This is a genomic window from Leifsonia sp. YAF41 (assembly GCF_052113185.1).
Lineage (GTDB): Bacteria > Actinomycetota > Actinomycetes > Actinomycetales > Microbacteriaceae > Cryobacterium.
The window spans coordinates 168,778-283,381 of the sequence record NZ_JBFRCS010000007.1 but is presented as its reverse complement, the minus strand read 5'-3'; the positions used below and the strand labels follow the sequence as shown (position 1 = coordinate 283,381).

The following is a 114,604-nucleotide window of genomic DNA, read 5'->3' as shown; positions in this document are numbered from 1 at the left end:
GTCGACACCGCGGCAAGCACGAACGGCTTCGGACCGACCTTGCTGAAGGTGGCGAATCGCACTCCGGTTCCGAGCGCGAACATCGCCGCCGTCAGCAGCGCCGTCTGCACAATCTTGGCCCCGGCAATGACCTGGTCCGGCATGATTCCGCTCGACCGCAACAGAACCATCAGCATAAATCCCACGACGAAGAGCGGAATGATGGGCGGGAGCTTCCCGGTGTCTGGCCGCCCCTTCAGCGCACGACGGCGCTGCAGGCTGATCGCCGCCATCACTGGGGCGAGCATCAGCACGCGGGCCAACTTGACGACGACAGCGACGCCGAGGGCTGCACCACCCAACGTTCCGCCGACCGCGACGACCTGGGCGACCTCGTGGATCGAGCCTCCCGCCCACATTCCGCTCTGTTCCGCGGTCAATCCGAGAACCTCACTGGCCAGCGGAATGAGTGGGATCATCAGCGTGCCGAAGATCACCACGAGCGCAACAGCCGTGACCACTTCTTGTTCGTCCTCGGTCTCGATCACGCCATCGACGGCGGCCACCGCTGCGGCGCCGCAGATGGAGAATCCGCAGGCGATCAGAAGTCGCTGGGTGGCACTGATGCCCAGCCATTTGCCGACGAGCAGGGTGATCAGGATGCCGATGGTGACGATGGCGATCACCACCACGATCAGAGCCGGGCCGAGACTCAGGATGTCCCCGAGCACCAGATCCAGCCCCAGCAGGACGATCCCGGCGCGCAGTAGTTTCTTGGCGGCGAATGCCAGACCTGGCTCGACTGCATTCGGCATGTGCACGGTGTTGCGCAGCACGACGCCGAGCACGATTGCGATCAACAACGGGCTGACCGTTGGCACCACCGTGTTGACCGCGAGGGCGGCACCGACCGCAACGGCCGAGATCACGAGACCCGGCAGTATCCGTCTCGCCGTGGCGAATCGACCCGCGCCTTCGTCCGACGAAATCAGAGCGGTGGTTGAGGCATTGCGTGTCATACACGAATGCTTTCAGTCGGCGTCGCGGGTCAGTAGACGGCAAAAACGCATGGAGGCATATCATTTGGATATGTCTCGATGGCCTGATCTCGCCGTGCTGGAGTTGCTCGTCGCCGTGTCGGAACACGGCAGTCTGGGCGCGGCGGCGCGCGCCGTCGAGATTGCCCAACCGAACGCCAGCCGTTCGATCGCTCGCTTCGAACATTCGCTGGGGCTGAGCCTGCTGGAGCGTCGCCCGCGTGGGTCGCGACTCACTGCCGAGGGCGAGATCGTCGTCGATTGGGCCAGGGGGGTGCTCGACTCGGCGCGAGAACTCGCGGCGGCGACCGATGCACTGCGGGCCGGGCAGAGCGCACAGCTCGACATTGCCGCGAGCATGACGGTCGCCGAGTACCTTGTTCCCGCTTGGCTGGCGGAGCTCCGGCGCAATCGGCCGGAACTGGATGTCGCGCTCCGGGTGCAGAACTCGACCGAGGTTTTCGATCTGGTCGCGGCCGGCTCCTGCGACCTCGGTTTTGTCGAGTCTCCGCGTGTGCGGCCCGGTCTCGGCAGAGTGACCGTTGCGTGTGACCGGCTTGTCGTGGTCGTAGCCCCTGACCACCCGTGGGCGACCCGCGAGCGAGCGGTCACCGTGGGCGATCTCGCCGCAACGGCACTGGTGGTGAGGGAGCCGGGTTCGGGAACACGCACCACTCTCGACGAGGCGCTCCGCGAGTTCACGCCGGTGCCGCCGACGCTCGAGCTGAGCAGCAACGCCGCCGTGAGGGTGAGTGTGACGGCCGGTGCCGGGCCGGCGGTTCTCAGCGAACTTGCGGTACGCCCCTGGCTCGACGCGGGCGATCTCGTCGAGATCGTGGTCGAGGGGCTCAACCTGAGTCGCACAATGCACGCCGTCTGGAATGCCGCGACCCCGCCAACCGGGGCCGCCACCGAGCTTATTGAGATCGCCCGGCGGGTGGGTGCGTCAGCGTCGGCACATGCTCGGCCCTAGCGGTCAGGCCGCAGCGACTGCGCGCTCGACGGCGGCCAACGACTGTTCGACGTCCGCCGCATCCGTCGACCAGTTGCTCACCGAGATCCGCAATACATCGCGGTCGCGCCAGCGGCTGCCCGACATCCAGGTCGTGCCGTCGGCCAGCAGCAGCTCGGTCACGCGGCGGGTGCGCTCATCGCTGCCGAAGCTCACACTGACCTGGGTGAAAACCACGTCATTCAGCACTTCGGCGCCGGGAATCCGGGCGAGGCCGTCGGCCAGGGCACGCGCGTGACTCGCCAGTCCGTCGACCAGGTCGATGGTTCCGGAGCGGCCGAGTGACCGAAGTGCTGCCCACACCGGCACACCGCGGGCGCGACGGGAGAGCTCGGGCGTCTTCTCAAAGGGGTCGCCGACACCGAGGTGATCGGTCATGAGGTAGTGGGTGTGCACGCCGAATGTGGTGCGCATCGGCTCGGGCCGCGCCACGATCGCCAGGCCGCAGTCATAGGGAACGTTGAGCGTCTTGTGGGCGTCGGTCGCCCAGGAATCAGCCAGGTCGACCCCCTCGATCAGCTCGCGGTAGCGCGGGCTGGCTGCAGCCCAGAGCCCGAATGCGCCGTCGACGTGAGCCCAGGCGCCGCGATCGTGGGCCACGGTGACCGCGTCCCGCATCGGGTCGAAGGCACCGGAGTGCAGGTTACCGGCCTGCAGGCAGACGATCGCGGGGCTCCCCGGCTCCCCCGTCGCATCCATCGCTGCCGCCAAAGCGTCGGTGCGCATCCGACCCTGCTCATCGACATCGACGACGATGGGGGCACCAAGGCCGAGATAGCGCAGGGTCAGATCGATCACCTCGTGCCGCTCGGCGCCGACGAACACACGGATGCGCGGTGCCCCGAACAGCCCGTTCTCCGCCAGATCCCAGCCGGCACGGTTCAACACGTCGTACCGCGCCGCGGCGAGGCCGACGAAGTTCGCCATCGTCGCTCCGGTTGTGAATCCGACGTCGGCGCCCGGCGGGAGACCGAGCAGGTCGAGCAACCAGCCACCGGCGGCCTCTTCGGCCGCAGCGGTCGCCGGGGTCGAAAATCGCATGGCCGCATTCTGGTCCCAGGCACTGACCAGCCAATCGGCGGCGAGGGCGGCGGGCAGTGTGCCGCCGATCACCCAGCCGAAGAAGCGGCCGGATTGCATGGCCATCAGCCCCGGTTCGGCCAGTCGGGCCAGCTCGTCGATGACCACAACCGGGTCAGTCGGCGCGTCGGGAAGCGGTGCGGCGAACCCGTCCTGCAGGTCGTCCGCGCGCAGTCGTGGGCCCACGTGACGTGTGCCGACCGATTCGAGCCAGGTCAGCGCGTGAGCGCGTGCGCGGGTGAGAACGTCGGTGTAATCCTGAGCCTGAGTCGACATTTCCTCATGCTAAACCCACTCTTCACGCCTGCCGAGGGGCGCAGCTCCAGTTGCTCCAGGGCTATTCTGAGGTGGATCGACGCGCCCGATAGGCCGCCACGTTCGCCCGGTTTCCGCAATTTCCGACATCGCAATAGCGCTTCGAGCGGTTGCGAGAGAAGTCGACGAGAACAGCTTGGCAGTCGTCGGCCGCGCAGATGCGCATCCGTTCGCGCTCACCGTTGCGAATCACGTCGACCCACCCCATGGCCGCCTCAACGAGGATGCGATCGGCCAGTGGGCTTTCGCTGCTGGTGGCATGCAGGTGCCAGCCCAGGTCGTCATGCCGCACGATCTGAGGGAGGGCGCGAGCCTCAGTCAGCATTCCGTTCACCCGGTTGACGACCTTCTCTTCGTCGGCGATCGTCCAGAGCTCGCGCAGGGGTTCGCGAATGGCCCGCACGCCGGCCAACTCGGCCTCGTCATGGGTTCGCGAACCGGTGTATTGATTGGCCCGAATGAAATCATCGAGCTCCGCCGGTGTCGACAGTTCATCACGCCCAGAGTCCGAGAGCTCGGGCAGCGTGTTCACGAGTGCGGCCGTCGAAATCAAGGTTGATTCGACGTCATATGCAAACAACACATTGACTCCTGACATGGTTTGAATTAGTGTCATGAGTATAACGCATTTGACTCATGACGTGCTGAATTTTCCCTTGCTTTCCATCAGCGGTAATCCCGAGTCGCTCGGCCAAATACCTCCCATGCTCACCCAAAATCTCTCCGAACGCCCTCCCGAAAGGAGCCAGCCATGACCATCCCACTGACGAACAAGCGGCTCGGCTCGGGCCTGGCCATCGCATTCTTGGCCGCGGCATCCTTCGGCATGAGCGGACCCTTCGTCGCCCCGCTCCTCGACGCCGGCTGGTCGCCCACCGCTGCCGTTCTCTGGCGCACGGCGGGCGCGGCCGTTGTGCTCGCCATCCCGGCGATTCTCACCCTGCGCGGCCGCTGGGGAATCCTGCGCCAGAACGCCGGCCTCATCCTCGCCTATGGAATCTTCGCTGTGCTCGGCTCTCAGCTGGCGTTCTACAACGCCATCGAGCACATGTCGGTCGGCGTCGCGATTCTCATCGAGTATCTGGCACCGGTCTTTCTGGTCTTGTTCTTCTGGGCCCGCACGCGCCGCCACCCGGGCTGGTTCACCATCGCCGGCTCGGCCGTCGCCCTCACCGGCCTCGTGCTGGTTTTGAACTTGGCCGGCGCCGCCCCCAGCGCCGTCGGCGTCGCTTGGGCACTCCTCGCCTCGCTCGGCGCCTGCATCTACTTCGTGATTTCAGCGCGAGCGGATGCCGACCTTCCGCCGATCGTGTTGGCCGCCAGCTCGATGGTGGTCGCCTCGGTCGGACTCGGCCTTCTCGCCATTACCGGGGTCGCTCCCTTCCACTTCACGTTTGGCGAAGTCGACCTGCTGGGTTCCTCCGTGTCGTGGCTCGTGCCGGCCGCCGTGATCCTCGGGATGTCCACCGTCGCCGGTTACCTGCTCGGCATCGCCGGAAGCGCACGGCTGGGCAGCCGGCTCGCCTCATTCGTCGGGCTGACCGAGGTGCTCTTTGCAGCCGTGATCGCGTGGGTGTTGCTCGGCCAACTTCCGGCCCCCATCCAATTCCTCGGGGGCGCCCTCATCCTGACCGGAGTTGTACTGGTGCGCATTCAAACCGAGCGGGAACCCGCTGCCCTGCCAACGCATGAATCGGTGGTCGAACCGGTTGAGTCCCGAGACCCGGTGCCGATCTAGACCGTCGCGTGCTCCCGCATCCCCGCCGACCCCATCACCTTCGCCACCTCGATGGCGATAACGACACGCTCCGGGTTCGGACGCGGGGTGCGGTAGCGCACACCATAGAGCTGCTCGCCCTGCGCGACAGACTCCGGATCCTCAAGAACCCGGGCCGGCCCCTCGAACGAAATCCAGCGGCCGCCGTCGATCTGACCGATCGAAGCCCGCCCGCTCCGCGCGACATTCCGCACCTTGGCGGTTCCCCGCGAAGTGATGATGCGGATCGTGCCGTCGAGGTAGGTGAAACCGACCGGCACCACATGGATGGTTCCGTCGGCGGCGAGGGTCGAGAGGGTGGCCAGGTGCCGATCGGTCACGAATTCGAGGGCATCGTCGGTCAGGTGGGTCTTCATTATCCTCAAGGTATCAGCGTGCCGGTGCCCGAATGATGAGAGGTCCTAATGATGAGGGGTCTCAATTGTTGAATTCCTCAGGTGCGATGAGTGCCTCAGTTGATGCAGGAACCGGCGGCGAAGTTGTGTGCCGGCGAGTCCTGGGCGGATGCCGGCGGCTCGGCCGCAGAAGACGAATCGCTCCCCGATGACCCACCTTCATCGGTGCCTGTACTGGGCGGCGTCACGGTCAAACCGTCCGTTCCAAGGATGAGGGTGACCCCACTGACCGTTGTGGAGAGGTCAACAATCGCTCCGGGCACGAATGCCGCGAGTGCTTTCGCCTGAGCCTCCATCCCCTTCGGGTACTCAATCGTCGTGGTCACACGGTTGTCGGCCGACCCAGCGGTCCCGGTGCCGAAGCCGAGCCCGCTCAGTGTGGATGTCGCCGCTGCAGCAGCACCATCGGTTTCGCCGCCGTTCAGCACCGTCACGGTCACCGCGTCGACCGGCGCGGCCTTCGCATTCGCGTAGGCGGATGGCGGACCAATCACGCGGGCGATGAAGCCGGGCATCGCGGCCGTGTCGACCTCGACGATATCCACCTCGTCGCCGTCGACGTCAATGGTCGGCGTTCCAGTGATTGGGATCGTCGCCGTGGTGATTTTGTTGGCATTCAACCCGCGCAGCTGAACGGCGAGGCCGAGGATGTCGAGCCCGGGGTCGGTTTCGATTGACGAGCTGACGGCATCAAGCACGTTCTGAAGCTTGACTGGATTCAGCAAAGTTCCGGCCGAGAGCATCTGCCGGGCCTCGGTCGTCAGGAAGTACTGCTGCCGGACCTGTCGATCCAGGTCACCGTTCGTCAAACCCTTGCGCTGACGAACGAAGGCGAGGGCCTGCTGCGCATTCAGCGTTGAAACGCCGGCCGGCAGATTCAGGGTGGAGTACGGGTCGTTCACTGCCTCATTGAGGCAGACCTGCACCGGGCCGAGTGCCTCAACGATGTTGTAGAAGCCGAGCATCGAGACCCGCACGAAATGGTCGATCGTTAGCCCAGACATGTTCTGAATGGTCTGGATGAGCAACTGCGCCCCGGCGGCGTCTCCCCCGTCTTGACTGCCATAGGCAAAAGCAGCGTTGAGTTTGTTCATTCCGTAGCCCGGGATGTCGACCCACGAGTCTCGCGGGAACGAGATCAGCGTCGCTGTACTTCCGTCGGCCGGTATGTGCAGCACCATCATGGTGTCGGTGTTCGTTGCACCGCCATCGTCTTCGGTGCCGAGTTGAGCCAGCTGCTCGGCCGTCGCATTGGCCGGACGGTGGTCGTCGCCGACCAGCAGGATGTTCTGATCAGTTCCATCGGCATCTGTCGCCGGCGCGTTCGAATGCGTGATCGCATCGATGTGGCTGATGCCCGCGGTGAACCGCTGGTAGTTGTAGACGACGTAGCCGCCGGTCACGAGTACGGCGATCACGACGATGATCGCACTCCAGCGCAGCGCGAGACGCGCGCGCGACGGTCGCCGACGCCGCGGAGGATCGATCTGTTGCTCAATCACACTTCAGAGTACGAGGCAGACCACACAAGAACCGGCACATTTGATGCTTCCCAGCTGACGGCCAGTATTCTCCCGGACGGCAGCTCGTTGGTCAGAACACCAGTTCCTAGGTTTGCCGTTTCAGATTTCTTGTAATTCGAATTACAGAAGTGTAGTTATTAACAGCAGTTTGCACAGTGTGGATAACTTTTAGCGCCGTCGCGGTCTCGGTGGTCGAGGAGCAGCCGACGGAGTCGGCCGTGTCTCGAGGCCTCGTGAGCCGCTCTCGGGAACGCGGTCATCGCGGTGGTCGAGCCTGTCGAGACCCGGTGGGCCAGTCCCGGGACCGCTACCGGCCGAGGGCGGTGTGGGCGCGGTGTTGGTTGGCGGGGAGCCAGTCTCCGCCGAGTCCCATCCAGGGTGGTGCCTTGACGTGCACGGCGCCGTCGACGAGTTGGATCAGCCAGCCGGAGGTGTCGATCGTGTGGTGGTGGTACCAGCAGAGGGCGACACCGTTGTTGACATTGGTTGGGCCGCCGCGATACCAGGGAATGACGTGGTGCATTTCCGCCCAGTTGGGTGGGGAGAGGCAGCCGGGGATGACGCAGCCGCCGTCGCGGGCGAGGATCGCCCGGCGTTGCACCCGGGTGAAGAACCGCGTGGTCATGTCGAGCTGGAGGACTTCGCCGTTGGCGGCGAAGACGATCTTCTGCATCCCGCCGGCGCAGACCAGGCGTTGCACGGTACTGATCGACAGGGGCGCCTCGACGCCGTCGGCCCAACCGACCCCGGTGCCGTCGAGCAGGTCTTTCGCGTTCACGTGCACCATCACCAGGGGTGCCGCCCCGCCCATCGTCGGGGTGTTCTTGTCGCGGGCGGCGGCGGCGAAGACGCCGCGAAGGATGTCGGCGCGTTTCTCGCCGCCGGTGCGGGGATCGAGGGCCTCCAACTGGTCGGCGCCGGGGATGACCTCGCCGGCGTCGATCCGGGCCTGCTCCTCAGCCTCGTGCGTGGCTTGTTCCTCGGCGGTCGGGAACCGGCCCGGCTCGGCCGGAACCGGCTGCGAATGAGCGCTCAAGTAGGTGTCGAAGATCCCGTTCATCACCCCGCGGAGCTCCGGAGTGACCCCGCCGCGCAAGGGATACAGCCCGTCGCGGAATTGGCCGAAGCCGAAAGTGCTGCGGGCCGCCATCACCGTCCCCTCGGCTGGGGCGGTGCCGTCGGGGTCGAGGAGCGCCTTCCACTGCAGCACCTGCCCGCGGATCAGGTCCGCCGGGAACGCGAACCCGGCATTCGGCAGGCCCTCGTTCTCGGCCGTGACCGTGCCGGTCGCCGAGGCGACCAAACCCCGCTCGGCCGCGTCGACGTCCGTGGGGGCCAGGAAACTGGGCAAGTCGGAGAGGCCGGTGACGATCTGTTCGGCCGCGTCGACCCCGATCGTCCCGTTGGTCAGGGCGTCGGCGACGACCGGGTAGCGGGGTGGCAGGGTCGCGCCGACCACCTGGGTGATCCGGGTCTTCGCACCGAGCCTGACCCGTCGTTTCGCCTCCCGGGCGGACACCCGGGTGACCATCGTGATCAGGTCGGTGCCGGTGGCGCAGCCGCGCGTGCGCGCCAGAGACTCGTTCTGGGTCCGGGTGTCGGAGCGCGCGTCGACATCGGCGGCCAGCATGACCCGGCCGGCATCAACTAGGCGGCCGATGCCCTCCATTGCACTCAAACTGCCGAGAACGTCATCGTCGGACAGTAAATGGGTCTGAAGTTCGGCCATCACGTCGACCAGAAGCGCCTGAACCTGCGCCATGACCGCGGCCACCGGAGTGTCGGTGGTCGGGGTGATGATGAGGGAAACAGGCTCTGATTCCATGCCTCAATTCTCTCAAATTGGGAACTGGAATACGAGCATTTCTCAGGATCGGTGGATAACTTTTCTAACGTATGTTCTGTGGAGGAGCGCGCCCTCAACCCCGAGAAGTCTGCGGTCCCCTCGACCGTGCGCAGCCGCCTCGACGCCTAAACGACGCCCGTCGTTCCCAGCAACATGCCGACGAGGAAGGTCGCCACCAGGGCGATCGCTCCACCGAGCACGACACGCACCACGGCGCGTATGCGCGAACTTCCGCCAATCTGCGCGGCCACGGCGCCGGTCACGGCGAGGGCGAGCAAGACAACGACGAAGGTGAAGGGTATCCGCCAAGCCTCAGGGGTGAGCAGAATTGCCAGAAATGGCAAGATTCCGCCGATGGTGAACGAGAGCGCCGACGCGAACGCCGCATGCCACGGACTCACGACATCGGTGGCGTCAAGGTGCAACTCAGCCGACAGGTGAGCCGCCAGCGCATCGTGAGCGGTGAGTTCCACGGCCACTTGCTGAGCAGTCTCCGGCGAAAGCCCTTTCGCTTGGTAGATCCCGGCGAGTTCCTTCAGCTCCTGCTCCGGCATCTCTTCGAGCTCGCGCCGTTCCTTGGCTATGAGCGCCTTCTCGCTGTCGCTCTGACTGCTCACCGAGACATATTCCCCGAGTGCCATCGAGATCGCGCCACCGACCAGCGCGGCTGCACCCGCAGTGAGAATCGCACCGGAGGCCGGCGTTGCCCCCGCCACACCGACGACAACCGCCGCTACCGAGACGATGCCGTCATTGGCGCCAAGCACGCCGGCCCGCAGCCAGTTCAGCCGTTGAGCCAGCCCCTGCCGATGCGGCTCGTCCGGATGCGACGCCTCGAGATTCACTGCGTCACGATTCGCCGCGTTGGAAATCGGCTCAGAGTTGGAATCGTGTCTCATTTCGGAAGTCATAGCGCTACTCAACCACGAAGGATGAGCCGATTCCACCGATCTCCGCTTTCAGATCGGACTGCGTGGTGCGTCAGCGAGCTGCGTCAGATCGGCAACGATAGAACCATGCACGCGAGGCCACACCACCCACTCCGCGGAGTTCAACAGTGACGACTGAACATCCCCGTCTGGCCCGACGCCTGGGGGTCGCCGACGCCACATTCATTGGGCTCGGCTCGATGATCGGTGCCGGAGTATTCGCTGCCTTCACCCCCGCCGCACAGGTCGCAGGCTCCGGGATGCTGGTGGGTCTCGTCGTCGCGGCGCTCGTCGCGTTCTGCAACGCCACCGCATCCGCTCAGCTGGCCGCCGTCTATCCCTCGTCCGGCGGCACCTATCTCTACGGGCGCGAGCGCCTCGGCCCGTGGTGGGGATTTCTGGCCGGCTGGAGTTTCGTGATCGGCAAGACAGCGAGTTGCGCGGCGATGGCCCTCACCTTCGCAGCCTACGCGGCGCCCGCAGGCTGGGAACGCCCGGTCGCAGTCGCAGCCGTCGTAGGCCTGGCCGCCGTCAACTACCGCGGAGTCACGCGCACCGCACTACTGACCCGGGTGATCGTGGTGATCGTTCTTCTGAGTCTGGCCGTCGTCGTCGCGGCGGGATCCAGCACCGGACTGCCGGAGACCGGTTCGCTCGAGCCGTCCTCATGGCTCGCGCACGGCTGGTACGGCATCCTGCAATCGGCGGGGCTGCTGTTCTTTGCCTTCGCCGGATACGCCCGCATCGCGACAATGGGCGAGGAGGTCAGGGACCCGGCACGCACCATCCCGCGCGCGATTCTGCTCGCATTGACGCTGGCAGTCATCGTCTACGGCGTCATCGCCGTGGTCATCCTCGGCACGCTCGGCGCCTCAGGCGTCGCCGGTTCCGCGACCCCGCTGTTCGACACCGTCGCAGCGGCCGGCTGGGACTGGGCCGCACCCCTCGTGCGATTCGGCGCGGCGGCCGCGTCGCTCGGAGCCCTGCTCGCACTGATCGCCGGCATCGGGCGAACGACCCTTGCTATGGCCAGAGAAGGCGACGTGCCCCGCTGGTTGGCAGCGGTGCATCCGCGGTTCACAGTTCCGTACCGGGCAGAGGTCGTGCTCGCCGGCGTCGTCGTGATTCTCGTGTTGACCGTCGACCTACGCGGCGCGATCGGGTTCTCCTCGTTCGGCGTGCTGCTCTACTATTTCGTCGCGAACCTCGCTGCCTTCAGCCAGCCCACGGAGCAACGCCGCTACCCCCGGGCGCTGCAGGTGCTCGGCGCGGTCGCCTGCGGAATTCTCGTGGTCACACTGCCACTCGCGAGCTCTGCCGTCGGACTGGCTGTGCTCCTGGTCGGTGTGATTTATCGGATGCTGCGGCTCCGGCTTCGTCCAGAAATCTCTGGCGGGCCAGAAGGTTAGTCGCCCCCTCATTCGTTCTGCCGCAGAGGGCAGCAGAACGCAGCCGAAGCTAGTACGATACCCCACTGCCCTGGATCAGCACGGTCACCGCATCGCCCACTCGGTAGCCCGATTCAGCAGCGGCAACCGTAACAACGACCCGCTCGGCCGACCCGATCGCCTCAATCTCAACCTGCAGACGGGTTCCGCGCGGCGAGAGAGCACTGATCTGTCCGTTCGCCGGGGCCGCCGCATCCTGTCCGATCGTCAATTGTTCCGCCCGCAGCAACACTCTGATCGAGCTGCCGGGGCCGACACCCTGGGCCGTATTCTGATGGCGCAACGCGACCCTACCGAAGGCCGTCTCGGCCGAGTTTCCCTGCAGATGACCCGCCACGAACACGGCGTCCCCCAGAAAACTGGCGACCTCGGCCGAGCTCGGGTTGTCGAACACCGACAGTGGAGAACCGTGCTGTTCCAGCCGCCCGCCGGCAAGAATGCCGATCTGCTGGCCGAACATCAGCGCTTCGTCCTGATCGTGAGTGACCAGCACCGCCGTCGCGTCGCTGGCCTCGAGCGCCGCAATCACTGCCACCCGCGATTGCTCACGCAGCCCCGTGTCCAGCGCACTGAACGGCTCGTCGAGCACGATCATCTTGGGCGCAGGGGCCAGCGCTCGCGCGACAGAAACCCGCTGCTGCTGCCCGCCCGAGATCTCATGCGGATAGCGGCGCAGCAGATCCGCGGGCAACGCCACGAGCTCGGCGACCTCTCTGATCCGGGCCATCGACTCCGCCGCCCGCGGACCACGCGAACCACGTTCCCGGCGCGGCAGACCGAAGCGGATGTTCTGTTCCACGGTGAGATGTGGAAACAGCGCGCCATCCTGTGCCACGTAGCCGACCCCGCGGCGGTGTGCCGGCAGAAAAGTGTGGGGTCCGGACACCACGGTGTCGTCGAGCGCGATGGTTCCGCTGTCCGGGCGGGCGAACCCGGCGATGAGTCGCAGCAGAGTCGTCTTGCCGCTTCCAGAGGCGCCGACCAGCGCGGTTCGAGTCCCCGTCGGAATGGTCAGGGAGACGCCGGAGAGAACCGGGCTTCCCCCCAGCGCGATCGAGACATCCTGCACGCGGAGTGTGGTCATTGAGTGGTTCGATTCCGTGACTGGAGTGACATGAGAGCGACGGTCGGGATCGAGATGATCACGAGCAATAGAGCATACGGGGCAGCGTCGGAGTAGTTGACCGAAGAGCTTGCCGACCAGAATTGCATAGCCAGCGTACGGGTGCCGTTCGGCGCAAGCAGCAGGGTGGCGGTGAGTTCGTTAGCCACACCGAGAGCGACGAGGGCCGCTCCTCCCAGGATCGACGGCACAAGAAGCGGCAGAGTGACTCGAGCGCGGGCACGCAGTGGCGAGTTGCCGAGCGACTGCGCTGCCTCTTCGAGCAGGATCGGCGCCTGTCCCAGTCCGGCGCGAAGCGACACCAGGGCACGGGGCAGAAACATGATCAGATAGGCCACGAGCACGGTGAACGCCGTCTGGTAGAGCGCCGGCACCAGCCGGATCGTGACGGTCACGAGGGCCAGGGCAATGATGATGCCCGGCAGACTGCTCGCCAGATAGGTCGAGCCCTCAACGACCTTGCTGATGCGGCTCGGATGTCTGATGCTCAGCCAGGCCAGCGGCATCGCCACGACGATGGTCAGCAGCGCACCGCCGATGGCGAGCAGAACGGTCTGCGTGATCGCTTGCAGAATCTCGGGCTGTGCCCAGGGGTCGCCGACGCTCAGCCAGCGCGCGATGCTGCCGAGCGGAACACCGACCGCGAGAAGAGTGACGACGGAAGCCGCCGCGAACGCCGGAATCAACGAGCGACCGAGACGCTGACGTTCGGCCGGACTCGAGGCGCCCGAACCGATACGCGCGTAGCGGGCCCGTCCCCGCGTAGTGGATTCGACGGTGAGCACGAGCAGGCAGAGCAGAGTGAGCACGATGCCGAGGGCGCTGGCCGCCGGGCCGGCGAACGTCGACTGGTACTGCACGATGATGGCCGTTGTGAACGTGTCGAAGCGGATCAGAGCGAACGCACCGTACTCGGCGAGCAGGTGCAGGGCGACGACGAGTCCGCCGCCCCAGATCGCCAGGCGCAGCTGCGGCAGCACGACGCGAGTGAACACTCTCGGTGCGGTCATCCCGAGCGACTGGGCCGAGTCTTCCAGCGCCGGGTCGAGCCGGCGCAGCGTCGCAACGGCCGGCAGAAAGACCAACGGCGAGTACGACAAGACAGCGATCAGCAGACCCCCGCTGAGCCCGCCGATCGAAGGGATGAGACTCACCCAGGCATAGCTGCTGACGAAGGCCGGAATGGCCAGGGGTGCAGCGAACAAGATCGCCCAGACGCGACGGCCCGGCAGAGTGGTGCGTTCCACCAGCCACGCCTCGCCGACGCCGAGGGCGACACACAGCGGAACCCCGATCACGACAAGCAGAACAGTGTTGACGAGCAGCTCGCCGACCTTCGGCCGGAAGATCAACGGGCCGAGCACATCCCACCCGGTGTTCAGCATCGTAACGATGACAAAACCGACCGGAACCAGTGTGATCACCGCAATTGCGACGGTGACGACGACGAGAAGGGCGGAGGGGCGTGGGCCGGTGGCCCTGCCCCTCCGCGTGCCCGGAACGGTCACCGAAGCGACCGGTTCTGGGCCGAGAGAGCGATCATTGCGTGGGGTCCATCGAGAAGTGGTTCGGTGAGGTGAAGCCTATTTAGATGAGACCGGCCGCCGTCATCAGGGTGGTGACCTCGGTGCTGTTCAGGGTCGACGGGTCGATCACCGGTGCTTCGAGGGTATCGAGAGCCGGCAGAGCCGGGTTGGCTGCGACACCGCTGCCGACGGGGTACTCGAAGCTGGTGCCGGTCTGCAGGATGCCCTGGCCGGCCTTGCCTGTGATGAATTTCAGGAAGGCCTGTGCTGCGGCTTTGTTCTTGCTCGTCTTCAGCACGCCACCGCCCGAGACGCTGACGAATGCACCCGGGTCCTCGTTCTTGAAGTAGTGCAGCTTCGTGTTGTTGCTGTTTTCGCCGGTTCCCGCCTGGTCACCGAACCAGTAGTAGTGGTAGATGACGCCGGCCGGCACTTCACCGGCGTTGACCGCCTTCATGACTGTGCTGTTGCCCTTGTACTCGGAGAAGTTCTCCTTCATCCCGGCGAGCCAGGTCTCGGTGGCGGCGGTGCCCTTCTCCTCAAGAAGCGCGGAGACGATGGCCTGGAAGTCGGCGCCACTCGGCGAGGCGGCCCACTTGCCCTTCCACTCCGGCTCCTGCAGGTCGAGCAGCGAGGTCGGCAGCTCAGTTTCCGGCAGCAGGCTCGGGTTGTAGACCAAGACGGTGGAACGCGCGGCGATCCCGGTCCAGGTTCCGGTCGAGGGCTTGTAGGCGTCCGGCACCTGAGCGAGCGTGTCTTCGTCGACCGGGGCAAACAGCTTGGCGTTGTCGACGAGCGACATGGCCGGGGAGTTCTCGGTCAAGAACACGTCGGCGGGCGATGCGGCGCCTTCCTGGATGATCTGGTTGCCGAGCTCGGAATCTGAGCCGTTGCGGAGAACGACCTTGACGCCGCTCTCCTTGGTGAACGCATCCGCCCAGGCCTGGGTGAGCTCTTCGTGCTGAGCGTTGTAGACGGTGATCGAGCTACCGGCGAGTGATTCCGGTGCACCGGATCCCGCGGTGGACGGCGCCGGCGAGGGTGCGGAGCAACCCGTCAGAGCGAGTGATGCGACAGCGAGCGTGACAAGCGTGGGGCGAAGGCGTTTCATTGGATCCCTTGATGAGGTGCGTGAAGGCAAGCCTAACCTTACTCACTCACCACCGGTCGCCGCACCAGTGAAAACTCTCAGAAAGATCGACCGCGCCCCCGGACGCACCTGGTTTCTACGGCGTGGTGGCCGGAGGAACCGGAGGAGCTGGAGGAGCCGGCGGCGCGACAGGTACTGGTCCGAGGCTCACAAAGATCTCGATTGAAGCCCCGTGCGGCGCCGACCCCGACGGGTTGGAGCCCGCGATCAGACCTGCCTGAACGTCGGAGTTCTGCGGAGCCCCGTCGACAACAGTGAAGCTGGCCTTTTCCAGGATGCTGCGCGCTTCGGTCGGTGATTTGCCTCGCACATCCGGAACATCGGCTTGAATGACGCGGAATGCCGACGAGTCGGGTTCTTGAAAAGCGTCACCGCCCCAGGCGTTATCGGCCACGGTCATGATCCGCGGCCAAATTCGGTGCCGCGCGGTCGCGGCTCTACCGCTCTCGAACCTCATGTCGCGCAGGTTGGCATCACCCGTGACGTTGCCGACCCACACTGCCGTCGCCGCCTTCGTGCTGGCACCGATCATCCAGGTGTCCTTCGCGCCATCGGTTGTTCCGGTCTTGCCAATGTGCGGCACGCCGGTTCCCGTGTTCGATTCGACGGCTGTTCCATCCCCGGTAAATGTCTGTTTCATGGCATAGGCCATTGCGGCCGCCACGTTGGCGGGAACCGACTGCTTGCAATCGGACTTCGGCGGGGCGATTTCTGCACCGTTTCGATCGACGATGCGGTCGATGGCGATCGGCGAGCAGGTGATCCCATTGTTTGCGATGCCGCCGAAGGCGCTGGCCATTGTCAGCGGCGCGAGCTCCTGAGTGCCCAACACATCGGAGGGGAACATCTGAAGCGGATCGCCGTTCGCTCGGTGCACACCGAACGATTCAGCGAGCTGCTTGATCTTGCACAGGTCGAGCTGCTGGGCCATCGCCACATAGCTGGAGTTCACCGACCACCTCGTCGCGTCGACGGCGTTGTTGGCGATGCGGCCGTCGTCATTGCGCGGCGGAAACGACCCGCTCCAGTTTCCATCGCAGCTGTTGGTGAACCGAGTGAAGGTGCGCTTGCGACCATCGAAAGTCTCCCGCAGCGAGTGTCCGGCGTTCACCCACTCCCCCAGAGTGAAGACCTTGTAGGTGGAGCCGGGCTGAAAGCCGCTCGATCCGCCGTAGTCGATGTCGGTGTTGTAGTTGATGGATGTCCAGCCCGGCCCGTTGGCAGCTAGCACGTCCGGGTCGTTGCTGAATGTCTTGTTCTGCGCCATGGCCAGGATGCGCCCGGTCTCGGGTTGCACGGTGACCGCCGTCGACCCCACGTCGAATCGGGGGTCGACGGTCGGAACGTTCTCGTTGACGGCTGCCTCCGAGGCGACCTGCAATCCCAGGTCCAAGGTGGTGTAGATGTCGAGTCCACCGCGGCGCAGTCGCTCAACGCGCTCTTCAACGGTCGCACCCAAGGCGTCTCCGTTGCGGATCGTCCAATAGACATAGTCGCAGAAGTAACCGGATCCGCCCGCCGTCTGACATCCGGATGTCGGCGGTGTGATCACGGGGGCGACCGGCACTGCCACCGCCGCGTCGTACTGCACCGGCGTGATCTTCTTGTGGAGCAGCATCCGGTCGAGGATGTAGTCGCGTCGATCCTTGTTTCTGGCGTAACCGTTGGCGGCCCCGTTGGTTTCGCTGTCCGGGTGATCCAACCGAAAGTCCTCGGGATAGTTCACGATGGCGATCAAGCTCGCCGCCTGCTCCAACGAGAGATCCTTCGCGCYGATCCCGCCGAAATAGTACTTGCTGGCTGCCTCGATGCCGTACACCGTTCCGCCGAAGAAGGCGATATTGAGGTAGCCGGTGAGGATCTCGTTCTTCGTGAACTTCTTCTCGAGCCCGATGGCCAGGCGCATCTCTTTGAGCTTGCGGTCAGGCTCTTGCCTGATGGCGGATTCGATGGCTTCGGTGCGTTCTTCCTCTGTCTTAGCGCTCATCACTGCGTTCTGCACGAGCACGTTCTTCACGTACTGCTGCGTCAGCGACGAACCGCCGCCACCACCGTCCAGTTTGAGGAGGAGCTTGACGGTTGCCCGGGCTGTTCCTTGCACATCGATGCCGCCGTGAGAGTAGAAGCGGGGGTCCTCGCCGGCCACCGCCGCATCCTTGGCGAACTGGGAGATGCTCTCCCAGGGCACTTCTTCGCGGTTCTGCTCGTAGAAGGTGGCCAGTTTGACGGTTGATCCATCGGCGGCCGTTGCATAGATGTTTGACCCTTCGGCGAGTTCACCGATATTGAGGTAGCTCGGCAGATTCTCGAAAAGACTGATGGAGCTACTCGCCGCCAAGCCCGACACCGTCAGAGCCGGAGTGACCGCAACGGTCACCAAGAGGCCGGCGACGGCGCTCATCCCGATCAAACCCACAAACGCTCCGAACCCACCCGCGAAGCTTCGTTTTCCATTCCCCATCGTGCGAGGCTACGGGACGCATGTCGGATCCACACCCTCCGTAGGGCTGATCTTCCCGATTGGGGGGCATCCGGTCCACGGCATCCTTGCAGGCTTCGGTATACCCCCCGGGGTATGGTGAACTAGCCAACACCCCTGAAGGAGAACCTCAATGTGCCGTGCTGTGACCTGCAAGACCTGCCAGAAGACGAGTTGGGCGGGCTGCGGTCAGCACGTTGATGAGGTGATGCGTGGCGTGAAGAAATCCGACCGCTGTGCGGGCCACGCCGATGAGGCCCCCGCCCGTGGCGGATTTCTCGCCCGTCTCTTCGCCGGTTCGAAATGACGGCGCGCGCTATGAAGGTCGTCATCGTCGGCGGCGTCGCCGGAGGCATGTCGGCGGCAACGCGGTTGCGGCGTCTCGACGAGTCGGCCGAGATCGTCGTCTTTGAGCGCGGCGAGCATGTCTCATTCGCCAACTGCGGGCTGCCCTATTACGTCGGCGGTGCGATCGAAAACCGTGACAGCCTCCTGCTGCAGACGCCGAAATCCCTGTTCGACCGCTTCCGGCTCGACGTGAAGACCAATCACGACGTGCGCTCGATCGACCGGGAGAACCGCCGTGTCGTGGTTCTCGATCTCACGACCGGATTCGAGCACACCGAAGAATACGACTCGCTCATCCTGGCCGGCGGCGCACAGACGCGCGACGACATCTCCGGCACCGGAATCCCGGTGCGCACCCTCCGCACAATCGATGACGTTGACTTCATCACGGCCGAGCTGTCTGTCGCCGGGCCCGGGGCCCGAGTCGTGGTCATCGGCGGCGGCTTCATCGGGTTGGAGGCGGTCGAAAACCTGGTGCGGCGTGGGCTGAATGTCACCCTCGTGCACCGGGGGGCGCATCCGCTCTCGCCCCTCGACCCCGAAATGGCAGCTCCGGTTCTCGACACCCTCACCGCGCAGGGCGTCGACGTGCGCACCCGAACCACTGTGACCCGGCTGACTCCGCATGGGGTGCGTCTCGACGACGGCAGCGAGATCGCGGCAACCCTGGTGGTCGACGCGAGCGGGGTGCGCCCTGACACGCGACTTGCCGCGGCCGCGGGTCTCACCATCGGTGCGGCGGGAGGGATCGCCGTCGATGCTTTTCAGCGCACCAACGATCCCTCTATCTATGCGGTCGGCGACGCGGCGGAGAAAGTCGACGCCATCGGCGGCGTCGCCACCCTCGTCACCCTGGCCGGCCTGGCGAATCGCCACGGGCGAAGCGCGGCGGATGCGATCTGCGGCGTTTCAGAGCTACCGAGCACACCGGCCTTCGGCACGGCCATCGTCGGGGTCTTCGACCTCACGGTCGCCCTGACCGGGTGGAGTGAACGACGTCTGCTGGACGCCGGCCGACCTCACCGCGTCGTGCACACCCATCCGCTTTCGCACGCCGGCTACTACCCCGGCGCCGAGCAGATGGCGGTGAAGCTGCTGATCGACGCCGAAACCGACCTGATTCTCGGCGCGCAGATCGTGGGACTCGACGGCGTCGACAAGCGCATCGATGTGATCGCCACGGCCATGGCCGGCGGTCTGACGGCGTCCGCCCTCTCTCGGCTCGAACTCGCCTATGCGCCTCAGTACGGCTCGGCGAAAGATGCGGTGAACTTGGCCGGCTACGTGGCCGACAACCTGGCGACCGGCGCGACCCGCAACATCCAGTGGCATGAGCTTGCCGAGGCTCGGTCTGCAGGAGCGATCCTCGTTGACGTGCGCTCGGCCGGCGAGTTCGATCGTGGCGGCATTCCGGGCGCGATCAACCTGCCGTTGGACGAGATCCGCGACCGGGTGGGAGAGCTGCCGGATGCGCCGCTCATCGTGCACTGCCAGGTCGGGCAGCGTGGGCACACCGCGGCCCGGCTACTCGCTCAGCTCGGCAAAGACGTGCAGAACCTCGACGGCGGATTCAAGACCTGGGAGGCGGGAGCCTACTCGACCCAACCCGCAGACAACACGGCGGCCGCCCCGATCGTGGCCGTGACCGACGAGAAGGAACCGGACTATGCAGCCCAGTGAGACCACAGCTGAGTCGCGAGCACGTGCCGGCGACATGGCTGCCGAGCAGCAGCGCAAGGTGTTGAACCGGCTCAAGCGAGCTCAGGGCCAGTTGGCCGGGGTCATTGCCGCCGTCGAGTCGGGTTCAGAGTGCCGCGACGTGGTGCTGCAGCTGGCCGCCGTCTCGAAGGCACTGGACCGGGCCGGTTTCACGATCGTCTCCTCGGCGATGCGGCACTGCCTGGCACCCGACGACCCGGGCGCCGACGCTGCCGACACCGGCACCGCACTGACCGTCGATGAACTAGAGAAGCTCTTTCTCGCGCTCGCCTAGGATTCTCGCCTCGCGAGTGCTCACGTCGTGGGTGCACCACTGACCCTGGTCGACTCTCGGCCGTTGGGTCATGATGAAGGCAACGAGAGTCGCAGGTGCCCCCATGACTGAATCGCCACCCACCCCCACTAGTCAGCCGAGCCCCGAGCCGGTGCGCCGTGCACGCACAGGGGCGGTGGTGCTGCTGATTGTCGGCAGTCTCATCGCATTGCTCGGGCTGGGGGTGATGATCGGAGCGGGTCTCTTCGGCGCCGTTGGGCTGCAGCAGAGAAACAGTGGCTATCTCAATTCGCCCTCCGCGACATTCTCGGCAGATTCCTACGCGCTCACTTCGCTGCCCGTCGACATCGCGGGCGACCACGCCACGGCCGACCGCCTGCCCTTCGACCTCGGCAGCATCAGGATCGCGGCGACCGCCGCCGACCCGACGCAAGAGATTTTCGTCGGCATCGCCAACGTGGACGATGTCAACCGCTACTTCGCGAATGTTCATCGCACGCTCGTGACGAGTGTCTCGCTCTCGCCCTCCCGGGTTCACTACCGCGACATACCCGGCACATTCACCCCGGCGCTTCCTGGCGACCAGGACTTCTGGGTGGCGTCGGCAGAAGGCGCGGGAACCCAGCAGATTGTGACCGAGCTGCGGAGCGGAAATTGGACGCTCGTCGTGATGAACGCCGACGCGACACCGAATGTGTCTGTCGACATGCGGGTCGGATTCCACTCCGATCTCTTTGGATTCATTGCGATCGCCCTACTGGTGGGCGGGCTGGTGGTGTTCCTCCTCGGCGTGGCATTGGTCGTGGCGGGGGCGATCGCGGCAGGTTCGAACGGTCAGCGGCCCGAACCGGTGCTCGGCAGGGCCGTCTATCCCGCCCGGTTGACCGCTCGTCTCGACGATCCTTCGCGCTGGATCTGGCTGTTCAAATGGCTTCTGGCCATCCCGCACTTCATCGTGCTGTTCTTCCTCTGGTTCGCGTTCTTCGTCTGTACTGTCATCGCCGGGTTCGCCATCCTCTTTACCGGTCGATACCCGTCGGCTCTGTTCAACTTCAACGTCGGTGTTCTGCGATGGAGTTGGCGTGTGGCGTTCTATACCTACTCGGCGCTCGGAACCGATCGGTACCCGCCATTCAGCCTGGCCAGCACCGACTATCCAGCCGACTTCGACGTGGCGTATCCGGAGCGCCTGTCGCACGGATTGGTGCTCGTCAAGTGGTGGCTGCTGGTGATCCCACAGCTGCTGGTCCTCTCGATCTTCACGGGCGGCACCTGGTTGTGGTTCCAGGCCTCCGAGTGGGACTCATATGCAGGCAAAACTGTCGGCTTCTCCTTACTCGGGTTGCTCGTCTTCGTTGCAGCGGTCATCCTGCTCTTCACCGGGTTCTACCCCCGGCCGTTGTTCGATCTGGTGATTGGAATCAACCGCTGGGTTTATCGGGTCATCGTCTATACCTCGCTGATGACCGATCAGTATCCGCCCTTCCGACTGGACCAGGGGCCCACGGAGCCGGAGTTGGTGCCAACAGCCGGGCCGCCACCGGCTGTCGCGGGCACCGCGGATCGACCCGGCGCGAGTTAACGCAAAAGGCCCCCGATTTCTCGGGGGCCTTTCGTGTGAGTCTGGTTGGCTCCAGCTCATTTTTCATTCGCGTGCGCGAGGGGGGACTTGAACCCCCACGTCCTTTCGAACACTGGCACCTGAAGCCAGCGCGTCTGCCAATTCCGCCACTCGCGCGAACCTGGAAATGCTAACACTTCCGGCTACCCCTTCGCCATTCGAGTGATCCCCCTGGAGTGTCGCGGGTGCGCCGGGCACGAATTCGCGGGTCGTTCACGCTCCTCCGGATGCCGCGGCGCGGGTCGAACGCCAGCGCGCGGGTCGAACTCAACCCGCGTCGCGGCGTCCGACCCGCGCGGCGCGAGAGGCCCACTCTCAGCGCCCACACACCCCTCGGTCAGCGCCGCGATGCCATACCCCCGTAGGATGACATTTCGTGTGCTCGCCGCCCTACCGGCGAGTTAACACCCGAGACAAGTAACATGCTCATAGCCAAACGGACCGGATCGGGAGACCTGTGGGCATACTGGATAACTTTGAAAAAGGCTTGGAACGCGCCGTCAATGGCGCTTTCGCCAAGACCTTTAAGTCGGGCTTGCAGCCGGTGGAGATCACCTCAGCGCTGCGACGCGAGCTCGACACCAAAGCTGCGGTCGTTTCACGCGACCGCATCCTCGCACCCAACCGCTTCACCGTGCGCATGGCGCCGGCCGACTTTCAACGGATGACTGGGCTCGGCCCGGCATTGGTCGACGAACTCATGCAGTTGGTGCAGCAGCACGCCGCATCCCAGCGCTATCAATTCGCCGGCGGCCTCTCCATCTCTCTGGCCGAAGACCGCGGTCTCGCCGAGGGAATGGTGCAGGTCGATTCCAGCACCGTGCAGGGCGGCGTCTCGTGGACCCCCGTGCTCGACATCAACGGCAAGCGCTACCCGCTCGTCAAGTCACGCACCGTGATCGGGCGCGGAAGCGACGCCGACATCACCGTCGACGATTCGGGCACCTCCCGTCGTCACGTCGAGATCCTCTGGGACGGCAGCCGCGCCCAGGTGCGCGACCTCGGTTCCACCAACGGCTCACAGCTGAATGGATCCCCGGTCAAGCAGGCAATCCTCGAACCGGAGTCGATCGTCACGATCGGCCGCACCAGCATCGTCTTCCGCGTTCTCGCGCAGGCCTCCTCCGTCGACCAGTTTGCTGACCGCCGGGTCGAAGACCCCACCGAACGCCACGACATGGGCGGATTCTGGGGGCCCGCCACATGAGCGTGAGCGAACTGACGCTTCTTGTCTTGCAACTGGGCTTCTTGCTGGTGCTGTGGCTGTTCATCTTCGGCATCGTCTATGCCCTGCGCAGCGACCTCTTCGGGCGCCGAGTGCGCAAGATGACTCCGGATGCTGCTGCTGCAGCCCCGGCCGCCGCACAGCCCGTCGAACCGCTCTTTTCGCCCGCCCCGGTCGCGGCATCCGCCCCCCTGCCGCCGGTGCTGGCCCCGACGCCCTCCGGCGCCGCGCTCACCGAACCGGTGTACGCACCGACCCCGTCGTCGTCAGGCCATTCGGTCAAGGCCACGACCCAGAACGCGAGCCGTCTGGTCATCACCTCCGGCCCGAAGGTCGGCACCGAGTTTCCGCTCACCGCTGAGTCGATCACGATTGGTCGCTCCACCGATTCCAGCCTGGTGATTCGCGACGACTACACCTCGACCCACCATGCGCGCCTGATGCTCTGGAACGGGGAATGGATGATCCAAGATCTCGATTCCACCAACGGCACGTTCCTCTCCGGCGCGCGGGTCGTCGTTCCGACGCCCGTTCCACTGAACGCTCCCGTCAAGATCGGCGCGACAACGTTCGAGCTTCGGCGGTAAGTGCATGGCGACAGTGAGTCACAGCGCCGCCGTCTCCCATGTTGGCAAGGTTCGATCCAACAACCAGGACTCGGGTTACGCTGGCCGGTCCCTCTTTGTAGTGGCCGACGGCATGGGCGGCCACGCCGGCGGTGATGTCGCCTCAGCGATCGCCACGAAGCGTGTCATGCAGGCTGACATTGACTACGCGACGGCTCAGGATGCCGAGTTCGCGCTGCAGGCCGCGCTCATCGCCGCCAATTCACAATTGGCCGAGACCGTCTTCGAGCATGCCGAACTCACCGGCATGGGCACCACTGTCAGCGCCATGGTCGTGTTGGACGACCAGGTCGCCATCGCGCATATCGGCGACTCACGCATCTACCTGCTGCGTGACGGTGAGCTCAGCCAGATCACTATCGACCACACCTTCGTGCAGCGACTCGTCGACAGCGGTCGCATCACTGAACAAGAAGCGATGGTGCACCCGCGCCGATCTGTGCTCATGCGCGTGCTCGGTGACGTCGAGTCGTCGCCAGAAGTCGACACGTCAATTCTCACGACCTTGCCCGGCGACCGTTGGTTGATCTGTTCCGATGGCTTGAGCGGTGTGGTCTCCCCCGCCGCCATCGCCAACGCCCTGCTCAGCGGCGCGAGTCCCCTGTCGGTTGCGACCCGCCTGGTCAAAGAGAGCCTGGATGCCGGTGCTCCCGACAACGTCACAATTGTCGTCGTCGACATTGGTGAGGGCCCGCTGCGCACCGCAGAGCCCGTCGTCGTCGGTTCGGCCGCCGCCCCACTCGCGTTCGGTGAAGAACCCACCCGCAACCGCCCGCTCCGTCTGCCCGGCCTGCGCCTGCACCCGGTGCGCGAGTCTCACTTCGAGCCGGACTCCCAGGACTACCTCTCCGAGCTCATCGAAGAAGACGCCCGTCGTGCCCGCCGACGCCGCTACACCTGGCTGACTGGCGTCATCCTGCTCGTACTGGCGATTAGCGGAGCAGCGGTGCTCGGCTACCAGTGGACGCAAACCCGGTTCTTCATCGGTGTGGAGGGCAGCAACGTCGCAATCTTCCAGGGCGTGCAGCAAGACCTCGGCCCGATCAAGCTCTCGCACGTCTACGAAGAAACTGACCTTCCCGTGTCCAGCCTGCGCATGTACGACAGGCAACAGGTCGAGCAGACCATCAGCGCCCCCTCGTTGGAGGACGCGCAACTCATCGTCGAACGGCTTCACAATGCCAACACCCCCTAAGCAACCGATCGTCATGGATTCGTCGCCGCGGGCGACGGGTCCGAAAACCGGTGCCATCAAACGCCTGCACCTGCCGCAGAAACTGCGCAATCTTGAGCTGTTTCTGCTGCTGATCGCCTGCGCGATCAACGCCATCGCCATCGTGCTGGTTCAGCTCGGCGCCCTCGGCCACATTGACACCCAGCTGGTGCTGCTCGGTGCCGGCCTGTCGGTGCTGGTGCTGACCCTGCATGTCGTCATGCGATTCACGGCCAGGGATGCCGACCCCTTCATCTTGCCGATCGTCACGGTTCTGAACGGCCTCGGCATTGCGATGATCTACCGCATCGACATCGCAAACAATGAAGAGGGCTGGGCGAGCGCCTCCGTACGCCAGATCGTCTGGAGCGCCCTCGCCATCCTCTGCGCGATCGCCGTGATGCTCGTGATCCGCAACCACCGGGTTTTGTTCCGGTACACCTACATTGCCGGTCTTGTGGCCGTGGTTCTGCTTCTTCTGCCGCTGGTTCCCGGTCTCGGGCACGAGGTGAACGGCGCCAGAGTCTGGATCGGAATCGGCGACTTCGCCACCTTCCAGCCCGGTGAAATCGCCAAGATTGCTTTGGCCGTCTTCTTTGCCGGCTACCTCGTGCAAAACCGCGACAGTCTCGCCATGGTCGGCAAACGGTTCCTCGGGATGCAGTTCCCGCGCCTGCGCGACCTCGGTCCGATCCTTGTCGTCTGGGCGCTGTCGATGTCCGTCATCGTCTTTCAGCGCGACCTCGGCACCGCACTCTTGTACTTCGGCATGTTCCTGGTCATGCTCTACGTGGCCACCGGGCGTTTGAGCTGGGTCGTGCTCGGCATGAGCCTGTTCCTCGGCGGCGCCGTGATCGCCAGCCAAACCCTCGACTACGTCAACGGCCGGTTCACCAACTGGCTCGACGCGTTCAACCCCGGGGTTTACTCGGCAGACGGCGGCAGTTACCAGTTGGTGCAGGGCATCTTCGGACTCGCAAACGGCGGCCTGATCGGAACCGGCCTCGGCCAGGGGCGCCCCGACATCACCCCGGTGCCGCAGAGCGACTACATCATCGCCAGCCTCGGCGAGGAGCTCGGCCTCGCCGGAATCTTCGCGATCCTCGCGCTCTACATGCTCTTCGTCGCCCGCGGATTCCGCATCGGCTTTGCCGGCCAGGATGACTTCGGCAAGCTGCTCAGCGTCGGTCTCGCCTTCACCATCGCGCTGCAATGCTTCATCGTGATCGGCGGCGTCACCCGCGTCATCCCGCTGACCGGACTCACCACACCTTTTCTCGCGGCCGGCGGATCCTCGCTGGTCGCCAACTGGATCATCGCCGCGCTGCTGCTGCGTCTCTCCGACACGGTACGCAACCAACCCAGGCTGGTGGTCTAAATGAATCGCGAATTGAAGCGAGTCAGCATCGTCGTGCTGCTGATGTTTCTCACCCTGCTCACGTCGACCACGATCATTCAGGCTGTTCAGGCCGAGAACCTGGCCGCGGATTCCCGCAACACCCGCACCCTGCTGAACAGCTACGGTGTCGAACGAGGTCCGATCCTCGTTGACGGCGAGCCCATCGCGCAGTCAGTGCCGGTCGACGACGATTTCAAGTTCCAGCGCACCTACAGCAACGGTCCGCTCTATGCGCCGGTGACCGGATTCTTCCCGGTGAACGGTGCGCCGACCGGCTTGGAAGCCGCCCTCAACCGTGAGCTCAGCGGCACCTCGAACTCGCAATTCTTCGACCAGCTCAGTGCGATCGTGACCGGAGCGACGCCGAAGGGCGCCGCAGTCGAAACCACGATCGACCCGGTCGTGCAACAGGCGGCCTGGGATGCGTTCGGCGATTACACGGGCTCAGTCGTCGTCACCGAGCCGAAGACCGGGCGCGTGCTGGCCATGATCTCCAAGCCGAGCTTTGACCCGAACGAATTGGCCGTTCACGACACCGACCTCGTCAACGCGCGCTACGCGGCGCTGATCGACGATCCCGCCGCGCCGTTGATCAACCGTGCCATCAACGAGCTAAACCCGCCCGGATCCGTGTTCAAGCTTGTCGTCGTTGCCGCGGCGCTCGAGTCCGGCAAATACACCCCGGAGAGCACCTTCCCCAATCCGGGCACCTTCACGCTTCCCGGATCCACTTCAGTGGTCATCAACTCGGGCGGCGGCACCTGTGGCCCGGGCGAAACCACGACCATCGCCACGGCCTTGCGACTCTCCTGCAACATCCCGATGGCCGAGCTCGGACTCGAACTCGGCGAGACCGCCATCCGGGAGCAGGCCGAGAAATTCGGCTTCAACACCGACTACGAGATCCCGCTCACCGTCTCCCAGAGCGTGTACCCACGCGGGCTCGACGACGCGCAGCTCGCATTGTCCGCATTCGGACAGGGCGACGTGCAGTCGACGGCGCTTCAGATGGCGATGGTCTCGTCGGCGATCGCCAACAATGGGATGCTCCTGAAGCCCAATCTTGTGGATGAGATCCTCTCCCCCGACCTCAGCCCGCGTGAGACGTTCAACCCCGAATCCATGGGGCAAGCGATCAGCCCGGAGACCGCCGCAACCATGACTCAGATGATGATCAATGGCGTCAATGATGGAGCGGCGAGCAATGCAAGAATAGACGGGGTTGAAGTGGCGGGAAAGACCGGAACGGCAGAGAACGGCGAGACTGATCCGTACACGCTGTGGTTCACCGGTTTTGCCCCCGCAAACGATCCAAAGTACGCGATCACCGTTCTCGTCGAGGACGGCGGTGGGCTCGGCCAAACGGGGTACGGCAATCTTGTTGCCGCGCCAATTGCACAGAAGGTACTAGAGGCGGTGCTGAATAAATGAGACCGACAACAGGGCTCACCTTCGGGGGGCGTTACGAGCTGGCGTCACGGATTGCCATCGGCGGCATGGGCGAGGTGTGGAAGGCCACTGACCTCGTCATCGGCCGTTCCGTCGCCATCAAGATCCTGAAGGACGAGTATCTCGGCGACCCCGGGTTCCTTGAGCGCTTCCGCGCCGAGGCTCGTCATGCGGCATTGGTCAACCACGAAGGCATCGCCAACGTCTTCGACTACGGAGAAGAAGACGGCAGCGCCTTCTTGGTGATGGAGCTCGTGCCCGGTGAGGCACTCTCCACCGTGCTCGAGCGCGAACACGTGTTGCCCACCGACAAGGTGCTCGACATCGTCGCCCAGACGGCTGCCGCGCTTCACGCTGCCCACGCCGCAGGTCTCGTGCACCGCGATATCAAGCCGGGCAACCTGCTGATCACGCCAGACGGCCGCGTCAAGATCACCGACTTCGGCATTGCTCGTATCGCCGACCAGGTGCCGCTGACGGCAACCGGTCAGGTGATGGGTACTGTGCAGTACCTCTCGCCAGAGCAGGCCAGCGGGCGACCCGCTTCGCCGACAACCGACATCTACTCACTCGGAATCGTCGCCTACGAATGCCTGGCCGGGCGACGCCCATTCACCGGCGAATCGCAGGTCGCGATCGCGATGGCGCAGATCAACGAGACCGCGCCTGAACTCCCGGTGACCGTTTCGGAGCCCGTGCGCAACCTTGTCTTCGCCTGCCTCGCGAAAGACCCTGCCGAACGTCCGGCCTCCGCCGCGCACCTGGCGCGCGCTGCCACGGCTCTTCGCCGCGGCGACGTCGCTGCAGCGGCGGCATCCGTACCGGCCGTGCTCGGTGGCAACGCCCCGACCGACGCGGCCACCATGCTGATGCCGGGTGTCGGAAACGACGACGCGACCACGGTACTTCCGCTCGCCATCCCGGGCACCCCTGCAGCTGCTGCTGCGGCGGCCGCCGAGGAAGAAGAGAAGAAGAAGCGCAGCCCCTGGACCTGGCCGCTGATCGTACTGATCGCCCTGCTCGTGCTCGTGCTCGGTGGAATCGTCATCTCGCTGGTCAGCCAGAACAGCCCCACGGCGCCGCCGTCGAGCTCGGCGCCGCCGGTCACGCCTCCCAAGCAGACCACGAAGCCGTCGCCAACGGCAACAACGCCGCCGGCGCCGACCACGGTCAACGTGACGCAGTCGGAATTCGTCGGTCTGACGAGCGCCGACGCGAGTGCGAAGCTCGTGGCCATGGATCTCGGTGCAAATGTGGTCACCGGCGACGCCGCACCCAGCAGCGACAAGGTTGACACTGTCTACAAGGTGAACCCGACCGGTCCGATCCCGTTCAAGCAGACGATCACCGTTACCGTCTACGGCCCGGTCGCCACGCCGGACAACCCCACGTCCGGCCCCAGCGCGACGCCTAGCACGGTCGCAGCCGGCGCGAGCGTATCGGTGACCTGGAGTGCAGCATCCTGCCCGTCGGGTCAGACGCTTTCCGGCTATGAGGCCCGGGTCGATGGCGGAGCGACAATCACGTCGACGAACCCGACTCAGGACACCAATGTGAGCGTCACTGCCGGAACCGAGAAGTTCAACGTCAGCTACCGCTACTTCTGCGGCCCGGTTGCAACAGAGTGGTCACCGGCTACGACGGTTACCGTCATTCCATCCGTTCCCACGACAACACCCAATGGGTAGAGCAGACATGATCACAGTTGGGATCGAGCCGGGAGTGGCGTATTGATTGAGGAAGGCCGTCTTCTGGCGGGTCGATACCGGATCGGTGCGCTCATCGGTCGTGGCGGGATGTCTGATGTGCACATTGGCACAGACTCACGCCTCGGCCGCGCGGTCGCAATCAAACTGCTCAAGCCCTCACTCGCCGTCGACCCCGCTTTTCGTACGCGGTTTCGGCAAGAAGCTCAGGCTGCAGCCCGCATGGCTCACCCCACGATTGTGCGGGTGTTCGACGCCGGCGAAGAAACGGTGACAGAGGCAAACGGTCACGAGACCCAGCTGCCGTTCATCATCATGGAGTTCGTCGACGGCCGACTTCTCAAAGACATCATCAGCGAGGGTCCGCTCGACAGCGCTGAGGCAGTGCGCATCATCGAGGGTGTTCTGACTGCCCTCGAGTATTCGCACCGCGCGGGCGTCGTTCACCGCGACATCAAGCCCGGCAACATCATGATCACCCGCACCGGTCAGGTGAAGGTGATGGATTTCGGGATCGCCCGGGCCATCTCCGATTCCTCGACGACCGTCGCGCAGACCACTGCAATTCTCGGTACCGCCTCCTATTTCTCACCGGAGCAGGCAAAAGGCGAGTCAGTCGACGCACGCACCGACCTCTACTCCACCGGTGTTGTGCTCTTCGAGATGCTTGCGGGACGACCGCCGTTTCGCGGCGAGACCCCGGTCGCCGTGGCCTACCAGCACGTCAGCGAAGCCCCGGTCAAACCCAGTTCGATCAACCCGAAGGTGTCTCCGGCGCTCGACGCGGTGGTGCTTCATGCCCTCGCCAAGGATCGATTCTCCCGGTACCAAAGCGCGGTTGAGTTTCGCAACGACGTCGAGGTAGCCGGTTCCGGCCAGATTCCGGTTCACCGCCCTGTCGACGACTCGGCAGCCGGTTTGTTCGGCACCCCGACCGGTGCGGTGTCCAGCTCTGAACTGGCCCTGAAGCAGCTATCCGAGGATCAGACGATGGTGCGTACGCAGCGTCGTCCCCCGGTGATCTGGATCTGGGCCGGAATCGTCAGCGTCGTCGTCATCGTCGTCGCGGTCATGTTCTGGGTGTTCAGCTTGTCGCCGTCGACTGAGATTCCCGACAACTCCCGCAAGGTTCCGAGCCTGGCCGGTCAGACCTACGAACAGGCACAAGGCGCTCTGCTCGACTTGGATCTGACCTCGCTGAAGGCTGAGGAATCGAGCGCGACGGTCCCTGTCGATCAGGTCATTCGCACCGACCCGCCGTCCGGCACCATCGTCGTGCCCAAAGAAGTCATCACCGTTTATGTTTCAACGGGTGCGGAGATGGCCGCAGTGCCGGATGTCCTCAATCAACCGATTGAGGCCGCGCAGGCCGCAATCACCGCCGCCGAGTTCACCCCCGGCACCGTGACATCCCAGGATTCCCCGACCGTCGCGGCGGATCTGGTGCTGAGCACCGATCCGGCCGGCGCGAGCGAGCAACCCCTCGGCACGACCGTGAACTTCTTCGTTTCCAACGGCATGGTCACCCTGGATGATTTGCGGGGCCAGTCCCTGAGCGCTGCGACAGACCTGCTGCGCGGCGCTACCATGCTCCTGGTTCCGGTTCCCGAACCCGATTATGACTGCTCGGAGAAGCCGGGCTCCCCGGTCACCCAGCAGTCGCTGGCACCCGGACAGGTTCCCCAGAAGTCAGAGGTCACACTCACCTACTGCGCCGGCTAGCTTTTCTGTTGATCGAGCCTGTCGAACCCGGTAGGCCAATCTCGAGACCGGGCCGTGTGATCTCGACAGGCCCGATCATTGGCTAGCCGAGCCGCAGCAGCGGGTTCAGGCCCTTCGCGGTCTCGCGTGCCTCGGGCAGTCCGGCCAGTGCCAGCCAGTTGCCGAGCATCAGGTAGCCGCCCTCGGTCAACACAGACTCAGGGTGGAACTGCACGCCGAGAATCGGTGCGGTCGCATGACGCAAGCCCATGATCACTCCGCCCTGCGTGCGGGAGGTGACGATGAGTTCGTCGGGAACCGTCGAATCAACGACGGCGAGCGAGTGATAGCGCGTCGCGGTGAACGGCTGCGGCACCCCGTCATAGAACGGGCTGTCGTCGTGGGTGATCACAGAGGTCTTGCCGTGCATGAGTTCTTCGGCGTTGGTGACGGTGGCCCCAAATGCTTCGGCGATCGCCTGGTGGCCCAGGCACACGCCGAACAGCGGCAGGCCGGAGGCATAGGCCGCTTTCACAGCGGCGATGGACATCCCGGCGTCGGCAGGCTTTCCCGGGCCGGGAGAAACCAGAACACCGTCGTACTCTGCGATGCGTGCGGGCACGTCGGCGTCAGCGAAGTCGTCGTTGCGCACGACATCGGTTTCGGCTCCGAGCTCCATCAGGTACCCGTTGAGGGTGTACACAAAGCTGTCGTAGTTGTCGATGACAAGGATGCGTGTCATGGGGCTCCGACCGTCACTTCCTGATTCGTGGTGATCATTTCCACCCAGGGGAATACCCAAGTGGCGAGGGCAAAGAGTGCGGCACCGATCAAGATCAGGACGAAGAGGATGCGCAGCCACACGGGGCCGGGCAGAAACCGCCAGATTGTTGCGTACATGTCGGCCTCCTAGCCCTGTGCCTGTGCGTCGATGAGGGGAGCAAGTTCGGCCGGCGGTCCGGCGGTCAAAGGCTGCCACGACTCAAAGACGCCGTACGCAATGATGCGCTCGGCCGTTGACAGCAGCGGGTTGCAACTCGTCAACGTGATGATCCGGTCGACCGGGGCCAGCTCGGGCCGGCCCGGAACGCTGGCAATGACGGTGGCCGCCGTCGGGGGAACATACTGAAGGTCGCGGAATCGGTAGGTGTAGTAACCGTCGGCAGTCTGCACGTAGATGGCGTCGCCGAGCTGGAACTCATTGATCAAATGCATTCCGCCGCCATTTGCGCTGCGGTGCGCTGCAATCGCGAAATTTCCTACCTCGCCCGGCATCTGCGTACCCGGGTAGTGTCCGATCCCCGTACGCGGGCTGTTCAACACATTGGTCTTGATGCCTTCGGCAATCGTGCGGTGGTAGTCGGCGCCAAAGCGCGGCACGTAGAGCACCCCGAGCGCTTCGGTTTCTGCCGGGGCCTTCGCAACGATCGGGTCGCCGTAGTCGGCGGGGACCGGCGGGATCGCCGCCGGGTCTTTCGTGGCTTTCTCGATCCACTCTCGGCTGATGTCGGTGGATGCCTGTGACTGTGAGTTCGACATCATCATGTCGTTCCACCACAGCTGCCAACCGAGAAAGAGAAGAACGATGGCACCGGCGGTGATCAGCAGTTCGCCGAGAACGCCGACGACCGTCACAGGACGGCGCGTTCGCTTCCTTCTTCCCCGATGCCGAGCGTCGGGAACGCGAATTTCTCCGCGGAACTCGGCGTCGTCGGTCATGCTGACAATCCTAATCGGGGCAGGCCCGGGCTTTCGCCGGGCGGGAGCACCGGGTCATCAGGTCGATGACGGTAGAATCTCTCGCATGGCCCGTACGAATCCCCGCACCAAGCCCGCGCGCGACGAAACTACCCGCTCCGGCGAACAAGCACCCAACCCGGTGTGGTTCAAGCCAGTGATGTTCGGGTTCATGCTTCTTGGCCTGGTCTGGATCATCGTCTTCTACGTCAGCCAGGGCCAGTTGCCGATTCCTGCCCTCGCCTCCTGGAACATCCTGGTCGGCTTCGGGATCGCCTTCATCGGCTTCCTGATGACCACGCGCTGGCGTTAATTGCCCGGTCACAGGCCATCTACCGGATAGTTACAACGGTGTAATTATCCCCATGTGGAAAGTCCTGTGGATAACTTGCTTGGCCGGTTAGACCACTGAGCCAGGGCTCACGGGGCCCAACGTACTTGCACGGGCTCAGACGAACAGGCTCAGGCTGAACGTGCTCAGGCTGTGATGAACTTGCTCAGGCTGAGCAGAATCATGACCAGGGTCAGGGCGACCAACAGCACGACCTGAAGGGTCTGCTGGTTTCGCTTGCGGGTCTGCACGAAGATCAGGCCGACCAGGGCACCGCCGATCAGTCCGCCGAGGTGCGCCTGCCACGCGATGCTGAATCCGGGGAAGAACCCGATCACCAGGTTGAGTCCGATGAGCACGATCAGCTGCGTCATGTTCGCGCCCAGGCGCTGGTGAATGACGAGGAATGCGCCCATCACACCGAAGATGGCTCCGGATGCGCCGACCACCGCGATCGTCGGATCCGCGAGAAACAGCACACCGAGCGAACCGGCCAGCCCGCTGAGCAGGTAGACGACGAGAAAGCGCCAGCGTCCGAGCATCCGCTCGAGCAGCGACCCGAATATCCACAGCGTGTACATGTTGAGCAGAATGTGGAACGGGAACCCGCCCGTCGCGTGCACGAACACGCTGGTGAGCATGCGCCACGGTTCAAAGAACTGGGGGTACGAATACAGGCCGGCATACTGCAGGGCGCTGGTAACCCCCAAAGCGGGTATCAATTGCAGCAGATAGACGAAGACCGTTACGCCGATGATCGAATAGGTGACCACCGGGGTGCCGTCACCGGTCATCCGGTTCAGCCGGGTCAACAACGCCGGCTTGGTGCGCGGGGCGTTGGCGCGCTGCTCACGCATACATTCAGGGCAGATCACGCCGACGGCGCCCTGCGTCTGACATTCACCGCAGATGGTGCGCCCACAGCGCTGGCAGAGCACGAAGCTCTGCCTGTCGGGGTGCCGATAGCAGTAATTTGCAGCCACTCGCGGCATCCCCGACATGAAAGAGAGTCCTTAGACCTGCTCGACGGTGATGCTCTCGATGACAACGTCTTCGAGCGGGCGGTCACGTCCGTCGGTCGGCACAGTGGCCAGCTTGTCGACGATCGCGCGGGAGGCCTCGTCTTCGACGGCGCCGAAGATCGAGTGCTTGCCCTGCAGCCAGGTCGTCGGAACGACGGTGATGAAGAACTGCGAGCCGTTGGTGCCACGGCCACCCTGGATGCCCGCGTTCGCCATGGCGAGCACGTACGGCTGGGTGAAGTCGAGGTCGGGGCTGATCTCGTCGTCGAACTGGTAGCCGGGGCCACCGATGCCCTGGCCCAGCGGGTCGCCGGCCTGGATCATGAAGTCTTTGATGATGCGGTGGAAGATCGTACCGTCGTAGAGCGGCGTCTTCGAGGTTTCACCCGTACCGGGGTGCTTCCACTCGATCTCGCCGGTGGCGAGTCCTACGAAGTTCTTCACAGTCTTCGGAGCGTGGTTTCCGTAGAGATTGACCTTGATCGGTCCGAGTGACGTGTTGAGAGTGGCGACAGCAGTGTGCTTAGACATAGCAACAATTCTTGCACAGCAGCTCTCAGCGACGGCGATCCCAGAATGCGCCCGCCGAGATGCACTGCAGATACTCAGAGCGCATTCAGGCGATTCAGTGGCAAGATGGTGTCTGTTCGCCAGATGACACCGATGGAGGGTCCAGATGAGCCTGTCACGCAAGCGCCGCAAGGAACTCACTCGCCTGCGCAAGAGCGCCGACGAACTGTGGAGCCACCAGCAAGAGGTGATGGACCACGCCAACGCCGTGGCCAGGGAAGCCGGGCGCCAGGCCGGTGTGCTCACCCGTGAAGAAGTTGTTCCTCGCGTTCGCGAAGGATACGAGCAGTACGTACAGCCCCGCGTGCAGGCCACGCAGCACCTCGCCGGAGACGTGCGTCGTCGCGTGACCGACGAAGTGATCCCCGGTCTCGGCAACGCGATCGGCAACACCATCGGCAGCGTCATGTCGGTCGGCGACATCGCCCGGGATGCCCGCGTGCGCGCCGCCCTCAACCGTCTGAGCTTTCAGAAGCCGGTCGTTGTCGAGAAGAAGGGCCCGGGCGCTGGAACCTACATTGCTCTCGGAATTGGTATTGCCGCCGCTGTCGGCGTGGCATACGCCGTCTGGCAGACCTTCCGGGCTGATGACGAGCTCTGGGTCGCGGATGACGAGTTTGAGGCACTGAAGGGGAATGCGGAGGCGTAGAGCGCCTGTTCTCGTGCTAAATGAAAGGCCCACATCGAAAGATGTGGGCCTTTTTGTTTGTGTGGGTGGCTCTGGGCTGGGAGACGGCGGCGAACTCGCTTCGCTCACGACCTCGGTATGGCGTTGGTCGAGCTTGTCGAGCGATGTACTGAGCCTGTCGAAGTGACCCCGTGAGCCGATTTGCGGGGCTGGAGGAGGGATCGGGGTGCGGGAAGCGGGAAACCCGCTTAGAAGCCGGTACACGGGCCCCGAGCTCGCTTCGCTCGCCGGGGCCCGAGTCAAGAGATCGGTCGCCGCCACGGGGAGCCCCTCCGCGGGGCTCCTGCGTCGCACCGCCTCGCGTTCGATTCGCAGCGCACGATTAAATGAAGAAGACCCCCACCCCAAAAGCGGGGGTGGGGGTCTTCTTCATTTGTGGAGCCACGGGGAATCGAACCCCGGACCTCCTGCTTGCAAAGCAGGCGCTCTACCAATTGAGCTATGGCCCCGAATGATCACCCGGAAGTGACCATTTGTGGGGATACCAGGACTTGAACCTGGGACCTCTTCGTTATCAGCGAAGCGCTCTAACCGCCTGAGCTATATCCCCCAATCGGGCAGATTCGAGACTATCGGAATCTGCGCGATTATCCCAATCGAGCTAATTGTTGGTGAATCCCACGAGCAATCCACCGGTGATTTTGACGCTCAGATTGTACAAAACAGCGAAGATCGCACCGAGTGCGGTGATCACGACAGTGTTCAGAACCGCAACAACGACGGCAAAACCCATCACGTTGCCGATCGACAAGAAGTCCTTCAGATCCGCCGAGCTGCCGGCGATGTCCGTGTACAGGGCGTTTGCCTTGTCGAACAGACCGGTCTGGTTCAGCACGGTGAAGATCAAGAACGTAGCGACAATTGTCACCACAGCCAGGCAGATAGCTACCAGGAACGACAACTTGACGCTCGACCAAAAGTCGATGTAGACCAACTTCAGGCGAACCTGCTTAGTCGGTTTCGAACGAGTTGACTTCTTGGCAAGTTTCTCTGCGACGCTACTCATCTACGGTCTCAACTTTCTCCGAATCACCCTCTGCAGCGCCGTCGACATCTTCGGGCACCAGATTGCGTTCGGTGTTTTTTGCGATGGCGATGATCCTGTCAGTATCCGCAAACTTTGCGAAGACCACGCCCATTGTGTCGCGGCCCTTTGCGGGCACTTCAGCGACGTCAGAGCGTACCACCTTGCCGCTGGCAAGAACCACAAGGACTTCGTCCTCTTCGTCGACGATCAGTGAGCCGACCAGGTCGCCCCGATCCTCGCTCAGCTTCGCGACCTTGATGCCCAAGCCGCCACGATTTTGCAGGCGGTACTGGTCGGCCGAGGTGCGCTTGGCGTAGCCACCCTCAGTCACAACGAAAACGAATCCGTCTTCGGAGACGACGGAGGCGTCGAGCAAGTTGTCTTCGCCACGGAAGTGCATGCCGATCACACCAGACGTCGACCGTCCCATCGGCCGCAGCGCCTCATCCGACGCGGTGAACCGAATCGACATGCCCTTGCGGGAGACGAGCAGCAAGTCGGAATCCTGTTCGACCAGCAGCGCCGAAACGAGCTCGTCTCCCTCGCGCAGCTTGATCGCGATGATGCCGCCGGACCGGTTCGTGTCGTATTCGCTCAGTGACGTCTTCTTGATCAGGCCTTCACGAGTCGCCAGGGTGAGGTACTGGGCGACTTCGTAGTCACGGATGTCGAGAATCTGTGCGATCTCTTCACCCGGCTGCAGCGCGAGCAGGTTGGCGACGTGCTGGCCCTTGGCATCGCGGCCGGCCTCCTGCACTTCGTATGCCTTGGCGCGGTAGACACGGCCGGTGTTCGTGAAGAACAGCAGCCAGTGGTGGGTGGTGGTGACGAAGAAGTGCTCGACCACGTCATCGGCGCGCAACTGCGCACCCTTGACGCCCTTGCCGCCACGGTGCTGGTTGCGGTAGTTGTCGCTGCGCGTTCGCTTGATGTAGCCGCCGCGCGTGACGGTGACAACCATTTCCTCTTCAGGAATGAGGTCTTCGATCGACATATCGCCGTCGAAACCGAACATGATCTCGGTACGGCGGTCATCACCGTACTTGTCAGTGATCTCGGTGAGTTCTTCCCTGACGATCGTGCGCTGACGCTCGGGGCTCGCGAGGATCGCCTTGAACTCGGCGATCTGACGCTCGAGCTCGGCCGCCTGGTCGATGATTTTCTGACGCTCGAGAGCGGCCAGACGACGCAGCTGCATGGCGAGGATGGCATCCGCCTGCAGTTTGTCGACGTCCAGCAGGGCCATCAGGCCTTCGCGGGCATCGTCAACCGTCGGCGAGCGACGAATCAACGCGATGACCTCGTCGAGGGCGTCGAGCGCCTTGAGGTAACCGCGCAGGATGTGGGCATCCGCTTCAGCCTTGTTCAGACGGAACTGGGTGCGCCGAACGATGACCTCGATCTGGTGCGTCACCCAGTGGCTGATGAAACCGTCCAGCGGCAACGTGCGCGGAATGCCATCGACAATGGCCAGCATGTTGGCGCCGAAGTTGTCCTGAAGCTGCGTGTGCTTGTAGAGGTTGTTCAGCACGACCTTGGCGACGGCATCGCGCTTGAGCACGATGACGAGGCGCTGACCCGTGCGACCAGAGGTCTCGTCACGGATGTCGGCAATGCCGGCGACCTTGCCGTCCTTGACCAGATCGGCGATCTTGATCGCCAGGTTGTCGGGGTTGACCTGGTACGGCAGCTCGGTGATGACGAGGCAGGTGCGACCCTGCAGCTCTTCGATGCTGACGACAGCGCGCATCGTGATCGAGCCACGACCCGTGCGGTAGGCATCGTGGATGCCCTTGGTGCCGAGAATCTGGGCGCCGGTCGGGAAGTCGGGTCCCTTGATGCGCAGCATCAGGGCCTCGAGAAGCTCCTCACGGTTCGCTTCGGGGTTCTCCAAGAACCACAGCGCACCTGCGGCAACCTCGCGCAGGTTGTGCGGCGGGATGTTCGTGGCCATACCGACGGCGATGCCGACGGAGCCGTTGACCAGCAGGTTCGGGAAGCGGGCCGGGAGCACGGTCGGCTCGAGGGTGCGGCCGTCGTAGTTGTCCTGAAAATCGACGGTGTCTTCGTCGATGTCGCGCACCATCTCGAGGGCCAGGGGGGCCATCTTCGTTTCGGTGTATCGCGGGGCTGCGGCGCCGTCGTTGCCGGGGGAACCGAAGTTTCCCTGACCGAGAGCGAGCGGGTAGCGCAGGCTCCACGGTTGAACCAAACGCACGAGGGCGTCGTAGATCGAGGAGTCACCGTGCGGGTGGAACTGCCCCATCACATCGCCGACGACGCGGGCACACTTCGAGAATGCCTTGTCGGGGCGGTAGCCACCGTCGAACATGGCGTAGATCACGCGGCGGTGCACGGGCTTGAGGCCGTCACGCACGTCGGGCAGGGCTCGTCCGACGATGACGCTCATGGCGTAGTCGAGGTACGAGCGCTGCATTTCGAGCTGCAGGTCGACCTGGTCGATCTTGCCGTGCTGCACGAGGTGAGCCGCTGCTGCGGCGTCGCTGGCCGCGGTATCGATGGTGTCGCCCGAGTTTTCGGGCGTCTCGTTAGATGTCAAGGAAGCGCACGTCCTTCGCGTTCTTTTGGATGAAGTTTCGGCGAGACTCTACGTCTTCGCCCATCAGGGTCGAGAAGATTTCGTCGGCCGCGGCAGCGTCGTCAAGCGTGACCTGCAGCAGGGTGCGGCTTTCGGGAGCCATCGTGGTTTCCCACAGCTCCTTGTAGTCCATCTCACCGAGACCCTTGTAGCGCTGGATTCCGTTGTCCTTGGGGATGCGCTTGCCGGCGACAGCGCCATCGGCGAGCATCGCGTCGCGCTCCTTGTCGGAGTAAACGTACTGGTGCGGGGCATTCGACCACTTCAACCGGTACAGCGGCGGCTGCGCCAGGTAAACGTAGCCGAGGTCGATCAGCGGGCGCATGTAGCGGAACAGCAACGTGAGCAACAGGGTGGTGATGTGCTGACCGTCGACGTCGGCATCCGCCATCAACACGATCTTGTGGTACCGCACCTTTTCCGGGTTGAAGTCCTCGCCGATACCGGCACCGAACGCGGTGATCATCGCCTGCACCTCGGCATTGCCGAGTGCGCGGTCGAGACGGGCCTTCTCGACGTTCAGGATCTTGCCGCGCAGCGGCAGGATGGCCTGGGTCTCAGGGTTACGACCCTGCACGGCGGAACCGCCGGCCGAGTCACCCTCGACGATGAAGATTTCGGAGACCGACGGGTCTTTGCTCTGGCAGTCCTTGAGCTTGCCGGGCATACCGCCGCCCTCAAGCAGACCCTTGCGACGCGCGGTTTCACGCGCCTTGCGGGCAGCCATGCGAGCCGTGGCAGCCTGGAGTGCCTTGCGGATGATCTCCTTGGCGGCCACCGGGTTGCGACCGAACCAGTCGGCCAGCTGGTCGCCGGCGACGCGCTGAACGAACGCCTTCGCTTCGGTGTTGCCGAGCTTGGTCTTCGTCTGACCCTCGAACTGCGGTTCGGCGAGCTTGATCGACACGACGGCGGTCAGGCCTTCGCGCACGTCATCGCCCGAGAGGTTGTCATCCTTTTCTTTCAGGATGCCCTTCTCCCTGGCGTACTTGTTCACCAGCGTGGTGAGCGCAGCACGGAAACCCTCTTCGTGGGTTCCACCCTCGTGGGTGTTGATGGTGTTCGCGTAGGTGTGAACGCTCTCGGTGTAGGCGGTCGTCCACTGCATGGCGACCTCGAGGGCGATCTTGCGCTCGGTGTCTTCCATCTCGAACGAGATGATCTCTTCGTTGACGAGGTCTGACTTGCGAGCGCGGTTCAGGTACTCGACGTAGTCGACGAGGCCCTGCTCGTACATGAACGAGTTGGTGAGCGGCTTGCCCTCGACGTCGAGCTGCTCGGGGCGCTCGTCGGTCAGAGTGAGGCGCAATCCCTTGTTCAAGAACGCCATCTGCTGAAAACGGGCGCGCAGCGTCTCGTAGTCGAAATCGATGGTTTCGAACGTCTCGGCGCTCGGCCAGAACGTGATGGTCGTGCCGGTCTCGCTCGACTCTTCGCCCTTTTCGAGCGGCGCGTTCGGCACACCGTGGGTGAAGCTCTGGCGCCAGACGTGTCCTTGACGACGCACCTCGACCTCGAGGCGACTGGACAGGGCGTTGACCACCGAGCTGCCGACGCCGTGCAGGCCACCGGAGACGGCATAACCGCCGCCGCCGAATTTTCCGCCGGCGTGAAGCACGGTCAGAACAACTTCGACCGTCGAACGGCCTTCTGATTTGTGAATGTCGACGGGGATACCGCGACCGTTGTCGGCGACGCGCACGGCGCCATCCGCCAAGATCCGGATGTCGATGGTGTCGCAATACCCGGCCAACGCCTCGTCGACAGAGTTGTCGACGATCTCATACACCAAGTGATGGAGCCCGCGGGGACCGGTAGAACCGATGTACATTCCGGGTCGTTTGCGTACGGCTTCAAGTCCTTCGAGAACCTGGATTTCGTCTGCGCCGTATTCGTGTGCCGGCTCGGTCTGAGGTTCTACTGTCATCTGAAGATGGACTCCGCTCTGTCGCTCTGGCGACTCTTCAGTCTACCAAACCGGGCGAGTCCGCCGGGCCGAATCGCTGATCTGACGCGTTTTGTTGGCGAGGTTGACCGAATTTGTTTAGCTACCCGTAGGTATCGCGCGGACCCCGCCCTGGAATTGATCTGGGGCCCTTTTTCCAGGAAGGGGCGTTGGGTCCCTGAAAGCGGATTGACTGGATGCCGGCATCCGGGTAGCGGGTGGCGATATGAGTCATGATTTCGACACGCATTAAGCGCAGCTGAGTCGCCCAGGCCGTCGACTCACAATGCACGGTGAGGATTCCCTCGTCGATGCCAGCCGGACGCGAATGTTTGGCCGTCTCTTCTCCGGCGAGCTCCGCCCAAGATTCCAACAGTTCTGATTGGGCAAGTGACGAGTTCCACCCCAATTGCACAGTCAGCGAGTTGATCGTGTCGCCGAGGCCCCGCGGGTCGCGGCCGACGCCGAATGGAACACTCGACCCTGCCGTGTCCTTCGTGCGTTTTCTGCCCGACGAACGCCGCGCGTAAGGGTCGCCGAACACGTCTTTGAACCGCGAATAGACACGGGATGCCTCGCTTGGCTCAGCCATTGACGACCTCCCCCGCTTCGATATGCACCGTATGCGCGGCCAAGGATTCTGGCACGTCTTCCAGCACGGCTGCGGTGATCAGCACCTGCTCGAACCCCACAACGGCGTCGGCCAACCGGCGTCGACGGGACTGATCGAGCTCGGCGAACACGTCGTCGAGAATGAGTACCGGATCGCCACTGGCCGAATCCCGGCGCAGCAACTCGGCTGAGGCGAGTTTCAAAGCCAGCGCGAACGACCAGGATTCGCCGTGGCTTGCATACCCTTTCGCCGGCAAAGCATTCAGCATGAAGACCAGGTCGTCCCGGTGTGGGCCGGCCAACGTCAATCCACGCTCGAGTTCTTTGCGGCGCAGTTCGACCAGTGCGGTGCGAAAGACATCGGCGGTGCTTGAGCCGGCGACGGGCGCGGCGATGGTGATCCCGGCACTCGAGGTTGTCGAGGCCCCCGCAGCACCGGACTCGACATCGTCATCCGTCCCACCCAAAATGCTCAGTGACGAGACCAATGCCGGACCGTGATCTTCGCCGGCCACCGCGTGATAGGCCGTTTTCAACGGATCGCCGAGCAGCCGCACCAGTTCGGCCCGCTCATCGATGATCTCGCTGCCGAGCGCAACGAGCCGTTCGTCCCACAAGTCGAGGGTGTTCAGCTGAGTGCCGCGCGCACCCGATGCGCGCGCCGACTTCAACAGGGTGTTTCGTTGCTTCAGAACCCGGTCGTAGTCAGCCAAAACACCGGCCAGGCGCGGGGTGCGCAGGATCAAGAGCTGGTCGAGAAAACGACGGCGCACCGACGGGTCGCCTCGCACGAGAGCAAGATCTTCGGGTGCGAAAAGCACGCTGGAGAAGTAGCGGGGGAGGTCACGCATCCGAATGACCGACCGGTTCACCTGGCCGCGATTCGCTCCGGTGCGGTTCAGCTGCACTTCAGCCAGAATCTCGCGACCGTTGTACTCCAGCGTCGCGCGGATGATCGCCGCATCCAGGCCGGCCCTGATCATCGCTTTGTCGTTGGAGACCCGGTGCGAACCGAGCGTGCTCAGGTAGCCGAGGGCCTCAACGAGATTGGTTTTTCCCTGGCCGTTGCGCCCGACGATGAGGTTCGAGCCCGGAGCGAACGGCACATCGGCTTGGCGGTAATTGCGAAAGTCGGTCAGAGACAGGTGGGTGACACGCACTCCTGGTCAGTCTGCCTTTTTCACAGTGTGGCCACCGAACTGATTGCGCAAGGCTGCCACGGCTTTCATCGCCGGCGAGTCGTCCTGGCGTGAGACAAAGCGCGCAAAGATCGAGGCGCTGATCGTCGGTACCGGAACGGCGTTGGCGAGAGCTTCCTCGATCGTCCACCGGCCTTCGCCGGAATCTTCGACGAAACCTTCGATGTCTTCGAACTCGGGATCTTGTTCAAGCGCACGCACGAGCAGTTCGAGCAACCAGGAGCGCACCACGGTGCCGCGCTGCCACGCCTTGAAGATTCCGGGGACATCGGTGACGAGGTCGCTGCGCTTGTCGAGGAGCTCGTAGCCCTCCGCATAGGCCTGCATCAACGCATATTCGATGCCGTTGTGCACCATCTTCGCGTAGTGGCCTGCGCCAACTTCGCCGGCGTGCACGAAACCCTCTTCGCGCGGGCCTTCCGGCCGCAGCGCGTCGAAAACCGGCATTGCCCGCTCGACCTGATCGGCTTTTCCGCCCACCATCAGGCCATATCCGTTGGCCAGTCCCCAGATTCCGCCCGAAACCCCGGCATCGACGAAGTTGATGCCCTTCGTTTCCAGCAGCGCTGCGTGCTTGAAGTCCTCAGTGAATCGCGAGTTGCCGCCATCGATGACGAGGTCACCGGCTTCGAGCTTCTGGGAAAGATCTTCGATCACTGAATCGGTGATCGCTCCCGAGGGAACCATCACCCAGACCAGGCGCGGCGCCGGCAGCACTGCCACCAGCTCGGCAGTCGATGCGACGTCGGTCAGGTCGGGGTTCTGGTCGAAACCGGTGACCTCGATTCCGGCGTTACGCAGGCGATCCCGCATGTTCGCACCCATTTTTCCGAGACCAATGATGCCGATATGCATGTGGTGATCCTTTCGGAGAAATGAGGTGTGAAACGAGGTGAAACGGTTAGCGCAGCAGCAGGTTGGGCTGCAAGAGGTACTTGTAGCTGTCTGCTCCTGGCTCTTCGCGCGAGGTCTGGCTGGTGATGAGAACCGGCCCCGGCTTGTTCGGGTTCTCGGTCTTGGTGAACGAGATGCGCACGTATTCGGAATGCACCGCACCCAAACCGTCGAGCAGGAACTGCGGCTTGAGCGAGACAACCGTGTCAGTTCCGGTCAGGATGGCGTCGATTGCTTCGGAAGCCTGGGCTTGTTCCGAACCGATCGCCTCAAGTGTCAGGCCTTCAGACGTGAAGGTGAACCGGAGTGCAGCCTCACGTTCGAGCACGAGCTGCACGCGACGGGTGGCCTCGATGAGGTCAGCGGTGTTCATCACCGCGTAGTTGTCGACCGTCTCGGGGAACAACCGACGTACAGGCGGAAAATTGCCCTTGATCAGCAAAGAAGTCACTGTCTTTTTGTCAGCGGTGAAGGCGATGAGCTCGCGATCATCAGTATTTGTGATCGCGACCGAGATCGTTCCGCTGTGGCCGAAGGTCTTGCCGACTTCTTGCAATGTGCGGGCAGGAACGAGCGCGGTGATGGTCTCGGCGTTGCTGTTGCTGCCCGAATCCCAATTGATTTCGCGCACGGCGACACGGTAGCGGTCGGTGGCGACAAGCCCGAGGCTGTTTTCAGAGACCTCGAGCTGCACGCCGGTGATCACAGGCGTGACGTCATCACGGGAAGCCGCGACGGCAACCTGCGCGATGGCTGCAGCAAATTCCTCGGCGGGAACCAAACCGGATTCCGTGTTGACCTGCGGGATGCTCGGGTATTCCTCGACCGGCATCGACAGCAGGGTGAAGCTCGCTGAACCACATTTGACAGTGATTCGGGTGTCGTCTGTCGAGAAACGCACGGGTGCGTTCGGCATTCGGCTGGCGATTTCCGCCAAAAGCCGGCCGGAGACGAGCACCTTTCCGGTTTCTTCAACATCCGCTGCGATCTCAGTCTGAGCTGAAACTTCGTAGTCGAATGACGACAAGATCAAGCCGTTTTCGGTCGCCTCAATCAGCACACCGCTCAGGATGGGCAGGGTCGTGCGTTGAGGGAGGAGCTTGACAGCGAAAGACACAGCTTCGCTGAAGACATCCCGATTGGCTTGAAATCTCACGAATTCACTCCTGTCGATGGGAGGCGGTTGATGCTGGCCTCAATGCTAGTCGTCTTCGAGTTCTGCCCGGCGACCCGGCCCTTCGGCCGGTCAAGGTTGTCGAATGACAGAAATCTTAAATTAATTGTTAATGGTCTTAACCGGTGTGGAAACTGTGGATAACTTGTCATTCGTCAATCAGCCATTGGGAACTACAACCTTGTGAGTTGTGGGGAGCCTGTGGGATTTTGTGTAACTCACTATCGAGACCGAATGACAAGAATTGTGAGTTTTCACATGCGCCCGTCGAGTTTCAACAGTTGCAGCCCAGTTGTTCATTAACTTTCCACAGAGTTATCCACAGGTGTGTAAAGAAAAAAATTTTCTTAACCCGAAGGGTTAGATCACTTGTAGCGGTGGTTCTGCTTGATCCGGTTGGTCAGCTCGGTCACCTGGTTGTAGATCGAGCGACGCTCTTTCATCAATTCGCTGATCTTCTTGTTCGCGTACATCACGGTGGTGTGATCCCGGTTGCCGAAGAGCTGTCCGATTTTCGGGAGAGAGAGGTTCGTCAGTTCCCGGCAGAGGTACATGGCGATCTGACGGGCTGTCGCGACCGCCTGGGAGCGGGATGAGCCGTAGAGGTCGTCGACCGTGAGCTTGAAGTAGTCGGCGGTGTTGGTGATGATGTCGACCGGCGCGATGACGTTGTCTTCGTCGAGCGTGATGAGGTCCTTCAGCACGGTCTGAACCAGATCCATGTCGACCACGGTGCGGTTCAGGCTGGCGAAGGCGGTCACCCGGATCAGGGTTCCCTCAAGCTCACGAATGTTCGAGGAGACCTTGGTCGCCATGAATTCGAGGATGTCGTGGGGAACCTGCAGCTTCTCGCTCTGCGCCTTCTTGCGCAGAATCGCGATGCGGGTCTCGAGGTCGGGTGCCTGGACATCCGTGATGAGGCCCCACTCGAACCGCGAACGCATCCGGTCTTCGAACCCGGTCAGTGCCTTCGGCGGCAGGTCGCTGGTGATGACCACCTGCTTGTTGTGGTCGTGCAGGGTGTTGAAGGTGTGGAAGAACGCCTCCTGCGTTTCCGCCTTGCCCTGCAAGAACTGGATGTCGTCGATCATCAAGATGTCGATGTTGCGGTAGCGAGACTGGAAGAGCGAACCCCGGTTGTTGGCGATCGAGTTGATGAAGTCGTTGGTGAACTCTTCAGAACTGACGTACCGAACCCGGATTCCGGGGTACAGGCTCATCGCGTAGTGCCCGATGGCGTGCAGAAGGTGAGTCTTGCCGAGGCCAGACGACCCATAGATGAACAGCGGGTTGTAGGCCTTGGCCGGAGCTTCAGCCACGGCGACGGCCGCGGCATGGGCGAATCGGTTGGACTGCCCGATGACGAAGTTGTCGAAACTGTACTTGGCGTTCAGTCGGGTGTCGTGGGGGCGTTCCTGCGGAGCGCTTTCGAAAACGGACTGCGGAGTCGCCGGCGTTTCAACGTCGGGAATCGGAATCTCTTCGTGAACCGGGCGCAGTGATTCCTGCTCGAGTTCCGGGTTCACGACCACATAGAACGTCGAAACGGCGGTGGTTTCGTCGAGCTGCCCCATTGCAGCAAGAAGCGGAACACGCATCCGTTGGTTGAGCATGCTTGCCGTGAATTCGTTGGGAACCTCCAGATAGAAGGTTCCGGCGGCGATTCCCTTGGGTTCGACCAGGTTCAAGAATCCGTACAACATCGGGGTGATGGTGTCGTCGGACTCCAAAGTGGTCAGGACTGCCTGCCACGTATCCGCGATCGGTTGTTCCCCGTCTGCCATGGTTCTCCACAATCTGTATTTTTTTCTGCCGCCCGTGAGCGCGGGTCGAGCCCGTTGTGCCGAAATTGGCCGCTCTGCTGAGGCTCAGTCAAAGTATTCACAAAGTTATCCACTGCCTGTGGGTAAATCCGGTACAACTCACAGGTTCCGTACAAAAACCTGTGGATAACTCGTGATCACGGTAGTCAATTCCGTGGTTCTGGATCAAGCTCACCCTAGTTTTCTCGGCGTGTCACTGCGAGGGTTGCAGCGATTATTGTGGAGAATTCCGCGTTTGAACCTCCCGGGTTTGACCATTACTACGCCAGGCCGTAGTTTTAATCAGTTGACCTCAGCCCGTGGGCTGCCCAATTTTCTTTCCCGGCCGGTGTTTGGCATGCGGAAATTCAAGACGTGGAGAACGAATTATGAGCAAGAGAACCTTCCAGCCGAACAACCGCCGCCGCGCCAAGGTGCACGGCTTCCGTCTGCGCATGCGTACCCGCGCCGGCCGTGCAATCCTCGGTGCTCGCCGTCGCAAGGGTCGCACCGAACTCTCCGCCTAAGCACTCCGGTGCTCGCGCAGACCAATCGGATCACGAGTGGGAGCGACTACAAAGCAGTCGTTCGCCGGGGTTCACGCGTTGTTGGTCCCCATTTGGTGACCTACATTCGCACGAATCCTGACGCCACTCCTCCGCGGTTTGGCTTCATCGTCGCGAAGAATGTGGGTAATGCAGTGAATCGCAACCTCATTCGCCGGCGTTTGAAAGCTGCGAGCTACGAATTGTTGTCGGCGGTGCGCCCGGGAACGGATGTCGTCATCCGGGCGCTGCCGTCGGCGAACGCGGCGACGTGGTCCGCTTTGCACACCGAACTTTCGGCCGCATTGCACAAGGGCAATTCTCGGTAAGTGGTGACGCACGAGAGATGAACAGAATCCTGTCGACGCTCTGGCTCCTCCCCCGCAATGCGGGAGTGGTGCTTCTTCGCGTCTACCGAGCTGTGATCTCTCCGCTTTACGGCGATGTCTGCCGGTACTATCCGTCGTGTTCGGCCTACGCTTTAGGCGCAGTGCAGGAACACGGGTTGGTGGTCGGTTCGGCGTTGGCTGCTCGTCGGCTGGCCCGGTGTCATCCGTGGGCGGAAGGCGGAATCGATGACGTTCCGTTGAAACGCACGCGTCGCTATGAAGTGACGCGATTTGGTTTTGTCGTCGCACCAAGCCATGGAAAGGGCTGACCCGAAGTATGGACATCATTGGAACGATTCTCTGGCCGCTGAAGTGGGCGGTTGAGGCTCTTCTCGTTGCCTTCCACTGGCTGTTCACCGCCATCGGAATGGACTACAACGCCGGTATCACCTGGGTGCTGTCCATCGTCGGTCTGGTCCTGGTGGTTCGTGCCGCCCTGATTCCGATCTTCGTTCGGCAGATCAAGAGCCAGCGCAAGATGCTTGAGGTTGCCCCGCAACTCAAGAAGATCCAAGACAAGTACAAGGGCAAGAAAGACCAGTTCTCGCGCGAGGCAATGTCCCGCGAGACCATGGAACTCTACAAGCGCACGGGAACCAACCCGCTGAGCTCGTGCCTCCCCCTGCTTTTGCAGATGCCGATCTTCTTCGCCCTGTTCTCGGTGTTGAACGACGCCCAGCACGGCAAGGGCGGCGTCGGTCCGTTGAACGTGGAACTGTCGAACAGTTTCGCGAACGCGGAGCTCTTCGGCGCCCCGTTGAAGGATTCCTTCGCCTCGCAGTGGACGTTGATGACCGCAGGGATGCCGTTCAACGCCGAGGTCATGTGGATCGCGGCAACGATGGTCATCCTGATGACCGCCTCGCAGTTCATCACCCAGCTGCAGATCGTCTCCAAGAACATGTCGCCGGAGACCAAGGCGAGCCCCATGTTCAAGCAGCAGCGCATCATGCTCTACTTGCTCCCCCTCGTCTTCGCCTTCTCCGGTGTCGCATTCCCGCTCGGCGTCATGTTCTACTGGCTCACCTCGAACATCTGGACCATGGCCCAGCAGTTCCTCGTCATCCGTAACATGCCCACTCCCGGCAGCGAAGCAGCAAAGGCCCGCGAAGAACGTCTCGCTCGCAAGGGCAAGCTCATCGCCAAAGACGGCGATGTGATCGTGGTCGAGGAGCCCAAGAAGCCGGCGCAGCGTCAGCAGCCGGTGGGCAAGACTCGTGCGAAGAAACAAACCGGGCCGAAGAAGTAGAAGGCGAAGATCCCCGTGACTGAGAACCTTGACCTGATTGACACGGATGCCGCCGCTGTAGAGACGGCGCCGGCTCACGATGACGCCGCCGTTGCGACTAGCAGCGAAGCACCCACCCTCGACCAGCTTGAGCGTGAGGGCGACATCGCCGCCGACTACATCGAGGAGTTCCTCGACATCTGCGACCTCGATGGCGACATCGACATTGATGCCCGCAACGGCCGTGCCTACCTGTCAGTGAATGCGACGGAGGCCGCGAACCTGCGTCTGCTCTCCAAGCCGGAGACCGTGACTGCCTTGCAGGAGCTGACCCGTCTCGCCGTGCAGAACCAGACCGGCTCGTTCTCCCGCCTCATCCTCGACATCGGCGGATCACGCGATGCGCGCGAAGCCGAACTGCAGAGCCTCGTCGCTCACGCGATCGAGCGCATTGAGGCCGGAGCCTCCGCGGCCGACCTTCCGGCCATGTCGTCCTACGAGCGCAAGCTGGTTCACGACATCGTCTCCGCGCGTGGCTATGTGTCCGAGTCGCAGGGCGAAGGCCGCGACCGTCACACCGTCATCACCGCGTCCTAGTTTCACGTGAAACGATGACCGATCTTCTTGAGGCTGAACCCGCCGCTGCGGCCGTACTTTTCGGTGAGCAGTTGCCGGTCGCCCGCGCCTTCACCCAGAATCTCGCCGACCAGGGCGAGGAACTCGGGCTGATCGGACCGCTGGAACTCCCCCGACTCTGGAGCCGGCACATCCTGAACTGCGCGATTGTCGCGCCGCTGCTTCGTCCGGGTCTTGTCGGCGACGTCGGTTCGGGCGCCGGTTTGCCCGGGCTTGTTCTGGCGATTGCGCGCCCCGACGTCTCGTTCGTGCTCATCGAGCCGATGGAGCGCCGGGTCGCCTGGCTCAATGATCAGGTCGCCGCTCTTGCCCTCCCCAACGTGAAAGTCAATCGGGCCCGGGCCGAAGATGTGCGTTTGACGCAGCCGTTCGACCAGGTGACCGCGCGTGCGGTGAGCGCATTCCGCACCCTCATCCCGCTGACCGCTCCCCTGCTTCGTCCGGGCGGAGAGCTCGTGCTGATGAAGGGCGCCGGTGCGCAGGCTGAGGTTGAAGCCGCTGCCAAGGCGATTCGCAAGTATCGGTTGACCGATGTCGAGGTAATTACGCTCGGCGAGGGCGTGCTGCAGGATGTCACGCGAGTCATTAGGGCTACAGTAGATTAGTCCCCGGATTCCTCCGCCTGCCCCGGCTGGAGTGCCATCCGAATGCTTTTTCGGGTGGCCAATCGACCGTCACAACGCAAAGGTTTCACGTGAAACATCCTGGTGAAGACCAGCACAGCAGTAGCAGCGCTTCGGTATTTGATGGGGCCACTCCCCTGGCCCGTGAGATTGCTGATCTGACGCGTCGTCGGCAGGCCATCGCATCCGAACGCCTGCCGAAGCCCGAAAAGACGCGGGTTCTGACGATCTCGAACCAGAAGGGCGGCGTCGGTAAGACCACGACGGCCGTGAACATCGCTGCGGCTCTCGCCCGCCAGGGCGCTCGCGTTCTGGTGATCGACCTGGACCCGCAGGGCAATGCCTCCACCGCGCTGGGTGTCGACCACCGCGCTGACACGGCCAGTGTCTACGACGTCATCGTCAATGATCTTCCCCTCGGCGATGCCGTCCAGAAGAGCCCCGAATTCGGCGCCCTCTACTGTGTGCCGGCCACGATTCACCTGGCCGGAGCCGAGATTGAGCTTGTCTCTCTCGTTGCCCGCGAGCAGCGCCTTCGCCGCGCTCTTGACCTCTACATGCAGGGCCTTGAGGAACCGTTCGACTACGTCTTCATCGACTGCCCGCCGTCACTCGGTCTGCTCACGATCAACGCTTTCGTCGCTGCTCGTGAAGTACTGATCCCGATTCAGTGCGAGTACTACGCGCTCGAAGGGCTGAGCCAGCTGCTCAAGAACATCGAGCTGATCGAGAAGCACCTGAACCCCGACCTCTCGGTCTCGACGATTCTGCTCACGATGTACGACAGCCGCACCAACTTGGCGAACCAAGTGGCGCAGGATGTGCGTGATCACTTCCCCAAACAGGTTCTGAAGACCCTGATTCCGCGTTCTGTGCGCGTTTCTGAGGCGCCGAGCTACGGACAGAGCGTCATCAGCTACGATTTGAACTCAGCAGGATCGCTCTCCTACCTCGAAGCAGCGGCAGAGATCGCCCGTCGGGGCGCACCACAGACAGGATCACAGCGCTAATGGCGAAACGGACTGGCCTCGGCCGTGGAATAGGCGCACTGATTCCGATGCAGGACGACGCAAAGCCTGCGCGTCCGGTCGACGTATTCTTTCCACAGTCCGGCCCGGCTGATGCCCCGCGCGTGAAGAAGCGGGAGGTTGACTACCCCGACGAGTTGTTGGCCGTGCCGGGGGCCCGCCTGGCGCACCTGAACCCCGCCGACATCATTCCGAACGCGCAGCAGCCCCGCACCATGTTCAACGAGGCCGACCTCGCTGAGCTGGTGCACAGCATCCGTGAGATCGGCGTGCTTCAGCCGATCGTCGTGCGTCCGCACCCGGATCGGGTCGGTAAGTACGAACTGGTCATGGGTGAGCGTCGTCTGCGTGCGACCCGTGAGGTCGGGCTGGACAGCATTCCTGCGGTTGTGCGGGACACGGCCGACGTCGATATGCTGCGTGACGCGCTGCTCGAGAACCTGCACCGCGCCCAGCTCAACCCGCTCGAAGAAGCGTCGGCGTACCAGCAGCTGTTGTCTGACTTTGGGATCACCCAAGACCAGCTGGCGTCGAAAATTGGCCGGTCACGGCCACAAATTACCAATACTTTGCGCCTGCTCAAGCTTCCGGAATCAGTTCAACTGCGCGTTGCCGCCGGTGTTTTGAGTGCCGGTCACGCCCGTGCGATTCTCTCGGTGTCCGACCGGGAAGGCATGCTCAAGCTGGCCGACAAGATCGTGAACGAAGACCTGTCTGTGCGCGCTGCTGAGGCTGCAGCTGCGATGTCGACACCGCAGGAACCGGTCGCTCCGAAGCCGGCACCGGGTGGACGCCAGGGCCAGCTCAATGAGATCGCTGATCGCCTGGGTGACCGTCTCGATACCCGGGTCAAGATCAAGCTGAGTGCGCGCAAGGGGCAGGTAACTGTCGATTTCGCCACAATCGGCGACTTGAATCGCATCCTCGGGATTCTGGGCGAGCCTGGTTTCGGCTCAAACTAGACCACTCCCCCACTCCTTCGGGCGCATGTTTCACGTGAAACATGCGCCCTTTGCGTTGGTCCGTTGATCGAGCTCCTCGAGATCTGGCCGTTCGCGAGGCATGGCCATCACCTTGACGCCCTCGACCGCCGCACTTTGTTGATTGCACCTACCGAGTGCCGGTTGCTTCGCGTGCGAATTCTCCATTTTCGATTCGTCCAGATCCAACAGGAGCAAATTCTTGGGCCTTCTCGGCCGTGAAGACGGGCAACTTGAATGACAGTGTTCGTGTGAAGTAAACCTCTGATCAGAGCTGATTTATGTCCGTATTCGCGGAGATCGCGGTAGAAGGTCCATTTTCGTGAAGTCTGGCCCATGAGAATGAGCTTGGAGTCCGAATGCAGAGCAGATTGTCGCGATCCGCTCGACTCCGCTGGCGGGAGAAATTGAATGAGGGAGTCCTGTGACTCGGGCGGACGATCCCATCTGAGGCGCGTTCGAGTTGTGCTCGCGAAGTCCTCAACGCGTGATCGGGTCGTGCTCAACGCCTGATCGCGACGTTCTCAACGCGTGAACTGGTCGTGCTCAACGCGCTATCGGGTCGTGCCAACGCCTGGGGAACGCGTGCACAACGCGTGGTTGAATCGCGATTGGCTCAGATTTGGACTGGGTTAAGCGGCCGGTCCTTTCCTGGATTTGGGTGACTCCCCCGGCTCTGTGTCCAAGAATCCGTCGCGTTGGACGCAGAGTTCGGCTTCGATTTTCGGGGTGTCGCCGGTGGCTTGGGGGTGAGATTCAGGCGCATCTGCGTCCTGTGACACCGCGCTAGAGCTGGTCGGATTGCGCCTCGTCGATCGTTCGGTAACGCCTCTACGGTGATCGTGCGAGCACTGGAATGCCTAGATTCTTCGAGGGTTCGCCAGTGGCAGCGATCACGAGCATGGCAAAAAAGTGGGATCTCTACGCAGACATGGCTCCAGAATTGGCTGCCATTGGGAGCTAGTCCTGGCGCCAGATTCGCTCTCTGCGAGCACTTTCGCCGAGCTTRCCACTTCCGGTCGAGCTTGCCTGGCGCGCCTCTCAAAGTCGACCGGAAGTGGCAAGCTCGGCGATCGAGGCACCCCGTATTGGATGGCGAACCCGGTCTGATGGTCTGAGAAGTGATGCGTCTCTGGTTCAGAAACGACGTGTTTCACGTGAAACATTGGCGCTTCGGGAGGCCGAGGGAAAGGGTCGGATTGTGCCCGATCCTCCCTGTTTCGCATCCCAGTCCGTTTACTTCTGCCTGCCTGTTTCGGGCCAGCCTGCTTGGTATCCCGCATCGGGTCGTACCCGAATTGGGCGCGTGGGTTGAGGGGAAAGGTGGGGTGTGTGCCACGACCCAGGGTGTCGTTTCGGTGTCCGCATCGCGCTTCCTCTCCTGAAGTGCGTTCCGCTGGCCGCTGAGATATGTAAGGAGAGGAGCGGCGGAATGACGCCTGAGGCGGTCGTCGATCTGGTGGATCTCGTATTCGAGCCAGCCGAGAATCGGACCCATGCGACGACCTGGAGGGCCCGCTGGGCGACCACCTCTTACCGCTTACCGCCCGCTGCGATTGAGTACATGGTTCTGTGGAGTGGCCGGCGGTAGGTGATGCTGCGGCTGCAAACGGTGGCAAATGGCACCTGCCTTGATCCGGAATTTGACCGCTCTCGACCATGGGTACTGTCGCGCCGTAGCAGCGGTTCGCGGTTGCATTTGTTCTGGGAGGAGGCAACTCCTACGGATCCCGAGGTGCTACGTTCACCCAATTGGTCGAGCTGGTTGAGACCCGTTGAGACCCGTTGAGACCCGTTGAGACCAGAGGGCCACTCTCGTGCTGAGTCTCGCTTGTCACACATCAATAAGCCCGGCCTGGCCACTGCGGCTGCCACTGCCGCCCTCTGTGCCTGCTGTAGCGGCAGCGGTCGCGACGGACGGGCGGACGCCTCGGCCGCGGCCGCCGCAGCCGTTCAGCGACCGCTGGAGCGTTGGCGGGCTGCCACTGGATGAGTGGCCCTGGCTGGCCGATGGGCGAGTGGCGGGATGGCGAGGCGATTCGGGCGTCCTTTCCCGGGTCTCGACAAGCTCGACCAACGGGTCTCGAGGGGCTCGGGTCTCGACAAGCTCGACCAACGGGATCCGAAAACAACGAAGGCACATGTTTCACGTGAAACATGTGCCTTCGTTGAAAAGTGCGAGTGAGTTAGTTGCCCGCGATCGCCGCCCGCGCCAATGCCAGATAGACCTCGCCGAGCGAGTGGCCAGACGCCTCGATCGACTGCGGAGCCAACGAAGTCTCAGTCAATCCGGGAAGCACATTTGCCTCGAGAAACCACGCGGTTCCGTCAGCGTCGATGATCAGGTCCACCCGCGAAATGTGACGCAAGCCGAGCAGCGTGTGAATCGCCACCGCCGTCTCACTGACGAGAGCGGCAGTCTCCTCACTGATCCGCGCCGGCGTGTAGAAGAGGGTCTCCCCCGCGTTGTATCGAGCCTCGAAGCTGTAGACGCCACTGACTGGAACGATCTCGACGGCAGGCAACGCCACCGGTCCGTCGCCGCGGTCGATGACCGTCACGGCCACCTCAACGCCACTGATCTTAGCTTCGACGATCGCGGCATCTGCATACGTGTATGCGTTGACCATCGCCCGTGGCAGCGCGGATGCGTCGTCGACGATCGTGACGCCCTGGGCTGAACCGCCGACGGCCGGCTTGACGACGAGCGGCATACCTAGCGCGCGAACGAGGTGATCGAGAACACTGCCGGCGCCCAAGTCACGGAACGTCTCGGTCGAGAGTGCGATGCCGTGCGGGGTGGAGAATCCGGCCCGGCGCACGAGTTCCTTCGACGTCGGCTTCGACCAGGCGAGTCCGGCTGACGGACCGCGTGAGCCGACCGTGGGAATGCCGGTGGTTTCCAGCAGCGACAGCAACGCGCCGTCCTCCCCCGTTGCACCGTGCAGCGCCGGCCAGATGACATCGGGGCGGTGGGCTTCGAGCCCGGCAAGCAGTCCGGCATCGGGGTCGAGCACGTGCACCGTGTGGCCGAGGCTACTCAACGCGTCGGCGACGCGGCGGCCCGAGCGCAGCGAGACATCTCGCTCGTGCGAGATGCCGCCGGCGAGCACGACGATGTTGAGAACGGCGCTCTCAGCTGCGGCACGCTCTGCTGCGGCACTGTCGAGAGGAGTGGAGTCAGTCATGATCAGGTTTCCCTTGCTCTGTTCTGGGCAGGTTCGCGAATGTTAGGAGATGTTGGGCGGCGGCGCACTGAACCGGCGGTTGTCCCGCACTGCATTCAGAGAGCCGGTGCCGGCGAAGGTGTCGAGCAAGTCGAGCTCGCCACGGATGACCGTGGCCAGGCGTCGGATACCGACCCGGATGTTCTCGGGCGTGGGATAGCAGAACGACAGACGCATGTTCTGGTGACCGTCGCCATCCGCGAAGAAGGCGGTGCCGGGCGTGTACGCGACCAGCTCCTTGACTGCACGCGGCAGCATGGCCTTCGAGTCGAGGCGCTCGGGAAGAGTCACCCAGACGTAGAACCCACCATTGGGGTTTGTCCAGCTGAGCTCGGGCAGGTACTCCTCGAGGGAGGAGATCATGGCATTCTTGCGCTCGTGGTACACGCCGCGGAAGGTGTTGATCTGACCCTTCCAATCGGCGCTCTTGAGGTACTCCGAGATGACCAGCTGACTGAACGAACTCGGCGAGAGAACGGCCGCCTCGTTGGCAAGCACGAGCTTCTCCCGGATGGCGTGGGGTGCAAGCGCCCAGCCGACCCGAAAACCGGGGGCGAGGGTCTTGGAGAACGTACCGAGGTAGACGACGCCCTCCTCGTCGAGCGACCGGATCGCATCCGGAGCGGCCCGATCGAAGTAGAGCAGACCATAGGGGTTGTCCTCGAGCACCAGGATGTCGTTCTCCTTGGCGATCTGCAGGATCTCGACGCGACGCTCCCAGCTCAGCGTCACGCCGGCCGGGTTGTGGAAGCTTGGGATCGTGTAGAGGAACTTGATGGTCTTGCCGGCCGCCCGAACGCGCGTGATGTGCTCGCGCAGGGCTTCGGGGATGAGGCCGTGCTCGTCCATCGGAACGTGCTGGACCTCAGCCTGGTACGACTTGAAGATCACCATCGCTGTGACGTAGCTGGGGCCCTCAGAGAGCACGACGTCACCCGGGTCCAGGAAAAGCTTGCTGACGAGCTCCAGGGCGTGCTGAGAGCCTGTGGTGACCACCACATCGTCGGCGTTGGCCTTGATTCCCTCGAGCGCCATCACCTCGAGGATCTGCTCGCGCAGTTCAGGAACACCTTGACCCGAGCCGTACTGCAGTGCGACGGCGCCCTGCTCACGCATGACGCGATCCATTGCGCCGATCACGAGATCCTGCGGGAGGGCGGCGACGAACGGCATTCCACCGGCGAGCGAGACGACCTCAGGCCGGGATGCCACGGCGAAGAGGGCGCGCACCTCGGAGGCACGCAGGCCCCCGGCTCGCTCGGCGTAGTGGGAGTACCACGGGTCGAGATTATTACCGGCCTGGAGGGAGCCTTGTTCTGTCACGTCACTTCCGTTCTGGTGAGGGTTCAATCGTACGGTCTGATGCATGGCGGGCCGTCACTCCCCCGCTTCGCGGTACTCGCACGTTAAGCACGAAAAACCCCGCCCGGCGTGAGCCGGACGGGGTCAATGGCGTCAGTGAAAAGACGGCGACGGTCGGCTACGCGAGGTAGGCGGCCAGGTCGGCTTCGAGGGCAGGCTTCGGCTTGGCGCCGATGACGGTCTTGACGACCTCGCCCTTCTGGAACACCTTCATCGCCGGGATGGAGGTGATCTGGTACTTCGCAGCCAAAGCAGGGTTGTCATCGACGTTGAGCTTGACGATGTCGATCTTGTCGGAGTGCTCCAGAGCAATCTGGTCGAGGATCGGGCTGACAGCGCGGCAGGGGCCACACCATTCGGCCCAGAAGTCGACAAGAACTGTCTTCTCGTTGTTGATGACTTCCTGTTCGAAAGTCGCGTCGGTAACGGCGCGTGCGCTCATGTGGGGCTCCTTAGTTGGTAACGGTTGCGAGTTCGGATTCACTGGCCGCAGCCAGCAGGTCTTCGGGGAGTGACGCGAGGTAGTGCTCCGCGTCGAGTGCGGCGACAGTTCCGGATGCCGCGGCGGTGACGGCCTGACGATAGGTCGGGTCGATCACATCGCCGGCTGCGAACACACCGGTCTGGCTGGTCTTGGACGACCGTCCGGCGACGGCGATCGTGCCCTCGGACGTGAGGTCCAGCTGGCCGTGCACGAGGTGCGTACGCGGGTCGTTGCCGATCGCGACGAAGAGTCCACCGACCGGGAGTGCGCTCTCGGCGCCGGTCACGGTGTCGCGCAGAACCAAGCCGTCGACGGCATCCGCACCCGTGATGCCGGCAACTTCGGAGTTCCAGATGAACTCGATCTTCTCGTTGGCGAACGCACGCTCCTGCATGATCTTGGAGGCGCGCAGGGTGTCCTTGCGGTGGATGACGTACACCTTGCTGGCGAAACGCGTGAGGAAGGTTGCCTCTTCCATCGCCGAGTCTCCGCCGCCGACAACCGCGATGACCTTCTCCTTGAAGAAGAATCCGTCGCAGGTGGCGCACCACGAGACACCGTGACCCGACAGGCGCTCTTCGTCTGGCAGGCCGAGCTTGCGGTAGGCCGAACCGGTCGCGAAGATCACGGCGAGGGCTTCGTGCTTCTCGCCGGAGCCGAGCGTGATGCTCTTGATCGGGCCGGTGAGGTCGAGCTCGGTGACGTCGTCGTAGACAACCTCGGTGCCGAAACGCTCAGCCTGCTCCTGCATCTTCGTCATGAGCTCTGGACCCTGGATGCCCTCGGCGAAGCCGGGGAAGTTCTCGACGTCTGTCGTGTTCATCAATTCGCCGCCGGCCTCAACCGAGCTGGCGATGAGAAGCGGTTTCAAGTTGGCACGAGCAGCATAGATCGCGGCGGTGTATCCGGCCGGGCCGGAGCCGATGATGATGATCTGGCGCACGCGCACACTCCTTGAGATATTGGGGACGAGGCCAGCGGAATCTGCCTCGTTGACCGGTACAACACATCCTAATCGGATGCTATTCCGACCCCCTCGTTCCTCGTTCGAGGTACACAGGAGGTTCGGAGGCAATGTGCCGTTGGTTTGGTTAGCGCTTCAAGCGGGCAAGAACCGGCTCGAGGAATACCCGGAGCTCTTGGGTGCGCATCAGGAGCAGAATGCCGAAGTACGACGCCGACATGACGAGTCCGATCACGACCATTGAGATGATCGCCGAGAAGATGCCCGAAACCGCGAAGCCACCCTCCTGCGTTCCGCCGAGCGCGATCAGAACGCCAATGCCCAGGGCGATGGGGATGATCGCGGCCACGAGGTATTTGGTGAGGCTGCGCAGGATGCGGCGACCGTCGATACTGCCTATCTTGCGACGCAGTAGGTAGGCGGCGAGCAGGGCCTGAAGGATGCCGGAGACCGTCACCACGAGGGCGATGCCCGCGGCGATCCATTCCTTCGGCAGTAGCGAGCAGCCGAGCACACCGATGATCACGAGCACGACCTGGAAGAGCGTGAAGTAAAACGGGGTGCGGGTGTCACTGAGCGCATAGAAGGTACGCTGCACGACGAACAAGATACAGAACGCGATCAGACCCAGGATGTAGGCAATGATCACGTTTCCGATGCCCTGAGCCTGCTCGAAACTGGCCGACACGAACACCGCTCCGAAAGGGTAGGCGCAGACGGCAATGACGGCCGTGGCCAAAACGATGATGAGCGATGTACCGCGGATCGCCGACGAGGCATCCTCTTTCACGAGTGAAAGTTTGTCGAGCGAGGCATGCTCACTCATGCGGGTGAAGTAGGCGGTCGCGACAGAAACCGTGATGACCGAGTGCGGGAGCATGAAAATCAGCCAGGCGTTTGAGAGCACGTTGGCCGAAGCCCCGCTGCCCGAGGCATCGGTGACGACCTGGGTTTCGACGATTCCGGCGATGGTGGTCAACAGGATCATGCCGAAAGTCCAACCCGCCATCTTGCCGGCGGCGCGGAGTCCCACTCCGCGCCAACGAAAATCGGGTCGGTAACTGAGGCCGATGCGGCGCCAGAAATAGAACAACGAGACAGCCTGAACGACAACTCCCAGCGTCGCGCTCCCGGCGAGCACCGCAATCATCGCGGGTGTGATACTGCTCGCCGATCGAGCTCCCAGGGGGTCGGTGCCGAACATCAGCATAAATACCACGAGGCCGGCAATGGCGATGACATTGTTCAATACCGGAACCCAGGTGATTGGGCCGAACGATCGGCGGGCGTTCAGCACCTCCCCCAACACGGTGTACAGGCCATAGAAGAACATTTGAGGAATGCACCAATACGCAAAAGCGATCGCCAGATCAAGTTGCTCTGGATTGAATCCGGCTCCGACGATCCGAGTAAGCGCGGGTGCGAAGACAGTTGCGAGAATCGTTGCGACACCGATGATGACCAGGGCGAGGGTCACAAGCTTGTTGATGTACCGCGCACCACCGTCGTCGTGTAGCGCGGATCTCACAATTTGTGGCACCAGTACCGCGGTCAGAACCCCGCCCGCGACGATCACGTAGACGGTGTTCGGCAGCTGGTTGGCGACAGTAAACGTGTCGGCAACGCTCAGCGCACCGATGGCCCTCGCGAGCACAATGACCTTCACGAACCCGAGAATCCGGGAGATCATCGTGCCGGAGGCGAGCAGTGTGCTCGCGCGACCGATACCTGCGTTACTCACGCGCACCATCCACTGAATCGGTAACCGCCTTGGGCGGTTCTGGGGTGGTCGGTATCGACGAGGACTCCGTCGGTTCCGCTGATTCGACAGACTCACCGGCGTCGACGTCTACCCGCTCGCCCTCTTCGGCGGACGTATCAGCATCCGTCTCTGGCGGCGTGGTGCGGCCCTTGCGGCGGCGCGCGATGTTGCGCCAGACCCCGAACCCGAAGAACAGCACAACGAGCACGGCGAAAACTGCGGTCCCGAGACTCTCCCAGTCGGCACGTACATTGATGGCGATCATGCCGGGTTCACCGATGGGGACTCCGGTCGGAGAGAAGAGCGAAACGCGCAGAGTCACTTCGCCATTGCCCACCGCAGCGGTGACCGGAACCTTGACTGCGCGAGCCGAGTTCGCATCAATCGTTGCGACGGTGTCGCTGCCGACGATGAGGCGACCGTTCGACGGGACGACATCGATCCGCACGGTGACCGCTTGGTCGAGCGCATTGGTGAGAGTGACGGGGATGTCGACCTTGCTGCCGACGACATTGATCGGACCCTTCGTCGTCACAACGACCGAGTTCAGAACCTCGAGTGACGTGGCAAGACTCGCATCGGCAGCAGTGTGCCAGGCCGCAGACTGCGATTCCCAGGCGACCGAGAGCAGCGACAGCACCTCGAGGCGCGCGGTTCCGGTCACCTCGAGTGGGGCGGCCAACGCTGTCGAGAATGCGGTGAGCTCGGTTTCGCGCGTCAGAAGGTGCGTCGACGTGTCCACTCGAGCGTCGGGCTCGGACTGCGACGCGAACGTGACGTCGGCCGTCGGGGTGGCGGAGCGAGCTGCCTGAAGAGTTCCGGGCTTCTGCCAGGGAGTCGCCTCCAGTGCGTCAAGGGTTTGTGCGAGGAATGGCTGGGATGCGGTGCTGGCGCGGTCGAACGTCGTCAGGAGGATGCGGGTCGCGTTCGGCTGTTCGGCCGCGACGACGGCGAGCAGTGCGGAGGCCTCGGCCATTGCCCCGCGCCAGGCGTCAAGGCTGGAGGCGCCTGCTGCGGCCCGCAGCGAGTTCTGAAGGGCGTCATCGGTGGTCAAACCGACCGTGTGATCGAGCTCGAGTGCGGAATTAGGAACGACGCTCGAATCAGGGTTGTCCACGTTCGCACCCGAAAGGATCGTGGAGCCGAGACCGCTCGCCGCAAAGACGGCCAGATCGGCGGAACTGACCACTCCCGCGCTCGGCCAGCCGACATCCGTCGTTGTGTAGTTGAAGTCGAGGAGTTCAGCGGTCGTCGGCGGAACGACGGGGCCCGACGTCGGCGTAGGAGTCGGCGAGGGCGAGGGCGGCGTCGACTCACCCGAGCCGGGAGGAACCAGTGGGACGACGGGCTCACCCTCGGTGGCCGGTGGAGTGGTGAAGAGCGACGGATCGATGTCCTGCTCGAACGAAATCGGTGCCAGCAATGTCGGGGCGCCCGCCTGTGCCTGCAGGGCGATGTCGGAGTCCGCATAGCTGAGCGGGAATGACTCGTTCGTGGCCTGGGTTAGGCGGTCAAGCCAATCCACGGCGTCGACGGGGGCCGAATTGCCGAGGATTCGGATCGAGGCGAGGATCATCGGGTCGATCGCGAGCGTGATTGGTCGGTTGGCGACCGCGGCGAGTTCACGGCTGAGCTGCCCGCTCGGGCTCGTCAGACTCGCCAAGGTGTCGGCGGGAATCAGGCCGGAGGTGTCGGCAGAACCGGCAGGAACGGTGAGCGGAAAGACTGTGGCCAGTGTGATCGGGGTGATCGGCTCGCCCGACACCCAAACGAAGGTGCTGCGTGCGTCGACCAACTCCACCGCATCCGTCGTCAGAGTGGCCGCGATTCCGCGAGCTCCCCAGACGTTGTTGGTCGTGAGACCGATGTTCGCGGCCGGCACGACGATGTCGACTGTCGTGCTGTGCCCCGGCTGAATCTCAGTGGGCAGCGGCTGGCTCAGCAACAGGTCGCCGGGCGTTTCACCGGTGGATTCGGGATTCAGCCACTCGTCGATTGCGGTGCGGCTGGTCAAGGCGTTTTCGGCGAGGTACACGTCGATGGTGCTGGGGGGAAGTGTGTCAGGCGTGTGGTTGGTGACGGTGGCGGTGACGCGCAGATCTTCGCCTGGCCGCAGCACGACAGACGCAGTGGGAGAAAGCTGAACACTCACACCGTCTTCGGGGGTTACCGCCTTCACCGACGTGCTCGGCGATCCGAGTGCGGCGGTCTGCGCTGCCGACGACGGTGCGGCGGCCTGTGCGGCCGACGGAATCAGAACAGCGGATGCGGCGGTCACGATGCCGACCAGCACAGCGGCGAACACGGTGCGCGTTCGCGCAAATCGCGTGACTGAAGAAGTGGGGAGCACAGGCCGACGCTCGGGAATTGACTCGGCCACCATGTAGGGGATTCTACGGCGTTGAGGCCGGGAGAAACCTGCGCTGGGGAGTCGGAGTCTGCAGCAGCAACTACTATTGGGGTCATGCAGAGCGTCGCGGCAGCCCTCGCGCGACTGGGCGACCTGGCTGCCTCCCCCACGGTGTCCCGACTGGCGAACGCATTTGCGAAAGCCGGTCACGAGCTCGCTCTCGTGGGAGGACCGGTTCGCGACGCCTTCCTCGGGCGTGAGATCAACGATCTCGATTTCACCACCGACGCGACCCCCGACCAGATCCTGGCGATCGTCAAGCCCATCGCCGAGGGGCACTGGGACATCGGTCGAGCCTTCGGAACGATCGGCGCGAAGATCGCTGGCGAAACCGTTGAAATCACCACGTACCGCGCCGACAGCTATGACGGCGCGACCCGCAAGCCCGATGTGGTCTTCGGCTCGAGCCTCGACGACGATCTGATGCGCCGCGACTTCACGGTCAACGCCATGGCCCTGCGCCTCCCCCAGCTGGCCCTCGTCGACCCGGCGGGTGGAATCGACGACCTTCTGGCGAAAAGGTTGCGCACCCCGGCCGCTCCGGAGATCTCGTTCGGTGACGACCCGCTGCGGATGATGCGGGCCGTGCGGTTCTCCTCCGTGCTCGGTTTCACGCTGGACATCGACACCGCTGCCGCCCTCGAGGAGATGTCGGATCGCATCCAGAACATCTCGGCGGAGCGTGTCTGCGAGGAGCTGACAAAGCTGCTGCGTTCGCCGACGCCTCGGGCGGGTCTCGAGTTGCTCGTCGACTCCGGCTTGGCCGGGGTCGTGCTGCCCGAGCTGCCGGCGCTCCGCCTCGAAATCGACGAGCACCACCACCACAAAGACGTCTACCAGCACACACTCACCGTGCTCGACCAGGCCATCGAATATGAAGTGGCGCGAGGAAATCTCGACAGCCCCGACCTGATCGTGCGCTTAGCCGCGCTGTTCCACGACATCGGAAAGCCGGCGACCCGACGGCTGGAGCCGGGCGGAGTCGTGAGTTTCTACCACCACGACGTCGTCGGTTCGAAGCTGGCGAAGAAGCGTCTGCGCGCGCTGCGTTTCGACAACGACACCATCAATGCGGTGGCCCTGCTGATCGAATTGCACCTGCGGTTCTTCGGCTATACCGAGGGAGCCTGGACGGATTCCGCCGTGCGTCGCTATGTGCGGGATGCCGGTGACCAGCTTGAGCGGTTACACATTCTGACGCGCGCCGATGTGACGACGCGTAACCGCCGCAAGGCCGATCGCTTGGGCTTCGCCTACGACGACCTCGAGCATCGCATCTCGGTACTCGCCGAGCAGGAGGAGATGGCCGCGGTGCGGCCGGATCTCGACGGCGAGGCCATCATGCGCATTCTCAACATCCGGCCAGGGCGCGCGGTGGGCGAGGCCTACCGCTACCTGCTCGAGCAGCGCCTCGACGACGGCCCACTCGGTGACGAAGAGGCGACCCGCCGATTGCAGGCGTGGTGGGCTGAGCGCGAGGTCTAGCGAGTCGCCGCGCGCGTCGCCTCGCGCGCGACACCGTCTGACCAGGTTACGGCCCGTCGGTGCTGGGCAATGTCGTCGATGGTGGAGTTGATTTCCCGGGCCCATCTCGCCGAGTTTGACACGTGCGGTCGACTTCCCCCGGCGCAACAGGGTGTCTCGACCGCAACGGTCAAACTCGGCGAGGGGTCCTCCTTCCTCTGGTCCCTCCCTCCCTCCCGACGTCCCTCACAGGATGGTGGTGCGGAAGTTATGCACGCCGGTCGTCGTGAGCCGGTGTGGGTCAGAGCGGCTGCCGCAGTATCGGGTGATGAACAACCTTCAGTCGATAGGCCCCACCCTCGTGCTCGCCCGCGACCTCAAGCTCGTGGGCAACGATGCGCGTGCGCTGCGTCGAGGGCTGGTGGCCGGCCACCAGGCCCGGTTGCTGCGCGGAGTTTACGTTTCTGCCGAAGTGTGGAACACCGCGGATGACGACGCCCGCTATCTCATGCGCATCACCGCCGCGGTGCTCACCCGAAAATCCTATGCAGTGGTGTCGCATCTTTCGGCGGCCAGAATTTGGGGTCTTCCGATCTTCGGTCGGTGGCCCAGCGACGTGCACTTGACTGCGCTGGGCGGGCGAACCCGGGAATCGAAGAACGGCATCCGCTGGCACCATGAGGTGCTGAGCGAGGGTGACGTCGTCGAGATTGACGGGATGCTCGTGACGAGTCGCTTGCGCACCATGGTCGACCTGGCCCGCACAACCTCTTTTGCATCGGCCGTGGCGAGCCTCGACTCCGGGCTGTGCCAGAAGTTCACGTCGGACAACGGGATGCCCGATTCCGATATCTCGACGGAGGAGCTGAGCGATGCGATTCGGCGGCTTGGCTCGCGGCGCGGATGCCGCCCCGCGAAGATTGCGGCCGACTTTGCCGACGGCGCCTCTGGCTCGGCGGGTGAATCGGTGAGCCGTGCCCATATCTTTCTCAGCGGGATGCCCGCGCCGCGGTTGCAGGTCGTTTACGCGCGCGTAGACGGAGGCAAAGACATCGTCGACTTCACCTGGGACAAGAGACACCACGTGCGAAGCCTCCCTCTGCTCGGTGAGTTCGACGGGAAGATGAAGTACACCCGGGGCCGATACATGAATGGCCGCACCATAGAGGAGGTCGTCTGGGACGAAAAGGTCAGGCAAGACAGGTTGTGTGCTCCGGGGCGAGCGATGGTGCGCTGGTTGTGGGGAGAAGCCTCCCGCCCCGCGGAATTGCGTGCCCTATTGATCGAGGCCGGGCTGAAGCCGGAGCGATGAGCATCCACTCCTCTGCCCGCTTCCTCTACTCCCCCGTCGGCATCCCCGCCGAGTTTGACACTTGCGGTCGACTTTCCCTGGCACAACAGGGCGCCTCGACCGGGGGTGTCAAACTCGACAGAAGGGGCGCGCGGACAGCGCCTGCGCCAAACGGTGGTTTCCCAGGCTCAGATCGGGTACGCTTGGCAGGTTGTCTGTGTGCCGGATTCCCGGCCTCCACGTTCAACACATGCACAACCCTCCTGTTGCAGAAAGTCTGCAGCCGTTTTAGTCCGAAGGAGGTGGGTTAGTCATGCATCAGTACGAGTTGATGGTTATCCTCGATCCCGAGATCGATGAGCGCACCGTAGCTCCCAGCCTTGACAAGTTCCTGAACGTTGTTCGCAACGCCGGTGGAACCATTGACAAGGTTGACGTTTGGGGTCGCCGCCGTCTCGCATACGAGATCAACAAGAAGACCGAGGGCATCTACGCCGTCGTTGACTTCACCGCTAGCTCTGAAGCGACGGTCGAACTTGACCGCCAGCTGAGCCTTTCCGAAGCCGTCATGCGCACCAAGGTTCTCCGCGCAGAAGAAGGCATCGCACAGGTAGTCGAGGCCAAGAAGCTTGCTGACGAGAAGGCCGCCCGCAAGGCTGCCAACCCGAAGGCTGCTCCGGTCAAGACCGACGCTAAGCCCGACGCCAAGGTTGCCGCACCGGCCGCCAAGGTTGCCGCTGCTGCGAAGCCTGCTGCTGCTGCAGCCGAAGCACCGGCCGAGGCCGTTGCTGAAGTTGCCGCCGACAAGGCAAGCGACAAGTAGCTCATGGCCGGCGAGACCGTAATCACCGTGGTGGGCAACCTCACCAGCGATCCGGAGCTGCGTTACACGCAGAACGGGCTGGCGGTTGCCAACTTCACCATCGCATCCACTCCGCGCAATTTCGATCGCGCAGCTAACGAGTGGAAAGATGGCGACGCATTGTTCCTGCGCGCAAGCGTTTGGCGTGAATTCGCCGAACACGTCGCAGGTTCATTGACCAAGGGTTCCCGTGTCATCGCTACCGGGCGTCTCAAGCAGCGTTCGTATGAGACGAAGGAAGGTGAGAAGCGCACCAGCATGGAGCTCGAGATCGATGAGATTGGCCCCAGCCTGCGCTACGCCACCGCTTCGCTCACGCGCGCGCAGTCATCCGGCCGCGGCGGCGCACCCGCCGGCGGCGGAAACGAAGAACCTTGGGCACCCAGTGCTCCGGCCGCAGCGCCTGTCGCTTCGGGCGGAGACGTCTGGAACAGCCCGGGCAACTTCAGCGACGAGACCCCCTTCTAGGCCGAGCCTCACGGCTACTGCCTGAAACGCACACTTAAGAAAGCAAAGGAAATCATGGCTGGAAAGAGCAGCGGCGACCGCCGCAAGCCACTCCGCGGAGCCAAGGGCGGCAAGAACGCCGCCCCCGCGAAGTCCATTCGCGTTGGTGTTATCGACTACAAGGATGTCGCGACCCTCCGCAAGTTCATCTCAGAGCGTGGAAAGATCCGCGCCCGCCGCATCACCGGCGTCTCCGTCCAGGAGCAGCGCCTCATCGCGCGTGCCGTCAAGAATGCCCGCGAAATGGCCTTGCTGCCCTACGCCGGCTCAGGCCGGTAAGGAGCCCTCACATGTCGAAACTCATTCTGACGCACGAGGTCTCCGGCCTCGGTGCACCTGGCGACGTCGTTGACGTCAAGAACGGCTACGCCCGCAACTACCTGGTTCCCCAGGGCTTTGCTGTGACGTGGACCCGTGGTGGCGAAAAGCAGATCGAACAGATCAAGGCCGCTCGCGCGGCTCGCGAACACGCCACTCTCGAAGAGGCGCAGGCTCTCAAGGCTGCCCTCGAAGCCAACAAGGTCAAGCTGGTCGTCAAGACCGGCACCGGCGGACGCCTCTTCGGCTCCGTCAAGACCTCCGACGTTGCTGACGCTGTAGCCGCTGCCGGCCTGGGCGCCATCGACAAGCGCAAGATCGAGCTCAGCCCGATCAAGCTGACCGGCGAGCACACGGCGACTGTCCGTCTGCGCGACGAGCTCAGCGCCACGATCACCCTTCTGGTGGTCGCTGCCAAGTAAGGCAGAGCTTTTCTGTAGCGGCGGATCCCTCACGGGGTTCGCCGCTACACCCCGTTAAGGGCGCAAATTCGCCACTTTTCCACAGCTTTGTCCACCGCTTTGTGCACAGGGGTGGCCGATTATCGGCAACCTTCAAGGTGTACTTGAAGCAGCTTTCTCCACACAGGTGTGGATAGTTTAAATACCTGGTCAGATACAGATTTCCGTCAAAAGAAATTAAGTTATCCACATGCCAGTACACAGGTAGTGCACATGCAAGGCGGCGTTTCGCCCAGATTCTCCACAGAGTTATCCACAAGGGTGTTTGGAGCGGTGGAGAGTCGTCCTTAGGGTGGGCATGCGCCGGTATTCGAGGCGTGCGCGCGCGTCAGACCGTATCTGTCAGTGGGTGCGGCTAGACAAGAAACACAAGAGAAAGTTGAGGCGCGACGTGTCACTCGCTCACCTAGGTTTATCCGAGCAGGCAAGCGACCGACGCGCGACCGAGACGCGGCACGAGCGCGTTCCCCCGCACGACTTGCTCGCCGAGCAGAGCGCTCTCGGCGGCATGATGCTCAGCAAGGATGCCGTCGCCGACGTCGTCGAGACCGTGCGCGGAACCGATTTCTACATTCCCAAGCACGAGATCATCTTCGACGCGATCCTCTCGCTTTACTCGCACGGTGAACCGACCGACGTCATCGCGGTCACCGACGAGCTCACCAAGATCGGCGAGCTCTCGCGTGCCGGCGGCGCCGAGTACCTGCACACCTTGACCAGCCTGGTGCCGACGGCCGCCAATGCCGGCTTCTACTCCTCGATCGTCGCCGAACGTGCCCTGCTGCGCCGCCTCGTCGAAGCAGGCACGCGCGTTGTGCAGATGGCATACGCCGGTGAAGGCGAAGTGCTCGACATCGTCAATACCGCGCAGGCCGAGATCTATTCGGTGACCGCGAACAGTGAGACCGAAGACTACGTTCCACTGTCCGAAGCCGTGGGCGTTGCCATCGATGAGATCGAGGCCGCGAAGCTCAAAGACGGTGGAATGTCGGGTGTCCCGACCGGATTCGCCGAACTCGACGAGCTCACCAACGGGTTCCACCCCGGTCAGCTCATCATCGTCGCCGCCCGGCCCGCCCTCGGAAAGTCGACCCTGGCCCTCGACTTCTGTCGCGCCGCATCCATCAAGAGCGACAAGCCCAGCGTCTTCTTCTCGCTCGAAATGGGTCGCAGCGAGATCGCCATGCGTCTGCTCGCCGCCGAGGCGTCAGTGCCGCTGCAGAGCATGCGCAAGGGAACCGTCGAGGCGCGCGACTGGACGACGATCGCCCAGACCCGCGGCCGCATCAACGACGCCCCGTTCTACATCGACGACAGCCCGAACATGACCCTGGTCGAGATCCGCGCGAAGTGCCGACGCCTCAAGCAGCGCGTCGGCCTTGAGCTCGTCGTGATCGACTACTTGCAGTTGATGACCTCTGGCAAGCGCGTCGAATCGCGCCAGCAGGAAGTCAGCGAGTTCTCGCGTGCGCTGAAACTTTTGGCGAAGGAACTGCAGGTGCCGGTCATCGCCCTGTCGCAGCTGAACCGTGGACCGGAACAGCGTGCCGACAAGATGCCCGCGATTTCCGACCTTCGTGAATCAGGTTCGCTCGAGCAGGACGCCGACATGGTCATCCTGCTGCACCGCGAGAGTGCCTACGAGAAAGACAACCCGCGTGCCGGCGAGGCCGACCTCATCGTCGCCAAGCACCGTAACGGCCCGACTCGCACGGTAACTGTGGCATTCCATGGCCACTACTCGCGCTTCGCCGACATGGTGGCTGGCGCGTAGCCGGAAGCTCTCTCGGGGGCCGCCCACCGGCACCTGCGCACACCGGCTCGTGGTCACGGTGACACCGGCTCCTTCACCGACTCCGACGGTTTCACGGGGGCTCCGGCCTCGAACTAAGGCACGGATCGGCGTGATCCTCCCCCGGTTTTCGGCGCGAGACCGCTACGCTACGAACACCAGTGCGCGACGCCGCGCCGGCCTTGCGGTTCTGCGAGGCGCCACCGGCGCCGTGCAGAGCGGGAGGTGCGTATGAAGGTCGGCATTGCACGAGAGAGACGCGCAGGCGAACGCCGCGTCGCGGCCACCGCCGAGACGGTGGCCCAACTTGTGGCCCTCGGCCTCGAGGTCGAGATCGAAGCAGGGGCCGGCACCGAGTCGGGTATCGCCGATGCCGCTTATGCGGATGCCGGTGCACGCGTTGTGGCCGAGCTGCAGCCGGGCGCCCTCGACGTGTTCCTCCATGTGCGCCCGCTCACCCCGGAACAGGCCGGCTCGCTGGCCGCTGGCTCGATCAGCATCGGCCTCGGCTCCCCCGCCACCGAGCTGCCCACCATCGCCGCGCTGGCGAAAGCCCAGGTCACCTCCTTTGCACTTGAGCTGGTTCCGCGTATTTCCCGCGCCCAGTCGATGGATGCGCTCAGTTCACAAGCCCTGGTCGCCGGCTACCGCACGGTGATCGAGGCAGCCTCCCGCTATCCCCGCTTCTTCCCTCTCTACATGACCGCCGCCGGCACGATCCCGCCTGCGCGAGTGCTCGTGCTCGGCGCCGGTGTCGCCGGCTTGCAAGCGATCGGTACGGCGAAGCGCCTCGGCGCCCGCGTCTTCGCCAACGACGTGCGCCCCGCCTCCGCCGACGAAGTGCGCTCGCTCGGCGGAACCTTCATTGACCTCGACCTCGACGCCGCCGCAGCCGAGGGCACCGGCGGCTACGCCCGCGCCCTCAGCGAAGACCGGGCGGTGCGCCAACGCGAGCTGCTGGCCCCGCATGTGGCAACATCCGATGTGCTGATCACCACGGCCGCCATCCCCGGACGCGCCGCCCCGCTGCTCGTGACCAGCGAGATGGTCTCGGGGATGCGCGCCGGCTCGGTGGTGATCGACCTGGCCGCGGAATCGGGCGGCAACGTCGAAGGCGTTGTGGCTGGGCAGGATGTGCTGGTGCCGACCGCGGCCGGCGACGGCCACGTGACCCTCGTCGGTTTGGCGGATGCGGCGTCCACGATGCCGAGCGACGCCTCGCGTCTCTACGCGAAGAACGTCGCGAACCTGCTGGCGCTGATGACGTCCGAGGGGCAGGTCGCTCCCGACTTCGACGACGAAGTGATCGCGGGAGCCTGCGTGACCCGCGGCGGCGAGGTGCGCCATGAGCCGACCGCCGCCCTGCTGCGGGAGCACACTGAACGAGCAGATTCCGCGGAAGGAGACCGCTGATGGACCCGATCACCCTTCTCACCGTCGTCGTGTTGTCGGTCTTCGTCGGCTTCGAAGTCGTCTCGAAGGTGACGAGCATCCTGCACACCCCGCTGATGTCGGGCGCCAACGCGATTCACGGCATCATCCTGATCGGCGCGATCATCGTCGCCGGCCAAGCCGAAGACCCGTGGGTGCTGGGCATCGGCTTGCTGGCCGTGGTGCTCGCCACCGCCAACCTCGTCGGAGGGTTCGTCGTGACCGACCGGATGCTGCAGATGTTCCGTGGCCGGGGCAGCGCGGCCGCCACAGCGAAGGAGACCACCAAGTGAGTCTCCTCTCCCCCGAATGGACCGCACTGCTCTATCTGGTGTCTGCGGTCTGCTTCATCCTCGCCCTCAAGGGCCTCAGCTCACCGAAATCGGCTCGCCGCGGCAATCTGATCGGTGCCGGCGGCGCGCTGCTCGCCGTCGTGACCGTGTTCCTCTCGGCGAAACTCGACAACATTCCCTACATCCTTCTCGCAATTGCCGTGGGGTCCGCGATCGCTGCGCCGATCGCCCGCCGCGTGCAGATGACCCAGATGCCGCAGCTGGTCGCCCTGTTCAACGGGGTCGGCGGCGGGGCGGCCGCGCTCGTCGCGGTTTTGGAACTCGGTCACAACGCCGACCCCTGGGTGCGCCTCGCGATCGTGTTCACGATGCTCGTCGGAGCCGTTTCCTTCGGCGGCTCCGCGGTGACGGTGGCCAAGCTGCAGGAGCTGATCAGCACCCGGCCTCTCGTGTTCCCCGGGATGCGCTGGGTCAGCATCCTGGTGGTCGTCGCCGCGCTCACCGCTGGCGGATTCGTGATCGCCACCGGGTCGATCGGCTGGGCTTCAGTGCTTCTCGCGCTGGGGCTGGTGGCCGGGCTGATGCTCGTGCTGCCGGTCGGTGGGGCCGACGTGCCCATCGTGATCTCCCTGCTCAACGCCTTCACCGGCCTCGCGGTCGCCGCGTCGGGAGTCGTGCTGGGCAATGTGCTGCTCGTGGTGGCGGGCACCCTCGTCGGCGCCAGTGGAACCATCCTGACCCGGGCGATGGCATCCGCCATGGGCCGCGGGGTCAGCGGAATCATGTTCGGCGCGTTCCGCGGCGGCTCGACGGCGGGGTCGACGGTGCAGAGCGAGCGACCGGTGCGGTCGATGGGGCCAGACGACGTCGCGGTGCTGCTCGGCTACGCGCAGCGCGTGGTGATCGTGCCGGGCTATGGCCTCGCGGTCGCCCAGGGTCAGCACGCGGTCGCCGAGCTGGCCACGGCCCTCGAAGCCCGCGGCACCCAAGTGGTTTTCGCCATCCACCCGGTCGCCGGCCGGATGCCGGGTCACATGAACGTGCTGCTGGCCGAGGCGAACGTTCCCTACGAATCGCTCAAGGAGATGGCCGAGGTCAATCCGGAATTCAAGAACACGGATGTCGCCCTCGTCGTCGGCGCCAACGACGTCGTCAACCCGGCGGCCAAGTCCTCCCCCGGCTCCCCCATCTTCGGAATGCCGATCCTCGAGGTGGGCGATGCGAGCCAGGTCATTTTTCTCAAGCGGTCGATGCGCCCCGGATTCGCTGGAATCGAAAACGAGTTGCTCTATGACCCGAAAACGTCGCTGCTCTTCGGCGATGCGAAGGACTCGCTGACCCACGTACTGAGCGCGGTCAAAGCGCTCTGAGTCGTCAGAGGACGGCGCGCTGGGCCGGGCCGTACGCGGGGCACCGGGGTCCTGACGCGCGCGTAGACTAATGGGGATAGAACCCGCCAGTGAAAGAGGTCCCCGCGTGGTGAACGCCCCGGCTGCAACCGCTGCTGAACGACGATACTGGACTGTTCCGATCGGCCGCGCAGTTCTCGCGCTGATCCCCGCCGCAGTGATCACGTTCAACGCCGACCACTCGCCCGAACTGGGTCTTGTCGCTTTCGGCGCCTTTGCCGTGCTGAGCGGGATTCTCGTCGCGGTCGGGAGCTGGCTCACCCTGGGCGATGCCCGGGCGCGCACCCTGTTTCTCGTGCAGGGCATTGCCGGCGTGGTGCTCGGTGCACTCGCCCTGGCCTTCCACAGCGGCGGCCTCGGGTTCTTCCTCTACTTGGTCAGCGTCTGGGGCGCAGTGACCGGATTCCTCGAGCTGTACAGCGGCACCCGGGCTCGCGGCAAGTCGGCATCCGCCAGAGACTGGATGTCGATGGGCGCGTTGACCGCGATCCTCGCGCTGGTCTTTCTCATTCTTCCGCCGCATGCCGTCGTGTCGGTCGGCCTGCTGGGGGCCTATTTCGTGGTTCTCGGCGTTTACCTTGTGATCGGCGGGCTCTCCCTGAAATGGGCGTCGACCCCCGCAGCAGCCACATCAGTAGCCAAAGATTCGGACATCTCGTGACCTCAAACACTCCCCAGAAGCCCAGCCGGTCAGACCGGTTGAAGCCCGTCGAACTCGTCGGCCTGTCCGGTGTGATGGCGCTGTTCGTGGGGCTCACCATCTTGCTGACCACGCGCGAGATCATGCTCTCGGTGATCGCGCTCGGCATCACCTTCATCGTCGTGCTCGTTGTCATCGCCATGTTCGCGCTCAATGTGAAGCCCGACGAGGCTGAGCGGAACGACCTCGACGAGCAGGACCACGGGCACTAAGCCGACCCGCGGTCAGAGATCGGCTCGCGCGATCTCGAGACGCGGCCGACGGCGTCGGGCGCTCCTCGATCAACGAGATTGGCCCCGGCCATACAACAGGCCCGGCACCGATTCGGTGGCCGGGCCTGTTGCCGTTGAACTATTAGTTCAGGCGATCGACCAGCGAGTCGGCCAGGCCGACGTAGCCGGCCGGAGTGAGCGTGAGCAGACGGGCCTTCGCCTCGACGCCGATCTCCAGGGCTGAGACGAACGCGACCAGGTCTGCCTGACCGATGCGCTTGCCGCGGGTGAGCTCCTTGAGCAGGGCGTAGGGGTCTTCGATGCTCGAGCGCCCGGCGGTGACCTCAGCGCGAATCACCGTCTGGATCGCCTCGCCGAGAATCTCCCAGTTGGAGTCGAGATCCGCCGCGAGCAGGGTGCGGTCGATGTCGATCTCGCCGAGTCCGCGCAGGATGTTGTCGAGTGCGAGCAGGGAGTGCCCGAATCCGACGCCGATGTTGCGCTGGGTGGTCGAGTCGGTCAGGTCGCGCTGCAGGCGTGAGGTGACCAGGGTCGCCGCGAGCGAGTCGAGGATGGCGGACGACAGCTCGAGGTTGGCTTCGGCGTTCTCGAACCGGATCGGGTTGATCTTGTGCGGCATCGTTGAGGAACCGGTGGCGCCGGCCTGCGGGATCTGACGGAAGTAGCCCATCGAGATGTAGGTCCAGATGTCGGTGGCCAGGTTGTGCAGCACGCGGTTGGCGTGTGAGACCCGGGTGTAGAGCTCGGCCTGCCAGTCGTGAGACTCGATCTGGGTGGTGAGCGGGTTCCAGTCCAGACCCAGGCTTTCGACAAATTCACGCGAGATCGTGGGCCAGTCGGCCGACGGCTCGGCGGCCACGTGAGCGGCGAAGGTACCGGTCGCTCCACTGAACTTGCCGAGGTAGTCGTTGCCTTCGATCTGCTTCTGGATGCGCTCCAGGCGGTAGACGAAGACCGCGAGCTCTTTGCCCAGGGTCGTCGGCGTCGCGGGTTGACCGTGCGTGCGTGCGAGCATCGCATCCGCCCGGAACTCCAGGGCGCGGGCGCGGAGCTTGTCGATCACAAGCTGAAGCTTGGGCAGCCAGACCTCGCGCACGGCGGCGCTGACGGTGAGGGCGTACGACAGGTTGTTGATGTCTTCGCTCGTGGCGGCGAAGTGGGTCAGCTCGGCGATGTGGTCGAGACCGAGCGTGCTGAGGCGGCGGCGCACGAGGTATTCGACGGCCTTGACGTCGTGGCGGGTGGTGGCCTCGAGCTCGGCGAGTTCGTCGATCTCGGCCTGGCCGAAATCAGTGACCAGCTGGCGCAGCGCGGCCTTCTGGGCATCCGTCAGCGCCGCGGAGCCGAACAGGCCGCGGTCGGTGAGCACGATCAGCCATTCGACCTCAACCTGCACGCGAGCCCGGTTGAGACCCGCCTCGGAGAGGTACTCGCCCAGGTCGGTGACGGCGGCGCGGTAGCGGCCATCGAGTGGGCTGAGGACCTGTGGGGGTAGTGGACTCATCGGACTCCCTGTCTGATTGCGGGTGCGAGCTGTGTGAAGAGCGCGTGGTTTGCTCTCTCAATCATGCCTAATACCGCGTCAAACAACGCATCGTCGGAATAGTACGGGTCGGGCACATCACGCAGGCCCGCCTGATCTTTGTCGAAACTGAGCAGCAGACGCACCTTGGTGCGGTCGTATTCGGTCGGCGCCCAGTTGCGCATCACGCGCTCCTGCGCGTGGTCGAGCACCACGACGAGGTCGAGATCGGCGAACCACGACGCATCGAATTGGCGGGCGCGATGATGGCTGCCGTCGTAGCCGCGTTTGGCCAACGCCGAGATTGTGCGTTTGTCGGCTTGCTCCCCCACGTGCCAATCCTCGGTGCCGGCTGAACTTGTGGCGATCAGCCGGCCAAGCCCCGACCGCGTCGCCAAGTCCCGCAGCATCACCTCGGCCATTGGGGAGCGGCAGATGTTGCCGGTACAGACGAAAATGATTCGAAAGGGCGTCGCTTCGTCAGGACTGAGCGCCGCAGAATTCATGCCTTCATTCTGGTGCACTGGCGTGTCATCCACATCTGAAGTTGTGAAGCAGTCTTCACCGATTGAAAAGGTTGGGGCTCCAGGAGCGACCCGCGTGCCACACTCGCCACATCTGAATCGGGGAGGCGTCGTGGACGCAGAGGGGCTTGCGCTTTTCACGGGCGTCGCAAACGCCGAGCGGCTCGTCGCGCTCCGTGAACAGCTGTGGCTGCTGAGCACCGTGCGCGAGGAGGTGCAGGGGCAGGCTCAAATCGTCCACACTCTTGTAACCGGCACACCCGGTTATCGGTGGCACTCAGCTGCAGAGCGCGGCTACGCCGAGCGGGCCCGAGAACTCGGTATAGCACTCGAGCGCGCCGCTCGTGCGATCGATGACGCCTGTGATGCCGTGAGTGCGGGACTTGCGCGGCTGAGAGGGGTCGAGTAGTTGGCCCGGGAGGCGGCAGGGGCGGAGGGGCGCGACACGCGCGACGAACGGCCGGAGCAGGAGTCGACCGGACGCCTCATCGTCTCGGGCGGGGGGTCGACCCTCGTCGGCACCGACACACTCCTCGCCCAAGAGACGACGATGCGGATGCTCCACTCGGCGGCACTGAACTGGCAGGCCAGGCTGACACGCATCCGCGGGTTGACCGTCGCACCGGCCCCAGCGTGGTCACCGCGCGACCCGGGCGTCGATGTTCTGAGCGCGACAATTGCGATCGATGTGGTGGAAGCCGAGAGCCAGCGGCTGGCCGACGCATTGAACGCCGCCGCTGAGGGCTACGCGCGTGCCGAGCGGCAGGCTGAGCATGCCGCGCTGCTCACCGGTTCGACACTCGGCTGGATGATCGGCCGGTTTCCGCAGCTCGCCGCCCTGGTGGCCCTGTCGGCGATGCCGGCGCTGACCACGGGCGTTGTGATCTGGTTGCTCAGGCAGGCAGTGACCGCACCGGGCCGGCCGACCCCGGCGACGGATTCAAGCGGGGGTTTCGACGTGGACCCGCGCCTTCTCACCAGCCCACTGGCGGCTGCGCTCGTGCGGGCTACCGTGTCATCGCTCGACGACGTCGCGGCCGGTGCAATCGGCCTGCCCCTGCCGGTTGCGCGTGCGATCGGCGAAGACGGCATCGGCTTGCTCGGTGTCACGACATCGGCGGCGGGAGTGCTGGCGGTCGCCCGCCCCCACGGTTTATTGCGCGAGACACCGGTGACTGTGCTTCCGGGAGGCCCCGGAGGCTCGAGCCGTGCGCCTCGTCAGGGCCTGCCGGTTTCCGGAGGTCGCGCGGGGCATCCGGTGCCGGGCCGAACGCCCGACGTGGTGCGGGCGTCGCCGCCGGCAGGCCTCGCGGAACTCGCCGCACGCATCCCCGATCTCTCGACGGAGGGCGGCCAAGTGCGTGTCGAACGCTACGGAGGCGATGGCTCTGCGGCCTGGGTGGTCTACATCGGCGGCACGGTGGACTGGAGTCCGGTTGCGGCTGCCGAGCCGTGGGACCTCACCTCAAATCTCGCGGCCGTGGCCGAGGAGGAGTCCGGTTCGTATCGGGCGGTCGTGCAGGCCATGCGTGAAGCGGGAATCCGGCCGGGCGAGCCGGTGATCGAGGTCGGACACTCGCAGGGCGGGCTGATTGCGGCGCAGGTCGCGGCATCCGGTGAGTTCACCAGTGTCGCGACCGTCACCTTCGGCGCCCCAAGTGGGAGTGTGCCGGTTCCCGCCGGCGTCGACACCGTCGCCGTGGAGCACACCGACGACATTGTGCCGGGGATGGGTGGAACGTCTGACGCAGCGACCGGGCGGCTTCTCGTGCGCCGGGAGGTTTTCGCGTCAGATCCGCTTCCCGACGGGGTTCTGCTCCCGGCGCACAGCATGTCCACCTATCAGGAGACGGCTCGTCTGATCGATTCGTCGCCGGAGCCGAGGCTGCACGCTTTTCGGGAGCAGCTTGTGCAGGTGGTGGGAACTACAGACGGACGTGCCGGAATCTGGCGCGGAACCCGTTCGCCGGTCAATTAGCGCGGCCGGGCTGCGATCGACGCAAGTCAATTCGGCCGGCGTGAGTCAGTTCTTCGGGCGCGAGTTAGTAGTCCCGACGTGTCACAGGACGAATGAGGAGGCCGAGCAGCCAACTGATGATGCCGAGCACCAGCGCGCCGAGCACACCCCACCAGAAGCTTTCGATGACCAGGCCGAACCCGAACAGGCTGGAAATCCATGCGGCGAGCATCAGGAGCAGGCCGTTGATGATGAATGAGATCAGGCCGAGGGTGAGGATGTAGAGCGGAATCGCGACGATTTTCACCACTGTGCCGATGATGGTGTTCACGAATCCGAAAATCACCGCGACGAGCAGGTAGGTCAGGATGGTGGCGACGGTGTCGGGCGCGTAGGGCACCACGTGAACGCCGGCCACGATGATGGTGGTGAGCCACAGAGCGACTGCGTTGAGTGTCAGCTTGAGCAGAAATCGGGCCATGGGTTAACTATGGCACCGCCGGAACGGGCTCGCTCGGCTGAACCGACGGATGCTGCCCGGCACGAGCCTCCCGACCGCCGCGCAATCACATGCAATTACTCGAATATGTCGCGGCGTAGACTCGCGGAGTGAGCCCTTCTGACCAGCAAACTGTTCGACTGCGCCCTGAAATCGTCGCCCTCCCCGCCTACCGGCAGGGCCGAGCCGCCGACGCTGCCGCATTCAAGCTCTCGTCAAACGAAAACCCGTTCGACCCGCTTCCCGGTGTGATCGAGGCGGTTCAGGCTGAGACCGCCTTCAATCGCTACCCCGATGCCACGGCGTCTGCTCTGCGTGAAAAGCTTGCCGCGCGCTTCGGACTCGAATCAGACGAGGTACACGTCGGATCCGGATCGGTCGCCCTCTTGGCCCAACTGATCCTCGCGGCAGCCGGCCCCGGCGACGAAGTCATCTATTCCTGGCGTTCATTCGAGGCGTACCCGTCACTGGTCACGGTGGCCGGCGCAACAAGCATCCAGGTGCCGAACCGCGCCGATCATGGGCATGATCTGCCCGAGATGGCCGCGGCCATTACGAGTCGCACCCGCGTCGTCATCGTTTGCACACCGAACAATCCGACGGGCAGCATCGTCACCGGCGACGAATTCGACGCATTCATGGCCGTCGTTCCCCGCGATCTCCTGGTTATTCTCGATGAGGCATATATCGAGTTCGTGACGGAACCCGGCGCTGTCAACGGTCCGGTGCTGCTGGCTCGCTACCCCAACCTGGTCGTGCTGCGCACCTTCTCGAAGGCCTACGGTCTGGCCGGCCTCCGCGTCGGTTATGCCCTCGGACCGGTTGCCATCCTCGACGCGGCGCGTGCTACCGCGATCCCGCTCTCGGTCACGGCGCAGGCGGCAACCGCCGCCATCGCCTCGCTCGAGCACAGCCGTGAGTTGATGGACCGCGTGCACACGATCAGTGCACGGCGCGACGCGCTCTGGAATGACCTCGTCGAGCAGGGCTGGGACATCCCGAAGCCTCACGGCAATTTCATCTGGCTGCCAACCGGAGAGGTGACCGCCGAGGTCGCCGAACGGTTGAACGCGGCAGGACTTATCGTGCGACCCTTCCATCCGGAAGGCATCCGCATTTCAATTGGCGAGGAGCAAGCAATGCAGGATCTCCGACGTATCTCCCGGGAGATTGTCGAGGCCGTACCCGCGGCCACGGCGGCCCGGCGACTAAGTTAGTACGGTGGCAGACTCTATGAATAACGCCTCCGTGCCCGCACACACTCTGCCCACGGTGCAGCTTCTCACCCCAGAAGGGGTGTTCGCTCCCACCGAATCCGCAGAGGAATACCTGCCGTATCTTGAGCGTCTCGGTGAGGATGACTACCGCCGCTTCTACCGCGACATGGCCGTGGTGCGCCGCTTCGACACCGAGGCGGCCAACCTGCAGCGCCAGGGTCAGCTCGCGCTCTGGGTGCCAAGCCACGGTCAGGAAGCCGCCCAGGTCGGCTCCGCCTACGCGACCCGCGCTCAGGACCACATCTTCCCGTCGTACCGCGAACACGTCGTCGGAATGATCCGCGGCCTCGACCCGGTCGACATCCTGCGCATGCTGCGCGGTGTCACCCTCGGCGGCTGGACCCCGGAAGAGCACGGCAACTTCCACCTCTACACACTCGTGCTCGCCTCGCAGACCCTGCACGCCACCGGCTATGCCATGGGCATGCAGCTCGACGGTTCGACGGCCACCGGCAACCCGGAAACCGACGCGGCAGTCATCGTCTATTACGGCGACGGGGCTTCCTCGCAGGGCGACGCCAACGAGGCGCTCGTCTTCGCAGCCAGCTACCAGACCCCGCAGGTCTTCTTCGTGCAGAACAACCACTGGGCCATCTCGGTGCCGGTCGAGCGCCAATCGCGTTCGCCGTTGTACCTGCGCGGCACGGGCTTCGGTATTCCGAGCGTTCAGGTCGACGGCAATGACGTGCTCGCCAGTTTCGCGGTCACGGCGAAGGCCATGGATGACGCGCGCGCCGGCCAGGGCCCGGCCCTGATCGAAGCGCTCACCTATCGCATCGGTGCCCACACCACCGCCGACGACCCCACCAAGTACCGCACCACCGACGAGCTCGCCAGCTGGGTGGCTCGCGACCCGATCGCCCGCTTCCGTACCTATCTCGAGGGCCGCGGCGCCGGAAGTGACTTCTTCGCCGCCATCGACGAGGAAGCAGCGGACTATGCAGCGGATGTGCGCCGTCGCGCGCTCGAGATCCGTAGCCCGGACCGCTCGGTGATCTTCGACAACGTCTATGCCGAACCGCACCCGCTGATCGATGAACAGAAGGCCTGGCTCGACCGCTACGAGTCATCCTTCGAAGGAGGCGACGCGTGAGCGACACGACCACTTCAACCGTTGGAGCCGTGACGGCCAACGCCGCGACGGCTTCCGTTGGCACGACCACGACCCTCACCATGACGAAGGCCCTGAACACCGGCCWGCGCCWGGCGCTGCTCGACGACCCCAAGGTGTTGCTGATGGGCGAGGACATCGGCCCACTCGGCGGCGTCTTCCGGGTGACGGAAGGCCTGCACGCCGAATTCGGCGAGAAGCGCGTTCTCGACACCCCGCTGGCCGAATCCGGCATCATCGGCACCGCGATCGGCCTGGCCATGCGTGGCTTCCGTCCGGTCTGCGAGATTCAGTTCGACGGATTCGTCTTTCCCGGCTTCGACCAGATCACCAGCCAGCTGGCACGCATGCGCAACCGCCACGAGGGCGAACTGACCATGCCCATCGTCATCCGCATACCCTACGGAGGACACATCGGCTCGATCGAACACCACCAGGAGAGCCCGGAAGCGTATTTCGCGCACACCCCCGGCCTGCGCGTTGTGAGCCCGTCGAACCCGCACGATGCCTACTGGATGATGCGTGAGGCGATCGCCTCGAACGACCCCGTCATCTTCTTCGAACCGAAGAGCCGCTACTGGCCGAAGGGCGAGGTCAGCTTCGCCGAGGCCGGCGCACCGCTGCACGCCAGTCGCGTCGTGCGCGCCGGAACCGACGTCACCGTCATCGGCCACGGCGCCATGGTCAGTGTGCTGTTGCAGGCCGCCGACATCGCCGCCGCCGAGGGAATCAGCCTCGAAGTGGTCGACCTGCGCAGCCTTTCCCCGATCGACTACGGGCCGATCCTGGCCTCGGTCGAGAAGACCGGCCGCGTCGTCGTGGCGCAGGAGGCCGCCGGCTTCGTCAGCCTGGGCTCCGAGATCGCCGCCACCATTGCCGAGCGGGCCTATTACCGGCTCGAGGCACCGGTGCTGCGTGTCTCCGGCTTCGATACCCCGTTCCCGCCGGCTGCCGTGGAGACCCACTTCCTGCCGAGCCCCGACCGCGTCCTCGAGGCCGTCGATCGCGCCCTCGCCTACTGAGCGTGAGGCTTCTCATCATTCCGATTCAGAACCTCAAGAAAGGCACACTATGAGCGTGTCGAAATTCACTCTGCCGGATGTCGGGGAAGGGCTGACCGAGGCCGAGATCGTGGAATGGAAGGTCGCCCCCGGCGACACCATCACCATCAACCAGGTGCTCGTTGAGATTGAGACTGCGAAGTCGCTCGTCGAGCTGCCGTCCCCCTACGTCGGCGTGGTCGGCGAGATTCTGGTGCCGGCCGGTACCACTGTCGACGTCGGCACCCTGATCATCACGATCCTCTCCGACGCTGACGCCGACGCCGGAACGGATGCTGCGGCACCCGCTGCCACTCCCCCGGTTGCCGCACCGGCCGCCTCCGCCGAGCAGCGTGAACTCGCGCAAGCCGCCGTCGACACCTCGGACACGATCTCCGGTGAGTCGGAGTCGAAGGCACCCCAGGTGCTCGTCGGGCGCGGGAGTTCGGCGACCATGCCGACCCGGCGCATCCGTCACAACGCCGCAGCGGTCGCTCACGAATCGATGTCGCCGCCCGCCGTTGCAGCGCCAGCCGCCGCCGCCCCGATGACACCGCCACCGCCGGCCCGCCCGGCGATGTCGGCCGCCGGTGTGCTGGCCAAGCCGCCGATCCGCAAGCTGGCCAAAGATCTCGGCGTCGACCTCAGCATCGTCACCCCCACCGGCCCGATCGGTGACGTGACACGCGAAGACGTGCTGCGTGAGGCGACCCAGGTCAGCGTGTTCCGCAACATCCAGACGCCGGAGTGGCCGACCGACCGTGAAGAGCGCATCCCGGTGAAGGGCGTGCGCAAGGCGATCGCCCAGGCCATGGTGGCGAGTGCCTTCACCGCGCCGCACGTCAGCCTCTTCGTCGACGTGGACGCCACCCGCACGATGGAGTTCGTCAAGCGTCTGAAGACCTCGACCGACTTCGCCGGCGTCAAGGTGTCGCCGCTGCTGATCATGGCCAAGGCGATGATCTGGGCGGTACGCCGCAACCCCACGGTGAACGCGACGTTCACTGACGAAGAGATCATTGTGCGCCACTACGTCAACCTCGGGATCGCCGCGGCGACCCCCCGCGGGCTGATCGTTCCGAACATCAAAGAAGCACAGGACATGAGCCTGTTGCAGCTGGCCGGCGCGCTCGAGCAGCTCACCATCACCGCGCGCGACGGCAAGACCTCCCCCGCGCAGATGGCCAACGGAACCATCACCATCACGAACATCGGTGTCTTCGGCATGGACACGGGAACCCCGATCCTCAACTCGGGCGAGGCCGGAATCGTGGCCCTCGGCACGATCAAGCAGAAGCCGTGGGTTGTCGACGGCGAAGTGCGCGCGCGTTTCGTGACCACTATCGGCGCGAGTTTCGACCACCGGGTCGTTGACGGGGATGTCGCGTCGCGCTTCCTCGCCGACGTCGCGAGCATCATCGAGGAGCCGGCGCTGCTGCTCGACTAGCCCGTCAGGGGGGGGGGGGGCACGCAGCGTTCTCGCCGCCCCGCGCTTGAGCCTGTATTTCTCTCGCCGAGCTTGCGCGTTGCGGTCGAGTTTGCCCGGCACACTGGGGTAACTCGACCGGAACGCGCAAACTCGGCGGGGTGAACCCGCGCGGGGTTAGGCACGGAACGAGCGCTTATTGCTTTTGACAATCATTATCAATAGCCGTAGTTTTGCAGAGTGCCCTTCAAGAAACTCGCCGTCCCCGCCCTCGTTGCGGCCGCTCTGCTGACCCTGGCCGGCTGCGCCGGAACCACCGGAGCCGGCACCGGCGCGGGTGCCAGTGGCACCAGCGACTCGGCCGATGGCACGCTCAACGTGGTGGCCACAACGACCCAGGTCGGCGACTTCACTCGCAACATCGTCGGCGACACGGCCGGTGTGACGCTGACCCAGCTGGTCAAGCCGAACCAGAGCGCGCACAGTTTCGACCCCTCGGTCGCTGATCTGGCTGCCTTGGGCAAGGCCGACGTGCTCGTCATCAACGGCGTCGGCCTCGAAGAATGGCTCGATGACGCCATCGCCGCCTCCGGTTTCGACGGCGTCACCATCGATTCCGATGAGGGAATCGACATCGGTTCGGATGCCGCGGCGAACGACACCGCGCACGATGCCACCCACGACGAGGCCGACCAGCACGACGCTGCCGAGCACGACGCGGCTCACGACCACGCCGGCGGCAATCCGCACATCTGGACCGCCGTCGCCAACGCCGAGAGAATGGTCGGCACCATCGCCCACGGCCTTGCGCAGGCCGACTCCGCCCACGCCGCCGAGTTTGAGGCCAACGCCACGGCGTACACCGCCAAGCTCGCGACACTCGACGGCTGGATCCACTCGAACATCGACCAGGTTCCTGCCGGCGAACGTCTGCTCGTGAGCAATCACGACGCTTTCGGCTATTTCACCGCCGCCTACGGCGTGACCTATGTCGGCTCGGTCATGCCGAGCTTTGACGACAATGCCGAGCCGAGCGCCGCAGCCATCGACACCCTCGTCGCCCTGATCAAGAAGACCGGCGTGAAAGCCGTGTTCTCCGAGGCCTCGATCAACCCGAAGGCGGCAGACACCATCGCGAAAGAAGCTCAGGTGGCGGTCTACTCGGGCGACAACGCCCTCTACGGCGACTCGCTCGGCCCGGCCGGCAGCGACGGCGCCACCTACATCGCCAGCCAGCTGCACAATGTGCGCCTGATCCTCGAATCCTGGGGCGTCACGCCGAGTGCCGTTCCTGCCGAACTGAGATAGTGGACCTCGTGAACGAGACCACCCCGCGCAGCACGTCCGCGAAAGACGACCGCGGGCCGGCCGCCGCACACTCCGTCGTTCTCGCGGTGTCCCACGCCTCTTTCGCCTACGACCAGGCGCCGGCGCTGGAGGGAATCAGCTTCGACATCCGTGCCGGCGAGGCCGTGGCACTCATCGGACCGAACGGCTCCGGCAAGTCGACACTGCTCAAGGGCATCCTCGGCCTCATCGCACGCACCGCCGGCACGGTTGCCGTGCTCGGCTCCTCCCCCGCTCCGGTCGGGTCGATCGGCTACGTGCCGCAGGCCGGCGAACTCGACCCCGAATTTCCGATCACCCTCGCCCAGGTCGTGATGATGGGCCGCTATCGCTCGCTCGGCTGGCTGCGCCTGCCCGGCAAGCGTGACCGGGCGGCAGTGACCGAGGCGCTGGATGCGGTCGGTCTGGCTCACCGCGCTCACACCCGTTTCGGTGAACTCTCCGGCGGGCAGCAGCAGCGTGGACTGCTCGCGCGGGCCATCGCATCCACCCCCGGCCTGCTGCTTCTCGACGAGCCGTTCAACGGCCTCGACCAGAAGAACCGCGACGCGCTGATCGCGACGGTTGAACGGTTGAAAGCACGCGGCGTCGCGGTACTCGTCTCCACCCACGACCTCGACCTGGCCCGGGCGGTCTGCGAGTCGGTGCTTCTGCTGAACGGCACGCAGGTGGCCTTCGGCCCGCGCGACGAGGTGCTCACCCTGGCCAATGTGCAGCAGGCGTTCAAAGAGGTCGGCGTCGAGCTCGACGAGCACACCATCGTCGTGCCCGATCACGAGGGCTGCTAGTTGTTTCACGTCGCTGCCCCGCTCGCGATCCCCCTCATCGACGCGTTCAGCTACCCGTTCATGATGCGTGCGCTCATCGTGTTGCTGGTGCTCAGCGTCGTCGCCGGCGTTGTCGGTGTGCTCGTCACCCTGCGCGGCCTCGAATTCATCAGCGACGGCCTCACCCATGCGGTCTTCCCTGGCATCGCCATCGGTTTCGTCTGGGGCGGACGGGAGGGCCTCTTCGTCGGGGCGATGATCGCCGCCATTCTCGCGGCCGTCATCCTCACACTGCTGGTGCGAAAGGCCGTCTCCTCGGATGCCGCCATCGCGATCGTGCTCACCGCCATGTTCAGCGTCGGTGTCATCGTCGTCTCCCAAAACGATGACTACGCCGGCCAACTCGAGTCCCTCCTCTTCGGACGACTGCTCACGGTGACGCCGACCGAGGTCGTGCAGACCATCGTGATCGCAGTCATCGCCTTGATCCTGATCGGGCTGACGCTCAAGGAACAGGTCTTCCGCGCCTTTGACCCGGCCGGCAGCCGGGCCGGCGGGTACCGCCCGCTCGTGCTCGACCTCGTGCTGAACGTGGCGATCGCACTCGTCGTGGTCGCCGCATCCAGCGCGGTCGGAAACCTGCTCGTGCTCGCCGTGCTCATCGTTCCTGGGGCCGTCGCCCGGCTGATCACCGTGCGCCTCTGGTGGTTGTTCCCGATCGCCGCCGTCTTCGCGGCCCTCGCCAGTTGGGTCGGCCTGACGCTCGGCTTCGAAGCCTCGGTCAATGCGGGAATCGACCTGCCGAGCGGGGCCACCGTCGTGCTCGTGCTCGTCGCCGGCTACGCGGTTGCCCTGGTTGCCCGGCTCGGCATCGACCGGATGCGGCGCCGCACGACACGCACGCACGCCAGGAACGATCTCACCGTCAGCGACTCCATCGAGGTCATCGCCGGCGCCGGCAGCCGAGCCGCCCATGACGGGAAGACCATCTGATGGGCTATTTCGAGATGGCCCTGGTCGCCGCAGTCCTGATCGGCGCGCTCAGCGGACTGGTCGGCTCCCTCGTCGTGCTGCGCCAGCGCACCTTCTTCGCCCAGGCGCTCACCCACGCCACCTTTCCCGGAGCGGTTGCCGCGGCCATGCTCGGCGTCAGCATCCCGCTCGGCGCCGCAGCGGCCAGTGTGATCATCGTCGGCATCATGACTCTGATCGGCCGCACCAACCGGCAAGGCTCCCAAGTCGCCTCCGGCATTGTGCTCACGGCCGGATTCGCCCTCGGCGTGCTGCTGCAGACCCTGAATCCCTCGCTGCCCGTGCACGTCGACTCGTTTCTGATCGGGTCCATTCTCACCGTCACGACCGGCGACATCCTGCTCGTCGGCGGTGTGCTGGTGGCGGCCGTGGCGGTGCTCGTGCTCTTCGGCAAGGAGATTCTCTTCTCGACCTTCGACCGCAGCGGCTTTCGCGCCGCCGGCTACAAGGAATGGCCGATCGAACTGCTCTGCCTGGCCCTGATCACCGCGACGGTGGTCACGGCGATGCCGGCCGTCGGTGCGATCCTGGCAATCGCGCTGATCGCGGCGCCCGCGGCGGCGGCCCGGCTGCTCGTGCGCGGCCCGGTTCGCATCTTCCTGCTCGCTCCCCTGCTCGGTGCCGCATCCGGCGTGATCGGGGTGCTGCTCTCCCGCGCGCTCGACGTGGCGGCGGGGCCCGCGATCTCACTGGTGGCCGCCGGGTTCTTCCTGGTGGCGGTGGGGGTTCACTCCCTCGGACGCTTACGGTTACGGTTGAGAGCATGAAGCGAAACACCTGGCAACGTGAGGCCGTGCGCGAAGCACTCGACCACACCGAGGGGTTCGTCAGTGCTCAGGGCCTGCATTCGACGCTTCACGCCACCGGCTCCCCGATCGGCCTGGCGACGGTCTACCGCGCTCTCGCCGACCTCGCGGCCGAAGGCGACGCCGACTCCCTGCAGTCGCCAGAGGGCGAGAGCCTGTACCGGGCTTGCAGCACCAACGATCACCACCACCACCTGATCTGCCGCAACTGCGGGCTCACCATCGAGATCGAGGCGGATGCCGTCGAAACCTGGGCAAAGAACGTCGCGGCCCAGAACGGTTTCACCCAGGCCGCGCACGTCGTGGACGTGTTCGGTCTCTGTGCGGCGTGCACGGCTGCTGCTGCAGCCCCGGATTCCGCGCCGCCCGCCGCTTCCTGACCCGCGCTGCTCCCTGACCATCCCGGTGATCGAGCTTGTCGAGATCCGGCGAGCCAGTCTTCAGACCCGACCCGGCTTCAGGGGTCGGGTCGCGAGGTCTCGACAAGCTCGACCAACGGACCCGTGATCGTGTGAACGCGACGATCGACGACTCGTCGGCGGGCTCTGTCGCCGGCTACCCGTTGAAGGTCGCGGGATGCGGGCCGGTACGGCCGTCGCGCTCGAGCCCGTAGACGGCCGCGAGGTCGACATCCGTCAGCTCGAAGGAGAACAGGTCGAGGTTCTCCCGGATGCGCGTCGCGGTGACCGATTTCGGGATCACCACGCGCCCCTGCTGCAGATGCCAACGCAGCACCACCTGTGCCGGAGTGCGGTGCACGCGCTCGGCGATCGCCACGATAACGGGGTCGGCGAGCACCGCACCCTGAGCCAGCGGGCTCCACGCTTCGGTCACGATGCCGTGCGCCGCGTTGAACTCCTGCACGTCACGCTGTTGCAGGGCTGGGTGCAGTTCGATCTGATTGACGGCGGGCACGGTGCCGCCGAGGTCGAGGATGCGCTGCAGCTGGTCTGGCAGGAAGTTGGAGACGCCGATGGCCCGCACCCGCCCCTCGGCGTAGAGCGTTTCGAGCGCCCGCCAGGTGTCGAGGTAGCGATCGCTCGCCGGCGCCGGCCAGTGGATCAGAAACAGGTCGACCGAGTCGAGGCCGAGCTTCGCCAGGCTCGCGTCGAAGCCGGCTAGGGCGCTGTCGTAACCCTGGTCGCTGTTCCACAGCTTGGTGGTCACGAAGAGCTCCGAGCGGGCGATTCCGGATGAGGCAATCGCGCGCCCGACGCCCGCCTCATTGCCGTAGATGGCCGCGGTGTCGATGCTGCGGTAGCCGGCGGCGAGGGCCCGGCTGACGGCGGTGGTCGTCTCGGCGTCCGGCACCTGGAAGACGCCGAATCCGAGCTGTGGAATCTCAACGCCGTTGTTCAGGGTGAGGGTGGGGACAGACATGATGCTCCTTGCGGGTTGTGAGGGTAAATGCGTGAAACGTAGCGAAACGTGGCGAGGCGAAGGCGAGGGTGGAAGCAGAAGCGGGCTACTCGGCGAACTCCGGCACCGCCACCGGCGCCGGCGCGGACAGCGGCGACACCGAACGCCGAGACGCCGCGTTCGCCCGCAGCATCGCCCCGCCCAGCAGTACAACGGCCGCGGCGGTGACCGCCGCGCCGGCCCAGATCGGCGAGGTGTAGCCGAGTCCGGCGGCGATCGTCAGTCCGCCGAGCCAGGCGCCGAGGGCGTTGCCGAGGTTGAACGCGGCGATGTTGGCCCCTGAGGCGAGCGTCGGCGCATCCTGAGCCTGTCGCATCACCCGCATCTGCAGACCGGGCACGGTACCGAAGCCGAATGACCCCATCAGCACGAGTACGATGACAGTCATCACCGGGTTCTGGGCGGTGAGTGCGAAGACGACCAGGATGACGACGAGGCCGCCGAGCAGCACGATCAACGTCGTGTCGAGGGAGCGATCGGCCGCCTTGCCTCCGACGATGTTGCCGATCACGAGGCCGATGCCGAAGAGGATCAGCAGCCACGGCACGGCGCCCGCGGAGAAGCCCGTCACCTCGGTGAGCGTGAAGGCGATGTAGGTGAAGGCACCGAACATTCCGCCGTAGCCGAGCACCGTCACGCCGAGCGACAGCCAGACCTGGGGCGATCTGAAGACACGCAACTCGTTGCCGAGGCTGCGTGTGCCGGCCGCAGCGGCAGCGGTGCGCGGGATGAAGACGAGCAGTCCGATCAGCGCAATCACGCCGATGAGCGTGATTGCGAAGAACGTGGACCGCCAGCCGGCGGCCTGACCGAGCAGCGTGCCGAACGGAACGCCGAGCACATTGGCGGCGGTGAGTCCGGTGAACATGATGGCGATCGCGCCGGCCTTCTTGTTCTCCGGGACGAGGCTCGCGGCGACGACCGAGCCGATTCCGAAGAACGAGCCATGGCAGAGTGCCGCGATGATGCGGCCGAGCAACATGATCTCGTAGGTCGGCGCGAGTGCCGAGACGAGGTTGCCGAGGATGAAGAGCACCATCAGCCAGGCCAGCACCTTCTTGCGGTTGAACCGGTTGACCGCGGCCGTCAGGAGTAAGGCGCCGACGACGACGCTGAGCGCATAGCCGGTGATCAGCCAGCCGGCCGCTGTCGGATCGACGGCAAAATCAGCGGCGACCTCGGGCAGCAACCCCATGATGATGAATTCGGTGAGTCCGATTCCGAACCCGCCGATGGCGAGTGCAATGAGACCTAATGGCATTGAGAAAACCTCGTGAGTTCTGTTCAGAAACGCAAAGAACGCGTACGCTGTTAGTTGCAGACGCGTGGTTAATAGTTGCACGCGCGTTCTAAATGCGCAAGCAACGATATTTTGCGATCTCTGGAGGGTGAACATGGGCATCGAAGACACCGCCGTCGAAGTGCGGGCCCAAGGCTGGCGCACGCTGGCCGCATTGCACGCGGCCATCGAGGCCGATCTGGAGCGCGCACTGCAGCGCGAGGCCGACCTCTCGGTGGTCGAGTACACGGTGCTCGATGCCCTCGGCCGCCAAGACGGCTGGCACATGCGGATGCAGCAGCTCGCGCGGGCGAGCGCCCTGTCGAGCAGCGCGACGACGCGCCTGGTCAACCGGCTCGAAGACCGGGGACTGCTCACGCGCATCCTCTGCCTCGACGACCGCCGAGGGATCTATACCGAGCTGACGGCACTCGGTCATGAGCTGGTCGAGAAGGTGCGACCGATCCACGACGCCGCCCTCGCACAATCACTCGACGCAGCTCAGCAGATTCCCGAGCTGGCTCCCCTCGTCGAGGCTTTGCATCGCACGACGGAGCCTCAGCCCGCCTAACCCGCGCCGTTCAGGGCGCGGTATCGCCCAGATCGGGCGAGCGCGAGCGGTAGCCCTCGCTTTCGCGGGCGGTCGGTGGCAGGGTCGAATTAAACGGCCTGTGCACGACGCACCTGAGCGAGTAGGCGCGACTCGGCACGACCCCTGCCTCGAAGGGACCCGCGCATGACACCTCCAGACTCGACGGGATCGACAGCTCCGACAGGAACGTCAGCTCCGACGGGCTCGGCCCCGGCTTTCCGCCGCCCGCCCAGCGCTACCGCATCCCATCGGCACAGCATCTCGGACACCGGGATGGAGGCGGAGGCGGCGTACCACCTCGTCCACGACGAGACCATGCTCGATGGCAATGCGCGCCTCAACTTGGCGACCTTCGTGAGCACCTGGATGGACGACTACGCCGACAAGATCTACGCCGAGTCGTATGACAAGAACATGATCGACAAAGACGAGTACCCGCAGACGGCGGCCATCGAAGACAACTGCTGGCGAATGATCGCCGGTCTCTGGAATTGTCCCGACGTCGCGAAAACGATCGGAACCTCGACCATCGGCTCGTCAGAAGCCTGCATGCTTGGCGGGCTCGCCCTCAAGCGGCGATGGCAGCTCGCCCGGCATGCAGTCGGCAAACCGACCGGTCTGCCGAACCTGATCATGAGCAGCGCCGTGCAGGTGGTCTGGGAGAAATTCTGCAACTACTGGGATGTCGAGGCGCGCTACGTGCCGATCAGCGCGGAGCATCCGGTGCTCGACGGCCACGACCTCGACCGGTACGTCGACGAGAACACGATCGGCGTCGTCGCCATCATGGGCCAGACCTACACCGGAGCCTACGAGCCGGTGCAGCAGATCGCCGCCGCCCTCGACGCGATCCAGGCGAAGACCGGCTACGACGTGCCGATCCACGTCGACGGGGCATCCGGTGCCATGATCGCGCCGTTCTTGCAGCCCGACCTGGTCTGGGACTTCCGGATTGAACGGGTGCATTCGATCAGCACCTCCGGCCACAAATACGGTCTGGTCTACCCGGGTCTCGGCTGGGTGGTCTGGCGCACCGCCGACTGCCTTCCCGCCGACCTCATCTTCAACGTCAGCTATCTCGGCGGCAGCATGCCGACCCTGGCCCTCAACTTCTCCCGGCCCGGCGCCCAAGTACTGCTGCAGTACTACCTCTTCTTGCACCTCGGGCGCGAGGGCTACCGGGCGATTCAGCAGGCGTCACAGGATGTCGCGCTCTATTTGTCGGGAGGAATCGGCGAAATCGACGCGTTCGAGCTGGTCAGCGATGGCTCAGACCTCCCGGTCTTCGCGTGGAAGCAGAAGGAGGGGCACACCGACAAGTGGAATCTCTACCATCTGTCTGACCGGCTGAGGATGAAGGGCTGGCAGGTTCCCGCCTATCCAATGCCGGCCGACCTCGAGGAGCTGACCGTGCAGCGGATTGTGGTGCGGAACGGGCTGAGCATGGATATCGCGCAGGATCTGCTGGCCGACATCGTCGAAGAGACCGCCTACCTCGAGGCGCTCGAGTCGCCGATGCCGGTCGAAGGGCCGACAGCCGGGTTCCACCACTAGCCGCTCCCCCGCTCCCCCGGTCGCAGCTAGAGCCAGCGATTGCGCTTGAAAATGAGCCACAGGCCGCCGCCCATGACGGCCATCGCCGCCACGGCGAGTGGGTAGCCGAACTGCCAGTGCAGTTCGGGCATGTCGTCGAAGTTCATTCCATAGACGGTGCCGATGAGGGTCGGTGCAAAGAGAATCGCCGCCCACGACGAGATCCGCTTCACTTCTTCGCCTTGCGCCAGGCTCGTCTCGGAGAGCCTCCTCGTCTCCTCGTTCTGTTCGAGGCTGGCCTCCGAAAGACGACGCATCTCGTCGTTCTGGCGTTGCGTTGTCAGCGTGGAGTGAACCGTCAGTGCATTCTGCAGGAGGATCCGAAAGTTGTCGGCCTGCTCTGAGATGCGCAGCACGTGATCGAGAACGTCCCGGAGCGAGCGCTGGAGTTCCTCGTTGACGTTGTACTTGTCTGAGCCGCGCCGGAGCGCCTCAAGCATGCCAACGAGCGGGCGGGTAGCGCGCTGGAACGCGGTCACCTCGCCGAGCAGCCCGTAAATGCGCCGCGAGACCTCGGTATCGCCCCCGAAGAGCTGGTCTTCGATCTCGTCGATGTCATTCTCGATGCCGGCGATGACCGGTGCGTACTGGTCGACGACTTCGTCCATGATCGCGTAGAGCACGGCTTCGGGACCGAGTCCCAGCAGCTCGGGATGCGCCTCCATCCTGCGGCGCACGGCAACGAGGTCGGGCGACTCGGCATGCCGGATCGTCACGACGAACCCCGGGCCGACGAAGACATGAAGCTCGCCGAACTCGACTTCTTCCCGCGCGTCCACGTAGCGGGCGGGCCGCAGCACGACGAACAATGTCTCGCCGTACCGCTCGAGCTTCGCACGCTGGTGACCCTTGAGCGCATCTTCGACGGCGAGCGGATGCAGCCCGAACTCCTCGGCAACCGAGTAGAGCTCCTGGGGACTCGGGCGATAGAGCCCGATCCAGGCCATTCCACTCCGGGTCCGGGTGGCGTTGTAGGTGGCTTCGAGGGTGTCGAGATTTTCGGTGCGTCGTCCGTTGACGTACACGCCGTTGTCGATCAGAGTCATGGCGGTTCCTGTTGTCAGCTCCGCCCGCAAGGGGGTGAGGAGCGTGCCAGGGCGCGGAGTTCTGCCCCGCGCCAACGAGTAGTGAGCTGTGCACACTGACCGCCGGGCACCGGCAACCGAAAACCTCAGGCCGAGGCTGGCTCCGTGACCGCGCGTACAGGTGCACAGAATCTATGACTGTCCATCAGCTGGTCACCTCTTCTCGCTTGCCCACGGCATCCGTTGTGCCCGCGGCGCGCGGGGCAACAGGAAGACGACCATCGCGATCGCCTGTACAAGTATGACCCCGTGAGCGAGCGCCTGACGCCGGGAGTGAGCGGATGACCGCTCCCCCGCCCCCTGGCCGCCGTCGCCGGTTTGCGCGACACGCCCGGAGCGCGTAATGTTGACCCCTGCTGCGCATATCTGTGCGTGCATTGCGGACAACGCATCCCCTCCTTTTTCAAGTTCTGCTTGACCGAGTGAGTGGGCGCCTGTTCGCCGACAAGAGATCTTGGGAAGGGCATTCGCCCTTCGGTATTGGAGGAGAACCATGGCAGCAACTTGCCAGGTGACCGGAGCCGTTCCCGGCTTTGGACACAACATTTCGCACTCGCACCGACGCACCAAGCGTCGTTTCGACCCGAACATCCAGAAGAAGACGTACTTTGTTCCGTCGCTTCGCCGCAGCGTCACGCTGCAGCTTTCGGCTAAGGGAATCAAGGTTATTGATGCTCGTGGCATTGAGTCGGTCGTCAAGGACCTGCTCGCACGTGGGGAGAAAATCTAATGGCTAAAGCTCAGGACGTACGTCCGATCATCAAGCTGCGTTCGACGGCCGGCACCGGTTACACCTACGTGACCAAGAAGAACCGTCGCAACAACCCCGACCGCCTCGTGCTCAAGAAGTACGATCCCGTAGTGCGCAAGCACGTTGACTTCCGTGAGGAGCGCTAAACATGGCGAAGAAGAGCAAAATTGCCAAGAACGAACAGCGCAAGGTGATCGTCGCACGTTGGGCCACCAAGCGTCTTGAGCTGAAGAAGGCTCTCGTCGACCCGAACGGAACCGACGAGTCCCGCGAAGCTGCACGCCTCGGCCTGCAGAAGCTCCCCCGCGACGCTTCGCCGGTACGCCTGCGCAACCGCGACGCGGTTGACGGTCGTCCCCGTGGTCACCTCAGCAAGTTCGGCATCTCGCGCGTTCGTTTCCGCGACATGGCGCACAAGGGTGAACTGCCGGGCATCACGAAGTCCAGCTGGTAACTTGCGCTGACGTTCGCCTCGCGAACTGTGGCATTGGGTAACCAGATGCATTCCGAAAAGGGATGCCGACACTGTCGGCATCCCTTTTCGTTTTAAGGGTTCTCATGCATCGGATTGACGGCGCTCTGACGGTGCTTTGTCAGCCCGGAGCGTAATTGTCGCGAAACGCCGGGCCAAATGACCAAAAAACGCCGGAAATACGCGGAACTTGGCCGAAATCTGCTAGATTCAACGCGGTCGAACCGACCAACGGAGTCGCTCCTTCGGAGCGTCGACCGCCTCACGAAATAGCTGTTTATACAGACGAAGGTCCGAGGAGGACACTCAATGGCTGACAAGTCGCTGAACAAGACCGAGCTCGTTGCCAAGGTTGCCGCTGACTCCGGACAGAGCCAGACTGCAGTTGACAGCGTTCTGAACGCATTCTTCGCAGCCCTCGCCGAAACCGTTGCAAACGACGGCAAGGTCACCATCCCGGGCTGGCTCGGAGTTGAGCGCACGGCTACCGCCGCTCGCACCGGCCGCAACCCGCAGACCGGTGAAGAGATCGCGATCGCCGCTGGCCACCGCGTCAAGCTCACCGCCGGCAGCAAGCTCAAGGCTGCAGCAAAGTAGTCTTCAACTACTCAGTCAGAGGGCGTCGACTTCGGTCGGCGCCTTCTGCCGTTTAACCGGATGTTTCGCCTCGTGTTCGCCGGAGCATCCGCCTACTCTGCCCTGTGTTCGACCGGGCTTTCGCCCAGTGCGGGACGGTTAGGCTTGAGAGGTGCTCCGTCTCGTTCGCATCATCGGTCCAGCCGTTCTCGTGTTGGCCGCTGTGCTGTCAACCCTTGCGGGATTGTCGTTCGGGGGTGGTGCCGCCGCCCAGCTGCTGGCCGACCCGGGTCCCGTCGTGCGCTGGGGTCTCCCGATCGCCCGGCTCCTGGTGAACATCGGGGCGGCCGGCATGATCGGTGCACTCGTGCTGACCTGTTTCGCGCTGAGCCCGAAGGAACGCGAGTTCAACACGGCGCTTGACTTCGCCGCGGCCTCCGCGGCGTTCTTCACCGTCGCAGCCGCCGTCACCGGTTTCTTCACCATGCTCCAGGTCACGAACGTTCCGCTCAGTTTCGATGACCGGTTCAGTTCGACCGCCGGGCAGTTCTTCACCCAGATCGCGCTCGGACAAGCCTGGCTGATCACCACCCTGATCGGGGCGGCAATCACCGTTCTCTGCTTCGCTGTGCGCAACCAGACGGCGCTGGTGTTCGTCACCATCTTCTCGGCTGTCGCGCTGCTCCCGATGGCACAGCAGGGTCACTCCGCTGAGGCGTCCGGTCACAACGCCGCGGTCACCGCGCTCTCCCTGCACCTTCTCTTCGCCGCGATCTGGTTGGGCGGACTGCTCACGATCGTCATGCTGCGCAAGCAGTTGGGCGACAAGCGCCTCATCGTCGTGCTCGGCCGCTATTCGAGCGTCGCCCTGGTCTGTTTCATCGTTGTAGCGGCATCGGGCTACATCAGCGCCGAACTGCGCCTCGGAACCTTCGACAAGCTGCTCACCCCCTATGGCATTCTTGTGCTGACCAAGGTTGCGGTTCTGCTCATTCTCGGATGCTTCGGCGTGGTGCAGCGGCGGTTCTTCATCGACCGGATGCAGCGCGCCCAGCAGGCGGTCGCTCCCTGGTTCTGGTGGCTGGTTGTGGCTGAGCTCGGCTTCATGGGCATCGCCTCGGGCGTGGCTGCGGCACTGGCCCGGACGGCGACGCCGGTCGTGCAGGTCGCCACGACCGAAATCCCCACCTCGACGCCCGCTCAGCTACTGACCGGCAGCCTGCTGCCGCCACCGCTCACCTTCGAGCGTTACTTCACCGAATGGAACATCGACCTGCTCTGGGTGTTGTTCTGCGCATTCGGCATCTTCTTCTATCTCGCCGGCGTTCGGCGATTGCGTAAGCGCGGCGACAAGTGGTCGGTTCTCCGCACCATCTCCTGGGTGCTCGGCATGATCACGCTGTTCTACATCACCAACGGCGGCGTCAACGTCTACCAGCAGTACCTCTTCTCGACCCACATGCTCTCGCACATGGCGTTGACGATGATGGTGCCGGTCCTGCTCGTTCCCGGCGCCCCCGTCACGCTGGCGGCCCGTGCCATCGCCAAGCGTAAAGACGGAAGTCGCGGCCCCCGCGAGTGGATTCTGCTCACCGTGCACTCGAAGGTGGCCGGCATCCTGGCCAACCCCTTCGTCGCAGCGCTGCTCTTCGTCGGGTCGCTCTGGGTGTTCTACTACACGCCGATTTTCAGCTGGGCGACCACGGATCACCTCGGGCACGAGTGGATGGTGGTGCACTTCCTGATCACCGGCTACCTGTTCGTGCAGTCGCTGATCGGCATCGACCCGGTTCCCTACCGGTTGCCGTACGCGTTCCGGTTGCTGCTTCTGCTCGGCACGATGGCCTTCCACGCCTTCTTCGGCCTGGCCATCATGACCGGCACCGGCCTGATGCTGGCCGATTGGTATGGCGCAATGGGCTGGGGGAACGACGCCCTCGCCGACCAGCAAATGGGCGGCGGCATCGCCTGGAGCGTGGGCGAGATCCCGACCATCGCGCTGGCGATCGCCGTGGCGATCCAGTGGAGCCGGAGCGACGAGAAAGAAACCAAGCGACTCGACCGCAACGCCGACCGCACCGGTGATGCCGAGTTGAACGAATACAACGCGCAGCTCGCCCGCCTGGCCGCTCACGACCGCTAGAGAGCGGCTGACGGCCATGCTCACCGCCGACGCGGCGTCGATTCGCCCGTATGAGTCGACGGATGCCCGCGCAACGCGAGACGTGTTCCTGCGGGCTGTGCGCGTGACGGCGAGCACGGACTACACGCCCGCGCAACTCGCCGCGTGGGCACCGTCCGACATCGACCTGGACGCCTGGGCCGCGAAGCGGGGGAGTGCCGGCACCGTCGTTGCGACGGTGCACGATCGGGTCGTTGGTTTCACCGACTGTGATGACGACGGCTACATCGACATGATGTTCGTCGACCCCGAAGTTGCCCGTCGCGGGGTCGCATCCGCCCTTCTGGAGCATCTCAGGGCCAGAGCGACCTCTCGCGGAGTCGTTGCCCTGACGACGCATGCGAGCGTGACCGCGCGCGCCTTTTTCGAAGCGCACGGCTTCACCGTGACCGCGACGCGCCAACCGGTCGTGCGCGGTGTGCAGCTGACCAACTTTGCGATGCGCTGCCCGCTTGCGGGGTCAGCCCCGGTCAGTGTGCTTGATCGGTAGTTCGTCGGGCTGCACAGGCGCGGATCGCCGGAAGGAGAACCATCGAGGAGCCGGTTTGACCGTCAACGGGGCATCCGGGTAGATGCTGCGGGTGGCGGCGCGACGGCTGGAACCTGAAAACCAGTCGGCAACGTAGATCTTGGGGAGGATTTTCGCGAGCGACAGGGCGCAATAGATCACCGTGTTGATCGCGACGAATGCCGCAAAATGGGCGAACAGCGGTGTGCTGAGGAATGACGTCGGCAGCAAGATGCCTGCCGGGACCAGGAGATTCATCGGCGGGCCTCACTCTCGGGCGTTGTCGGTCGAATGGAGTCAGGCACCGGGGTTCTCCTGCGCGGAGAGCTGGTGCGCGACGTGGTCCCAGGATGCCTGGCGACCGAGCGTGATATCGATGATTCCCTTGACATAGACGAGGTTGAGGAACATGTCGAAGAGCAATTCAGGCAGGATCAGCACCGCGAGCAGTCGCGCCCGCCAACCGCCCTTCCAGACCGTCACAACGCGCTCCACCAGGAACACGGTGCCGAGGCCCAGCCAGAACGGGAACCACACCCAGTCGTCGACGGCCAGCGCGGTGATCGCCATCAGCAGCAGAAACGCGGTCAGCGCGATCACGCTGTAGCCGATGCCGAGCTGCTGCGCCCAATACCGCAGGGTCGCCAGAGTCATTCCGTACGCGCCGATGTTTTCGAGCGCCCCACGCTGCCAGCGCAGTCGTTGCTTCCAGAGGGCTCCGGGGGTGGGCATGAGCTCGGTCACGACCGTGCAATCGGCCGGTGAGGTCATCAAGGCGCCCAGCGACTTCAACGCGATGGTGAGTTCGTTGTCTTCGGTGAGCGCGGCGGTGTCGTAAACGTCTCCTGGCCGGCCCGGAATTGTCACGCCGCGTCGCTCTGCGATCGTGCGGAGCGCGGTCGGACGAAACATCGACGCGGTGCCGGTGAGCACGAAAACACGCCCACGGCGCCGCGCGATTTCGCGCGAGTAGCGCAGATACTCGTTGCGTTGGAGCTGGCCGAGAAGGCCGAATCCCTCTTCGCCGTAGAAGAGTCCGCCGACCGCCATCAGGGCACGGTCGTAGGTGAACCGAGCCACGGCGGCTTCCAGAAATCCGTCATCGAGCGTGGTGTCGGCATCCATTACCATGACAATGTCATTGTCGCCCTGGCCGGGAAGAATCTGTGCGAGAGCCTGATTGAGCGCGCCCGCCTTCTTGTCGGTGTTCCCCACCGACTCGATGACCTCGACCCCGTGCTGCCGGGCGAGGGCGACGGTCGCGTCGGTGCAATTGTCGGCGACGACGATGACGCGTTCCGGCCGGTGAGACTGGGCGTCGAGTGACGAGAGCGTCAACGGCAGTGACACTTCCTCGTTGTGCGCGGGAATCAGAACCGTGACGGTCACCTCGCCTGCGAACGTGCCACGGGTTGACGCCATGATGATCTTGGGCGCGAGCGGGGTGGCATGCATGTTGATCGAGCGGCGCGACTTGTTGGTCGCACGCCGCTCCAGCAGGGCAATGCCGATTGCGAAGAAAGCAGCCAGTGCGACGGCGGCGAGAATCAGTCGCGGTGCGGGAGCAATCGGGTCATAGAACACCTGCCACACCCCGAACAGGGTTGCAATGGTGGGCGCCTCACCGTTTTGCGGGGCGCTTGAGCCGACCACCGCCCAGAGCGCGACCGCAGCAGCAATCGCCGCCGTCGCGATGACAATGCCGACCGATCGTCGTAACCAGTTCGCCCCCACAGTCGAAAGTTATCAGCTGGCTCCCGTGCTGTGGGGTGGATGACGAAGATCGCGGCAATCTGTCGCTAGTGCAGCTGAATGGCGATCGAACCGTCGCCGCGGATGGTCACGGTCAGTCCGATGGCAAACGGCACGTCTTCGTCGCGCGTCGTGAGCTCGCCGTCGAAAAGCGATTGCACGTCGACGACAATGTGGGCCTGCCCGGCCGTGTCGGCCATCTCGAAGGCGCTTTCGCCGGCCGTCAAGGTGACCTCGGGGTAGCTGGCGATCGACCAGGCCGGCAGGCCCTTGATCCGGTCGTCGATCACGACGCCGAAGGGGCAGTCAGACGGTTGCAGAACCTCCTGGGTGGCACAGGCGTCGAGGAATGTGTCGACCTCTTTCTGCACCTGCGCGACGAAGTTCGGCGTCGGTTCGGTGACGACCATGACCTTCGTCACCCCGGACGAGGTCACGGGAATCTGTTGCTCCGGAGAGGTGAGCAGCACCGATTCGTGCGCGATTGTGTAGAGATTCGGGGCAAAAGCCAGATAGGAGGCCTGATTCGAGAACGTGCGCGGTGCCGCGGCGTCGGCCTGGGCGCGGGTATCGAGCGAGAGCCCGTTCACCGTGAAGATCGACTGATGCTGCACGTCCACCTGCAAAACACCGATCGGGCTGGCCTCGAAACGCCAGCTGGTGAAGGGGCCGGCGAAGGTGCCGGTGCTCTTCACCGTGAACGACATGTTCGATGGAACATCACCGAGGGTGAAGCTGTACGAGACGGTGTGGACGCCGGGTGCCGTTTCGGCGTCGCCGACGAGCTGGATGTTGTCGAGGTCACCCAGAACGGAGTCGCGGAGGAGCGTCTCGGGCAGGTCGGTCGGCAGGCCCGCCGCCGCGAACTGGTCGTTCTTCGGCGCGACGCCCGGGAGGGCGAGGGCGGCGGTCGTGTCATGCCGGGCGAGGGCGTTCAAATACTGGCGAACAAAACCGCCGGCGCTGTAGACGTCGCGGTTGAGGGCTCCGATCGCCGCACCGAGCGCGACAAGAAGAAGCGCGGACACAGCAACGACGGCGATAATCGCGCGCGTCCGCCCACCCCGTTGGTCACCGCCCCCTGTGCTCATCAGCTCATCTTATTCTGCGGCGGCTGCACAGATGCTGACCGTCCGCTGTTGACGGCCTGCAGCATCTGCCCACGCCGGTGGGGATAACCGAGGCGGCCCGGCAGCTCGGCCAGTTACAGTGGAATGTCCTTCCCGCGCCCATCGAAAGTTCGCCGTGACCCCGATTTCACTCTCCGCCGAACAGGCCGAGGTTTTCGCCGCGATTGAGGGCACCAAGCAGAACCTCTTCATCACCGGGCGAGCCGGAACCGGTAAGTCGACGCTGCTGAACCACCTGTCGTGGAACACCAGCAAACAGATCGTGATCGCCGCGCCCACGGGTGTCGCCGCGTTGAACGTCGGCGGTCAGACCATTCACTCGCTGTTCCGCCTGCCGATCGGTGTCATCGCCGACCATGTCATCGACCAGCCCGACTCGGTGCGCAAGATCCTCAACACCATTGACACCCTCGTCATCGACGAGGTCTCGATGGTCAACGCCGACCTGATGGATGCGATCGACCGCAGCCTGCGTCAGGCCCGGCAGCGCCCGAACGACACCTTTGGCGGGGTGCAGATCGTGCTGTTCGGCGACCCGTACCAGTTGGCCCCGGTGCCGGGGGACTCCGATGAGCGCGCCTATTTCGCCGACACGTACCGGTCGCTCTGGTTCTTCGACGCCAGGGTGTGGCGGGATGCCGACCTGCGCATCTTCGAACTCACCGAGATTCACCGTCAGCACGACGCCGACTTCAAACACATGCTGAACGCCGTGCGGCACGGCCAGGTCACCGCAGAAATCGCCGGGGCATTGAACGCCGCCGGTGCCCGCACCCCGCCGACGGAGGGCGTGATCACCCTCGCCACCCGCAACGACGCGGTCAACCGCATCAACGCCGCCGCGTTGAAGCGGCTGTCGGGGCGGGCCCTGACCGCCAAGGCGGAGGTGACCGGAGACTTCGGCGGGCGCACCTTCCCGGCCGATGAGACGCTCGAGTTGAAGGTGGGCGCGCAGGTGATGTTTCTGCGCAACGACGCCGGCCACGAGGGCGGACCGCGCTGGGTGAATGGCAGCATCGGCACCGTGACGAAGATCGACTCGACGGTGTTCGTCGATATCGACGGCGAAATCCACGAGGTGGAGCCGGCGATCTGGGAGAAGTTCAAGTACAGCTACGACCCGACGACGAAGAAACTCAGCAAGGATGTCGTCGCCGAGTTCACCCAGTTTCCGTTGCGGCTGGCCTGGGCGGTCACCATTCACAAGTCGCAGGGCGCCACGTACGAGCGCGCGATCGTCGATCTGGGCGCTCGGGTGTTCAGCCCGGGGCAGACTTACGTTGCACTCAGCCGGCTGACCAGCCTCGACGGCCTCTACCTGAGTCGCCCGCTTCGGCCGTCGGACATCATCGTTGACCCGAATGTGCGCCGGTTCATGCAGATCCCCGAACGGGAGTAGGCGGCCCGGCGGACCTGCCCCCCAAATGTGGCACTTTGAGTGGACATGATCATTCGATCGGATGACGTGCCGGAGTACCCTCGTCGATAGAATTTCGAATAAGACATGTTCGAAATGTGCGCGGGGGTGCCATGAAAAACGAGATGAGCGATCGACGGGCCATTGGCCTTCTCGCCCTGATCATCAGCGCCACTCTGTTGCTCTCCGGCTGCACTCTGGCCGCCGATGCGAAGACCTCCGGGCGCACCGAGGCGACCACGCCATTCTCGGACGAGATCACCGGCAAGCTCGACGCGGCGCTCGCCGGCGCGATGACGCAGGCCGGCGCATCCGGTGCCATCGTCGGAGTATGGGCGCCCTGGGCGGGCACCTGGACCACTGCGACCGGGACTACGATGACGGCCGGGAACGACAAGCTCACGACCGACATGCGGTTTCGCATCGGTACCAACACCACGGCGATGACCTGCACCGTGCTGATGAAGCTTGTCGACGAGAAGCGAGTCAAGCTTTCGGATCCGGTCTCCAAGTACCTGCCCCGGCTTCCCGGGATCGACGACATCACTCTCGGCCAGCTGTGCCAGAACACCTCAGGGCTTGCTGACTACACGGGGCAACTCGGCCCTCAATTCGTGAACAATCCCACGCGTGACTGGCCGGCCCTCGAGGTGGCCTCGGCCGGGATGGCTGCCGCGCGCACAGGGAAGCCGGGCACCGCGTTCGCCACGTCGAACACCGGGATCGTGCTGCTGGGGATGGCTCTCGAAGCCGCGACGCACCAGAGCTGGGACACGCTCTATCACACCTATGTTTTTGACCCGCTGGGCCTGAACTCCACCAGTTTCCCGACTGCCGACGAGTTCGCCATTTCGGGCAGCCACCCGCACGGCTACGCAACCAGCCTGGGACAGGGCGGGCAGCTGGTCTGCGAGGCAGTGCTCGATGAGACGCAGCTGTCGAACTCGATGGCGGGAGTCGCCGGCGGCGTGGTGTCGTCCCTGTCCGATCTGAAGGTCTGGGCGCAGGCGCTGGCCGAGGGAGACCTGCTCTCGAAGAAGTCGAAGGAGGCCCAGTGGGCGACGATTCCGGTCGGCACAACCACTCCCGGCTGGAGCACCTACGGGCTGGGCGCGGCTCAGCTCGGGCCACTGCGGGGGAGCAGCGGGAGCATTCCCGGATTCATGACGGCCGCTTACTCTGATCCGACCAGCGGTCTGACGATCGTTGTGATGCTCAACAACTCGACGGCCGGAGCATCGTTTGCTTCAAACCTTGCATTGCAGTTCGCCTCAATCGTCGCGGCGGCTCCCGCCGTCGGGTCGGCCACGGCGCCGGCGCTTGAGCTGCCCTGGTCAGAAGCCGACGCCGCGCTGGCACTGCAGTCGACCCCGGTCTGTCCGCCGGTCGAAGCTGCCCCGGCCGGCTGAGCCGGCTGGCGAGCGAGCTGGCGATCGAGCGGACCCGTCGAGAGCGCTGATCGCGGCGCGAAACTGGCGGAAGGTGGCCGTTGTGTGGCGTTTTCTGCCGGGCCGCCGCAACCACGCGCACCTAGGCTGAGCGCATGACGCTGATCCCCGATACGAAAGACTGGACCTGGGTGCTCGAGCGCCCCTGTCCCGAGTGCGGCTATGACGGCGGCCAGGTGCAGTTCGCAGACATTCCCCGTCTCATCACCGAGAACGCTGCCCGTTGGCAGGCTGTGCTCGAGCGGCCGGACGTGCGGACGCGGCCGAACCCGGCGACGTGGTCGGCGCTCGAATACGCCGCCCATGTGCGTGACGTCTTTCACGTTTTCACCGCGCGGCTCGACCTCATGGTGACGGAGGACAACCCTGACTTCCCGAACTGGGATCAGGATGCGACGGCGCTCGCCGGGCGGTATGACGAGCAAGACCCGCAGACGGTGGCGACAGAGCTCGCGGCGGCGGCGCACGTCGCCGCCGACGCCTTTGGAGCGGTGCCTGAAGATGCGCTCACGCGCAGTGGTCGCCGCAGCGACGGCGCCGTCTTCACCGTCTCGTCGCTCGGTCGCTACTTCGTTCACGACCCCGTGCATCACCTGCACGACGTCGGCGGGCGTTGACCGCTCGCATCGAGACTCGCCGTTAACGCCGAGAGTCGCCGTCGGAACGGCGGCTCTCAGTCGTGAGGGCGACTCTCGGTGAGCGCCCGTTTGGTTTTTAGTACCAGTTCATCGACTGGGAGTGGCCCCACGCGGAGCAGGGGGTTCCGTAGGAGCCCTTGATGTAGGTGAGGCCCCAGGCGATCTGCGTGGCCGCGTTGGTCTCCCAGTCGGTTCCGGCCGAGGCCATCTTGCTGCCGGGCAGCGCTTGCGGGATGCCGGTGGCCCCACTTCCCGCGTTCAACGCGGTGTACGACCAGCCCGACTCCTTCTGCCAGAGCTGGTTGAGGCAGCTGAACTGACCCGCGTCCCAGCCGTACTGCGACGCGGCCATGTCGCGCGCGACGGCGCGGGCGCCATCCGGAGTACCGGCGGCGGCCAGAGCGGCGGCCTTCGCGGCGGCCTGGGCTGCTGCCTCAGCGGCGGCTGCGGCGGCCTGTTCGGCGGCAACGCGGTCGGCTTCGGCCGTGGCGGCCTGGGTCTGCGTCGCTGCCGAGGAGGTCTGCTTGGCGAGAGCGAGCACCGTCGGGGTGTCGAGGGACTCGTAGTTCGCCAGTGAGGCGACCGAGGTCGCGAGCGGGGTGGCGTCGACCTTGTTCTGTGCCGACGCGAGCACCTGGTTGGCGTGGCTGAGCGTCGAATCCGCCTGGAAGACGGTCTGTGCGCGCACAAGCTTGGTGTCGTACTGCTTCTGCTGCGCCTTCAGGGCGCTTGCCGCGGCAGCATTCTCCTGGTTTGACACGGTTGTCGCATAGGCGACGCCGGTGCCGGCCATCAAGCCGGTCGCGACGATCGAGGTCGCAATCAGGAGCTTGGCCCGGCGCGAACGTCGCAGGGTGGGGCCGGGGCGGATGCCGGTGAGGCGGGAGAGCAGGGTGGGGCGGGTGGAATCGGGGGGAGTGATCTGCATAACTTCCAGCTGGCGTTGTGGCCGGGAATCGCAAGTCCGGCCGTGCCAATATTCGATGTGACGCGGTCCCATCTGGCCGCGCAGGCGAAGTTTCTAGTATGCGAAGGCTTTCTGGACGAACCCTCATTTTCTCCTGTGCGAACCATGCGCACGCATGAAAGTACGGGAGTCGGGGCGTGTCGGACGGGGCTACGCCACCGTGCCGTTCAGCGGCGTGGTCAGCGCACGAAGAACAAGGGGGAGTGTGCGCATCGCGTAGGGAGAGGTGGCCACACTGGGCGACGGGTCGTTCGACAGAATCGCTTCCTGCATGGCCGACTCGCAGAGTTCGATGATCATGCGGGTTGCGTCGGAGGAATCCATTGAGAATTTCAGCCCGACGCTCGCGAGGGCGTCATCGAGCCGGGAGGCGAGCCGCTCGCGGAAGTCGCGTTCGAACTCCAGGTAGCGGGGGGCCTGCTCGGCGTCGCGCATGGCGTTCAGCCGAAACTCTGACTGCATGAGCGTCCAGCGCCGGTCGTCCATCTGCAGGGCGAGAAAGTCGGCGACGACCTTTTCAATCGTGAGGATCTCGATGCTCTGCGAGGCGTCGATGCCGGGCAGAATTGACTCGATGCCCTGCTGCAGCTTGGCGAAGCGGTCGAGCATCTCCCGCTCGGCCAGCGCGAAGAAGAGCTCCTCTTTGCTGTCGAAGTTCGAGTAGAACGCGCCCCGGGTGAAACCGGCGCGTTCGGTGATCATTTCGACGGACGCCGCGTGCACGCCGGTCTCGGCGAACACCTCGTAGGCGGCCTGCAGAAGCTTCTCGCGCGTCTTTTTTCGGCGAGAGCTCTCGCCCGGAGTGCCGTCGGGGAGGTGATCCTGCTGCATCCTGACACCTTACTGAGAGTCGATTGCGATACACCAGTGTATTGGATACATTTGTGTATCGGATACGTCGCTGTATTTGCTGAGCGTGCGCACCGTTGATGCACGCATCCTTCTTCACCACACTTTGGGAGACCGCGTGTCGTCATTGCTGTATTCGCTGGGCCGCATAGCATTTCGGTCCCGGTGGAAGGTGCTCGGCGCCTGGCTTCTGATTCTCGCCCTTGTTGGCGGCGGGGCCGCTCTCTTCAACAAGGGACTCGACAACGCGATCTCGATCCCCGGCACCGAGTCGCAAGAGGCCCTGGACACCCTGGCCACCACTTTTCCGCAGGTCAGCGGCGCAGGCGCCCAGATCATCGTTGTCGCTCCATCCGGCAGCACCGTCAACGATCCGGCGGTGACCAACGCGATCAACGACGCCGTCTCGGCCCTCGACGACCTCGACCAGGTGGCCCAGACCGTCTCGCCCTTCTCCGAGCACGTTGCCGACGCGATCAGCTCTGACGGCTCGGCCGCCTTGATCAGTGTGCAACTCGACGGCGCGGCCTCAGAGATCACACCGGCGACACTCGAGGCGTTGGAAACCGAGTCGAAAGCCCTGGAGGACGCGCTGCCTCCCGGGTCACAGACCTCGCTCGGCGGCCAGCTGTTCTCTCAGGCGATGCCGGCCCTGAGCCTGGTCGAACTTGTCGGCGTCGGTGTCGCGCTCATCGTGCTCATTCTCACGTTCGGTTCGTTCTTGGCCGCGGGGATGCCGCTGGCCACGGCCCTGCTCGGTGTGGGCATCTCGGTCGCGCTCATCTTTGTGGCGACGGCATTCGGGCCGATCACCTCGACCACTCCGATGCTTTCGCTCATGCTCGGTCTCGCGGTCGGGATCGACTATGCCCTCTTCATCATCTCGAGGCATCAGGACCAGCTGAGAGACGGGCTCTCGCCCGAAGAATCGGCGGCCCGCGCCGTCGCGACGGCCGGCTCCGCGGTGATCTTCGCCGGCTTGACCGTGATGATCGCGCTCGTCGGCCTGAGCGTGGCCGGCATCCCGTTCCTGTCCACGATGGGCATCGCCGCCGCCGTCGGCGTCCTGGTCGCCGTGCTGATCTCGCTCACCCTGATCCCGGCACTGCTCGGCTTCGCCGGAGACCGGTTGCGCCCGAAGCCCCGCACGAACAAGAAGGCACGCGCGGCAGCCGCCTCGGCCGCGGCATCCGGCGACAGCACCGGCCATGCGCCCGGCGCGGACCGCTCCGATGCGCCCGTGTCGATCACCGACCACCGGAAGTCCGGCCACCAGAAGGCCGCACTCACCGGGTCGCAGCGTTTCTTCCGCGGCTGGGTGCGGGCCGTCACCCGGTTCCCGATCGCCACCGTGATCGCCGTCGTCGCGGTTCTCGGCATCCTCTCGCTTCCGGCCCTCAGCCTCCGACTGGCACTGCCGGATGCCGGGGCCCTGCCGGAAGACAACCAAGCACGGGTCACCTACGATCTGGTCTCCGAGCATTTCGGCGCCGGATTCAACGGACCGCTCATCGTGACCGGCAGCATCGTGTCGAGCACCGACCCGGTCGGATTGATGAACGACCTGGGCGCCGAACTCGCCGACCTTCCCGGGGTGGCTGCGGTGCCGCTGGCGACCCCGAACGAGACGGCCGACACGGGAATCGTGCAGGTGATCCCGACGGGCAGCCCCGACTCCGAGTCGACGAAGGCACTCGTCACCGAAATCAGGTCGCTGCACGACCATTTTGAAGAGAAGTACGGCATCAGCATCGCCGTCACCGGCTTCACCGCCGTCGGCATTGACGTTTCAGACAAGCTCGGGGGAGCGCTGCTTCCGTTCGGCCTGATCGTCGTCGGTCTCTCCCTGGTGCTGCTCACGATGGTGTTCCGTTCGGTCGCGGTGCCGATCAAGGCAACGCTCGGCTACCTCCTGAGCGTCACCGCGTCATTCGGGGTGGTCGCCCTCGTCTTCAACGACGGCTGGTTCGCCGACGCCCTCAACGTGACGCAAACCGGGCCGGTGATCAGCTTCATGCCGATCATCCTGATGGGCGTGCTGTTCGGCCTGGCGATGGACTACGAGGTCTTCCTCGTCGCCCGGATGCGCGAGGACTACGTGCACACCGGCAAGGCGCGCCAGTCGATCGAGACCGGGTTCATCGGTTCGGCGAAGGTCGTCACCGCGGCGGCGATCATCATGTTCGCGGTCTTCGCCGCCTTCGTACCCGAGGGTGACGCCAACTTGAAGCCCATTGCGCTCGGCCTCGCGGTCGGCGTGTTCATTGACGCCTTCATCGTGCGGATGACGCTGGTTCCCGCCGTGCTCCAGCTGCTCGGCGATAAGGCCTGGTGGATGCCGAAGTGGCTCGATCGTGCGCTGCCTTCCTTCGACGTCGAGGGTGACGGCCTGCAGAAGGAGATCGCCTTGCGCGACTGGCCGGCTGCCGGATCCCGCGACATCGCCAACGCCGAGGGCCTCAGGCTCGCCGCGGGCGACGACCTGCTCTTTCACGAGGTGGCTTTCGACCTGCCGGAAAATGGCACGCTGATCGTCGCCGGTGAGCGCGAGGCCGCGGTGACCGCACTGCTCCTCACGGTGTCGGGCCGGATGGGGGCCGATGCCGGCCGTCTCAAGGTCGCGGGGTTCGTCTTGCCCGTGCGCGCCGCATCCGTTCGGTCGCGCGTCGCGTTCGTGTCGCTCGGCGACGCGTCAGACCCCGCGCGGGCGGTGAGCAAGGCCCTGGCCGAGAAGCCGCTGATCGTGGTGCTTGACGGCCTTGACCGGGTCGTCGACCCGCTCACCCGCCGCACGATTGCCGAGCGCCTGACCGGCGCCGGGGTGGCAGCCAGCCAGGCCGATCGCACGCTGGCCCTCATCGTCGGCACGTCCTCTCCCGAGTCGGTCGCCGACGCCGTTCCCGGCGCAGACACGGCCGAACTCGTCGAACTCTCCCGCCTGTCACTGACGCACGAACTCGAGGTCACCGCATGAGCACTCCGCTCGCCCGACTCCGCCTGTCCCGGTCCACCGGCCGGGTAAGTGCTCTGTCGATCCTGGGCATCATCCTGGTGCCCCTCGTTGTCGCCGGAATTCTGATCTGGTCGCTCTGGAACCCCGCCGACCGCCTCCACCAGGTGAACGCCGCGATCGTGAACAACGACGCGCCGGTCACCATCGACGGACAGATCGTGCCGCTCGGCCGGCAGCTCTCCGCCGGCCTGGTCGGCGGCGTCGACTCGAACGCGGACGCAGCTTCCTCGTCGACGAGTGGCAACAACAGCGAGAGCGACAGCGCGTTCAACTACAACTGGGTGATCACGGATGCCGACGACGCGGCGAGCGGGCTGGCCAGCGGTCGGTTCACCGCGGTTGTCACCATCCCCGAGAACTTCTCGGCCTCGGCCACGTCGTTCTCGGGAGCCCCGGCGGATGCGACACAGGCGGTCATCGATGTCGCGACCAGCGACAAGAGCCGTCTGGTTGACGACGCCATCAGCCAGGTGATTACGACCACCGCCGCTGGCCTGGTCGGCAACCAGCTGACCACGAGCTACCTCACGAACATCTACGTCGGCTTCAACACGCTCGGCGACCAGCTCGGGGAGGCGGCCACCGGTGCCGGCTCGCTGGCCACAGGGCTCGGGACGCTCGCCGACGGAACGGCGAAGCTCGCAGACGGCAGTGACGAACTCTCAAGCGGGGCCTCTGGCCTGGCTGACGGGATGTCCCAACTCTCGGGCGGACTCACTCAGCTGTCGGGCGGGCTCACCGCCCTGCAGCAGGGGACCGCAAACCTCCCGGCCCAGAGCGCGCAGCTCGCGGCGGGGGCTCAGGGAATCGCCGGCGGTATCGGACAGGTCAATGACACACTTGCCGGGCAGGCGAGCGCACTTCAGGGCCAGCTCGCTGCCCTGGGCGGGATTGCCGCCGAAGTCTGCACCCCTCCGGTCGCCGATCCCGCACTCTGCCAATCGGTGCAGACACAGATCGGCGCCATCGCGACCGTCGTCGGAACCGCAGCAGGAACCTTGGACGCCGTGTCGTCGTCGACCGAGTTGTCGGGCGCGGCAGATCAGGTCGCCGGCGGTATGGCGCAGTTCGCCGCTGGGATGCCGGCGCTCGCCAACGGAATCGGCCAGTCGGCATCCGGTGCCGGCACCCTCGCCACAGCGGGAGAAGCCGTCAGCGGCGGCGCCAGCTCCCTGTCCGACGGCGTGAGCTCGTTCGCCACCGGGGTGCGGGGAGTGTCTGACGGCACGGCCAGCATCACGACCGGTGCCGGCTCGCTTGCCACCGGGCTCACCACCGCGGTCGATCAGCTGCCGCACTATTCGGAGAGTGACCAGTCAAAACTGGCCGAGGTCGTCGCCCAGCCCGTTGTCACCGATAACACCGGTGGACTCAGCTTCGGAACGACGGGTGTGCCCTTCTACGCCGTGCTGGCCCTCTGGCTCGGCGCTTTGGCCAGCTTGATCGTCTTGCGCGCCGTTCCTGCCGATGTGCTCGGGTCGACCAAGTCGTCGCTCGCCCTCGCCGTGAAGGCCTGGCTGCCCGCCGCGCTTGTTGGCGTGGTGCAGGGACTCCTGGTGACGGCCCTCCTCGTGAAGATGGTCGACCTCGATCTCAGCGGCTGGTTTGCCTTCACGGGTATTGCCGTGCTGATCGGGGCGGCATTCGCGGCGACGAACCAGGCGTTGAACGCACTGTTCGGCGGCGCCGGCCGATTCGTCTCGATGATCGTGGCCCTCGTCTTGATCGGCACCAGCATTATCGCGACGGCGCCGGCCGCGCTCGACAGAGTGATGACGTTCTTGCCCGTGCAGCCGGCGATCGCCGCCCTGCAGGCCAGTGTCACCTCACAATCCGCCGGCGGGGCCGTCGTCGGACTCGTGCTCTGGACGCTCGGGGCGCTCGGCGTGACCACCTTCGCGATTGCACGCAGGCGCACGGTGACGGCGCGGCAGTTGGTGCCCGCAACCGCCTAGGCGGGGCTGCGGCGGCGGACTACTGCGGTAGCCGCCGCCCGGAGGCACGAGGCGTCACGAAAAGACGTAGCCGGCGAAGAGGCTGATCTCGTGGCGTTCGAGCGCGGAATGAATGCGCCCCCACAGTTCGCGGAATCGTGCCCTGGCCACCGGTGCCGGCCAGGTGGGAGGCAACAGCTCGGGGGGCAGCAGCGGATCGTCACGCAGGGCCGCGTCGAACGCTGCGGCAAGTCGCAGGGCGATACTCAGCAGCTCGACCGTCGATTCGTGACTCTCTGGTGATTCCGTGAGCAGATGCAGTCGATCGGCAAGTTCGTCGCAGCGGTCCGAGAGCTCCTGATAGTGCCGCGCGAGAGCAGGCAACGGCCAGAACCGCGCGGCGAGAACCACGGGATCCGAGATCGAGGCGGTCCGGAGGTCGCGAGAGGTGGCAAACAGCACGCTGTCTCCCACCTCAAGTCTGTCGATGTCTGGCTCCAGCAGGGGTTCCCACGGGTGGGCACTGACGTACAGTCCGCCATGTACGGCGGCTCCGCCGAATCGCAGCGCTGCCACCCGCAGGGCGTCCCGTGCCGCGCGCTGCTTCTCCGGAATCGAGAAGGAGAGGAGATGCCAATTGCCGTCCCAGTCGGCCTGCCCGGCATCCTGGGCATAGGCGAATCTCACAAATGACTCGTCCTGGCGTTCGCTTCGCGCACGCCCCGTCGTCTGCCGCAGGGTTCCCTGGCGACCGCGGCCGTGCTGCAGGTAGTTTCCTTCGGCAATCATCCGGCGCACGGCGAGGCGCACACGCTGGTCGTCGAGGCCGAGGAGACGCCCGACGTCGTAAATCTGCCCGAGCGGCGCACTGCCATCTGCTCGGATCAAGGCCTCGATCAGCGCGCGAGGGGTGATGCCGGTGTGCATCACGGGGTGGCCGTTTTCTCGGCGCTGTCCGTGGCGGCGGCGACCTGTCGCACCATCTCGGTCGCGCTCGAGAAACCGTATATCGCTCCAAGGATGGGAAGCCGATGGTTCTCCGTCGCAACGTACCCCGCACGCTCGTAGAGGCGCTGCGCACGTGGATTCGTGTCGACGACGCTGAGCCGGATGGTCGCCAAACGGTGATCCGCCGCAAGGGATTCTGCCTCAGCGAGCAGACGGGTTCCAATCCCATGCCCCCGCGCGTCGGAGCGGACGGCCAGCCCGTCGAGCAGCAGTTCGCCGGCCCCCGGCGCGCGGTGCAGCGGAAGAAGCGCGAGCGCCCGCCACGGGGCACTCCACTTCGAGTAGAAACGAGCAAGGTCGCCGAGCTTGGCGTCGAGGGCGGCACGACCGGCGAGATGAAATCCCAGCGCCCCGACGACGGTGCCGCCGGCCACTGCGCAGAGGAATCGGTCGGCGACGAGGGTGCGGGCGAGAAAGGCGCGGGCTTGCTCCGCCGGCGCCAGCCCGGGACCGAGCTTGGCCGCGAATGCCTCCCAGTACAGGGCGGCGACCTGCTCCTCAGAGCCGGGCGGCACGGATCGCCGGATACTCACGGGCCCCTCGGCATAGTGATGCCGGTTGCGTTCAGCGCTCATATCGATAGTCTATCGTTACTCCAACGACCGTACGGGAAAAGATAGTAAATGCAGAAGAATGACAGCACGGCGACGGGTTCGCGGCCACGATCGAAATGGCAACGATCGGCGCGGCGACGGTCGGGGAGGAGGCGACTGCTCGCCGGACTCCTCACCCTGGCCGTGCTCGCGGTAATCGGGGTGACAGCCGTGATCGCAGGAAACTCATTCGACATCGATGAGCGCGCGGTCACGATTCCGACCAGTGGTGGCGAGCGTCAGGGAATCCTCGCGCTCCCGCGCGGAGCGGCTGGCCCCGTTGGGCTTGTCGTGTTCCTGCACGGCGATGGCCCGGTTGACGCGACAAGCGACGGCTTCTATCGACCGATCTGGGAATCGAACGCCGCCGCTGGCTACGCGTCACTCTCGTGGAGCAAGCCGGGCATCGGCGGGTCCAGCGGCGACTGGCTGAGCCAGTCTCTTGCCGACCGCGCCACGGAGGCGAAAGACGCAATCGCCTGGGCCAGGGAGCAGCCGGAGATCGACCCGTCGCTGGTCGGTCTCTGGTCAGCGAGCCAAGGCGGGTGGGTCGCGCCGGCGGTCACGGCGATCACCCCAGACATCGCCTTTGCCATTGCGGTGTCTCCCGCGATCAATTGGCTCCGCCAAGGGCGATTCAATCTGCTCGCCGAACTCGATCACACGGGTGCGAGCCGAGAAGCACGCGTCGAGGCAATCGGGCGAAGCGACAGCACCCTGGCATTGCTCGAACGCGGTGCCGACTACGCCGAGTATGCGGCGCTCACCGAGGGAGAACCGGACAGGATGGACCGACGGCGGTGGGGCTTCGTTTCGCGCAACTTCAGGGCCGATGCCACCCTCGATCTCACGCGGCTCGGTGAGGAGGGAATCCCGGTGCTCCTCCTTCTCGGTGAGAACGACAGGAACGTCGACATCGCGGAGACAGAGTCGACGTACCGCGCCCTTCTGGCCRATCACCTCACGACGGTCACTTTCCCGGACGCGAATCACACCCTGGCCACGAGCGACATCGAAGACAATGGCTTCGCCGCGCTCGTCGTGGCGACCTTCACTCCGCGAGCGATCTTCGCACCCGGTTATCTCGACGCCCAGCGCACCTTCCTCGAGTCCCTCCGCGGGGAGTAGCGGGATCACCGTGGCAGGTTCTCGCAGTCTGTGAGAAAGTGGCGGCGGAAGGGAAACTCCATGACGGCGATCCTGGTCACCGGCGGCACCGGCACCCTCGGCGTCCCCACGGTTGCCGCACTTCGCGCGGCAGGCCAGTGGGTGCGCGTGCTCAGCCGCCGCGCCGCACCAGGGCTCACGACCGGTGATCTGGTCGCCAATGTCGGCCTGCGCGAGGCGCTGGAGGGTGCCCACACCGTCGTTCATCTCGCCACGTCACTCAACAAAACGGATGTCGACGCCGCGCGAAATCTCTTCGTCGCGGCCCGGCAGGCCGGGATCGCACATCTGGTGCTGATCTCAATCGTGGGTATCGACCGAATTCCGCTGCCCTACTATCGCGACAAAGTGACGATCGAGCGACTCCTGCTGGATTCCGGCGTGCCGCATACGATTTTGAGGTCGACCCAGTTCCACACTCTGCTCGACCGGATCTTCTCGGCGCAGCATCGCGCGCCGGTCGTCGTCGCCCCGAGGTTTCGGCTTCAGCCGATCGACGCTTCGGAGGTGGCGGCGCGACTGGTCGAACTGACGCTCGGCGAACCGGCCGGGCGGGTTGCCGACATTGCCGGCCCCGAGCAGCGCCGCGGCACCGACTTTGCCCGTGTCTGGGCTCGTGCCTCCGGGGTGAACCGGCCGATCGTTCCACTCCTGCTGCCGGGTCGAACCTATGCCGGATTTGCGGCGGGCAACGCCCTCGTCGACGGTCCGCCAACCGGGCGGATCTCGTTCTCTGATTACCTGGCGAATCGGCCGCCGCGACCGCTCTAAGCAGAAGTACGGCAGCAGCCGCGCGGCTTGCCAGCGCCGAAGCGTTGGCGAGCCGCGAGCACCCGGGCAGTGTCAACCCACCAGTTAGCTCATCGCACGCGTTTTGAGGGCGGCGTACTCCTCGGGGGTGATGGAACCGTTGTCGAGCAGGGCCTTGGCCTTGGCGATCTCATCGGCGGAACTGGAGCTGGCGACGTCGCGGATGTACGTGTCGGTGGCAGCCTGGGACTCTCGTGCCCGCTGTTCGGCGCGTTCGTTCATCCCGGGTGCGCGGGCTATCACATAGACGAGCACCGTGAGGAACGGAACGAAGATCAGGAAAATGATCCAGAGCGCCTTCAGCCACCCGTTCAGCTTGTGATCGCGGAACAGGTCGGAGATGACGGCGAAAAGAGCCATCAGGTAGGCAATGAAAGCGAAGCTCCAGAAGAAGATCCACATAATGTTCCAGAAGCTGTCCCAGAAACTCATGATGAGTCCTTTCAATTGTCATAAATCCCGAGTGGATGGCTTCAGGTTGTCGTGCGCGCAAATGCGACGCCTCATCCATCACGGGTGACTTCTGGCGGGGCAATCGCCGGAGAAGGTCCGATCTTCGGAGGACTTCTCACCTGTTATTGGTGAGAAAGGGGTTGACGCGACACCTCTGCTGGCTACTATCAGGGGTGAATAGAGGGGGGCTATTTCATGGTGGTACTGACGGGCGATACTGACGCGGACGTTCTCTTTGGAGGAGCAGTGACCACCACTCGGCCTTACTGGGGAAACGAGGCGATCGTGCTTGCCGTGCCCCGGCCGCCGCACCTCGCGCAGGTCCGTCCGCGACTCACTCTGTCGCCTGACCGCTCGGTCGTCACTGAGATCTGGGCGTCGGCCGGAGCCGGAAAAACCACGTTGCTCTCACTGTGGGCCGACCACCTTCAGGCAGCCGGAGAAACCGTGGCGTGGGTGGGTCTCACCGCCGGCGACGGGCCTCGTCCAGCCTTGGCTGCCCTGGTCGGCGAGGCAGTGCGGCGCGGTGAACTGGGCAGGGCACTCGTCGACCCACCGGACATGGCGCGAAGAGACACCCCGACGGAGATGATCGAGCAAGCGGATGACCGGCCGGTCGACCTCGCTCTCCGCGGCGACGGGCCGCTCACCGTGATCTTCGACGACCTTCACCAGCTGAAGAGCCATACCGACAGCGCGTGGCTGCTCAGCGTCATTCAGCAGAAGCTACCGTCGGTTCGCATCGTGCTCGCCGGTCGCTA

Annotated in this window: 105 protein-coding genes, 3 tRNA genes and 1 pseudogene (2 of these 109 running past the window's edge); 62 read left to right on the top strand and 47 right to left on the bottom strand. The window is 64.5% G+C overall.

The window, feature by feature from the left end; all coding sequences use genetic code 11:
• Positions 1–998, bottom strand: the 5' portion of a protein-coding gene (locus AB4Y63_RS09130) for a YeiH family protein (protein WP_441790732.1). Its footprint begins 70 nt before the window's first position; only the first 998 of its 1,068 coding nucleotides appear in the window; the start codon lies at positions 996–998; its stop codon lies off the left edge, out of view.
• A 70-nt stretch (positions 999–1,068) separates the two neighbouring features.
• Here AB4Y63_RS09130 and AB4Y63_RS09125 point away from each other — a divergent pair, with 70 nt between their 5' ends.
• Positions 1,069–1,989: a LysR family transcriptional regulator gene (locus AB4Y63_RS09125; protein WP_441790731.1), complete on the top strand. Its 921-nt coding sequence runs from the start codon at positions 1,069–1,071 to the stop codon at positions 1,987–1,989.
• Positions 1,990–1,992: 3 nt separating this feature from the next.
• Here AB4Y63_RS09125 and AB4Y63_RS09120 read toward each other — a convergent pair whose 3' ends face one another.
• Positions 1,993–3,384, bottom strand: coding sequence for a pyridoxal phosphate-dependent decarboxylase family protein (locus AB4Y63_RS09120; RefSeq protein WP_441790730.1), 1,392 nt, complete (start codon positions 3,382–3,384; stop codon positions 1,993–1,995).
• Positions 3,385–3,445: 61 nt separating this feature from the next.
• Entirely contained in the window at positions 3,446–4,006 is a 561-nt protein-coding gene (locus AB4Y63_RS09115) for a CGNR zinc finger domain-containing protein (RefSeq protein ID WP_441790729.1), read from the bottom strand.
• Positions 4,007–4,174: 168 nt separating this feature from the next.
• Here AB4Y63_RS09115 and AB4Y63_RS09110 point away from each other — a divergent pair, with 168 nt between their 5' ends.
• A complete protein-coding gene (locus AB4Y63_RS09110) occupies positions 4,175–5,161 on the top strand; it encodes an EamA family transporter (protein WP_441790728.1) in 987 nt (328 codons plus the stop codon).
• On the opposite strand, the gene AB4Y63_RS09105 is transcribed toward AB4Y63_RS09110, so the two are convergent.
• The 4 genes from AB4Y63_RS09105 to AB4Y63_RS09090 form a co-directional block, all read right to left on the bottom strand.
• On the bottom strand, positions 5,158–5,556 hold the full coding sequence (locus tag AB4Y63_RS09105) for a PPOX class F420-dependent oxidoreductase (protein ID WP_441790727.1): 399 nt from the start codon (positions 5,554–5,556) through the stop codon (positions 5,158–5,160). The two genes, AB4Y63_RS09110 and AB4Y63_RS09105, sit on opposite strands and share 4 nt — an antisense overlap.
• Before the next feature lie 95 nt (positions 5,557–5,651).
• A complete protein-coding gene (locus AB4Y63_RS09100; RefSeq protein WP_441790726.1) occupies positions 5,652–7,097 on the bottom strand; it encodes an LCP family protein in 1,446 nt (481 codons plus the stop codon).
• Positions 7,098–7,425: 328 nt separating this feature from the next.
• The gene (locus AB4Y63_RS09095; protein WP_441790725.1) at positions 7,426–8,943 is read right to left on the bottom strand and encodes a DUF222 domain-containing protein; all 1,518 of its coding nucleotides are present in this window, start codon (positions 8,941–8,943) and stop codon (positions 7,426–7,428) included.
• A gap of 146 nt (positions 8,944–9,089) precedes the next feature.
• Positions 9,090–9,863, bottom strand: coding sequence for a VIT1/CCC1 transporter family protein (locus tag AB4Y63_RS09090; protein ID WP_441790724.1), 774 nt, complete (start codon positions 9,861–9,863; stop codon positions 9,090–9,092).
• A gap of 158 nt (positions 9,864–10,021) precedes the next feature.
• On the opposite strand from AB4Y63_RS09090, the gene AB4Y63_RS09085 reads away from it, so the two are divergent.
• A complete protein-coding gene (locus tag AB4Y63_RS09085; protein ID WP_441790723.1) occupies positions 10,022–11,302 on the top strand; it encodes an APC family permease in 1,281 nt (426 codons plus the stop codon).
• Positions 11,303–11,351: 49 nt separating this feature from the next.
• Here the strand turns inward: AB4Y63_RS09085 and AB4Y63_RS09080 are convergent, their stop codons facing one another.
• The 4 genes from AB4Y63_RS09080 to AB4Y63_RS09065 all read right to left on the bottom strand — a co-directional run bounded on the left by AB4Y63_RS09080 (position 11,352) and on the right by AB4Y63_RS09065 (position 17,601).
• Positions 11,352–12,425 carry an ABC transporter ATP-binding protein gene (locus tag AB4Y63_RS09080; protein WP_441790722.1) on the bottom strand — a complete coding sequence of 358 codons (1,074 nt, stop codon included), beginning with the start codon at positions 12,423–12,425 and terminating at the stop codon, positions 11,352–11,354.
• Positions 12,422–13,972 (bottom strand): ABC transporter permease, encoded by a 1,551-nt coding sequence (locus AB4Y63_RS09075; RefSeq protein ID WP_441790721.1) that lies wholly within the window; start codon positions 13,970–13,972, stop codon positions 12,422–12,424. Before AB4Y63_RS09075 ends, AB4Y63_RS09080 begins: the two co-directional genes overlap by 4 nt.
• Positions 13,973–14,051: 79 nt before the next feature.
• Positions 14,052–15,101, bottom strand: a complete 1,050-nt coding sequence (locus AB4Y63_RS09070) for an iron ABC transporter substrate-binding protein (RefSeq protein WP_441790720.1) — start codon at positions 15,099–15,101, stop codon at positions 14,052–14,054.
• 115 nt (positions 15,102–15,216) lie between these two features.
• On the bottom strand, positions 15,217–17,601 hold the full coding sequence (locus AB4Y63_RS09065; protein ID WP_441790719.1) for a penicillin-binding protein: 2,385 nt from the start codon (positions 17,599–17,601) through the stop codon (positions 15,217–15,219).
• Between the two features lie 336 nt (positions 17,602–17,937).
• Between AB4Y63_RS09065 and AB4Y63_RS09060 the strand changes: the two genes are divergently transcribed.
• From AB4Y63_RS09060 to AB4Y63_RS09050, 3 genes are all read left to right on the top strand, one after another.
• Complete coding sequence (locus tag AB4Y63_RS09060) at positions 17,938–19,647, top strand: FAD-dependent oxidoreductase (protein WP_441790718.1); 1,710 nt, start codon at positions 17,938–17,940, stop codon at positions 19,645–19,647.
• Complete coding sequence (locus AB4Y63_RS09055; protein ID WP_441790717.1) at positions 19,634–19,960, top strand: metal-sensitive transcriptional regulator; 327 nt, start codon at positions 19,634–19,636, stop codon at positions 19,958–19,960. The genes AB4Y63_RS09060 and AB4Y63_RS09055 overlap by 14 nt, the downstream gene beginning before the upstream one ends.
• A gap of 103 nt (positions 19,961–20,063) precedes the next feature.
• A complete protein-coding gene (locus AB4Y63_RS09050; protein ID WP_441790716.1) occupies positions 20,064–21,542 on the top strand; it encodes a DUF4389 domain-containing protein in 1,479 nt (492 codons plus the stop codon).
• A gap of 72 nt (positions 21,543–21,614) precedes the next feature.
• Here the strand turns inward: AB4Y63_RS09050 and AB4Y63_RS09045 are convergent.
• Positions 21,615–21,698: transfer RNA gene (locus AB4Y63_RS09045), tRNA-Leu, on the bottom strand.
• Between the two features lie 340 nt (positions 21,699–22,038).
• Here AB4Y63_RS09045 and AB4Y63_RS09040 point away from each other — a divergent pair.
• From AB4Y63_RS09040 to pknB, 7 genes are read left to right on the top strand one after another with little or no spacing between them, the layout of a single operon-like run.
• A complete protein-coding gene (locus AB4Y63_RS09040; protein ID WP_441790715.1) occupies positions 22,039–22,788 on the top strand; it encodes an FhaA domain-containing protein in 750 nt (249 codons plus the stop codon).
• Between the two features lie 2 nt (positions 22,789–22,790).
• The gene (locus AB4Y63_RS09035; protein ID WP_441790764.1) at positions 22,791–23,393 is read left to right on the top strand and encodes an FHA domain-containing protein FhaB/FipA; all 603 of its coding nucleotides are present in this window, start codon (positions 22,791–22,793) and stop codon (positions 23,391–23,393) included.
• Between the two features lie 4 nt (positions 23,394–23,397).
• Positions 23,398–24,627 carry a PP2C family protein-serine/threonine phosphatase gene (locus AB4Y63_RS09030; RefSeq protein ID WP_441790714.1) on the top strand — a complete coding sequence of 410 codons (1,230 nt, stop codon included), beginning with the start codon at positions 23,398–23,400 and terminating at the stop codon, positions 24,625–24,627.
• Positions 24,628–24,640: 13 nt separating this feature from the next.
• On the top strand, positions 24,641–26,023 hold the full coding sequence (locus AB4Y63_RS09025; protein ID WP_441790763.1) for an FtsW/RodA/SpoVE family cell cycle protein: 1,383 nt from the start codon (positions 24,641–24,643) through the stop codon (positions 26,021–26,023).
• On the top strand, positions 26,024–27,475 hold the full coding sequence (locus AB4Y63_RS09020; RefSeq protein ID WP_441790713.1) for a peptidoglycan D,D-transpeptidase FtsI family protein: 1,452 nt from the start codon (positions 26,024–26,026) through the stop codon (positions 27,473–27,475).
• Positions 27,472–29,181, top strand: coding sequence for a serine/threonine-protein kinase (locus AB4Y63_RS09015; RefSeq protein ID WP_441790712.1), 1,710 nt, complete (start codon positions 27,472–27,474; stop codon positions 29,179–29,181). Before AB4Y63_RS09020 ends, AB4Y63_RS09015 begins: the two co-directional genes overlap by 4 nt.
• 42 nt (positions 29,182–29,223) lie before the next feature.
• Entirely contained in the window at positions 29,224–30,921 is a 1,698-nt protein-coding gene (gene pknB, locus AB4Y63_RS09010) for a Stk1 family PASTA domain-containing Ser/Thr kinase (protein WP_441790711.1), read from the top strand.
• Between the two features lie 82 nt (positions 30,922–31,003).
• Here the strand turns inward: pknB and AB4Y63_RS09005 are convergent, their stop codons facing one another.
• From AB4Y63_RS09005 to AB4Y63_RS08995, 3 genes are read right to left on the bottom strand one after another with little or no spacing between them, the layout of a single operon-like run.
• On the bottom strand, positions 31,004–31,642 hold the full coding sequence (locus AB4Y63_RS09005; protein WP_441790710.1) for an anthranilate synthase component II: 639 nt from the start codon (positions 31,640–31,642) through the stop codon (positions 31,004–31,006).
• Positions 31,639–31,800: a hypothetical protein gene (locus AB4Y63_RS09000; protein WP_441790709.1), complete on the bottom strand. Its 162-nt coding sequence runs from the start codon at positions 31,798–31,800 to the stop codon at positions 31,639–31,641. The genes AB4Y63_RS09005 and AB4Y63_RS09000 overlap by 4 nt, the downstream gene beginning before the upstream one ends.
• A gap of 9 nt (positions 31,801–31,809) precedes the next feature.
• Positions 31,810–32,619: a class E sortase gene (locus AB4Y63_RS08995; RefSeq protein ID WP_441790708.1), complete on the bottom strand. Its 810-nt coding sequence runs from the start codon at positions 32,617–32,619 to the stop codon at positions 31,810–31,812.
• 85 nt (positions 32,620–32,704) lie between these two features.
• Between AB4Y63_RS08995 and AB4Y63_RS08990 the strand changes: the two genes are divergently transcribed.
• Positions 32,705–32,950 carry a cell division protein CrgA gene (locus AB4Y63_RS08990; protein ID WP_441790707.1) on the top strand — a complete coding sequence of 82 codons (246 nt, stop codon included), beginning with the start codon at positions 32,705–32,707 and terminating at the stop codon, positions 32,948–32,950.
• Between the two features lie 164 nt (positions 32,951–33,114).
• Here the strand turns inward: AB4Y63_RS08990 and AB4Y63_RS08985 are convergent, their stop codons facing one another.
• Both AB4Y63_RS08985 and AB4Y63_RS08980 read right to left on the bottom strand, forming a co-directional pair.
• Positions 33,115–33,825 (bottom strand): rhomboid family intramembrane serine protease, encoded by a 711-nt coding sequence (locus tag AB4Y63_RS08985; RefSeq protein ID WP_441790706.1) that lies wholly within the window; start codon positions 33,823–33,825, stop codon positions 33,115–33,117.
• A 156-nt stretch (positions 33,826–33,981) separates the two neighbouring features.
• Positions 33,982–34,521: a peptidylprolyl isomerase gene (locus AB4Y63_RS08980; RefSeq protein ID WP_441790705.1), complete on the bottom strand. Its 540-nt coding sequence runs from the start codon at positions 34,519–34,521 to the stop codon at positions 33,982–33,984.
• Between the two features lie 145 nt (positions 34,522–34,666).
• On the opposite strand from AB4Y63_RS08980, the gene AB4Y63_RS08975 reads away from it, so the two are divergent.
• Complete coding sequence (locus tag AB4Y63_RS08975) at positions 34,667–35,209, top strand: hypothetical protein (RefSeq protein WP_441790704.1); 543 nt, start codon at positions 34,667–34,669, stop codon at positions 35,207–35,209.
• Positions 35,210–35,624: 415 nt separating this feature from the next.
• Here the strand turns inward: AB4Y63_RS08975 and AB4Y63_RS08970 are convergent.
• From AB4Y63_RS08970 to dnaA, 10 genes are all read right to left on the bottom strand, one after another.
• Positions 35,625–35,697: transfer RNA gene (locus AB4Y63_RS08970), tRNA-Ala, on the bottom strand.
• Between the two features lie 27 nt (positions 35,698–35,724).
• Positions 35,725–35,798 (bottom strand) — tRNA-Ile (locus AB4Y63_RS08965).
• A gap of 51 nt (positions 35,799–35,849) precedes the next feature.
• Positions 35,850–36,254 carry a DUF3566 domain-containing protein gene (locus AB4Y63_RS08960; RefSeq protein ID WP_441790703.1) on the bottom strand — a complete coding sequence of 135 codons (405 nt, stop codon included), beginning with the start codon at positions 36,252–36,254 and terminating at the stop codon, positions 35,850–35,852.
• Positions 36,247–38,796 (bottom strand): DNA gyrase subunit A, encoded by a 2,550-nt coding sequence (gene gyrA / locus AB4Y63_RS08955; RefSeq protein ID WP_441790762.1) that lies wholly within the window; start codon positions 38,794–38,796, stop codon positions 36,247–36,249. The genes AB4Y63_RS08960 and gyrA overlap by 8 nt, the downstream gene beginning before the upstream one ends.
• A gap of 28 nt (positions 38,797–38,824) precedes the next feature.
• On the bottom strand, positions 38,825–40,801 hold the full coding sequence (gene gyrB / locus AB4Y63_RS08950) for a DNA topoisomerase (ATP-hydrolyzing) subunit B (RefSeq protein ID WP_441790702.1): 1,977 nt from the start codon (positions 40,799–40,801) through the stop codon (positions 38,825–38,827).
• A 121-nt stretch (positions 40,802–40,922) separates the two neighbouring features.
• On the bottom strand, positions 40,923–41,411 hold the full coding sequence (locus tag AB4Y63_RS08945) for a DUF721 domain-containing protein (RefSeq protein ID WP_441790701.1): 489 nt from the start codon (positions 41,409–41,411) through the stop codon (positions 40,923–40,925).
• Complete coding sequence (gene recF / locus AB4Y63_RS08940) at positions 41,404–42,591, bottom strand: DNA replication/repair protein RecF (protein WP_441790700.1); 1,188 nt, start codon at positions 42,589–42,591, stop codon at positions 41,404–41,406. The genes AB4Y63_RS08945 and recF overlap by 8 nt, the downstream gene beginning before the upstream one ends.
• 6 nt (positions 42,592–42,597) lie before the next feature.
• On the bottom strand, positions 42,598–43,485 hold the full coding sequence (gene gnd, locus AB4Y63_RS08935) for a phosphogluconate dehydrogenase (NAD(+)-dependent, decarboxylating) (RefSeq protein WP_441790699.1): 888 nt from the start codon (positions 43,483–43,485) through the stop codon (positions 42,598–42,600).
• Positions 43,486–43,531: 46 nt separating this feature from the next.
• Complete coding sequence (gene dnaN, locus AB4Y63_RS08930; RefSeq protein ID WP_441790698.1) at positions 43,532–44,680, bottom strand: DNA polymerase III subunit beta; 1,149 nt, start codon at positions 44,678–44,680, stop codon at positions 43,532–43,534.
• Between the two features lie 383 nt (positions 44,681–45,063).
• Entirely contained in the window at positions 45,064–46,482 is a 1,419-nt protein-coding gene (gene dnaA / locus AB4Y63_RS08925; RefSeq protein ID WP_441790697.1) for a chromosomal replication initiator protein DnaA, read from the bottom strand.
• Between the two features lie 407 nt (positions 46,483–46,889).
• Here dnaA and rpmH point away from each other — a divergent pair, with 407 nt between their 5' ends.
• The 8 genes from rpmH to AB4Y63_RS08885 all read left to right on the top strand — a co-directional run bounded on the left by rpmH (position 46,890) and on the right by AB4Y63_RS08885 (position 51,911).
• Positions 46,890–47,027, top strand: a complete 138-nt coding sequence (rpmH, locus tag AB4Y63_RS08920; RefSeq protein ID WP_010204566.1) for a 50S ribosomal protein L34 — start codon at positions 46,890–46,892, stop codon at positions 47,025–47,027.
• A gap of 8 nt (positions 47,028–47,035) precedes the next feature.
• The gene (gene rnpA, locus AB4Y63_RS08915) at positions 47,036–47,374 is read left to right on the top strand and encodes a ribonuclease P protein component (RefSeq protein ID WP_441790696.1); all 339 of its coding nucleotides are present in this window, start codon (positions 47,036–47,038) and stop codon (positions 47,372–47,374) included.
• A gap of 17 nt (positions 47,375–47,391) precedes the next feature.
• Entirely contained in the window at positions 47,392–47,703 is a 312-nt protein-coding gene (gene yidD / locus AB4Y63_RS08910) for a membrane protein insertion efficiency factor YidD (RefSeq protein ID WP_441790695.1), read from the top strand.
• 8 nt (positions 47,704–47,711) lie between these two features.
• The gene (yidC, locus tag AB4Y63_RS08905) at positions 47,712–48,683 is read left to right on the top strand and encodes a membrane protein insertase YidC (protein ID WP_441790694.1); all 972 of its coding nucleotides are present in this window, start codon (positions 47,712–47,714) and stop codon (positions 48,681–48,683) included.
• 33 nt (positions 48,684–48,716) lie between these two features.
• Positions 48,717–49,259, top strand: a complete 543-nt coding sequence (locus AB4Y63_RS08900; protein ID WP_441790761.1) for a Jag family protein — start codon at positions 48,717–48,719, stop codon at positions 49,257–49,259.
• A gap of 14 nt (positions 49,260–49,273) precedes the next feature.
• A complete protein-coding gene (gene rsmG / locus AB4Y63_RS08895; RefSeq protein WP_441790693.1) occupies positions 49,274–49,903 on the top strand; it encodes a 16S rRNA (guanine(527)-N(7))-methyltransferase RsmG in 630 nt (209 codons plus the stop codon).
• A gap of 89 nt (positions 49,904–49,992) precedes the next feature.
• Positions 49,993–50,931 carry a ParA family protein gene (locus AB4Y63_RS08890; protein ID WP_441790692.1) on the top strand — a complete coding sequence of 313 codons (939 nt, stop codon included), beginning with the start codon at positions 49,993–49,995 and terminating at the stop codon, positions 50,929–50,931.
• Complete coding sequence (locus AB4Y63_RS08885; RefSeq protein ID WP_441790691.1) at positions 50,931–51,911, top strand: ParB/RepB/Spo0J family partition protein; 981 nt, start codon at positions 50,931–50,933, stop codon at positions 51,909–51,911. The genes AB4Y63_RS08890 and AB4Y63_RS08885 overlap by 1 nt, the downstream gene beginning before the upstream one ends.
• 2,204 nt (positions 51,912–54,115) lie before the next feature.
• Here AB4Y63_RS08885 and AB4Y63_RS08880 read toward each other — a convergent pair.
• The 6 genes from AB4Y63_RS08880 to AB4Y63_RS08855 all read right to left on the bottom strand — a co-directional run bounded on the left by AB4Y63_RS08880 (position 54,116) and on the right by AB4Y63_RS08855 (position 62,111).
• A complete protein-coding gene (locus AB4Y63_RS08880) occupies positions 54,116–55,117 on the bottom strand; it encodes a D-alanine--D-alanine ligase family protein (protein WP_441790690.1) in 1,002 nt (333 codons plus the stop codon).
• A gap of 42 nt (positions 55,118–55,159) precedes the next feature.
• Positions 55,160–56,479: an aminotransferase-like domain-containing protein gene (locus AB4Y63_RS08875; protein WP_441790689.1), complete on the bottom strand. Its 1,320-nt coding sequence runs from the start codon at positions 56,477–56,479 to the stop codon at positions 55,160–55,162.
• Between the two features lie 157 nt (positions 56,480–56,636).
• Positions 56,637–56,960 (bottom strand): thioredoxin, encoded by a 324-nt coding sequence (gene trxA / locus AB4Y63_RS08870; protein WP_441790688.1) that lies wholly within the window; start codon positions 56,958–56,960, stop codon positions 56,637–56,639.
• Between the two features lie 10 nt (positions 56,961–56,970).
• Complete coding sequence (gene trxB / locus AB4Y63_RS08865; protein WP_441790687.1) at positions 56,971–57,945, bottom strand: thioredoxin-disulfide reductase; 975 nt, start codon at positions 57,943–57,945, stop codon at positions 56,971–56,973.
• A gap of 148 nt (positions 57,946–58,093) precedes the next feature.
• Positions 58,094–59,707, bottom strand: a complete 1,614-nt coding sequence (gene murJ, locus AB4Y63_RS08860) for a murein biosynthesis integral membrane protein MurJ (protein ID WP_441790686.1) — start codon at positions 59,705–59,707, stop codon at positions 58,094–58,096.
• Positions 59,700–62,111, bottom strand: coding sequence for a DUF6049 family protein (locus tag AB4Y63_RS08855; protein WP_441790685.1), 2,412 nt, complete (start codon positions 62,109–62,111; stop codon positions 59,700–59,702). The genes murJ and AB4Y63_RS08855 overlap by 8 nt, the downstream gene beginning before the upstream one ends.
• An 81-nt stretch (positions 62,112–62,192) precedes the next feature.
• On the opposite strand from AB4Y63_RS08855, the gene AB4Y63_RS08850 reads away from it, so the two are divergent.
• The 12 genes and pseudogenes from AB4Y63_RS08850 (at position 62,193) to AB4Y63_RS08795 (ending at position 72,878) form a co-directional block, all read left to right on the top strand.
• Positions 62,193–63,623: a CCA tRNA nucleotidyltransferase gene (locus tag AB4Y63_RS08850; RefSeq protein ID WP_441790684.1), complete on the top strand. Its 1,431-nt coding sequence runs from the start codon at positions 62,193–62,195 to the stop codon at positions 63,621–63,623.
• A 307-nt stretch (positions 63,624–63,930) separates the two neighbouring features.
• Positions 63,931–64,914 (top strand): type IV toxin-antitoxin system AbiEi family antitoxin domain-containing protein, encoded by a 984-nt coding sequence (locus AB4Y63_RS08845; RefSeq protein WP_441790683.1) that lies wholly within the window; start codon positions 63,931–63,933, stop codon positions 64,912–64,914.
• A 292-nt stretch (positions 64,915–65,206) separates the two neighbouring features.
• Positions 65,207–65,569, top strand: a pseudogene (rpsF, locus tag AB4Y63_RS08840) (30S ribosomal protein S6); the annotation flags it as partial.
• A 150-nt stretch (positions 65,570–65,719) separates the two neighbouring features.
• Positions 65,720–66,223 carry a single-stranded DNA-binding protein gene (locus AB4Y63_RS08835; RefSeq protein WP_441790682.1) on the top strand — a complete coding sequence of 168 codons (504 nt, stop codon included), beginning with the start codon at positions 65,720–65,722 and terminating at the stop codon, positions 66,221–66,223.
• Between the two features lie 54 nt (positions 66,224–66,277).
• Entirely contained in the window at positions 66,278–66,541 is a 264-nt protein-coding gene (gene rpsR, locus AB4Y63_RS08830; RefSeq protein WP_012039648.1) for a 30S ribosomal protein S18, read from the top strand.
• 11 nt (positions 66,542–66,552) lie between these two features.
• Complete coding sequence (gene rplI / locus AB4Y63_RS08825; RefSeq protein ID WP_441790681.1) at positions 66,553–67,002, top strand: 50S ribosomal protein L9; 450 nt, start codon at positions 66,553–66,555, stop codon at positions 67,000–67,002.
• 430 nt (positions 67,003–67,432) lie between these two features.
• Positions 67,433–68,815: a replicative DNA helicase gene (gene dnaB / locus AB4Y63_RS08820; protein WP_345066033.1), complete on the top strand. Its 1,383-nt coding sequence runs from the start codon at positions 67,433–67,435 to the stop codon at positions 68,813–68,815.
• Positions 68,816–69,064: 249 nt separating this feature from the next.
• Positions 69,065–70,246 carry a Re/Si-specific NAD(P)(+) transhydrogenase subunit alpha gene (locus AB4Y63_RS08815; RefSeq protein ID WP_441790680.1) on the top strand — a complete coding sequence of 394 codons (1,182 nt, stop codon included), beginning with the start codon at positions 69,065–69,067 and terminating at the stop codon, positions 70,244–70,246.
• Positions 70,246–70,557: an NAD(P) transhydrogenase subunit alpha gene (locus tag AB4Y63_RS08810; protein WP_441790679.1), complete on the top strand. Its 312-nt coding sequence runs from the start codon at positions 70,246–70,248 to the stop codon at positions 70,555–70,557. The genes AB4Y63_RS08815 and AB4Y63_RS08810 overlap by 1 nt, the downstream gene beginning before the upstream one ends.
• Entirely contained in the window at positions 70,554–71,927 is a 1,374-nt protein-coding gene (locus tag AB4Y63_RS08805; protein ID WP_441790678.1) for an NAD(P)(+) transhydrogenase (Re/Si-specific) subunit beta, read from the top strand. Before AB4Y63_RS08810 ends, AB4Y63_RS08805 begins: the two co-directional genes overlap by 4 nt.
• A gap of 106 nt (positions 71,928–72,033) precedes the next feature.
• The gene (locus tag AB4Y63_RS08800) at positions 72,034–72,627 is read left to right on the top strand and encodes an HdeD family acid-resistance protein (RefSeq protein WP_441790677.1); all 594 of its coding nucleotides are present in this window, start codon (positions 72,034–72,036) and stop codon (positions 72,625–72,627) included.
• A complete protein-coding gene (locus AB4Y63_RS08795) occupies positions 72,624–72,878 on the top strand; it encodes a hypothetical protein (RefSeq protein ID WP_441790676.1) in 255 nt (84 codons plus the stop codon). Before AB4Y63_RS08800 ends, AB4Y63_RS08795 begins: the two co-directional genes overlap by 4 nt.
• Positions 72,879–73,020: 142 nt before the next feature.
• Here AB4Y63_RS08795 and purB read toward each other — a convergent pair whose 3' ends face one another.
• The gene (gene purB, locus AB4Y63_RS08790) at positions 73,021–74,403 is read right to left on the bottom strand and encodes an adenylosuccinate lyase (protein WP_441790675.1); all 1,383 of its coding nucleotides are present in this window, start codon (positions 74,401–74,403) and stop codon (positions 73,021–73,023) included.
• Positions 74,400–74,927, bottom strand: a complete 528-nt coding sequence (locus tag AB4Y63_RS08785; protein ID WP_441790674.1) for a low molecular weight protein-tyrosine-phosphatase — start codon at positions 74,925–74,927, stop codon at positions 74,400–74,402. Before AB4Y63_RS08785 ends, purB begins: the two co-directional genes overlap by 4 nt.
• Before the next feature lie 130 nt (positions 74,928–75,057).
• Between AB4Y63_RS08785 and AB4Y63_RS08780 the strand changes: the two genes are divergently transcribed.
• On the top strand, positions 75,058–75,354 hold the full coding sequence (locus AB4Y63_RS08780; protein ID WP_441790673.1) for a hypothetical protein: 297 nt from the start codon (positions 75,058–75,060) through the stop codon (positions 75,352–75,354).
• On the top strand, positions 75,355–76,923 hold the full coding sequence (locus tag AB4Y63_RS08775; RefSeq protein WP_441790672.1) for a hypothetical protein: 1,569 nt from the start codon (positions 75,355–75,357) through the stop codon (positions 76,921–76,923).
• A gap of 64 nt (positions 76,924–76,987) precedes the next feature.
• On the opposite strand, the gene AB4Y63_RS08770 is transcribed toward AB4Y63_RS08775, so the two are convergent.
• Positions 76,988–77,383, bottom strand: a complete 396-nt coding sequence (locus AB4Y63_RS08770; protein ID WP_441790671.1) for a phage holin family protein — start codon at positions 77,381–77,383, stop codon at positions 76,988–76,990.
• Between the two features lie 128 nt (positions 77,384–77,511).
• On the opposite strand from AB4Y63_RS08770, the gene AB4Y63_RS08765 reads away from it, so the two are divergent.
• From AB4Y63_RS08765 to AB4Y63_RS08725, 9 genes are all read left to right on the top strand, one after another.
• A complete protein-coding gene (locus AB4Y63_RS08765; protein ID WP_441790670.1) occupies positions 77,512–78,618 on the top strand; it encodes a histidinol-phosphate transaminase in 1,107 nt (368 codons plus the stop codon).
• A gap of 16 nt (positions 78,619–78,634) precedes the next feature.
• Complete coding sequence (locus AB4Y63_RS08760; RefSeq protein ID WP_441790669.1) at positions 78,635–79,771, top strand: thiamine pyrophosphate-dependent dehydrogenase E1 component subunit alpha; 1,137 nt, start codon at positions 78,635–78,637, stop codon at positions 79,769–79,771.
• 80 nt (positions 79,772–79,851) lie between these two features.
• Complete coding sequence (locus tag AB4Y63_RS08755) at positions 79,852–80,811, top strand: alpha-ketoacid dehydrogenase subunit beta (protein WP_441790760.1); 960 nt, start codon at positions 79,852–79,854, stop codon at positions 80,809–80,811.
• A gap of 49 nt (positions 80,812–80,860) precedes the next feature.
• On the top strand, positions 80,861–82,276 hold the full coding sequence (locus tag AB4Y63_RS08750; protein WP_441790668.1) for a dihydrolipoamide acetyltransferase family protein: 1,416 nt from the start codon (positions 80,861–80,863) through the stop codon (positions 82,274–82,276).
• A 219-nt stretch (positions 82,277–82,495) separates the two neighbouring features.
• Positions 82,496–83,563, top strand: a complete 1,068-nt coding sequence (locus AB4Y63_RS08745; RefSeq protein ID WP_441790667.1) for a metal ABC transporter substrate-binding protein — start codon at positions 82,496–82,498, stop codon at positions 83,561–83,563.
• Between the two features lie 8 nt (positions 83,564–83,571).
• On the top strand, positions 83,572–84,390 hold the full coding sequence (locus AB4Y63_RS08740) for a metal ABC transporter ATP-binding protein (protein ID WP_441790666.1): 819 nt from the start codon (positions 83,572–83,574) through the stop codon (positions 84,388–84,390).
• Positions 84,391–85,362 (top strand): metal ABC transporter permease, encoded by a 972-nt coding sequence (locus AB4Y63_RS08735; protein ID WP_441790665.1) that lies wholly within the window; start codon positions 84,391–84,393, stop codon positions 85,360–85,362.
• Positions 85,362–86,168: a metal ABC transporter permease gene (locus AB4Y63_RS08730; RefSeq protein ID WP_441790664.1), complete on the top strand. Its 807-nt coding sequence runs from the start codon at positions 85,362–85,364 to the stop codon at positions 86,166–86,168. Before AB4Y63_RS08735 ends, AB4Y63_RS08730 begins: the two co-directional genes overlap by 1 nt.
• Complete coding sequence (locus AB4Y63_RS08725) at positions 86,165–86,587, top strand: Fur family transcriptional regulator (RefSeq protein WP_441790663.1); 423 nt, start codon at positions 86,165–86,167, stop codon at positions 86,585–86,587. The genes AB4Y63_RS08730 and AB4Y63_RS08725 overlap by 4 nt, the downstream gene beginning before the upstream one ends.
• Positions 86,588–86,762: 175 nt before the next feature.
• Here the strand turns inward: AB4Y63_RS08725 and AB4Y63_RS08720 are convergent, their stop codons facing one another.
• Together AB4Y63_RS08720 and AB4Y63_RS08715 are read right to left on the bottom strand one after the other, a co-directional pair.
• Positions 86,763–87,587, bottom strand: coding sequence for an aldo/keto reductase (locus tag AB4Y63_RS08720; RefSeq protein WP_441790662.1), 825 nt, complete (start codon positions 87,585–87,587; stop codon positions 86,763–86,765).
• Positions 87,588–87,672: 85 nt separating this feature from the next.
• Positions 87,673–88,887, bottom strand: coding sequence for an MFS transporter (locus AB4Y63_RS08715; protein WP_441790661.1), 1,215 nt, complete (start codon positions 88,885–88,887; stop codon positions 87,673–87,675).
• A 133-nt stretch (positions 88,888–89,020) separates the two neighbouring features.
• Between AB4Y63_RS08715 and AB4Y63_RS08710 the strand changes: the two genes are divergently transcribed.
• Together AB4Y63_RS08710 and AB4Y63_RS08705 are read left to right on the top strand one after the other, a co-directional pair.
• Entirely contained in the window at positions 89,021–89,476 is a 456-nt protein-coding gene (locus AB4Y63_RS08710) for a MarR family winged helix-turn-helix transcriptional regulator (protein ID WP_441790660.1), read from the top strand.
• A gap of 165 nt (positions 89,477–89,641) precedes the next feature.
• Complete coding sequence (locus AB4Y63_RS08705; RefSeq protein WP_441790659.1) at positions 89,642–91,051, top strand: glutamate decarboxylase; 1,410 nt, start codon at positions 89,642–89,644, stop codon at positions 91,049–91,051.
• 26 nt (positions 91,052–91,077) lie between these two features.
• Here the strand turns inward: AB4Y63_RS08705 and AB4Y63_RS08700 are convergent, their stop codons facing one another.
• Positions 91,078–92,136: a magnesium and cobalt transport protein CorA gene (locus AB4Y63_RS08700; RefSeq protein WP_441790658.1), complete on the bottom strand. Its 1,059-nt coding sequence runs from the start codon at positions 92,134–92,136 to the stop codon at positions 91,078–91,080.
• A gap of 532 nt (positions 92,137–92,668) precedes the next feature.
• Here AB4Y63_RS08700 and rpmB point away from each other — a divergent pair.
• The 6 genes from rpmB (at position 92,669) to AB4Y63_RS08670 (ending at position 96,646) form a co-directional block, all read left to right on the top strand.
• Positions 92,669–92,905 (top strand): 50S ribosomal protein L28, encoded by a 237-nt coding sequence (rpmB, locus tag AB4Y63_RS08695; protein ID WP_179579733.1) that lies wholly within the window; start codon positions 92,669–92,671, stop codon positions 92,903–92,905.
• Positions 92,905–93,072, top strand: coding sequence for a 50S ribosomal protein L33 (rpmG, locus tag AB4Y63_RS08690; RefSeq protein ID WP_066598602.1), 168 nt, complete (start codon positions 92,905–92,907; stop codon positions 93,070–93,072). The genes rpmB and rpmG overlap by 1 nt, the downstream gene beginning before the upstream one ends.
• Positions 93,073–93,074: 2 nt before the next feature.
• The gene (gene rpsN, locus AB4Y63_RS08685; RefSeq protein WP_441790657.1) at positions 93,075–93,380 is read left to right on the top strand and encodes a 30S ribosomal protein S14; all 306 of its coding nucleotides are present in this window, start codon (positions 93,075–93,077) and stop codon (positions 93,378–93,380) included.
• A 327-nt stretch (positions 93,381–93,707) separates the two neighbouring features.
• Positions 93,708–93,995: an HU family DNA-binding protein gene (locus AB4Y63_RS08680; RefSeq protein ID WP_441790656.1), complete on the top strand. Its 288-nt coding sequence runs from the start codon at positions 93,708–93,710 to the stop codon at positions 93,993–93,995.
• 151 nt (positions 93,996–94,146) lie between these two features.
• Entirely contained in the window at positions 94,147–96,117 is a 1,971-nt protein-coding gene (locus AB4Y63_RS08675) for a cytochrome c oxidase assembly protein (protein WP_441790655.1), read from the top strand.
• A gap of 16 nt (positions 96,118–96,133) precedes the next feature.
• A complete protein-coding gene (locus AB4Y63_RS08670) occupies positions 96,134–96,646 on the top strand; it encodes a GNAT family N-acetyltransferase (protein ID WP_441790654.1) in 513 nt (170 codons plus the stop codon).
• Here the strand turns inward: AB4Y63_RS08670 and AB4Y63_RS08665 are convergent.
• From AB4Y63_RS08665 to AB4Y63_RS08655, 3 genes are all read right to left on the bottom strand, one after another.
• A complete protein-coding gene (locus AB4Y63_RS08665) occupies positions 96,617–96,922 on the bottom strand; it encodes a hypothetical protein (RefSeq protein WP_441790653.1) in 306 nt (101 codons plus the stop codon). The two genes, AB4Y63_RS08670 and AB4Y63_RS08665, sit on opposite strands and share 30 nt — an antisense overlap.
• 39 nt (positions 96,923–96,961) lie before the next feature.
• Entirely contained in the window at positions 96,962–98,398 is a 1,437-nt protein-coding gene (locus tag AB4Y63_RS08660; RefSeq protein WP_441790652.1) for a glycosyltransferase family 2 protein, read from the bottom strand.
• A 65-nt stretch (positions 98,399–98,463) separates the two neighbouring features.
• A complete protein-coding gene (locus AB4Y63_RS08655) occupies positions 98,464–99,507 on the bottom strand; it encodes a hypothetical protein (RefSeq protein WP_441790651.1) in 1,044 nt (347 codons plus the stop codon).
• Positions 99,508–99,661: 154 nt separating this feature from the next.
• Between AB4Y63_RS08655 and AB4Y63_RS08650 the strand changes: the two genes are divergently transcribed.
• The 3 genes from AB4Y63_RS08650 (at position 99,662) to AB4Y63_RS08640 (ending at position 103,028) form a co-directional block, all read left to right on the top strand.
• Positions 99,662–100,945, top strand: a complete 1,284-nt coding sequence (locus tag AB4Y63_RS08650) for an ATP-dependent DNA helicase (RefSeq protein ID WP_441790650.1) — start codon at positions 99,662–99,664, stop codon at positions 100,943–100,945.
• A 143-nt stretch (positions 100,946–101,088) separates the two neighbouring features.
• Complete coding sequence (locus AB4Y63_RS08645) at positions 101,089–102,372, top strand: serine hydrolase domain-containing protein (RefSeq protein WP_441790649.1); 1,284 nt, start codon at positions 101,089–101,091, stop codon at positions 102,370–102,372.
• Between the two features lie 134 nt (positions 102,373–102,506).
• Positions 102,507–103,028 (top strand): DinB family protein, encoded by a 522-nt coding sequence (locus AB4Y63_RS08640; RefSeq protein ID WP_441790648.1) that lies wholly within the window; start codon positions 102,507–102,509, stop codon positions 103,026–103,028.
• A 97-nt stretch (positions 103,029–103,125) separates the two neighbouring features.
• Here the strand turns inward: AB4Y63_RS08640 and AB4Y63_RS08635 are convergent, their stop codons facing one another.
• Both AB4Y63_RS08635 and AB4Y63_RS08630 read right to left on the bottom strand, forming a co-directional pair.
• A complete protein-coding gene (locus AB4Y63_RS08635; RefSeq protein WP_441790647.1) occupies positions 103,126–103,977 on the bottom strand; it encodes a hypothetical protein in 852 nt (283 codons plus the stop codon).
• Positions 103,978–104,166: 189 nt separating this feature from the next.
• Positions 104,167–104,847, bottom strand: a complete 681-nt coding sequence (locus AB4Y63_RS08630; RefSeq protein ID WP_441790646.1) for a TetR/AcrR family transcriptional regulator — start codon at positions 104,845–104,847, stop codon at positions 104,167–104,169.
• A gap of 136 nt (positions 104,848–104,983) precedes the next feature.
• Here AB4Y63_RS08630 and AB4Y63_RS08625 point away from each other — a divergent pair, with 136 nt between their 5' ends.
• Complete coding sequence (locus AB4Y63_RS08625) at positions 104,984–107,839, top strand: MMPL family transporter (RefSeq protein WP_441790645.1); 2,856 nt, start codon at positions 104,984–104,986, stop codon at positions 107,837–107,839.
• The gene (locus tag AB4Y63_RS08620) at positions 107,836–109,833 is read left to right on the top strand and encodes a YhgE/Pip domain-containing protein (RefSeq protein ID WP_441790644.1); all 1,998 of its coding nucleotides are present in this window, start codon (positions 107,836–107,838) and stop codon (positions 109,831–109,833) included. The genes AB4Y63_RS08625 and AB4Y63_RS08620 overlap by 4 nt, the downstream gene beginning before the upstream one ends.
• Before the next feature lie 54 nt (positions 109,834–109,887).
• On the opposite strand, the gene AB4Y63_RS08615 is transcribed toward AB4Y63_RS08620, so the two are convergent.
• The gene (locus AB4Y63_RS08615; protein ID WP_441790759.1) at positions 109,888–110,739 is read right to left on the bottom strand and encodes a PaaX family transcriptional regulator C-terminal domain-containing protein; all 852 of its coding nucleotides are present in this window, start codon (positions 110,737–110,739) and stop codon (positions 109,888–109,890) included.
• Positions 110,739–111,395, bottom strand: a complete 657-nt coding sequence (locus tag AB4Y63_RS08610; protein ID WP_441790643.1) for a GNAT family N-acetyltransferase — start codon at positions 111,393–111,395, stop codon at positions 110,739–110,741. Before AB4Y63_RS08610 ends, AB4Y63_RS08615 begins: the two co-directional genes overlap by 1 nt.
• 48 nt (positions 111,396–111,443) lie before the next feature.
• On the opposite strand from AB4Y63_RS08610, the gene AB4Y63_RS08605 reads away from it, so the two are divergent.
• Both AB4Y63_RS08605 and AB4Y63_RS08600 read left to right on the top strand, forming a co-directional pair.
• Positions 111,444–112,541, top strand: a complete 1,098-nt coding sequence (locus AB4Y63_RS08605; protein ID WP_441790642.1) for an alpha/beta hydrolase family protein — start codon at positions 111,444–111,446, stop codon at positions 112,539–112,541.
• Between the two features lie 60 nt (positions 112,542–112,601).
• Entirely contained in the window at positions 112,602–113,351 is a 750-nt protein-coding gene (locus AB4Y63_RS08600) for an SDR family oxidoreductase (RefSeq protein WP_441790641.1), read from the top strand.
• An 84-nt stretch (positions 113,352–113,435) separates the two neighbouring features.
• Here AB4Y63_RS08600 and AB4Y63_RS08595 read toward each other — a convergent pair whose 3' ends face one another.
• A complete protein-coding gene (locus tag AB4Y63_RS08595) occupies positions 113,436–113,822 on the bottom strand; it encodes an SHOCT domain-containing protein (protein WP_441790640.1) in 387 nt (128 codons plus the stop codon).
• 267 nt (positions 113,823–114,089) lie between these two features.
• Between AB4Y63_RS08595 and AB4Y63_RS08590 the strand changes: the two genes are divergently transcribed.
• Positions 114,090–114,604, top strand: the 5' end (the start) of a protein-coding gene (locus AB4Y63_RS08590; protein WP_441790639.1) for a LuxR C-terminal-related transcriptional regulator. It continues 2,152 nt past the right edge of the window; the window shows 515 of its 2,667 coding nt (coding positions 1–515); its start codon is at positions 114,090–114,092; its stop codon lies off the right edge, out of view.

Excerpts from the sequence above, each read along its gene's own strand:
- AB4Y63_RS09125 (WP_441790731.1), top strand. The coding sequence starts at position 1,069 with ATGTCTCGATGGCCTGATCTCGCCGTGCTGGAGTTGCTCGTCGCCGTG.
- AB4Y63_RS09120 (WP_441790730.1), bottom strand. The coding sequence starts at position 3,384 with ATGTCGACTCAGGCTCAGGATTACACCGACGTTCTCACCCGCGCACGC.
- AB4Y63_RS09110 (WP_441790728.1), top strand. The coding sequence starts at position 4,175 with ATGACCATCCCACTGACGAACAAGCGGCTCGGCTCGGGCCTGGCCATC.
- AB4Y63_RS09105 (WP_441790727.1), bottom strand. The coding sequence starts at position 5,556 with ATGAAGACCCACCTGACCGACGATGCCCTCGAATTCGTGACCGATCGG.
- AB4Y63_RS09095 (WP_441790725.1), bottom strand. The coding sequence starts at position 8,943 with ATGGAATCAGAGCCTGTTTCCCTCATCATCACCCCGACCACCGACACT.
- AB4Y63_RS09090 (WP_441790724.1), bottom strand. The coding sequence starts at position 9,863 with ATGAGACACGATTCCAACTCTGAGCCGATTTCCAACGCGGCGAATCGT.
- AB4Y63_RS09080 (WP_441790722.1), bottom strand. The coding sequence starts at position 12,425 with ATGACCACACTCCGCGTGCAGGATGTCTCGATCGCGCTGGGGGGAAGC.
- AB4Y63_RS09070 (WP_441790720.1), bottom strand. The coding sequence starts at position 15,101 with ATGAAACGCCTTCGCCCCACGCTTGTCACGCTCGCTGTCGCATCACTC.
- AB4Y63_RS09060 (WP_441790718.1), top strand. The coding sequence starts at position 17,938 with ATGAAGGTCGTCATCGTCGGCGGCGTCGCCGGAGGCATGTCGGCGGCA.
- AB4Y63_RS09055 (WP_441790717.1), top strand. The coding sequence starts at position 19,634 with ATGCAGCCCAGTGAGACCACAGCTGAGTCGCGAGCACGTGCCGGCGAC.
- AB4Y63_RS09050 (WP_441790716.1), top strand. The coding sequence starts at position 20,064 with ATGACTGAATCGCCACCCACCCCCACTAGTCAGCCGAGCCCCGAGCCG.
- AB4Y63_RS09030 (WP_441790714.1), top strand. The coding sequence starts at position 23,398 with ATGGCGACAGTGAGTCACAGCGCCGCCGTCTCCCATGTTGGCAAGGTT.
- AB4Y63_RS09025 (WP_441790763.1), top strand. The coding sequence starts at position 24,641 with ATGGATTCGTCGCCGCGGGCGACGGGTCCGAAAACCGGTGCCATCAAA.
- AB4Y63_RS09020 (WP_441790713.1), top strand. The coding sequence starts at position 26,024 with ATGAATCGCGAATTGAAGCGAGTCAGCATCGTCGTGCTGCTGATGTTT.
- AB4Y63_RS09015 (WP_441790712.1), top strand. The coding sequence starts at position 27,472 with ATGAGACCGACAACAGGGCTCACCTTCGGGGGGCGTTACGAGCTGGCG.
- AB4Y63_RS09005 (WP_441790710.1), bottom strand. The coding sequence starts at position 31,642 with ATGACACGCATCCTTGTCATCGACAACTACGACAGCTTTGTGTACACC.
- AB4Y63_RS09000 (WP_441790709.1), bottom strand. The coding sequence starts at position 31,800 with ATGTACGCAACAATCTGGCGGTTTCTGCCCGGCCCCGTGTGGCTGCGC.
- AB4Y63_RS08995 (WP_441790708.1), bottom strand. The coding sequence starts at position 32,619 with ATGACCGACGACGCCGAGTTCCGCGGAGAAATTCGCGTTCCCGACGCT.
- AB4Y63_RS08990 (WP_441790707.1), top strand. The coding sequence starts at position 32,705 with ATGGCCCGTACGAATCCCCGCACCAAGCCCGCGCGCGACGAAACTACC.
- AB4Y63_RS08985 (WP_441790706.1), bottom strand. The coding sequence starts at position 33,825 with ATGCGTGAGCAGCGCGCCAACGCCCCGCGCACCAAGCCGGCGTTGTTG.
- AB4Y63_RS08980 (WP_441790705.1), bottom strand. The coding sequence starts at position 34,521 with ATGTCTAAGCACACTGCTGTCGCCACTCTCAACACGTCACTCGGACCG.
- AB4Y63_RS08975 (WP_441790704.1), top strand. The coding sequence starts at position 34,667 with ATGAGCCTGTCACGCAAGCGCCGCAAGGAACTCACTCGCCTGCGCAAG.
- AB4Y63_RS08960 (WP_441790703.1), bottom strand. The coding sequence starts at position 36,254 with ATGAGTAGCGTCGCAGAGAAACTTGCCAAGAAGTCAACTCGTTCGAAA.
- gyrB (WP_441790702.1), bottom strand. The coding sequence starts at position 40,801 with ATGACAGTAGAACCTCAGACCGAGCCGGCACACGAATACGGCGCAGAC.
- AB4Y63_RS08945 (WP_441790701.1), bottom strand. The coding sequence starts at position 41,411 with ATGGCTGAGCCAAGCGAGGCATCCCGTGTCTATTCGCGGTTCAAAGAC.
- gnd (WP_441790699.1), bottom strand. The coding sequence starts at position 43,485 with ATGCATATCGGCATCATTGGTCTCGGAAAAATGGGTGCGAACATGCGG.
- dnaA (WP_441790697.1), bottom strand. The coding sequence starts at position 46,482 with ATGGCAGACGGGGAACAACCGATCGCGGATACGTGGCAGGCAGTCCTG.
- rpmH (WP_010204566.1), top strand. The coding sequence starts at position 46,890 with ATGAGCAAGAGAACCTTCCAGCCGAACAACCGCCGCCGCGCCAAGGTG.
- yidD (WP_441790695.1), top strand. The coding sequence starts at position 47,392 with ATGAACAGAATCCTGTCGACGCTCTGGCTCCTCCCCCGCAATGCGGGA.
- yidC (WP_441790694.1), top strand. The coding sequence starts at position 47,712 with ATGGACATCATTGGAACGATTCTCTGGCCGCTGAAGTGGGCGGTTGAG.
- rsmG (WP_441790693.1), top strand. The coding sequence starts at position 49,274 with ATGACCGATCTTCTTGAGGCTGAACCCGCCGCTGCGGCCGTACTTTTC.
- AB4Y63_RS08885 (WP_441790691.1), top strand. The coding sequence starts at position 50,931 with ATGGCGAAACGGACTGGCCTCGGCCGTGGAATAGGCGCACTGATTCCG.
- AB4Y63_RS08880 (WP_441790690.1), bottom strand. The coding sequence starts at position 55,117 with ATGACTGACTCCACTCCTCTCGACAGTGCCGCAGCAGAGCGTGCCGCA.
- trxA (WP_441790688.1), bottom strand. The coding sequence starts at position 56,960 with ATGAGCGCACGCGCCGTTACCGACGCGACTTTCGAACAGGAAGTCATC.
- AB4Y63_RS08855 (WP_441790685.1), bottom strand. The coding sequence starts at position 62,111 with ATGGTGGCCGAGTCAATTCCCGAGCGTCGGCCTGTGCTCCCCACTTCT.
- AB4Y63_RS08850 (WP_441790684.1), top strand. The coding sequence starts at position 62,193 with ATGCAGAGCGTCGCGGCAGCCCTCGCGCGACTGGGCGACCTGGCTGCC.
- AB4Y63_RS08845 (WP_441790683.1), top strand. The coding sequence starts at position 63,931 with ATGAACAACCTTCAGTCGATAGGCCCCACCCTCGTGCTCGCCCGCGAC.
- AB4Y63_RS08835 (WP_441790682.1), top strand. The coding sequence starts at position 65,720 with ATGGCCGGCGAGACCGTAATCACCGTGGTGGGCAACCTCACCAGCGAT.
- rpsR (WP_012039648.1), top strand. The coding sequence starts at position 66,278 with ATGGCTGGAAAGAGCAGCGGCGACCGCCGCAAGCCACTCCGCGGAGCC.
- rplI (WP_441790681.1), top strand. The coding sequence starts at position 66,553 with ATGTCGAAACTCATTCTGACGCACGAGGTCTCCGGCCTCGGTGCACCT.
- AB4Y63_RS08815 (WP_441790680.1), top strand. The coding sequence starts at position 69,065 with ATGAAGGTCGGCATTGCACGAGAGAGACGCGCAGGCGAACGCCGCGTC.
- AB4Y63_RS08810 (WP_441790679.1), top strand. The coding sequence starts at position 70,246 with ATGGACCCGATCACCCTTCTCACCGTCGTCGTGTTGTCGGTCTTCGTC.
- purB (WP_441790675.1), bottom strand. The coding sequence starts at position 74,403 with ATGAGTCCACTACCCCCACAGGTCCTCAGCCCACTCGATGGCCGCTAC.
- AB4Y63_RS08785 (WP_441790674.1), bottom strand. The coding sequence starts at position 74,927 with ATGAATTCTGCGGCGCTCAGTCCTGACGAAGCGACGCCCTTTCGAATC.
- AB4Y63_RS08770 (WP_441790671.1), bottom strand. The coding sequence starts at position 77,383 with ATGGCCCGATTTCTGCTCAAGCTGACACTCAACGCAGTCGCTCTGTGG.
- AB4Y63_RS08760 (WP_441790669.1), top strand. The coding sequence starts at position 78,635 with ATGAATAACGCCTCCGTGCCCGCACACACTCTGCCCACGGTGCAGCTT.
- AB4Y63_RS08750 (WP_441790668.1), top strand. The coding sequence starts at position 80,861 with ATGAGCGTGTCGAAATTCACTCTGCCGGATGTCGGGGAAGGGCTGACC.
- AB4Y63_RS08730 (WP_441790664.1), top strand. The coding sequence starts at position 85,362 with ATGGGCTATTTCGAGATGGCCCTGGTCGCCGCAGTCCTGATCGGCGCG.
- AB4Y63_RS08725 (WP_441790663.1), top strand. The coding sequence starts at position 86,165 with ATGAAGCGAAACACCTGGCAACGTGAGGCCGTGCGCGAAGCACTCGAC.
- AB4Y63_RS08720 (WP_441790662.1), bottom strand. The coding sequence starts at position 87,587 with ATGTCTGTCCCCACCCTCACCCTGAACAACGGCGTTGAGATTCCACAG.
- AB4Y63_RS08715 (WP_441790661.1), bottom strand. The coding sequence starts at position 88,887 with ATGCCATTAGGTCTCATTGCACTCGCCATCGGCGGGTTCGGAATCGGA.
- AB4Y63_RS08710 (WP_441790660.1), top strand. The coding sequence starts at position 89,021 with ATGGGCATCGAAGACACCGCCGTCGAAGTGCGGGCCCAAGGCTGGCGC.
- AB4Y63_RS08705 (WP_441790659.1), top strand. The coding sequence starts at position 89,642 with ATGACACCTCCAGACTCGACGGGATCGACAGCTCCGACAGGAACGTCA.
- AB4Y63_RS08700 (WP_441790658.1), bottom strand. The coding sequence starts at position 92,136 with ATGACTCTGATCGACAACGGCGTGTACGTCAACGGACGACGCACCGAA.
- rpmB (WP_179579733.1), top strand. The coding sequence starts at position 92,669 with ATGGCAGCAACTTGCCAGGTGACCGGAGCCGTTCCCGGCTTTGGACAC.
- rpmG (WP_066598602.1), top strand. The coding sequence starts at position 92,905 with ATGGCTAAAGCTCAGGACGTACGTCCGATCATCAAGCTGCGTTCGACG.
- rpsN (WP_441790657.1), top strand. The coding sequence starts at position 93,075 with ATGGCGAAGAAGAGCAAAATTGCCAAGAACGAACAGCGCAAGGTGATC.
- AB4Y63_RS08680 (WP_441790656.1), top strand. The coding sequence starts at position 93,708 with ATGGCTGACAAGTCGCTGAACAAGACCGAGCTCGTTGCCAAGGTTGCC.
- AB4Y63_RS08670 (WP_441790654.1), top strand. The coding sequence starts at position 96,134 with ATGCTCACCGCCGACGCGGCGTCGATTCGCCCGTATGAGTCGACGGAT.
- AB4Y63_RS08665 (WP_441790653.1), bottom strand. The coding sequence starts at position 96,922 with ATGAATCTCCTGGTCCCGGCAGGCATCTTGCTGCCGACGTCATTCCTC.
- AB4Y63_RS08655 (WP_441790651.1), bottom strand. The coding sequence starts at position 99,507 with ATGAGCACAGGGGGCGGTGACCAACGGGGTGGGCGGACGCGCGCGATT.
- AB4Y63_RS08645 (WP_441790649.1), top strand. The coding sequence starts at position 101,089 with ATGAGCGATCGACGGGCCATTGGCCTTCTCGCCCTGATCATCAGCGCC.
- AB4Y63_RS08640 (WP_441790648.1), top strand. The coding sequence starts at position 102,507 with ATGACGCTGATCCCCGATACGAAAGACTGGACCTGGGTGCTCGAGCGC.
- AB4Y63_RS08635 (WP_441790647.1), bottom strand. The coding sequence starts at position 103,977 with ATGCAGATCACTCCCCCCGATTCCACCCGCCCCACCCTGCTCTCCCGC.
- AB4Y63_RS08630 (WP_441790646.1), bottom strand. The coding sequence starts at position 104,847 with ATGCAGCAGGATCACCTCCCCGACGGCACTCCGGGCGAGAGCTCTCGC.
- AB4Y63_RS08620 (WP_441790644.1), top strand. The coding sequence starts at position 107,836 with ATGAGCACTCCGCTCGCCCGACTCCGCCTGTCCCGGTCCACCGGCCGG.
- AB4Y63_RS08615 (WP_441790759.1), bottom strand. The coding sequence starts at position 110,739 with ATGCACACCGGCATCACCCCTCGCGCGCTGATCGAGGCCTTGATCCGA.
- AB4Y63_RS08610 (WP_441790643.1), bottom strand. The coding sequence starts at position 111,395 with ATGAGCGCTGAACGCAACCGGCATCACTATGCCGAGGGGCCCGTGAGT.
- AB4Y63_RS08600 (WP_441790641.1), top strand. The coding sequence starts at position 112,602 with ATGACGGCGATCCTGGTCACCGGCGGCACCGGCACCCTCGGCGTCCCC.
- AB4Y63_RS08595 (WP_441790640.1), bottom strand. The coding sequence starts at position 113,822 with ATGAGTTTCTGGGACAGCTTCTGGAACATTATGTGGATCTTCTTCTGG.